This window comes from Stutzerimonas sp. LR2 (genome assembly GCF_055755175.1).
Genome location: NZ_JBVTRR010000005.1, coordinates 109130 through 219610, shown reverse-complemented (window position 1 = coordinate 219610; position 110481 = coordinate 109130). Strand labels below are relative to the sequence as shown.

The 110481-nt window shown below is 64.0% G+C and carries 107 protein-coding genes and 1 pseudogene (2 of these 108 only partly in view); 53 read left to right on the top strand and 55 right to left on the bottom strand.

Annotated elements, in window-relative coordinates; genetic code table 11:
• A protein-coding gene (locus tag ACVRRC_RS18640; protein WP_472997352.1) for a ferredoxin--NADP reductase crosses the window boundary here: on the top strand, positions 1–151 show its final stretch. 626 nt of this gene lie to the left of the window's left edge; the window shows 151 of its 777 coding nt (coding positions 627–777); its start codon lies off the left edge, out of view; the stop codon is at positions 149–151.
• Between the two features lie 97 nt (positions 152–248).
• Here ACVRRC_RS18640 and gdhA read toward each other — a convergent pair whose 3' ends face one another.
• The 6 genes from gdhA to ettA all read right to left on the bottom strand — a co-directional run bounded on the left by gdhA (position 249) and on the right by ettA (position 7441).
• A complete protein-coding gene (gene gdhA / locus ACVRRC_RS18635; RefSeq protein WP_019406335.1) occupies positions 249–1586 on the bottom strand; it encodes an NADP-specific glutamate dehydrogenase in 1338 nt (445 codons plus the stop codon).
• A gap of 279 nt (positions 1587–1865) precedes the next feature.
• The gene (gene siaD / locus ACVRRC_RS18630) at positions 1866–2651 is read right to left on the bottom strand and encodes a biofilm regulation diguanylate cyclase SiaD (protein ID WP_017245365.1); all 786 of its coding nucleotides are present in this window, start codon (positions 2649–2651) and stop codon (positions 1866–1868) included.
• Positions 2652–2663: 12 nt separating this feature from the next.
• Entirely contained in the window at positions 2664–3041 is a 378-nt protein-coding gene (gene siaC, locus ACVRRC_RS18625; protein ID WP_014595875.1) for a biofilm regulation phosphoprotein SiaC, read from the bottom strand.
• A 17-nt stretch (positions 3042–3058) separates the two neighbouring features.
• The gene (gene siaB / locus ACVRRC_RS18620; protein ID WP_014595876.1) at positions 3059–3601 is read right to left on the bottom strand and encodes a biofilm regulation protein kinase SiaB; all 543 of its coding nucleotides are present in this window, start codon (positions 3599–3601) and stop codon (positions 3059–3061) included.
• A 15-nt stretch (positions 3602–3616) separates the two neighbouring features.
• Positions 3617–5608, bottom strand: coding sequence for a biofilm regulation protein phosphatase SiaA (gene siaA / locus ACVRRC_RS18615; protein ID WP_017245364.1), 1992 nt, complete (start codon positions 5606–5608; stop codon positions 3617–3619).
• A 165-nt stretch (positions 5609–5773) separates the two neighbouring features.
• Positions 5774–7441: an energy-dependent translational throttle protein EttA gene (gene ettA / locus ACVRRC_RS18610; RefSeq protein ID WP_017245363.1), complete on the bottom strand. Its 1668-nt coding sequence runs from the start codon at positions 7439–7441 to the stop codon at positions 5774–5776.
• Positions 7442–7695: 254 nt separating this feature from the next.
• On the opposite strand from ettA, the gene glyA reads away from it, so the two are divergent.
• The 3 genes from glyA (at position 7696) to ACVRRC_RS18595 (ending at position 9977) form a co-directional block, all read left to right on the top strand.
• On the top strand, positions 7696–8949 hold the full coding sequence (gene glyA, locus ACVRRC_RS18605) for a serine hydroxymethyltransferase (RefSeq protein WP_013981842.1): 1254 nt from the start codon (positions 7696–7698) through the stop codon (positions 8947–8949).
• A gap of 141 nt (positions 8950–9090) precedes the next feature.
• Positions 9091–9552, top strand: a complete 462-nt coding sequence (locus tag ACVRRC_RS18600; protein WP_472997351.1) for a methyltransferase family protein — start codon at positions 9091–9093, stop codon at positions 9550–9552.
• A gap of 56 nt (positions 9553–9608) precedes the next feature.
• A complete protein-coding gene (locus ACVRRC_RS18595) occupies positions 9609–9977 on the top strand; it encodes a PilZ domain-containing protein (protein WP_013981844.1) in 369 nt (122 codons plus the stop codon).
• Between the two features lie 3 nt (positions 9978–9980).
• Here ACVRRC_RS18595 and radA read toward each other — a convergent pair whose 3' ends face one another.
• Positions 9981–11342, bottom strand: coding sequence for a DNA repair protein RadA (gene radA, locus ACVRRC_RS18590; RefSeq protein WP_011912133.1), 1362 nt, complete (start codon positions 11340–11342; stop codon positions 9981–9983).
• 116 nt (positions 11343–11458) lie between these two features.
• Between radA and ACVRRC_RS18585 the strand changes: the two genes are divergently transcribed.
• Positions 11459–11893 (top strand): CopD family protein, encoded by a 435-nt coding sequence (locus ACVRRC_RS18585; protein ID WP_011912134.1) that lies wholly within the window; start codon positions 11459–11461, stop codon positions 11891–11893.
• A 57-nt stretch (positions 11894–11950) separates the two neighbouring features.
• On the opposite strand, the gene ACVRRC_RS18580 is transcribed toward ACVRRC_RS18585, so the two are convergent.
• Complete coding sequence (locus ACVRRC_RS18580) at positions 11951–12220, bottom strand: YdcH family protein (protein WP_472997350.1); 270 nt, start codon at positions 12218–12220, stop codon at positions 11951–11953.
• Positions 12221–12439: 219 nt separating this feature from the next.
• On the opposite strand from ACVRRC_RS18580, the gene mscL reads away from it, so the two are divergent.
• Positions 12440–12850 carry a large-conductance mechanosensitive channel protein MscL gene (gene mscL / locus ACVRRC_RS18575; protein WP_014595898.1) on the top strand — a complete coding sequence of 137 codons (411 nt, stop codon included), beginning with the start codon at positions 12440–12442 and terminating at the stop codon, positions 12848–12850.
• 48 nt (positions 12851–12898) lie between these two features.
• On the opposite strand, the gene ACVRRC_RS18570 is transcribed toward mscL, so the two are convergent.
• Positions 12899–13927: a cytochrome-c peroxidase gene (locus ACVRRC_RS18570; protein WP_472997349.1), complete on the bottom strand. Its 1029-nt coding sequence runs from the start codon at positions 13925–13927 to the stop codon at positions 12899–12901.
• Positions 13928–14196: 269 nt separating this feature from the next.
• On the opposite strand from ACVRRC_RS18570, the gene ACVRRC_RS18565 reads away from it, so the two are divergent.
• The 7 genes from ACVRRC_RS18565 to ACVRRC_RS18535 all read left to right on the top strand — a co-directional run bounded on the left by ACVRRC_RS18565 (position 14197) and on the right by ACVRRC_RS18535 (position 20559).
• Positions 14197–16638, top strand: coding sequence for a Lon protease family protein (locus tag ACVRRC_RS18565; RefSeq protein WP_472997347.1), 2442 nt, complete (start codon positions 14197–14199; stop codon positions 16636–16638).
• 174 nt (positions 16639–16812) lie between these two features.
• On the top strand, positions 16813–17139 hold the full coding sequence (locus ACVRRC_RS18560) for a PA4575 family protein (RefSeq protein ID WP_020306572.1): 327 nt from the start codon (positions 16813–16815) through the stop codon (positions 17137–17139).
• A gap of 154 nt (positions 17140–17293) precedes the next feature.
• On the top strand, positions 17294–17782 hold the full coding sequence (locus ACVRRC_RS18555; protein WP_011912140.1) for a TIGR00645 family protein: 489 nt from the start codon (positions 17294–17296) through the stop codon (positions 17780–17782).
• Positions 17783–17868: 86 nt separating this feature from the next.
• Complete coding sequence (locus tag ACVRRC_RS18550; RefSeq protein WP_013981859.1) at positions 17869–18174, top strand: DUF6482 family protein; 306 nt, start codon at positions 17869–17871, stop codon at positions 18172–18174.
• Between the two features lie 34 nt (positions 18175–18208).
• Positions 18209–19744 (top strand): cryptochrome/photolyase family protein, encoded by a 1536-nt coding sequence (locus tag ACVRRC_RS18545; protein WP_472997345.1) that lies wholly within the window; start codon positions 18209–18211, stop codon positions 19742–19744.
• Entirely contained in the window at positions 19741–19869 is a 129-nt protein-coding gene (locus ACVRRC_RS18540) for a DUF2256 domain-containing protein (protein ID WP_020306566.1), read from the top strand. The genes ACVRRC_RS18545 and ACVRRC_RS18540 overlap by 4 nt, the downstream gene beginning before the upstream one ends.
• A 72-nt stretch (positions 19870–19941) precedes the next feature.
• Positions 19942–20559: an FKBP-type peptidyl-prolyl cis-trans isomerase gene (locus ACVRRC_RS18535; RefSeq protein WP_472997344.1), complete on the top strand. Its 618-nt coding sequence runs from the start codon at positions 19942–19944 to the stop codon at positions 20557–20559.
• A gap of 110 nt (positions 20560–20669) precedes the next feature.
• On the opposite strand, the gene ACVRRC_RS18530 is transcribed toward ACVRRC_RS18535, so the two are convergent.
• Together ACVRRC_RS18530 and ACVRRC_RS18525 are read right to left on the bottom strand one after the other, a co-directional pair.
• Positions 20670–20897, bottom strand: a complete 228-nt coding sequence (locus ACVRRC_RS18530) for a PA4570 family protein (protein WP_003281581.1) — start codon at positions 20895–20897, stop codon at positions 20670–20672.
• Positions 20898–21040: 143 nt separating this feature from the next.
• A complete protein-coding gene (locus tag ACVRRC_RS18525; RefSeq protein ID WP_061374029.1) occupies positions 21041–22009 on the bottom strand; it encodes a polyprenyl synthetase family protein in 969 nt (322 codons plus the stop codon).
• Between the two features lie 241 nt (positions 22010–22250).
• Here ACVRRC_RS18525 and rplU point away from each other — a divergent pair, with 241 nt between their 5' ends.
• The 5 genes from rplU (at position 22251) to ACVRRC_RS18500 (ending at position 25928) form a co-directional block, all read left to right on the top strand.
• Positions 22251–22562, top strand: a complete 312-nt coding sequence (gene rplU / locus ACVRRC_RS18520; protein WP_013981863.1) for a 50S ribosomal protein L21 — start codon at positions 22251–22253, stop codon at positions 22560–22562.
• A 35-nt stretch (positions 22563–22597) separates the two neighbouring features.
• The gene (rpmA, locus tag ACVRRC_RS18515) at positions 22598–22855 is read left to right on the top strand and encodes a 50S ribosomal protein L27 (protein ID WP_011912146.1); all 258 of its coding nucleotides are present in this window, start codon (positions 22598–22600) and stop codon (positions 22853–22855) included.
• Positions 22856–23012: 157 nt separating this feature from the next.
• Complete coding sequence (gene cgtA, locus ACVRRC_RS18510; RefSeq protein WP_013981864.1) at positions 23013–24230, top strand: Obg family GTPase CgtA; 1218 nt, start codon at positions 23013–23015, stop codon at positions 24228–24230.
• A 106-nt stretch (positions 24231–24336) separates the two neighbouring features.
• Positions 24337–25455, top strand: a complete 1119-nt coding sequence (gene proB / locus ACVRRC_RS18505) for a glutamate 5-kinase (RefSeq protein WP_019406341.1) — start codon at positions 24337–24339, stop codon at positions 25453–25455.
• 8 nt (positions 25456–25463) lie between these two features.
• A complete protein-coding gene (locus ACVRRC_RS18500) occupies positions 25464–25928 on the top strand; it encodes a CreA family protein (protein ID WP_014595902.1) in 465 nt (154 codons plus the stop codon).
• Positions 25929–26017: 89 nt separating this feature from the next.
• Here the strand turns inward: ACVRRC_RS18500 and rpsT are convergent, their stop codons facing one another.
• Positions 26018–26296 (bottom strand): 30S ribosomal protein S20, encoded by a 279-nt coding sequence (rpsT, locus tag ACVRRC_RS18495; RefSeq protein ID WP_003288018.1) that lies wholly within the window; start codon positions 26294–26296, stop codon positions 26018–26020.
• Positions 26297–26517: 221 nt separating this feature from the next.
• Between rpsT and murJ the strand changes: the two genes are divergently transcribed.
• The 6 genes from murJ to ispH all read left to right on the top strand — a co-directional run bounded on the left by murJ (position 26518) and on the right by ispH (position 34041).
• On the top strand, positions 26518–28065 hold the full coding sequence (gene murJ / locus ACVRRC_RS18490; protein WP_472997343.1) for a murein biosynthesis integral membrane protein MurJ: 1548 nt from the start codon (positions 26518–26520) through the stop codon (positions 28063–28065).
• Positions 28066–28149: 84 nt separating this feature from the next.
• A complete protein-coding gene (ribF, locus tag ACVRRC_RS18485; protein ID WP_472997342.1) occupies positions 28150–29100 on the top strand; it encodes a bifunctional riboflavin kinase/FAD synthetase in 951 nt (316 codons plus the stop codon).
• 1 nt (position 29101) lies between these two features.
• Positions 29102–31933, top strand: a complete 2832-nt coding sequence (gene ileS, locus ACVRRC_RS18480; RefSeq protein WP_472997340.1) for an isoleucine--tRNA ligase — start codon at positions 29102–29104, stop codon at positions 31931–31933.
• Between the two features lie 111 nt (positions 31934–32044).
• Positions 32045–32548: a signal peptidase II gene (gene lspA, locus ACVRRC_RS18475; RefSeq protein WP_014595905.1), complete on the top strand. Its 504-nt coding sequence runs from the start codon at positions 32045–32047 to the stop codon at positions 32546–32548.
• Positions 32541–32978, top strand: a complete 438-nt coding sequence (locus ACVRRC_RS18470; RefSeq protein ID WP_014595906.1) for an FKBP-type peptidyl-prolyl cis-trans isomerase — start codon at positions 32541–32543, stop codon at positions 32976–32978. Before lspA ends, ACVRRC_RS18470 begins: the two co-directional genes overlap by 8 nt.
• Positions 32979–33096: 118 nt before the next feature.
• Entirely contained in the window at positions 33097–34041 is a 945-nt protein-coding gene (gene ispH, locus ACVRRC_RS18465) for a 4-hydroxy-3-methylbut-2-enyl diphosphate reductase (RefSeq protein WP_236450844.1), read from the top strand.
• Between the two features lie 66 nt (positions 34042–34107).
• Here ispH and ACVRRC_RS18460 read toward each other — a convergent pair whose 3' ends face one another.
• The 7 genes from ACVRRC_RS18460 to ACVRRC_RS18430 form a co-directional block, all read right to left on the bottom strand.
• Positions 34108–34548, bottom strand: coding sequence for a type IV pilin protein (locus tag ACVRRC_RS18460; protein WP_272878190.1), 441 nt, complete (start codon positions 34546–34548; stop codon positions 34108–34110).
• Between the two features lie 7 nt (positions 34549–34555).
• Positions 34556–38257 carry a pilus assembly protein gene (locus ACVRRC_RS18455; RefSeq protein WP_407043285.1) on the bottom strand — a complete coding sequence of 1234 codons (3702 nt, stop codon included), beginning with the start codon at positions 38255–38257 and terminating at the stop codon, positions 34556–34558.
• A gap of 11 nt (positions 38258–38268) precedes the next feature.
• Complete coding sequence (locus ACVRRC_RS18450; protein ID WP_045159202.1) at positions 38269–38874, bottom strand: PilX N-terminal domain-containing pilus assembly protein; 606 nt, start codon at positions 38872–38874, stop codon at positions 38269–38271.
• Positions 38871–39722 (bottom strand): PilW family protein, encoded by an 852-nt coding sequence (locus tag ACVRRC_RS18445; protein WP_045159203.1) that lies wholly within the window; start codon positions 39720–39722, stop codon positions 38871–38873. The genes ACVRRC_RS18450 and ACVRRC_RS18445 overlap by 4 nt, the downstream gene beginning before the upstream one ends.
• Positions 39719–40276, bottom strand: a complete 558-nt coding sequence (gene pilV / locus ACVRRC_RS18440) for a type IV pilus modification protein PilV (RefSeq protein ID WP_045159306.1) — start codon at positions 40274–40276, stop codon at positions 39719–39721. The genes ACVRRC_RS18445 and pilV overlap by 4 nt, the downstream gene beginning before the upstream one ends.
• Before the next feature lie 8 nt (positions 40277–40284).
• Positions 40285–40776 (bottom strand): GspH/FimT family pseudopilin, encoded by a 492-nt coding sequence (locus ACVRRC_RS18435; protein WP_045159204.1) that lies wholly within the window; start codon positions 40774–40776, stop codon positions 40285–40287.
• A 167-nt stretch (positions 40777–40943) separates the two neighbouring features.
• Positions 40944–41438 carry a GspH/FimT family pseudopilin gene (locus ACVRRC_RS18430; protein ID WP_045159205.1) on the bottom strand — a complete coding sequence of 165 codons (495 nt, stop codon included), beginning with the start codon at positions 41436–41438 and terminating at the stop codon, positions 40944–40946.
• Positions 41439–41591: 153 nt separating this feature from the next.
• On the opposite strand from ACVRRC_RS18430, the gene thiO reads away from it, so the two are divergent.
• The 3 genes from thiO (at position 41592) to speA (ending at position 45245) form a co-directional block, all read left to right on the top strand.
• Entirely contained in the window at positions 41592–42689 is a 1098-nt protein-coding gene (gene thiO, locus ACVRRC_RS18425) for a glycine oxidase ThiO (protein WP_407043284.1), read from the top strand.
• A 148-nt stretch (positions 42690–42837) separates the two neighbouring features.
• Positions 42838–43209: a translation initiation factor Sui1 gene (locus ACVRRC_RS18420; protein WP_014595914.1), complete on the top strand. Its 372-nt coding sequence runs from the start codon at positions 42838–42840 to the stop codon at positions 43207–43209.
• Between the two features lie 122 nt (positions 43210–43331).
• On the top strand, positions 43332–45245 hold the full coding sequence (gene speA / locus ACVRRC_RS18415; RefSeq protein ID WP_013981880.1) for an arginine decarboxylase: 1914 nt from the start codon (positions 43332–43334) through the stop codon (positions 45243–45245).
• A 13-nt stretch (positions 45246–45258) separates the two neighbouring features.
• Here the strand turns inward: speA and ACVRRC_RS18410 are convergent, their stop codons facing one another.
• The 3 genes from ACVRRC_RS18410 to ACVRRC_RS18400 all read right to left on the bottom strand — a co-directional run bounded on the left by ACVRRC_RS18410 (position 45259) and on the right by ACVRRC_RS18400 (position 47483).
• Entirely contained in the window at positions 45259–45717 is a 459-nt protein-coding gene (locus ACVRRC_RS18410) for a DUF2214 family protein (protein ID WP_125856270.1), read from the bottom strand.
• 2 nt (positions 45718–45719) lie between these two features.
• Positions 45720–47093 (bottom strand): MATE family efflux transporter, encoded by a 1374-nt coding sequence (locus tag ACVRRC_RS18405; protein WP_061374039.1) that lies wholly within the window; start codon positions 47091–47093, stop codon positions 45720–45722.
• Between the two features lie 96 nt (positions 47094–47189).
• On the bottom strand, positions 47190–47483 hold the full coding sequence (locus tag ACVRRC_RS18400; protein WP_011912169.1) for a hypothetical protein: 294 nt from the start codon (positions 47481–47483) through the stop codon (positions 47190–47192).
• A gap of 222 nt (positions 47484–47705) precedes the next feature.
• On the opposite strand from ACVRRC_RS18400, the gene ACVRRC_RS18395 reads away from it, so the two are divergent.
• Positions 47706–48641, top strand: a complete 936-nt coding sequence (locus tag ACVRRC_RS18395; RefSeq protein ID WP_125886234.1) for an SdiA-regulated domain-containing protein — start codon at positions 47706–47708, stop codon at positions 48639–48641.
• 21 nt (positions 48642–48662) lie between these two features.
• Here the strand turns inward: ACVRRC_RS18395 and ACVRRC_RS18390 are convergent, their stop codons facing one another.
• From ACVRRC_RS18390 to cra, 6 genes are all read right to left on the bottom strand, one after another.
• Complete coding sequence (locus ACVRRC_RS18390) at positions 48663–49112, bottom strand: DMT family transporter (RefSeq protein ID WP_169917505.1); 450 nt, start codon at positions 49110–49112, stop codon at positions 48663–48665.
• A gap of 84 nt (positions 49113–49196) precedes the next feature.
• The gene (locus tag ACVRRC_RS18385; protein WP_019406353.1) at positions 49197–49754 is read right to left on the bottom strand and encodes a DUF4136 domain-containing protein; all 558 of its coding nucleotides are present in this window, start codon (positions 49752–49754) and stop codon (positions 49197–49199) included.
• Between the two features lie 73 nt (positions 49755–49827).
• The gene (locus ACVRRC_RS18380; RefSeq protein ID WP_017245342.1) at positions 49828–50436 is read right to left on the bottom strand and encodes a DUF4136 domain-containing protein; all 609 of its coding nucleotides are present in this window, start codon (positions 50434–50436) and stop codon (positions 49828–49830) included.
• Positions 50437–50454: 18 nt separating this feature from the next.
• Positions 50455–51204 carry a methyltransferase domain-containing protein gene (locus ACVRRC_RS18375; protein WP_125853155.1) on the bottom strand — a complete coding sequence of 250 codons (750 nt, stop codon included), beginning with the start codon at positions 51202–51204 and terminating at the stop codon, positions 50455–50457.
• Positions 51201–51506, bottom strand: coding sequence for a nucleotide pyrophosphohydrolase (locus ACVRRC_RS18370; RefSeq protein ID WP_236450836.1), 306 nt, complete (start codon positions 51504–51506; stop codon positions 51201–51203). Before ACVRRC_RS18370 ends, ACVRRC_RS18375 begins: the two co-directional genes overlap by 4 nt.
• A gap of 66 nt (positions 51507–51572) precedes the next feature.
• Positions 51573–52562, bottom strand: a complete 990-nt coding sequence (gene cra / locus ACVRRC_RS18365) for a catabolite repressor/activator (protein WP_472997339.1) — start codon at positions 52560–52562, stop codon at positions 51573–51575.
• A 178-nt stretch (positions 52563–52740) separates the two neighbouring features.
• Between cra and ptsP the strand changes: the two genes are divergently transcribed.
• The 4 genes from ptsP (at position 52741) to ACVRRC_RS18345 (ending at position 60834) form a co-directional block, all read left to right on the top strand.
• Positions 52741–55623 carry a phosphoenolpyruvate--protein phosphotransferase gene (gene ptsP / locus ACVRRC_RS18360; RefSeq protein WP_472997338.1) on the top strand — a complete coding sequence of 961 codons (2883 nt, stop codon included), beginning with the start codon at positions 52741–52743 and terminating at the stop codon, positions 55621–55623.
• Positions 55623–56558 carry a 1-phosphofructokinase gene (gene pfkB / locus ACVRRC_RS18355; RefSeq protein WP_236450834.1) on the top strand — a complete coding sequence of 312 codons (936 nt, stop codon included), beginning with the start codon at positions 55623–55625 and terminating at the stop codon, positions 56556–56558. The genes ptsP and pfkB overlap by 1 nt, the downstream gene beginning before the upstream one ends.
• Before the next feature lie 17 nt (positions 56559–56575).
• A complete protein-coding gene (locus ACVRRC_RS18350) occupies positions 56576–58321 on the top strand; it encodes a PTS fructose-like transporter subunit IIB (RefSeq protein ID WP_472997337.1) in 1746 nt (581 codons plus the stop codon).
• A 122-nt stretch (positions 58322–58443) separates the two neighbouring features.
• On the top strand, positions 58444–60834 hold the full coding sequence (locus ACVRRC_RS18345; RefSeq protein WP_084898790.1) for a membrane-bound PQQ-dependent dehydrogenase, glucose/quinate/shikimate family: 2391 nt from the start codon (positions 58444–58446) through the stop codon (positions 60832–60834).
• Positions 60835–60998: 164 nt separating this feature from the next.
• Here ACVRRC_RS18345 and ACVRRC_RS18340 read toward each other — a convergent pair.
• A pseudogene (locus ACVRRC_RS18340) lies at positions 60999–61423 on the bottom strand (endonuclease domain-containing protein).
• 56 nt (positions 61424–61479) lie between these two features.
• A complete protein-coding gene (locus tag ACVRRC_RS18335; protein ID WP_013981893.1) occupies positions 61480–63063 on the bottom strand; it encodes a peptide chain release factor 3 in 1584 nt (527 codons plus the stop codon).
• Between the two features lie 405 nt (positions 63064–63468).
• On the opposite strand from ACVRRC_RS18335, the gene ACVRRC_RS18330 reads away from it, so the two are divergent.
• Positions 63469–64632, top strand: a complete 1164-nt coding sequence (locus ACVRRC_RS18330; RefSeq protein ID WP_011912182.1) for a type III PLP-dependent enzyme — start codon at positions 63469–63471, stop codon at positions 64630–64632.
• Positions 64633–64690: 58 nt separating this feature from the next.
• Here ACVRRC_RS18330 and ACVRRC_RS18325 read toward each other — a convergent pair whose 3' ends face one another.
• Both ACVRRC_RS18325 and ACVRRC_RS18320 read right to left on the bottom strand, forming a co-directional pair.
• Entirely contained in the window at positions 64691–65449 is a 759-nt protein-coding gene (locus ACVRRC_RS18325; protein WP_013981894.1) for a tetratricopeptide repeat protein, read from the bottom strand.
• Positions 65449–66129, bottom strand: coding sequence for a Fe2+-dependent dioxygenase (locus tag ACVRRC_RS18320; RefSeq protein ID WP_242100598.1), 681 nt, complete (start codon positions 66127–66129; stop codon positions 65449–65451). The genes ACVRRC_RS18325 and ACVRRC_RS18320 overlap by 1 nt, the downstream gene beginning before the upstream one ends.
• A 138-nt stretch (positions 66130–66267) precedes the next feature.
• Between ACVRRC_RS18320 and ACVRRC_RS18315 the strand changes: the two genes are divergently transcribed.
• Positions 66268–68529: a TonB-dependent receptor gene (locus ACVRRC_RS18315; protein WP_472997336.1), complete on the top strand. Its 2262-nt coding sequence runs from the start codon at positions 66268–66270 to the stop codon at positions 68527–68529.
• A 58-nt stretch (positions 68530–68587) separates the two neighbouring features.
• On the opposite strand, the gene ACVRRC_RS18310 is transcribed toward ACVRRC_RS18315, so the two are convergent.
• The 6 genes from ACVRRC_RS18310 to ACVRRC_RS18285 all read right to left on the bottom strand — a co-directional run bounded on the left by ACVRRC_RS18310 (position 68588) and on the right by ACVRRC_RS18285 (position 75474).
• Positions 68588–70141 (bottom strand): sulfite reductase subunit alpha, encoded by a 1554-nt coding sequence (locus tag ACVRRC_RS18310; protein ID WP_472997335.1) that lies wholly within the window; start codon positions 70139–70141, stop codon positions 68588–68590.
• 70 nt (positions 70142–70211) lie between these two features.
• Positions 70212–71084, bottom strand: coding sequence for a DUF4198 domain-containing protein (locus ACVRRC_RS18305; RefSeq protein WP_472997334.1), 873 nt, complete (start codon positions 71082–71084; stop codon positions 70212–70214).
• 14 nt (positions 71085–71098) lie between these two features.
• Complete coding sequence (locus ACVRRC_RS18300; protein ID WP_013981899.1) at positions 71099–71608, bottom strand: DUF2271 domain-containing protein; 510 nt, start codon at positions 71606–71608, stop codon at positions 71099–71101.
• Between the two features lie 9 nt (positions 71609–71617).
• Positions 71618–72211, bottom strand: coding sequence for a PepSY-associated TM helix domain-containing protein (locus ACVRRC_RS18295; RefSeq protein ID WP_013981900.1), 594 nt, complete (start codon positions 72209–72211; stop codon positions 71618–71620).
• Between the two features lie 157 nt (positions 72212–72368).
• Positions 72369–74591: a TonB-dependent receptor domain-containing protein gene (locus ACVRRC_RS18290; protein ID WP_125920540.1), complete on the bottom strand. Its 2223-nt coding sequence runs from the start codon at positions 74589–74591 to the stop codon at positions 72369–72371.
• A gap of 178 nt (positions 74592–74769) precedes the next feature.
• The gene (locus ACVRRC_RS18285) at positions 74770–75474 is read right to left on the bottom strand and encodes an SIMPL domain-containing protein (protein WP_045159222.1); all 705 of its coding nucleotides are present in this window, start codon (positions 75472–75474) and stop codon (positions 74770–74772) included.
• A 153-nt stretch (positions 75475–75627) separates the two neighbouring features.
• Between ACVRRC_RS18285 and ACVRRC_RS18280 the strand changes: the two genes are divergently transcribed.
• The 6 genes from ACVRRC_RS18280 to ACVRRC_RS18255 all read left to right on the top strand — a co-directional run bounded on the left by ACVRRC_RS18280 (position 75628) and on the right by ACVRRC_RS18255 (position 80495).
• Positions 75628–76881: an ATP-binding protein gene (locus ACVRRC_RS18280; RefSeq protein ID WP_013981903.1), complete on the top strand. Its 1254-nt coding sequence runs from the start codon at positions 75628–75630 to the stop codon at positions 76879–76881.
• A gap of 33 nt (positions 76882–76914) precedes the next feature.
• The gene (locus tag ACVRRC_RS18275) at positions 76915–77475 is read left to right on the top strand and encodes a response regulator transcription factor (RefSeq protein ID WP_011912192.1); all 561 of its coding nucleotides are present in this window, start codon (positions 76915–76917) and stop codon (positions 77473–77475) included.
• Between the two features lie 127 nt (positions 77476–77602).
• Positions 77603–78544, top strand: a complete 942-nt coding sequence (locus ACVRRC_RS18270) for an AEC family transporter (RefSeq protein WP_013981904.1) — start codon at positions 77603–77605, stop codon at positions 78542–78544.
• A gap of 197 nt (positions 78545–78741) precedes the next feature.
• Positions 78742–79716, top strand: a complete 975-nt coding sequence (locus tag ACVRRC_RS18265; protein ID WP_343427267.1) for a M23 family metallopeptidase — start codon at positions 78742–78744, stop codon at positions 79714–79716.
• On the top strand, positions 79697–80053 hold the full coding sequence (locus ACVRRC_RS18260) for a hypothetical protein (RefSeq protein ID WP_013981906.1): 357 nt from the start codon (positions 79697–79699) through the stop codon (positions 80051–80053). Before ACVRRC_RS18265 ends, ACVRRC_RS18260 begins: the two co-directional genes overlap by 20 nt.
• A 16-nt stretch (positions 80054–80069) precedes the next feature.
• Positions 80070–80495, top strand: coding sequence for a bactofilin family protein (locus ACVRRC_RS18255; RefSeq protein ID WP_011912196.1), 426 nt, complete (start codon positions 80070–80072; stop codon positions 80493–80495).
• 39 nt (positions 80496–80534) lie between these two features.
• Here the strand turns inward: ACVRRC_RS18255 and ACVRRC_RS18250 are convergent, their stop codons facing one another.
• From ACVRRC_RS18250 to gatC, 6 genes are all read right to left on the bottom strand, one after another.
• The gene (locus ACVRRC_RS18250; protein WP_013981908.1) at positions 80535–81620 is read right to left on the bottom strand and encodes a calcium/sodium antiporter; all 1086 of its coding nucleotides are present in this window, start codon (positions 81618–81620) and stop codon (positions 80535–80537) included.
• Positions 81621–81654: 34 nt separating this feature from the next.
• Positions 81655–82740 carry a calcium/sodium antiporter gene (locus ACVRRC_RS18245; protein ID WP_011912198.1) on the bottom strand — a complete coding sequence of 362 codons (1086 nt, stop codon included), beginning with the start codon at positions 82738–82740 and terminating at the stop codon, positions 81655–81657.
• A 70-nt stretch (positions 82741–82810) separates the two neighbouring features.
• A complete protein-coding gene (locus ACVRRC_RS18240; protein WP_013981909.1) occupies positions 82811–83212 on the bottom strand; it encodes a septal ring lytic transglycosylase RlpA family protein in 402 nt (133 codons plus the stop codon).
• Between the two features lie 138 nt (positions 83213–83350).
• Positions 83351–84796: an Asp-tRNA(Asn)/Glu-tRNA(Gln) amidotransferase subunit GatB gene (gatB, locus tag ACVRRC_RS18235; RefSeq protein ID WP_011912200.1), complete on the bottom strand. Its 1446-nt coding sequence runs from the start codon at positions 84794–84796 to the stop codon at positions 83351–83353.
• Positions 84797–84809: 13 nt separating this feature from the next.
• Positions 84810–86261 (bottom strand): Asp-tRNA(Asn)/Glu-tRNA(Gln) amidotransferase subunit GatA, encoded by a 1452-nt coding sequence (gene gatA / locus ACVRRC_RS18230; protein WP_026006659.1) that lies wholly within the window; start codon positions 86259–86261, stop codon positions 84810–84812.
• A 14-nt stretch (positions 86262–86275) separates the two neighbouring features.
• Positions 86276–86563 carry an Asp-tRNA(Asn)/Glu-tRNA(Gln) amidotransferase subunit GatC gene (gatC, locus tag ACVRRC_RS18225; RefSeq protein WP_011912202.1) on the bottom strand — a complete coding sequence of 96 codons (288 nt, stop codon included), beginning with the start codon at positions 86561–86563 and terminating at the stop codon, positions 86276–86278.
• A gap of 318 nt (positions 86564–86881) precedes the next feature.
• Between gatC and mreB the strand changes: the two genes are divergently transcribed.
• The 9 genes from mreB to tldD all read left to right on the top strand — a co-directional run bounded on the left by mreB (position 86882) and on the right by tldD (position 99247).
• Positions 86882–87919, top strand: a complete 1038-nt coding sequence (gene mreB / locus ACVRRC_RS18220) for a rod shape-determining protein MreB (protein ID WP_003292433.1) — start codon at positions 86882–86884, stop codon at positions 87917–87919.
• A 125-nt stretch (positions 87920–88044) separates the two neighbouring features.
• Positions 88045–89016 carry a rod shape-determining protein MreC gene (mreC, locus tag ACVRRC_RS18215; protein WP_013981912.1) on the top strand — a complete coding sequence of 324 codons (972 nt, stop codon included), beginning with the start codon at positions 88045–88047 and terminating at the stop codon, positions 89014–89016.
• A complete protein-coding gene (gene mreD / locus ACVRRC_RS18210) occupies positions 89013–89501 on the top strand; it encodes a rod shape-determining protein MreD (protein ID WP_011912205.1) in 489 nt (162 codons plus the stop codon). The genes mreC and mreD overlap by 4 nt, the downstream gene beginning before the upstream one ends.
• Positions 89502–89680: 179 nt before the next feature.
• Entirely contained in the window at positions 89681–90829 is a 1149-nt protein-coding gene (locus ACVRRC_RS18205) for a PEGA domain-containing protein (RefSeq protein ID WP_472997333.1), read from the top strand.
• 98 nt (positions 90830–90927) lie between these two features.
• Positions 90928–91518, top strand: a complete 591-nt coding sequence (locus tag ACVRRC_RS18200) for a Maf family protein (protein WP_472997332.1) — start codon at positions 90928–90930, stop codon at positions 91516–91518.
• Positions 91519–91605: 87 nt separating this feature from the next.
• Complete coding sequence (gene rng, locus ACVRRC_RS18195; RefSeq protein ID WP_014595940.1) at positions 91606–93063, top strand: ribonuclease G; 1458 nt, start codon at positions 91606–91608, stop codon at positions 93061–93063.
• Between the two features lie 49 nt (positions 93064–93112).
• On the top strand, positions 93113–96913 hold the full coding sequence (locus tag ACVRRC_RS18190) for a YhdP family protein (protein ID WP_472997330.1): 3801 nt from the start codon (positions 93113–93115) through the stop codon (positions 96911–96913).
• Between the two features lie 43 nt (positions 96914–96956).
• Positions 96957–97802 carry a carbon-nitrogen hydrolase family protein gene (locus ACVRRC_RS18185; protein ID WP_472997329.1) on the top strand — a complete coding sequence of 282 codons (846 nt, stop codon included), beginning with the start codon at positions 96957–96959 and terminating at the stop codon, positions 97800–97802.
• A gap of 2 nt (positions 97803–97804) precedes the next feature.
• Entirely contained in the window at positions 97805–99247 is a 1443-nt protein-coding gene (gene tldD, locus ACVRRC_RS18180) for a metalloprotease TldD (protein WP_019405613.1), read from the top strand.
• Positions 99248–99304: 57 nt separating this feature from the next.
• Here tldD and yjgA read toward each other — a convergent pair whose 3' ends face one another.
• Positions 99305–99826 carry a ribosome biogenesis factor YjgA gene (gene yjgA, locus ACVRRC_RS18175; RefSeq protein WP_011912212.1) on the bottom strand — a complete coding sequence of 174 codons (522 nt, stop codon included), beginning with the start codon at positions 99824–99826 and terminating at the stop codon, positions 99305–99307.
• Positions 99827–99941: 115 nt separating this feature from the next.
• Here yjgA and pmbA point away from each other — a divergent pair, with 115 nt between their 5' ends.
• Positions 99942–101288, top strand: coding sequence for a metalloprotease PmbA (gene pmbA, locus ACVRRC_RS18170; RefSeq protein WP_013981920.1), 1347 nt, complete (start codon positions 99942–99944; stop codon positions 101286–101288).
• 50 nt (positions 101289–101338) lie between these two features.
• Here pmbA and ACVRRC_RS18165 read toward each other — a convergent pair whose 3' ends face one another.
• The 10 genes from ACVRRC_RS18165 to ACVRRC_RS18120 form a co-directional block, all read right to left on the bottom strand.
• Complete coding sequence (locus tag ACVRRC_RS18165) at positions 101339–101611, bottom strand: HPr family phosphocarrier protein (protein WP_011912215.1); 273 nt, start codon at positions 101609–101611, stop codon at positions 101339–101341.
• Positions 101612–101625: 14 nt separating this feature from the next.
• Complete coding sequence (gene rapZ, locus ACVRRC_RS18160; RefSeq protein ID WP_013981921.1) at positions 101626–102483, bottom strand: RNase adapter RapZ; 858 nt, start codon at positions 102481–102483, stop codon at positions 101626–101628.
• 15 nt (positions 102484–102498) lie between these two features.
• On the bottom strand, positions 102499–102963 hold the full coding sequence (ptsN, locus tag ACVRRC_RS18155) for a PTS IIA-like nitrogen regulatory protein PtsN (protein WP_019405610.1): 465 nt from the start codon (positions 102961–102963) through the stop codon (positions 102499–102501).
• A gap of 8 nt (positions 102964–102971) precedes the next feature.
• Entirely contained in the window at positions 102972–103280 is a 309-nt protein-coding gene (gene hpf / locus ACVRRC_RS18150) for a ribosome hibernation-promoting factor, HPF/YfiA family (RefSeq protein WP_011912218.1), read from the bottom strand.
• Between the two features lie 74 nt (positions 103281–103354).
• On the bottom strand, positions 103355–104863 hold the full coding sequence (locus tag ACVRRC_RS18145) for an RNA polymerase factor sigma-54 (RefSeq protein ID WP_020306502.1): 1509 nt from the start codon (positions 104861–104863) through the stop codon (positions 103355–103357).
• Positions 104864–105009: 146 nt separating this feature from the next.
• Positions 105010–105735: an LPS export ABC transporter ATP-binding protein gene (lptB, locus tag ACVRRC_RS18140; RefSeq protein ID WP_011912220.1), complete on the bottom strand. Its 726-nt coding sequence runs from the start codon at positions 105733–105735 to the stop codon at positions 105010–105012.
• Positions 105735–106280 carry a lipopolysaccharide transport periplasmic protein LptA gene (gene lptA / locus ACVRRC_RS18135; protein ID WP_019405607.1) on the bottom strand — a complete coding sequence of 182 codons (546 nt, stop codon included), beginning with the start codon at positions 106278–106280 and terminating at the stop codon, positions 105735–105737. Before lptA ends, lptB begins: the two co-directional genes overlap by 1 nt.
• Positions 106267–106839, bottom strand: a complete 573-nt coding sequence (gene lptC / locus ACVRRC_RS18130; protein WP_125920545.1) for an LPS export ABC transporter periplasmic protein LptC — start codon at positions 106837–106839, stop codon at positions 106267–106269. Before lptC ends, lptA begins: the two co-directional genes overlap by 14 nt.
• An 8-nt stretch (positions 106840–106847) precedes the next feature.
• On the bottom strand, positions 106848–107372 hold the full coding sequence (locus ACVRRC_RS18125; RefSeq protein WP_011912223.1) for a KdsC family phosphatase: 525 nt from the start codon (positions 107370–107372) through the stop codon (positions 106848–106850).
• Positions 107372–108346: a KpsF/GutQ family sugar-phosphate isomerase gene (locus ACVRRC_RS18120; RefSeq protein ID WP_014595948.1), complete on the bottom strand. Its 975-nt coding sequence runs from the start codon at positions 108344–108346 to the stop codon at positions 107372–107374. Before ACVRRC_RS18120 ends, ACVRRC_RS18125 begins: the two co-directional genes overlap by 1 nt.
• A 280-nt stretch (positions 108347–108626) precedes the next feature.
• Here ACVRRC_RS18120 and ACVRRC_RS18115 point away from each other — a divergent pair, with 280 nt between their 5' ends.
• The 3 genes in view from ACVRRC_RS18115 to mlaD are tightly spaced (each overlapping or abutting the next) and all read left to right on the top strand, a layout consistent with a single transcriptional unit that may run on beyond the window.
• Positions 108627–109442 (top strand): ATP-binding cassette domain-containing protein, encoded by an 816-nt coding sequence (locus tag ACVRRC_RS18115; protein WP_011912225.1) that lies wholly within the window; start codon positions 108627–108629, stop codon positions 109440–109442.
• Positions 109435–110232 (top strand): lipid asymmetry maintenance ABC transporter permease subunit MlaE, encoded by a 798-nt coding sequence (gene mlaE / locus ACVRRC_RS18110; protein WP_011912226.1) that lies wholly within the window; start codon positions 109435–109437, stop codon positions 110230–110232. The genes ACVRRC_RS18115 and mlaE overlap by 8 nt, the downstream gene beginning before the upstream one ends.
• A protein-coding gene (mlaD, locus tag ACVRRC_RS18105; protein WP_011912227.1) for an outer membrane lipid asymmetry maintenance protein MlaD crosses the window boundary here: on the top strand, positions 110232–110481 show its 5' portion. Its footprint extends 209 nt past the window's final position; only the first 250 of its 459 coding nucleotides appear in the window; its start codon is at positions 110232–110234; its stop codon lies beyond the right edge, outside the window. Before mlaE ends, mlaD begins: the two co-directional genes overlap by 1 nt.

Genomic DNA, 110481 nt, shown 5'->3' with positions numbered 1-110481 from the left:
CGATCTGCAGCTGACGCCGGAGCATTCGCGGATCATGCTCTGCGGCAACCCGCAGATGATCGAGGACACCCGTGCGGTACTGAAAGCCCGTGATCTGAACCTGGCGATGACTCGCAGGCCCGGTCAGGTGGCAGTGGAGAACTACTGGTAGTCGATTGCCACGGGAGGCCCCACAAAGCAAAAGCCCCCGCCGGACGATCCGACGGGGGCTTTGTCTTTCTGGCGAGGCTTGCCGGTCGGCTCAGCCGTTACACGACGCCCTGGGCCAGCATGGCATCGGCGACCTTGACGAAGCCGGCGATGTTGGCGCCCTTGACGTAGTTGATCCGGCCGTTTTCCTCGCCGTGGGCGACGCAGGCGTGGTGGATTGACTGCATGATGCCGTGCAGCTTGGTGTCCACCTCACCAGCGGTCCAGTGCAGGCGCATGGCGTTCTGGCTCATCTCCAGGCCGCTACAGGCCACACCACCGGCGTTGGAGGCCTTGCCCGGGGCATAGAGGATGCCGGCCTCGAGGAACAGGTCCACGGCTTCCAGGGTCGACGGCATGTTGGCGCCTTCGGCGACGCAGATGCAGCCGTTCTTCAGCAGCGCGCGGGCGTCTTCGCCGTCCAGCTCGTTCTGCGTGGCGCAGGGCAGGGCGATGTCGCACGGCAGGCTCCAGGGACGCTGGTCGGCCATGTAGGTCACGCCGAACTGCGTGCCCATCTCTTCCAGACGACCGCGACGGACGTTCTTCAGATCCATCAGATAGGCCCACTGCTCGTCGGTCATGCCGTCCGGGAAGTGCAGCGTGCCGCCGGAGTCCGACAGCGAGACGACGCGGCCGCCCAGCTCCATGACTTTCTGCGCGGCGTACTGCGCGACGTTGCCGGAGCCGGAGATCGCCACGCGCTTGCCATCGAAGCTGCTGTGGGTGCTCTTGAGCATTTCCTCGGCGAAATACACGCAGCCGTAGCCGGTGGCTTCCGGGCGGATCAGGCTGCCGCCGTAGGGCAGGCCCTTGCCGGTCAGTACCGAGGTGAACTGGTTGGACAGGCGCTTGTACTGGCCGAACAGGAAACCGATTTCGCGGCCGCCAACGCCGATGTCACCGGCTGGCACGTCGAGGTCGGCGCCGATGTGGCGGTACAGCTCGCTCATGAAGGACTGGCAGAAGCGCATCACTTCGTTGTCGCTCTTGCCCTTCGGGTTGAAGTCCGAGCCGCCCTTGCCGCCGCCCATGGGCAGCGAGGTGAGGGAGTTCTTGAAGACCTGCTCGAAGGCGAGAAACTTGAGTACGCCGATGTTTACCGACGGGTGGAAGCGCAGGCCGCCCTTGTATGGGCCGATGGCGCTGTTCATCTGGATGCGGAAACCGCGGTTGACCTGAACGCGGCCCTGATCGTCGACCCACGGCACGCGGAAGATGATGGCGCGCTCCGGCTCCACCATGCGTTCGATGATGCCGGCCTGCATGTAGTGCGGGTGGGCTTCGAGGAATGGCCAGAGGCTGCGAACCACTTCTTCCACCGCCTGGTGGAATTCGGGTTGGTGGGGGTCGCGTTGCTTCAGTCGGGCGAGAAAGGCATCAACGGTTTCGATCATCAGTAGGCCCTCGGCGACCGCTTGTTGGCAGTCATTGATAATTTTTTTGGCGGGCGACTGTAACAAACCTGATTTGCACCGCGGAAGTGCGATGTGGATGGAGGGTGCCTTTATGTGGTGCGCGGCGTGCGGCGCCAACGGATGGTGATGCTTTGCGCGTATCGCTTGTCTGGTGCGCCTTTCAAGGGAGGTCGAGAAGGAGTTCCCCGTCGCTGTCCTACTTTGCGCCGAAATGTCGCATCGAATGCATCGTTTTTGTGCGCATGGCGGGCGAAGCGGTCAGTCCGCCAGCTCGCACCGGTTGCGACCGCTGCGCTTGGCCCGCAGCAGGGCGAGATCGGCACGGTTGATGGTGTTCGAATAGGTTTCCTCGGGGCGCAGTTCGGCGATGCCCATGCTGGCGGTGACCCCGAGCAGATCCTCGTTCACCCGTACGCCCAGCGCCGCGATGCTGGCGCCCAGGCGGCCCATGACGGTCTGCGCCATCTGTGCGGTGCACTCGGGCATCAGGATCAGGAACTCCTCGCCGCCCCAACGGCCGCACAGGTCGTGCTCGCGGATTTCCGACTCCATCACCCGTACCACCTCGATCAGCACCCGGTCGCCGACATCGTGGCCGTAGTCATCGTTGATGATCTTGAAGCGGTCGATGTCGAGCATGACCAGCGCCAGCGGGCGTCCGTAGCGCTTGGCCCGCTCGCTTTCCTCGCGCAGGCGTTCGGTGAGCAGGCGGCGGTTGGCGATGCCGGTCAGTGAGTCCAGCATCGAGGCTTCGCGTAGCGAGGCGTTGAGATCCTGCATCATCGCCTGGTAGCGATCGGAGATGCGCGCAACCTTCTCCAGCTGGCGCAGCTGCTTGTCGAAGCGCGCCGCCAGGCTCAGTTCACGCTCGCGGGCAATGCTCTGGTAGCCGTCGGAGACGCGGGCGATTCGCTCGATGCGCCCGAGCAGATCGTGGTGGGCGCTCCACAGCTGGCTCAGGGCTTCCTTGAGTGGATGCCCTTCGAACTGTGGATCGGCGAGAAGGCTGGCTACTTCTTGCTCTAACGGTGATGGCCCGCGCATATCGACCTTCTGTCAGTCGTGACTCAGGATGGAGAACGGAAAGGTGCAGTCCTCCTTGAACTCTTCGGCCAGCTCGACCACGCGCTCGTTGCGGACGTCGTAGTACCAGTTGACCGCCACCTGGCGGCCATCCTGGAAGGCGGCCTCGAGCAGGTCGAAGATATCCATCATCGCCTTGATGCTGCTGGTGTTGAGGTACAGCAGGCGCAGTTCGAGGCTGAGCGGGTGGCTGGCCTGGCCCAGGAAGCGTTCGATCCACTCGTAGACCTGATGGAACAGTTCGTAGGAATTCTCCGGGTAGGAATCGCCCTGCATCGAAACGATGCCTTTTTCCCAGTCGGACTGGATAGCGGGAGTGGACTGGCTGCCGGGGATGGAAAAGTCGTTCATGGGGATGCTCTTGGGATTCAGATGACGGCGCTCAGGCTGATGAAGGAAAGTTCGCCGGAGACCGGCTGCAGCGAAGCCTTGAGCGGTTCGCTGGACTTGCGGGCGATATCGATCAGGCCCAGCCCTGCGCCGGTGGCCACGTGTTCGTCGCGTGGCTTGCGCAGTTGCTCCTTGTACAGAGCCTTCAGTTCGGCTTTGTCTTTCTTCGCCAGTTCCGCGACAGCGTTGAGCAATACCTGACCGTCGGCGGTTTCGATGAGATTGCCTGCCGAGACGACATAGCGGCCCTGGTCATCACGCGAAACCACCACGGTGGCGCCGGCCTGCTGATCGGACCAGTTCTTCTCGCGGGTGTAGTGGCGGATGTTCTGCGTCATTTCGATGTACACGGCGAACACGTCCATCGCCGAAGATGGATGTGCCTGCTCTTCGGCCATGTAGTTGCGCAGCGCGTTGCCGATTTCTTCGATCAGGCTGCGTGAGATGGGGCCGTTGAAGCACAGCATTATCTGTTGCTGGTTGTAGCATTCGCGCATCGCGAACATGTCAATGGGGGCCATGGCCAACTCCCTGTCTCAATCGAAACGGAAACATAACATCGTGATGTCGTCGCGCTGCGGAAATTCTCCCTGGTAGCGCGCCAGTGCGAGGCTGAAGGCTTCGCCCTGTTCAGCCAGCGGACGCCTTGCATGCTCGCGGATCATGCTGGCGAAGCGGCTGTTGCCGAAGCCGTAGCCCTGGTCGCCGCCGGCCTGGTCGAGGAATCCGTCGGTGGTCATGTAGAAGGTCCGGCCTGACCGCAGGTCGATACTGGTGTTGTGGTACTCGCCGACGCGCTTGTCGCCGATCGCCCGGCGTGCCGCCTTGACCTCGTGAACGTCCTCGCCGTCACAGTAGTACAGAGCGATCTTCGCGCCGGAATAATGCACCTTGCGCCGCTTGAGATCGACATAGGCCAGGCCGATGTCCATGTTGGTGGCCAGCGCGTGGGCATCATCCTCTTCCTTGAGCATGCTGCGCACGATGGCGTCGGTACGCGCCAGCGCCGCGGCCGGATCGGCCAGGCCGGTGCTGCCGAGTGCCTGATCGATCGCGGCATGGGCCAGCATGGTCATCAGGGCGCCGGGTACGCCATGGCCGGCGCAGTCGACCACGCCGAACAGACAGCCGTGGTCGTCGGCGCGATAGACATAGAAGTCACCACCAACGACATCGCGCGGCCGCCACAGCACCGCATGGCGATCGCCCATGGCGCTGACCAGCTGCCGGTTCGGCAGGATCGAGCGCTGGATGAGGCTGGCGTAATCGATGGAGTCGTCGATCTTCTTGTGTGCCGCGGCCATGTCCCGGTTGGCCTGTTCCAGGTCGCGGGTGCGCTCGCGTACGCGGTTCTCCAGCTCGCTGGTGTGGCTGCGCACCTTCTGTGCCATGGCGCCGAAGGCTGCGCTGAGCTCGCCGATCTCGTCCTGGCGATGCAGCGGCAGCGGCGCGTCGTACTGCCCGGCCGCCAGCGCCTGGGCGCTGCGGCGTAGCTGGCGCAGCGGCTTGAGCACGCGCTTCTCCACCAGCCAGGCGCCACCGCCGATCAGCAGCAGGAACAGCACGAGGAACAGTCCGATGGCCGGCAGCAGCGGACGCACCTCGACCACCTGCGCGGTGCTCAGGTCGACGGCGCTGGCGACGAACCACTGCAGTTCCGGAATCCAGCTCAGCGCCAGCAATCGCGGGGCGCCATCCAGCGTGACCCGAACGGTCGCCACGCTGCCGGGACTGTCGCGGCTTTCGGCCATGGCCTGGCGTACCGCCGACGCTGCGCTGAGGTCGTCGAGCAGGCCGAGGATATTGGTGGACAGCGAGCGCCCCCGTGCCGTCTCGGCATTCAGCGTGACGAGGTTCTGGTTGGGGTGGACCAGGATGGAGCCGAAGGCGTCGAGCACCATCGACTCGACACCGACCTTGTTGGACTCGATGAAGTCGTCGAGGAAAGCCTGCAGACCGATGCCCGAGCCGACCAGCCCGAGGCGCCGATCGCCATCTCGTACCTGCACGTTGAACCAGACCTTGAGTTCGCCGGTGACCACCGAACGATCGACGTTGAGTGCGTAGGGTGCATTGGCCTGGAGCGTCTGGAAGAACCACTCGTCGCGCGGATTGTCCGGGCTCATTTCATAGCGCGGCGTCTCGCTGGGCGCCTGGTCGGGCCCGTTGGAATAGTAGCTGTTGCTGCGTGCCGACGCGGCAAAGTAGGCGTGATCGCCCAGCGCTTGCTGGTAACCGGCAGCTTCCTTGAAAAAGGTCTCGCGCTTGGTCGGATTGCGCTCGTCGTTGAGCCAGGCGAGGGTCAACTGCGACGCGGCGAGGCGCTGGGCGAGTGCGAGCTCGCGAGACACCGGCGCGAACAGGCGTTCGCGGTTGAGTTGCACCACGTTGCGTGCATAGGCTTCGCCGAAGCGGTTCTGCACGCCGAGCAGCGCCTCGCGGCCGATGAAGCCTGCGAACACGAAGGCCAGCAGGCAGGTAAGCAACAAGGCCAGCAGTGATTTGCCGCGCAATCCCAGGGCTGCCATGCGAAATTCCTTCCTGTCACGAAGTCGTGGCGCGGTAGACGATTGCCGGCCGTGGATCAGAGTGGGCGGCAATTATCCGGCATAAGGCGTTTTGCTACTAGTCGATTGTCGTGTTTCTGACGCAGGAACGGAGCCGATTGGCTCCGTTCCTGTGTGCATGCCGACTTACTGCGCCAGTTTCTTGTACTTGACGCGGTGGGGCTGGGACGCGGCATCGCCGAGGCGCTTCTTGCGATCGGCCTCGTATTCGGTGTAGTTGCCCTCGAAGAACACCACGCTGCCATCGTCCTCGTAGGAGAGGATATGAGTGGCAACCCGATCGAGGAACCAGCGGTCGTGGGAGATCACGATGGCGGCGCCGGGGAAGTCCAGCAGTGCCTCTTCCAGCGAGCGCAGGGTTTCCACGTCGAGGTCGTTAGACGGTTCGTCGAGCAGCAGCACGTTGGCACCCTGCTTGAGGGTCAGCGCCAGGTGCAGGCGGCCACGCTCACCACCGGACAGATCCTTGACGAACTTCTGCTGGTCGCCGCCCTTGAAGTTGAAGCGGCCGACGTAGCCGCGCGACGGCACCTCGTAGTTGCCGATCTTGATCATGTCGAGTCCGTCGGATACCGCTTCCCACACGGTCTTGCTGCCGTCCAGGTCGTCGCGGCTCTGATCCACGCAGGCCAGCTGCACGGTATCGCCGATCTCGATGCTGCCCGAATCCGGGGTTTCCTTGCCCATGATCATCCGGAACAGGGTCGACTTACCGGCGCCGTTACCACCGATCACGCCGACGATGGCGCCCTTGGGCATGCTGAAGCTCAAGTCGTCGATCAGCACGCGGTCGCCGTAGCCCTTGGTCACGTTCTTGAACTCGATGACCTTGTCGCCCAGGCGTGGGCCGGCCGGGATGTAGATTTCGTTGGTCTCGGCGCGCTTCTGGAATTCCTGCGACTGCATCTCCTCGAAGCGCTGCAGGCGGGCCTTGGACTTGGCCTGGCGGGCCTTGGCGCCCTTGCGCACCCACTCCAGCTCTTCCTTCATGGCTTTTTCGTGGGCCGACTGCTGCTTGGACTCCTGGGCCAGACGCTCGGACTTGGCTTCCAGCCAGCCGGAGTAGTTACCCTCGTACGGGATGCCGGCGCCGCGGTCGAGCTCGAGAATCCAGCCGGCGACGTTGTCGAGGAAGTAGCGGTCGTGGGTGATGGCCACCACGGTGCCCGGGAAGTCATGGAGGAACCGCTCCAGCCAGGCGACCGAGTCGGCGTCCAGGTGGTTGGTCGGTTCGTCCAGCAGCAGCATGTCGGGAGCCGACAGCAGCAGACGACACAGCGCCACACGACGCTTCTCGCCGCCGGACAGGTGCTCGACCTTGGCGTCCCACGGCGGCAGGCGCAGGGCGTCGGCGGCGACTTCCAGCTGACGCTCCAGGTTGTGACCGTCGGACGCTTGCAGGATGGCCTCCAGCTTGGCCTGCTCGGCAGCCAGGGCGTCGAAATCGGCGTCCGGCTCGGCGTAGGCGGCGTACACCTGATCCAGGCGCGCCTGGGCGTCCTTGATCTGGCTGACGGCTTCTTCCACCACATCGCGAACGGTCTTGCTCGGGTCGAGCTGTGGCTCCTGTGGCAGGTAGCCGACATTGATCCCCGGCATGGCGCGGGCTTCGCCGTCGAACTCGGTGTCGACGCCGGCCATGATGCGCAGCAGGGTGGACTTACCGGCGCCGTTCAGGCCGAGCACGCCGATCTTGGCGCCAGGGAAGAACGACAGGGAAATGTTCTTGAGGATCTCACGCTTCGGCGGAACGACCTTGCTCAGCCGGTGCATGGTGTAGACGTATTGAGCCATGGAAACAGATGCCCGTGACAGTGGTGATGGATGCCGCCCCGGAGCCCGCGAGGGCCAGGAAAAGGGAGGCATGTAAAGGGCGCAAAGCTACCCGAATGCACCGGTCAGGGCAAACCGCCGCAGCGCCGCGGCGGCGGCTCCGGGGCGCCTGCTGCTCATCTTGTACATGACTATCGCTCATACCCGCCGCCGGCCGGATGAGGTAGAATCCGCGCCTCTCTTTTTATACCGCCAGCTGATCTCAGAGGACTGCCATGTTCAGCCGTGATTTGACCCTCGCCCGTTTCGACGCCGATCTCTTCGCTGCCATGCAGCAGGAAGCCAAGCGTCAGGAAGACCACATCGAGCTGATCGCCTCGGAGAACTACACCAGCCCGGCGGTGATGGAAGCCCAGGGTTCGGTGCTGACCAACAAGTACGCCGAAGGCTACCCGGGCAAGCGCTACTACGGCGGTTGCGAGTACGTCGACGTGGTCGAGCAGCTGGCCATCGATCGCGCCAAGCAGCTGTTCGGCGCCGACTACGCCAACGTCCAGCCGCACGCCGGCTCCCAGGCCAATGCCGCGGTCTACCTGGCCCTGCTCAGTGCGGGCGACACCATCCTCGGCATGAGCCTGGCCCACGGTGGTCACCTGACCCACGGTGCCAGCGTGTCCTCCTCCGGCAAGCTGTACAACGCCGTGCAGTACGGCATCAACGATCAAGGCCTGATCGACTACGACGAAGTCGAGCGCCTGGCCGTCGAGCACAAGCCGAAGATGATCGTCGCCGGTTTCTCGGCCTATTCCCAGAAGCTGGACTTTGCCCGCTTCCGCGAGATCGCCGACAAGGTCGGTGCCTATCTCTTCGTCGACATGGCTCACGTGGCCGGTCTGGTCGCCGCCGGCGTCTACCCGAACCCGGTGCCCTTCGCCGACGTGGTCACCACCACTACTCACAAGACCCTGCGCGGCCCGCGCGGCGGCCTGATCCTGGCCAAGAAGAACGAGGAGATCGAGAAGAAACTCAACTCCGCAGTCTTCCCGGGCGCCCAGGGCGGCCCGCTGGAGCACGTCATCGCGGCCAAGGCGGTGTGCTTCAAGGAAGCCCTGCAGCCCGAGTTCAAGGCTTACCAGCAGCAGGTAGTGAAAAACGCCCAGGCCATGGCCGAAGTATTCATCCAGCGCGGTTTCGACGTGGTTTCCGGCGGCACCCAGAACCACCTGTTCCTGCTCTCGCTGATCAAGCAGGACATCACTGGCAAGGACGCGGACGCCGCCCTAGGTCGCGCCCATATCACCGTGAACAAGAACAGCGTGCCGAACGATCCGCGTTCGCCGTTCGTCACTTCCGGTCTGCGTATCGGTACGCCGGCCGTCACCACCCGCGGTTTCGGCGAGACCGAGTGCCGCGAGCTGGCCGGCTGGATCTGCGACATCCTCGATAACATGGGCGACGAGTCGGTGATCGACGCGGTCCGCGGCAAGGTCGAGGCGGTCTGCGCCAAGTTCCCGGTGTACGGTAACTAAGCGCGTCCAGACGCAAACGGAAAGCCCGCGCAAGCGGGCTTTCTGCTTTCTGGCGCCGACAATTGCTGATGCCTTGATCCCGGTCGTCGCTGCGGGCTTGTGCCGCGCTAGACTCTGCTTACCGCTCATCGGAGTTCTGGCATGTTCAAAAACGCCACCGGCGTGATCCTCCCGCCGCCGCTTATCTACCTGTTGTTCCTGGCTGCCGCCTGGTTGCTCGACGCGATGCTGCCCATCGCGCTGCCGCAGACGCTCTGGACGCGCTACATCGGTTGGGGATTGATCGATGCCGGCGTGCTGTTGATGCTCTGGGCCGCGTTGTTGATGCTCTGGCGCAAGACCACGGTCAATCCCTACGGCAAGCCCGCGAAATTGCTGGAGGAGGGGCCGTTCCGCTTTTCGCGCAATCCCATCTACCTGGCCGACAGCCTGATCTACGGCGGCATCGCCTTGCTCTGGGGCTCGCTGTGGCCATGGCTGCTGCTGCCCCTGGTGATCCTGACCATGCAGCGCGGGGTGATCGTGCACGAAGAGCGATTGCTAGGGCAGCTGTTCGGCGATGACTATCGGGCCTACTGCACGCGCGTCCGCCGCTGGTTGTGACGACGACTTCAGCTGGCGCTGTCCTATAGTGAACCCAGACCTAGCGGAGTAATGCCATGAGTGATTCGTCCAGTGAGCGCCGGCGCTTTCAGCGCATCGAGTTCGACGCTGCCACCGAGCTGGTTCAGGGCGAGCGCCGCTGGCCGGTCGAACTGCATGACCTGTCGCTCAAAGGTCTGCTGGTCCGCCGTCCGGCGGGCTGGAGCGCCGACGCCGGGCAGCCGTTCGAGGCGCGGGTTCGGCTGTCCGACGATGCCGAGGTGCGCATGGAGGTGACGATGAGCCACGAGGAGGGCGAGCTGATCGGTTTCGCCTGCCAGCACATCGACCTCGACTCCATTGCCCACCTGCGCCGTCTGGTGGAGCTCAATCTCGGCGACGAAGCGCTGCTGGAGCGCGAACTGGCCGCGCTCGGCGAGGCCTGACGGCTATTCGAAGAGCGCGTCGAGCGCCTGTTCCAAACGCGTCACCGCGATGATCTGCAGGCCCGCCGGCGCCTCTTTCGGCGCGTTGCCCTTGGGCACGATGGCGCGCTTGAAGCCATGCTTGGCGGCCTCCTTCAGGCGCTCCTGACCGCTCGGTACCGGGCGGATCTCTCCGGACAGTCCCACTTCGCCGAACACCAGGAGGTCGGTATCCAGCGGTCGGTTGCGCAGGCTGGAGATCACCGCAGCCATCAGCGCCAGATCCGCCGCGGTTTCCAGCACTTTCACGCCGCCTACCACGTTGATGAACACGTCCTGGTCATAGGTCGGGATGCTGCCATGGCGATGCAGCACGGCCAGCAGCATGGCCAGGCGGTTCTGGTCCAGGCCCAGGGTGACGCGCCGCGGGTTGGCCAGGTGGCTGGTATCGACCAGCGCCTGCACTTCCACCAACATCGGCCGGGTGCCTTCCCAGGTGGCCATCACCACGCTACCGGGCACCGCCTCCTGAGCACGGGTGAGAAAGATCGCCGAGGGGTTGGTGACCTCCTTGAGGCCCTTGTCGGTCATGCCGAATACGCCCAGCTCGTTGACCGCGCCGAAGCGGTTCTTCACCGCCCGCAGCAGGCGCAGACGGCCATCGGACTCGCCCTCGAAATAGAGCACCGTGTCGACCATATGCTCGAGCACGCGCGGCCCGGCCAGGGCGCCTTCCTTGGTGACGTGGCCGACGAGGAAGATCGCCGTGCCGCTCTGCTTGGCAAAGCGCACCAGCAGCGCCGCGCTCTCGCGCACCTGGGCCACGCCGCCAGGCGCCGACTGCAGCTGCTCGGTGAAGATGGTCTGGATCGAGTCGATGACCATGACCTTGGGCTTCTCGGCGCGGGCGGTGGCGATGATCGACTCGATGCAGGTCTCGGTCATCACCTTGAGCCGGTCCTGCGGCAGGTCCAGGCGACGGGCGCGCATGGCGACCTGTTGCTGCGATTCCTCGCCGGTGACATACAGCGCCGGGAAGCGCTGAGCGATAGCGCAGAGCGTCTGCAGGAGGATCGTGGACTTGCCGATGCCCGGGTCGCCGCCGATCAGCACCACCGAGCCGTCCACCAGGCCACCGCCGAGCACGCGGTCCAGTTCGCCGGAGGCGGTGGAGAAGCGCGGCACTTCCTCGACGCTGACTTCGGCCAGGGTCTTGATGTTGGCCTGGTCACCGGCCCAGCCGGCGCGTCCCGAGGCGGCTGGGGTGGCCTCGACGACGGTTTCCACCAGCGTATTCCACGCGCCGCAATCGCCGCACTGGCCGGCCCACTTGGGGAAGGTCGAGCCGCATTCGGTGCAGCCATACATGCGCTTGGCCTTGGCCATGGGAAACTCCGGGTCGGAAAAGGGGTGTCGCATGATAACGGCTGACTTGATTGGCATCAGCCACAAGCGGAAGCGGAGCAGCCAGACTGTAAACAAATCGAGCAGGAGTGCGTGCCATGCGACATCTGTTGTTTCTGCATCTGCTGGGCGCGACCGTCTGGGTTGGCGGCCATCTGGTGCTGTTGCTGGGCGTGCTGCCCAGGGCCATGCGCCAGCGCGATCCGCAGCCGGTACGCCAGTTCGAGCAGCTTTACGAACGCATCGGCATTCCGGCGCTGCTGATCCAGATCATCACCGGCTTCTGGCTGGCGAGCCTCTGGCTACCCCACGGGCAGTGGTTCGATACCACACCGATCGCTCGGCTGGTGCAGGCCAAGCTGGTGCTGCTCGGCTTGACCGCGCTGCTCGGCGCCCATGCGCGGCTGGCGTTGATTCCGAAGCTGGACGGGCAACGCCTGCCGCAGCTGGGCCTGCACATCGTGCTGATCACGCTGACCGCAGTGGCGTTCGTCTGGGTCGGCTCGGGCTTTCGTTTCGGCGGCCTGTTCTAGCCGAAGGTGAAAATAGAAAGCCCGCCGAATGGCGGGCTTTTTCCGTTTCGCTGGAGCTTAGCCGCAGCAACCGCCGCAGCAGCTGCCGGAGGCGCGCCGGAGGTCGCGGGCGATGTCGTCCTTGAGGGTCACGCGTTCCTGCTTGAGGGCGGTGAGCGCGGCGTCTTCGAGGGTTTCGACGCCGTCCTCGACGCGGCAGATGCGCTTGTCCAGCGCTTCGTACTCCTCGGCCTTGCGGGCGAAGAGAGGGTCTTCCTGGCGCAGGCGCTGCAGTTGTTCGCGCTTTTCAGGAAAATCCTTGATCAGGGGATGGTGTTCGACGTGCATGGAAATCGCTCCGGGTGTCAGGAAGGGCTCTACCTTATTCGCCCGTCCGGCAGAACCGGTTGACGGCGATCAAGCGAACCTCACTGGCAATCCTCGGTCGATGAAAGGCGCATCGGCGTGGTCAGTCGTGGCCGGCCCGCCTATGCTCTACGACGGTGCTCCGCGAGGTAGCGCACCGTTGCAGGCCAGCCCGCCACTACCAGAAGGATGAAGCGAATTATGAGTCTGATCAGCGAATTCAAAGCGTTCGCCGTGCGCGGTAACGTCGTCGACATGGCGGTGGGGATCATTATCGGCGCCGCGTTCGGCAAGATCGTGTCGTCGTTCGTGGATGGCGTCGTGATGCCGCCGCTGGGGTTGCTGATCGGAGGTGTGGATTTCTCCGATCTGGCGATCGTGCTCAAGGAGGCGGCAGGGGATGCTCCGGCCGTGCTGCTGCGCTACGGCGCGTTCATTCAGACGGTGGTGGATTTTCTGATCATCGCCTTCGCCATCTTCATGGCGATCAAGGCCATCAATCACCTGAAGCGCAAGGAGGCCGAAGCGCCATCCGCACCGCCGGCTCCCAGCAAGGAAGAACTCTTGCTGAGCGAGATTCGGGACCTTCTCAAGGAGCAGCGGCGCGGTTGAGCGCCGCCGAGGTCCGCTCCCGGCGCAGGCGTCGGGAGCGGCTTTCGGTTACTGCGGTTTCGGCGTGTCGGCGGTGCTCGCCGGAAGAACCGGGTAGGCTACCTGAGGCTGATCGCCGGTCACGCTGCGCAGGAAGGCGGTGATGGCGCTGACCTCGTCCTGATTGAGCTGACGGCCCAGCTGGCTGTCGCCCATGATGGCCACCGCCTGCTCCAGTTCCCAGACCTCGCCGCTGTGGAAGTACGGCGGCGTCAGGGCGACGTTGCGCAGCGGCGCGGCGCGGAAGACGTATTCGTCGCTGGCGGTGTTGGTCACCGTGAAGCGGCCCTTGTCGCCGGCCGGCAGCACTTCGGCACCCGGCTTCTTGACGACGCCGAAGGGGAAGTAGCCCTGGCCGCCGAGGTTCACGCCGTTGTGGCAGGCGGAACAGCCCGCGTCCATGAACAGCGCGAGGCCTTGCTTCTGCTTGTCATCCAGGGCCTTGTCCTCGCCCTTGAGGAAGCGGTCGAACGGTGAGTTCGGCGTGGTCAGGCTGACCTCGAAGGCTTCCAGCGCATAGGCCATGTTGTCGAAGCTGACCGGGTCCTTGTCTTTCGGGAAGGCCTTCTTGAACTCGGCGGCGTACTCCGGAATGCTCTTGAGCGTGGCGACGACGCGTTCGGGCGTGCTGTTCATTTCCACGCTCGCCTGGACCGGGCCCTTGGCCTGTTCCTGGAGATCCTTGGCGCGGCCATCCCAGAACTGGGCGGCGTTGAACACGGCATTCAGCACGGTGGGCGAGTTGCGCGGGCCTTTCTGCCAGCCATGGCCGATGGACGTCGGCACGTTGTCGCTGCCGCCGATGCTCAGGTTGTGACAGGTGTTGCAGCTGATCACATGGCTGCTGGACAGGCGCGGGTCGAACCACAGCTTGTGCCCGAGCATGGCCTGATCTTCGCTGACCTTCTGGCCACGCACCTCGGTGACTTTGTCCGGAATCGGCTTGAAGATGGCATTGGCGCGTTCGCGAAGATCGTCAGCGTTCGCGGCGCCGGTGACCAATAGGCTGCTAAGCAATAGGGGAAGAGAAGGGCGCATCACGGAAGCTCCTTTTTGTGTTGGCTGGCTTTAGGAAGCGCTTTTCCGTCAAGCGACCGTTTGATCTGCATCAAGCCCCGGGGCGGAGTCCGCTGCGGCCAAATGTATCCACTTGTGTCATTACAGCCGCCGCTCGGGTTTTATCGCCGAAACCGGACCGTCGCCCGCTGGATGCCCGGGCCGGCTGCCAGCCTTGCGGCGCGCCCGAGGCAACGCCAGAATGACGCCATCAATCGTGGCCGCATGCGCCACTCCAGCAAGGATTCCCGATGCCTGAAACTGTCGCTGCCGGCTTGCGCCTGGCACCCGATGCGCTGACCCGTCCCTTCGAGCCCAGCCAATTCAACTTCAAGACCACCGCCGAGCTTGAGCCCTTTCTCGGCGTGCTCGGTCAGGAGCGCGCCGTCGAGGCGCTGCAATTCGGCGTTGCCATGCCGCGACCCGGTTACAACGTCTATGTGATGGGCGAGCCGGGCACCGGGCGTTTCTCTTTCGTACGGCGTTACCTGAAGGCCGAAGGCAAGCGACTGCAAACGCCGTCGGATTGGGTCTACGTCAACAACTTCAACGAGCCCCGTGAGCCGCGGGTGCTCGAGTTGCCCCATGGTGGCGCGGCGGGGTTCATCGCCGACATCAACCAGCTGATCGACAATCTGCTGGCGACCTTTCCGGCGGTGTTCGAGCATCCGAGTTTCCAGCAGAAGAAGAGCGCCATCGACCGCGCCTTCAACCAGCGCTACGACAAGGCGTTGGACGTCATCGAGAAGCTTGCGCTCGAGAAGGAAATCGCCCTCTACCGCGACAGCACCAATATCGCCTTCACTCCGATGAAGGACGGCAAGGCGCTGGACGAGACCGAATTCGCTCAGCTGCCGGAAGCCGAGCGCGAGCGTTACCACGAAGATATTTCCGCGCTGGAAGTACGCCTGAACGAAGAGCTGGCCAGCCTCCCGCAGTGGAAGCGCGAGTCCACCAACCAGTTGCGCCAGCTCAATGACGAGACCATCAGTCAGGCACTGCATCCGCTGCTGGCGCCCCTTTCGGAAAAGTATGCCGAGAACGCCGGCATCGAGGCTTATCTGCAGGCGGTGCAGGTCAACCTGCTGAAGACCGTGGTCGAGCAGCTGGTCGACGAGAACCGCCCGGAGGCACAGAACCGCGTGCTGCTCGAGGAGCAGTACAGCCCGAGCCTGGTGGTCGGCCACCCGGTCGATGGCGGCGCGCCGGTGGTGTTCGAGCCGCACCCGACCTTCGACAACCTGTTCGGCCGTATCGAATACGGCACCGACCAGGGCGCGCTTTATACCAGCTACCGCCAGCTGCGCCCCGGCGCCCTGCATCGCGCCAATGGCGGCTTTCTCATGCTGGAGGCCGAGAAGCTGCTCAGCGAACCCTTCGTCTGGGAGGCGCTCAAGCGCGCCCTGCAATCGCGCAAGCTGAAGATGGAGTCGCCGTTGGCCGAGCTGGGTCGCCTGGCCACAGTGACGCTGACGCCGCAGGTCATCCCGCTGAACGTCAAGGTGATCATCATCGGCTCGCGCCAGCTCTATTACACGCTGCAGGACCTGGATCCGGACTTCCAGGAGATGTTCCGCGTGCTGGTGGACTTCGACGAGGACATCCCGCTGGCCGAGGACAGCCTCGAGCAGTTCGCCCAGCTGATGATGACCCGTACATCGGAAGAGGGCATGGCCCCTCTCACCTCGGCAGCGGTGGCGCGCCTGGCAACCTACAGCGCACGTCTGGCCGAGCATCAGGGCCGGTTGTCGGCGCGCATTGGCGACCTGTTCCAGCTGGTCAGCGAGGCCGACTTCATTCGCCAGCTGGCCAAGGACGAGGTGACGGACGTCGGCCATATCGAGCGTGCACTGAAGGCCAAGGCCACGCGCACGGGCCGCGTTTCGGCGCGGATTCTCGAGGACATCCTCGCCGGCGTGATCCTGATCGACAGTGAGGGTGCAGCGATCGGCAAGTGCAACGGCCTGACCGTGCTGGAAGTCGGTGATTCGGCATTCGGTATGCCGGCACGCATTTCCGCCACCGTCTATCCGGGTGGTTCAGGCATCGTCGACATCGAACGTGAGGTCAACCTCGGCCAGCCGATCCACTCCAAGGGAGTGATGATCCTCACTGGCTACCTGGGCAGCCGCTACGCCCAGGAGTTTCCCCTGGAGATTTCCGCGAGCATCGCGCTGGAACAGTCCTACGGTTACGTCGATGGCGACAGCGCCTCGCTGGGCGAGTGCTGTGCGTTGATCTCGGCGCTGTCGCGCACACCGCTCAAGCAGTGCTTCGCCATCACCGGCTCGATCAACCAGTTCGGTGAAGTGCAGGCGGTCGGCGGGGTCAACGAGAAGATCGAAGGCTTCTTCCGCCTTTGCGAGGCGCGCGGCCTGACCGGCGAGCAGGGGGTGATCATCCCGTTCGCCAACGTCACCACCCTCATGCTCGATGAGCGCGTGCTGGAGGCCGTACGCCAGCAGCGCTTCCACGTCTATGCTGTAAGACAGGTGGATGAGGCGTTGTCGCTGCTGGTGGGCGAGGATGTGGGCGCGGCCAATGAGCAGGGCCACTTTCCCAAGGGCAGCGTGAACGCCAGGGTAGTCGAACGGCTGCGCGACATCGCCGAGATCGAACTGGAAGAGGAAGGCAAGGGCGAGACGGCGGTGGCGCCGGAGCAAGAGGCTGCCAAATCCGAAGGGAGCAGCTGAACGTCGCCATTGTGCGGTTTTTGAACGGAACGATAGGGCGCGCGGCGGGTCTGCAGTGGAGAAGGGCATGCACCCTTCATTCACAGGATTATCCACAGCTTCAGGGGATAAACAGGCTCTCGCGCTACATCCGTGCAGGATGTTCCGCGTCAGCCCGACGCGAGGATTGCCGTCATGCCGCACAACCTTTGTCTCAACCGCCAGTGCCTGGGCCTGGTTACCCGTATCGAATGTGCCATCCGCCCCCTCGCTGGCGGCAATGGCCTATGGACGCTGCTCTGCGCCGCTGGGCTGGCCGATGGTCAGCCTACCGCGATCAAGGTTCAGGGGCCCTTCCACGGGCCGGCCATGGCTGAGTCGGTGCTGCAGGCCATCGCCGACAATCTCGTCGGGCAGGGCTACCGCGAATCGGACGATCCCTCCATCTGGCAGCTGCACATGCAGGCCGAGCTGCGGCGAGTCAATGCCAACCAGGGGCGCTTCCTCAGCGGCTGGGAATGATCGTCACAGCATCATCGATGTGCGGCCTTCTGGCGCTGACCTGCCGGTGACGGCCCGGCTCTGTCCTGCCGCCACGATGACCCTTTGCCTGCCTTGGTCCGCTCGACCCTGCTGCGTATACTCGCGCCTCGTTCAATTACCGCTGTGAGACCTCATGGAACGCATTCTCGAGAACGCCATGTATGCCGCTCGCTGGCTGCTGGCGCCCATCTATTTCGGTCTGGCATTTGCGCTGCTGGCCCTGGCGATCAAGTTCTTTCAGGAGATATTCCATATCCTGCCGATGATCCTCTCCATCAGCGAGGCGGATCTGGTGCTGACCCTGCTGTCGCTGATCGACATGGCGCTGGTCGGCGGGCTGCTGGTGATGGTGATGATCTCCGGCTACGAGAATTTCGTTTCGCAATTGGACGTGGACGAGGGCAAGGAAAAGCTCGACTGGCTCGGCAAGATGGATTCCAGCTCGCTGAAGCTCAAGGTCGCCGCCTCCATCGTAGCGATTTCCTCGATCCACCTGCTTCGCATGTTCATGGACGTACAGCAGATCGATAGCGAAAAGCTGATGTGGTACGTGATCATCCACCTCACCTTCGTGGTGTCGGCCTTTGCCATGGGTTACATGGACAAGATCACCAAGCACTGACACCTCACCTGCGGCAGTCATCGGAAAAGCTGTACAGAATTATTGTTTGTTCAATATTCTGTATCGTTATTTCCTGAGTACTTGCCATGAACCTGAGCGACCTCGCCCGGCATGCCAATGCGGGGCGTATCGATGCCCTCGAGCTGATTTCCCTTGAGGGCGGCATCTATATCCTCGACATCTATCTGCAAGGCCAGCGACACGCGCTGGTCGACGAGCGCGGCAGCGTTTGCCATCTGCGCTCGGTCGAGCACGCGCGCGACCTGCTGCGCGACCTTCCCGAGCTGCCATTCCATCTGGTGCAGCAGTCCCCTTATGACGAGATGTGCGGCCTGGCGGATGGCGTTCGCGAGCCGCTGCGCGTACCCATCGGCATGCGTTCGCAGTGGTGAGACTCGCCAGGGCGTGTGCTGAAGGCGCTTCGCTGTGAGCGTAGCGGCGCTGCGGCTGGTGCTGGGGGACCAGCTGAGCTTCGAGCTGTCCGCCCTCGAAGGTCTTGATGTGGCGCGTGACCGGGTGCTGCTCGCGGAAGTGGCGGAGGAGGCAGGTCACGTTCCGCATCATCCGCAGAAGATCGCCTTCATATTCAGCGCCATGCGCCACTTTGCCGAGGCACTGCGGCTGCGCGGCGTGGCGGTGGACTATGTACGGCTCGACGATCCGGCCAACAGTGGCTCGCTGGCCGGCGAGCTGCTCCGTTTCGCGACGCTGCATCGGCCACGATCGATTCATGTCACCGAGGCCGGCGACTGGCGCGTCGAGCAGACGCTCAACGGTTGCGGCCTGCCAATCACCTGGCATGCCGATCGGCGTTTCATCTGCTCGCGCAGCGAGTTCGCGCGTTGGGCACAGGGCAAGTCGCAGTTGCGCATGGAGTTCTTCTACCGCGAGATGCGGCGTCGAACCGGGTTGCTGCTGAATCCGGATGGCTCACCGGAGGGTGGTGTCTGGAATCTCGACGCCGACAATCGCAAGGCGCTGCCGCGCGGGTTACATGGCCCGATCAGGCTGTCCTTTACGGCCGATGCCATTACCCGTGAAGTGCTGACACTGGTGAGCTCACGTTTCGCCCATCACTACGGCGGCCTGGATGGCTTCGATTACCCGGTGACCCACGCCGAGGCCGAGCGGCTCTGGTTGAATTTCCTCGATTTCGGGCTGGCGGCCTTCGGCGACTATCAGGACACCATGGCCAGCGGAGAGCCTTTCCTCTTTCATGCCCGCATCGGAGCGGCGCTCAACGTCGGACTGCTCGACCTGCGGCGACTGTGCGCCGATGTCGAGGCGGCCTATCGAAAGGGGCACGTGGCGCTGAACGCGGCCGAGGGCTTCATTCGTCAGCTGATCGGCTGGCGCGAGTACGTGCGCGGCATCTACTGGCTGCAGATGCCCGACTATGCGCGGCGCAACGCTTTCGGCAACGACCGGCCACTGCCGGAGTTCTACTGGACCGGCCGCACGCGGATGAACTGCATGCGCCAGGTAATCGGGCAGACGCTCGAACTCGCTTATGCGCATCATATTCAGCGGCTGATGGTGACGGGCAACTTCGCCCTGCTCGCGGGTATCGCGCCGCCGGCGCTGTGCGACTGGTACCTGGCCGTGTACATGGATGCCTTCGAGTGGGTGGAGCTGCCCAACGTGCTGGGCATGGTGCTGCACGCCGACGGTGGTTACCTGGGGTCCAAGCCTTACTGCGCGAGCGGCCAGTACATCAAGCGGATGTCCGATTACTGCCAGGGTTGCTCATACAGCGTGGCCGAGAGCACGACGGAGAATGCCTGTCCGTTCAACGCGCTGTACTGGCATTTCCTGATGCGCCACCGTGAGCGGCTGCAGGGCAATCCACGAATGACCATGGTCTATCGCAACCTGACCCGCATGGACGAGGCCAGGCAGCAAGCGCTCTGGCAGCGTGGCGAGGCGCTGCTGGCACGGCTGGATGCTGGGGATTCCTTGTGAGAAGGAAGGCCGACCTGCCATCGAAGGTTTGTGCCCGCTGCGGCCTGCCGTTCACCTGGCGCAGGAAGTGGGCGCGCTGCTGGGATGAAGTGCGTTACTGCTCGCAGCGCTGCCGGGGCAGGTGAGCCACGCTGCGACGACTCCGGCTGTTCGGCTGTGCTAGTCTGGCCGACCTTTTTACCTGACCGGAGCCCGGCATGACCGAACTCAATCTCTCCACCGACGAAACCCGCGTCAGCTACGGCATTGGCCGTCAGCTGGGTGATCAGCTGCGTGACAACCCGCCGCCGGGTGTCAGCCTCGACGCGGTGATCGCCGGTATTCGTGACGCGTTCGCCGGTGCTGCCAGCCAGGTCAGCCCCGAGGCGCTGAATGCCAGCTTCGCGGTGATCCGCCAGCGCATGCAGGTCGAAGCTCAGCAGAAGGCCGAGGCCGCCGCTGCCGAAGGCCGTGCCTTCCTCGCCGAAAACGCCAAGCGCGACGGCGTGGTGGTGCTGGAATCCGGTCTGCAGTATGAAGTGCTGTCCGCAGGCGACGGGGCCAAGCCGACCCGCGAAGACAGCGTGCGGACCCACTACCACGGCACCCTGATCGACGGCAGCGTGTTTGACAGCTCCTACCAGCGCGGCCAGCCGGCCGAGTTCCCGGTCGGAGGCGTCATCGCCGGCTGGACCGAGGCGCTGCAGCTGATGAATGCCGGTAGCAAATGGCGCCTCTATGTGCCGAGCGAACTGGCCTATGGTGCGCAGAGCGTCGGTAGCATCCCGCCGCACAGTACGCTGGTGTTCGACGTCGAACTGCTGGACGTGCTCTGACGCGGTTGCGCTCGACGGTCTCTCGGCAGCTGTCGCGCAATGCGCGGCGGCGCTGACCACGGGACGCGCGTGTTTCCAACCGCGGTGCGCGCGTTCAGGCCTTGATCGGCTCAGGGGCGCAATGCCCGGGCATAGCTGAACAGAAACAGATTGCGGATCTGCTCCTTGAGCACGCAGGGCTCGTTCGTGCTGAGCTCCTGCAGGTCGAGATCGCCCTGCTCGCGCAGCTCCTCCAGCGCCTCTCCTTCCAGTGAAACGCACACCGCGCCGGTGTTGCGGTCGAGTATCCGCAGGTAGGGTTGCGGCCGGTCCAGCCAGGCATCGATCAGATAGGTCATGCGGCACCTCCCATTCAGTTTGTTAATGAGAATAATTGTTATTTGCAAATATGCAAGCGCAATTATTCACCGCTCATGCGAGCGGAGGGAGGGGCTTGATAGGAGGGCGAGCTGCGCGCTTGGCGCAGCGTCAAGAAGGGTGATCAATGCGTGCGGGCTACCGCGAAGCGGCAAAGCTGGACCAGTGCGTCGCGATACTGATTGGCCGGAATGACTTCGAGGCAGGCGATGGCGCGTTCGGCATAGTCGCGGGCGAGCTTGGCGGTGTAGTCCAGGGCGCCGGACGCCTCGACTGCGCTGCGGATGCTCTCCAGATCTTCCAGTCCGCCTTTCTGGATGGCCTTGCGCACTAGGGCAGCCTGTTCGGCGGAGCCTTCGCGCATCGTGTAGATCAGCGGTAGCGTGGGTTTGCCTTCGGCGAGGTCATCGCCAACGTTCTTGCCGAGGGTTTCGGCATCGCCCTGGTAGTCGAGCAGATCATCCACCAACTGGAACGCGATGCCGAGGTGGTCGCCGAAGGTACGCAGCGCCTCGCGCTGCTGCTCGCTGGCGCCGGCCAGGGTGGCGGCACTGTGCGTCGAGGCCTCGAAGAGCATCGCGGTCTTGCCACGGATGACTTCCATGTAGATCTCTTCGGTGGTGCTGGCGTCGCGAACCTTCGACAACTGCAGCACTTCGCCTTCGGCGATGACCCGGGTCGCTTGGGAAATGATGCGCATGACGGGCATCGAATCCAGCTCGACCATCATCTCGAACGAGCGCGCATATAGAAAGTCGCCAACCAGCACGCTGGGCGCGTTGCCCCATAGCGCATTGGCGGTGGAGCGGCCACGACGCATGCCGGACATATCGACGACGTCGTCATGCAGCAGCGTGGAGGTGTGGAGGAATTCGATGATGGCGGCGAGTAGGCGCAATTGCTCGCCCTGATGACCCAGCGCGCTGCCGCTCAGCAGCACCAGCAGCGGGCGCAGGCGTTTGCCGCCGGCCGAAGTGATGTAATCCCCGATCTTTTCCACCAGAGGAACGCGCGAAGTCAGCTGCTTGCGGATGATGCCGTCGACAGCGGCAAAATCGTCCGCCACAACTTGATAGAAAGGCTGGGGTTGCATCGGGGACTCCTCGCAGATTGCGCGGCATGCTAGGGGGCGGGTCTGGCACTGTCAAGGCAACGCCCTTTGGCTATTGCGCGGGGTGTGGCGCATGCGTACAATCGCGGACCCTGAACTTCCCCCTGGGCATTTCCCTGCCTTACGCAATTGCACGGGCGTCACCTTCCGGCCCCATGCAGCCATGCCAGCCACTAATCATTCTTTCAAAGCGCTGGGTGAGCAGGATCAACGGAGATACAAGATGTACGCAGTTATCGTAACCGGCGGCAAGCAATACAAGGTTGCCGAAGGCGAATACCTCAAGATTGAAAAACTCGAAGTTCCGACTGGCGAAGCTGTCACCTTTGACCGCGTTCTGCTGATCGGCAACGGCGACGATGTGAAGATCGGCGCTCCGGTGGTCGATGGTGCCAAAGTCACCGCTGAAGTGGTTGCCCAGGGCCGCCACGACAAAGTGACCATCATCAAGTTCCGCCGTCGTAAGCACCACATGAAGCGTCAGGGCCACCGTCAGTGGTTCACTGAGGTCAAAATCACCGGTATTCAGGGCTAATCGGGCCTGAATCCCCATATAGGAGTATTGAACTCATGGCACACAAAAAAGCTGGCGGTTCTACCCGCAACGGTCGCGACTCAGAAGCCAAACGACTTGGCGTGAAGATGTACGGCGGCCAGGCCATCAAGGCCGGCAACATCATCGTGCGTCAGCGCGGCACCCAGTTCCACGCAGGTTATGGCGTTGGCATGGGCAAGGACCACACCCTCTTCGCCAAGGTCGAAGGCGTGGTCAAGTTCGAAGTGAAGGGCGCTTTTGGCCGTCGCTACGTGAGCGTCGTCGCAGCCTAACTGCGGCGTTGCTGGAAAAGCCCTGTCATGCGACGGGGCTTTTTTGTTTCTGTATCCTGTGAGGCTCTTGCCGAGAACCGCTTGGCGATCGTCCGGTTTTTCGCAAGGTCCTTACGTTCTTGTTTCTTAAGCCCGTCCTGCGACGGGAGGCGTTCCCATGAAATTCGTCGATGAAGTATCGATTTTTGTAAAGGCCGGCGACGGCGGTAACGGCATGATGAGCTTCCGTCGCGAGAAGTTCATCGAAAAGGGTGGCCCCAACGGCGGTGATGGTGGTGACGGCGGCTCGGTGTATCTCGAGGCTGACGAGAACCTCAATACGCTGGTGGACTATCGCTATACCCGGCGCTTCCAAGCGCAGAACGGGCAGAAGGGCGGCAGCACCGATTGCACTGGCGCCAAAGGCGAAGACCTTATCCTGCCGGTGCCGGTAGGTACGACGGTCATCGATGCAGCGACCCAGGAAATCATGGGCGACCTGACCAAGGCCGGTCAGCGACTGCTGGTGGCGCAGGGTGGCTGGCACGGGCTCGGCAATACGCGTTTCAAGTCCAGCACCAACCGCGCGCCGCGGCAGACAACGCCAGGCAAGCCAGGCGATGCGCGCGACCTCAAGCTGGAGCTGAAGGTGCTGGCAGACGTCGGTCTGCTCGGATTGCCGAATGCCGGCAAGAGTACCTTCATTCGCTCGGTGTCGGCGGCCAAGCCGAAGGTGGCCGACTATCCGTTCACCACGCTGGTGCCGAACCTCGGCGTGGTCAGCGTGGGTCGCTACAAGAGCTTCGTGATCGCCGATATCCCGGGGCTGATCGAGGGTGCCTCGGAAGGTGCCGGGCTCGGCATTCGCTTCCTCAAGCATCTGGCGCGTACCCGTCTGCTGCTGCATCTGGTCGATATGGCGCCGCTGGACGGCAGTGACCCTGCCGATGCCGCCGAGGTGATTCTGCACGAGCTGGAGAAGTTCAGTCCGGCGCTGACGCAGCGTGATCGCTGGCTGGTGCTGAACAAGGCCGATCAGCTGCTTGAAGAGGAGCGCGAAGAGCGCGTCCGGCAGGTGGTCGAGCGGCTGGACTGGAAAGGGCCGGTGTTCGTCATCTCCGCGCTGGAGAGCGAGGGTACCGAGGCGCTCAGTCAGGCGATCATGCGTTACCTGGACGAGCGCGCCGTGCGTATCGCCGAGGAGCCGGAGTATGCCGAGGCGCTTGCCGAGCTGGATCGGCAGATCGAGGACGAGGCGCGGGCTCGGCTGCAGGAGCTCGATGATCAGCGGGCGCTGCGTCGTGCTGGCGTCAAGTCGGTCGAGGAGGCGGATGATGATGACTTCGACGACGATGATGATGACGAGGGCGGCGCCGAGATCATCTACGTTCGCTGAGGCGAGCGTCGGGCCGCTGTGAGGCCTGGTTCAGGCGGGTGGTCGGCGGGCTGGCTCGTGCGCAGCCCGATCCGGAAGTGTTTTGGCCGAATGGAAGGCGGGAACGATGCGGGACAAGGTGAGCGGCGCGCGGCGCTGGGTGGTGAAGATTGGCAGTGCGCTGCTGACCGCCGACGGTCGAGGGCTCGATCAGGCGGCGATGGCTGTCTGGGTCGACCAGATGGTGGCGCTGCGGGCGGCGGGCGTCGAGCTGGTGTTGGTCTCGTCCGGTGCGGTGGCTGCCGGCATGAGTCGTCTCGGCTGGGCTTCGCGCCCCAAGGCGGTGCACGAACTTCAGGCTGCCGCTGCGGTGGGCCAGATGGGGTTGATCCGTGCCTGGGAGTCTAGCTTCGCGCGCTGCGATCAGCAGACCGCGCAGATTCTGGTCACCCATGACGATCTGTCCGATCGCAAGCGCTACCTCAATGCGCGCAGCACGTTGCGCACGCTCATCGATCTCGGCGTGGTGCCGGTCATCAATGAGAACGACACGGTTGTCACCGACGAGATCCGCTTCGGTGACAACGATACCCTGGCCGCGCTGGTTGCCAACCTGGTCGAGGCCGACCTGCTGGTAATCCTCACCGATCGCGATGGCATGTTCGATGCCGATCCGCGTCATAACCCCGAAGCCAATCTGATCAGCGAGGCGCGTGCCGACGACCCAGCGCTGGACGCGGTCGCAGGCGGCACCGGTGGCGCCCTGGGGCGCGGCGGCATGCAGACGAAGCTCCGGGCGGCGCGCCTCGCTGCGCGTTCCGGTGCGCACACGGTGATCGTCGGTGGGCGCATCGAGCAGGTGCTGTCGCGCCTCAAGGCGGGCGAGCGGCTGGGTACCCTGCTGGCGCCTGAATGCAATCGGCATGCGGCTCGCAAGCAATGGCTGGCCGGGCATCTGCAGACGCGTGGCACGCTGACCCTGGATGAAGGGGCGGTGCTGGCCTTGCGTCAGGGCAACCGCAGCCTGCTGCCGGTCGGCGTGCGTGCGGTGCAGGGCGCGTTCCGCCGTGGCGAGATGGTGGTCTGCGTCGGTCCGCAGGGCGCCGAGGTGGCGCGCGGGCTGGTGAATTACAGTGCGGCTGAGGCGCAGCGCATTCTCGGGCGGTCATCCGACGAGATCGAAAAGCTGCTGGGCTATGTCGATGAGCCCGAGTTGATCCATCGCGACAACATGATTCTGGTCTGAGGTGTTCCATGCGCTTGGCGATTGCGGCACTGATGGTGGGATTGGCCCTGCCGGGCCTGGCGGCTGCCGAGGAGATCGGTGCGGTCGACACGGTGTTCAAGTGGCTCGGGCCGAATCACAAGATCGTCGTCGAGGCATTCGATGATCCCATGGTCGATGGCGTGACCTGCTATCTGTCGCGGGCCAAGACTGGTGGAATCAAAGGTGGCCTGGGGCTGGCGGAGGATCGCGCGGAGGCCTCCATCGCCTGTCGTCAGGTCGGCCCGATTCGCATCAAGGGCAAGCTCAAGGATGGCGATGTGGTGTTCAAGGAGCGCACGTCGCTGGTGTTCAAGACCATGCAGGTGGTGCGTTTCTTTGACGAGTCGCGCAATGCGCTGGTCTATCTCGTGTACAGCGACCGGGTCATCGAGGGTAGTCCGCAGAATGCTGTGACGGCGATTCCGATTCTGCCCTGGCCAGTGACGCAATAATTGCAGTCGTCTCGATCCGTCGGGGTCAGGCAGAAAAAGCAGACACAAAAAAACCGGCGCTAGGCCGGTTTTTTTACAAGAACCTGCAGTTAGGCTGCAGCAGCTTCGCCGAGGGCCTTGATGTGGCCGTTCAGGCGGCTCTTGTGACGAGCGGCTTTGTTCTTGTGGATGATGCCTTTGTCGGCCATGCGGTCGATGACCGGCACGGCGGCGGTGTAGGCTGCGCGGGCCTTGTCCAGGTCCTTGGCGTCGATGGCCTTGACCACATTCTTGATGTAGGTGCGAACCATGGAGCGCAAGCTGGCGTTGTGGCTGCGACGCTTCTCAGCCTGAATTGCGCGTTTTTTGGCGGAAGGGCTGTTGGCCACCGTCGAACTCCTCGAAAACGTGGGGATTGCAAAGCAAATAAGGCCGCGAATCATGCCGATGCGAAGGGCGCTTGTCAAGCCTGGTCGAATGGCTTGAGAAGCTGGCCGGACAGATGGGCTGAGGCTAAACTCGCCGCCTCATTTCGTGTCGTAACTGGCCATCGATCAGGCCGGCGCAGGGCGCCCGGTCGATCACTCTCGCTGCAACTCTAGGAAGACAAATGTCCGAAAAAATCGGCAAGGGCGGATTGTTGCGCTCCAGCGCCGTGGTCAGTGTCATGACCCTGCTGTCGCGCGTGCTGGGCATGGTACGCGATATGGTGGTCGCCAGCTACTTCGGCTCCGGTGCGGCGGCGGATGCGTTCTTCATCGCGTTCAAGATCCCCAACTTCCTCCGCCGGTTGTTCGCCGAGGGGGCCTTCGCCCAGGCCTTCGTGCCGGTGCTGTCGGAGTACCGCACCAAGCGCACGCTGGCGGACGTCAAGCAGCTGGTGGATCGTACGGCTGGCATGCTGGGGCTCATTCTGGCAGGGCTGACTGCATTGGGCGTGCTGTTCGCGCCCTATGTGGTGATGGTCTTCGCGCCGGGCTTTCATGACGATCCGGCGAAAATGCAGCTGGCCGGCGAGTTGCTGCGCATCACCTTTCCCTATCTGATGCTGATCTCGCTGACGGCCTTCACCTCGGGGGTGCTGAACAGCTACGGCTATTTCGCGGTGCCCGGTTTCACGCCTGTGCTGCTCAACGTCTGCATGATCATGTCGGCGGTGTTCCTGGCCCCCTATTTCGATCAGCCGATCATGGCGCTGGCCTGGGGCGTGTTCATCGCCGGGTTCGCCCAGCTGGCGTTCCAGCTGCCGTATGTCGCCAAGCTGGGGCTGCTGCCCAGGCCACGAGTCAAGCGGGGTGACGAGGGGGTGCGGCGCATCATGCTGTTGATGGTGCCGGCGCTGTTCGGGGTTTCGGTGAGCCAGATCAATCTGCTGCTGGATACCGTGCTGGCGTCCTTCCTGCAAACCGGCAGCGTCTCCTGGCTCTATTACGCCGACCGGCTGTCCGAATTGCCGCTGGGTGCGTTCGGCATCGCCATCGGCACGGTAATTCTACCGAGCCTGTCGCGCCAGCATGCTGGAGAGGATCCCAAGGCGTTCTCGGCGACTCTGGACTGGGCGCTGCGCATGGTGCTGCTGGTGGGCGTACCGGCGGCACTGGCACTGGGCATTCTCGCCGAACCGATGATCGCCAGCCTGTTCTACTACGGCGCCATGAGCGAGGAGGCGGTAGTGCAGTCGGCTCGGGCGCTGCAGGCGTACTCGCTGGGCGTGCTGGCGTTCATGTTGATCAAGGTGCTGGCGCCGGGCTTCTTCGCGCGTCAGGACCTGAAGACGCCGGTGCGTGTCGCCGTGATCTGTATGGTGGCGAACATGGTGATGAACCTGATTCTGATCTGGCCGCTGCAGCACGTCGGCCTGGCGCTGGCGACTTCGCTGTCATCCATGCTTAATGCCGTGCTGCTTTTCTGGGGGCTGTACAAGATCGGCGTCTATCGGCCGGCACCCGGCTGGTGGCTGTTCGGCCTGCGCCTGGCGGCGGCCTGTGCGGCGATGGTGGCGGTGGTCTGGTGGCTGAACGTGCCGGCCCAGGACTGGTTCCAGTGGGGTTGGCAGCAGCGCGCGCTGCAACTGGGCTTGCTGGTCTGTGCCGGCCTGGCGGCATTTGCCGGCGGGCTCTTGCTGACGGGTTTGCGGCCGCGACATTTGCGGCATTGATCGCCACTGTCCGGCCGATGCAAACCTGTCCGCTCGCCATGTCACATGCGTATAATCGGCCACTTTTCAAGCAAGAAGTGCGGTATGCAGCTGGTTCGAGGTCTACACAACCTGCGCCCCCGACATCGGGGCTGCGTCGCCACCATCGGCAATTTCGACGGCGTGCACCGGGGGCATCAGGCCATCCTGGCGCGCTTGCGCGAACGTGCGGCCGAGCTGGGGCTGCCGGGCTGCGTGGTGATCTTCGAGCCGCAACCACGTGAATACTTTTCGCCGGATCGGGCGCCCGCACGGCTGACCCGGCTGCGCGAGAAACTGCAGCTGCTGAGCGAGCAGGGGGTTGATCTGGTGCTGTGCCTGGCCTTCAATCGTCGGCTGCGCGAGCTCAGCGCGGCCGAGTTCGTCCACGCCACACTGGTTGAAGGCCTTGGCGTGCGGCACCTGGAAGTGGGCGACGATTTCCGTTTCGGCTGTGACCGCGCCGGCGACTTCGACTTCCTGCTCAAGGCTGGCGCCGCCGAAGGCTTCAGTGTCGAGGCGGCCACCACCATCGAGGTGGATGGCGAGCGTGTCAGCAGCACGCGGCTGCGCCAGGTACTGGCCGACGGTGATCTGGGCTGTGCCGAGGCATTGCTCGGCAGGCCCTTCGCGATCACCGGGCGGGTCATGCATGGGCAGAAACTCGGTCGCCAGCTGGGCGCGCCGACTGCCAATGTCCAGCTCAAGCGTCGCAACACGCCGCTCAGCGGCGTGTTCGTCGTGACACTCGAGGTAGAGGGCAATGTGTTCGCCGGCGTGGCCAACATCGGCATGCGGCCTACGGTCGAAAGCGACGGCCAGCCCCATCTGGAGGTCCATCTGCTCGATTACCAGGGTGACCTGTATGGCCGTCTGGTGCAGGTGACCTTTCATCGCAAGCTGCGCGACGAGCAGCGCTTTGCCTCGCTTGAGGCGCTCAAGACGGCGATCGATGCGGACATCGCCGCTGCCCGTGATTACTGGCGGGCTTCATCCCTTATGACGAGTCAGGACTGAAATGACCGATTACAAAGCGACCCTCAATCTGCCGTCCACGGCATTTCCGATGAAGGCCGGTCTGCCACAGCGCGAGCCGGAGATTCTGCAGCGCTGGAACAGCATCGACCTGTACCGGAAGCTGCGGCAGATCGGCGAGGGACGCCCGAAGTTCATCCTGCACGATGGCCCGCCGTACGCCAACGGCAACATCCACATCGGCCATGCGGTGAACAAGGTCATCAAGGACATGATCGTGCGTTCGCGTACCCTCGCCGGGTTCGACGCACCTTACGTACCGGGTTGGGACTGCCATGGCTTGCCCATCGAGCACAAGGTCGAGACCACCTTCGGCAAGAACCAGCCAGCGGATCTGACCCGCGAGCGTTGCCGCGCCTACGCCGCCGAGCAGATCGAAGGGCAGAAGGCCGACTTCATTCGTCTCGGCGTTTTGGGCGACTGGGACAACCCCTACAAGACCATGGACTTCGCCAACGAGGCCGGGGAAATTCGTGCCCTGGCCAAGATGGTTGAGGGTGGCTTTGTCTTCAAGGGGCTGAAGCCGGTCAACTGGTGCTTCGACTGCGGTTCGGCGCTGGCAGAGGCCGAGGTGGAGTATCAGGACAAGAAATCCGATGCCATCGACGTCGCCTTCGATGTCGAGGACGCCGACAAGCTGGCCGCCGCGTTCGGCCTGGCCAGTCTGGCCAAGCGCGCCAGCATCGTCATCTGGACCACCACGCCCTGGACCATTCCGGCCAACCAGGCGCTGAACGTGCATCCCGAGTTCGTCTATGCGCTGGTGGACACCGGCGAGCGCTTGCTGGTGCTGGCCGAAGAACTGGTCGAGTCCTGTCTGCAGCGCTATGGCCTGGCCGGTGAAATCATCGCCCGTTGCGAAGGCAAGGCGCTGGAGCTGATCCGCTTCCGTCATCCGTTCTACGAGCGCTTCGCTCCGGTCTATCTGGCCGACTACGTGGAAACCGGTGCCGGTACCGGTATCGTCCATTCGGCGCCCGCATACGGCGAGGACGACTTCCGCTCCTGCAAGCACTACGGGATGGAGAATGACGACATTCTCGGCCCGGTGCAGAGCAACGGCGTCTATGTCTCGGATCTGCCGTTCTTTGGCGGCCAGTTCATCTGGAAGGCTAATCCGGTGATCGTCGAAAAGCTCGCCGAGGTGGGTGCGCTGCTCAAGCACGAGTCGATCCAGCACAGCTACATGCACTGCTGGCGGCACAAGACGCCGCTGATCTACCGCGCCACGGCGCAGTGGTTCGTCGTCATGGACAAGGTTGCCCATGACGGCAGTTCGCTGCGTCGTCGTGCACTGGACGCCATCGAGCAGACCGAGTTCGTCCCGGCCTGGGGGCAGGCGCGCCTGCACGGCATGATCGCCGGACGCCCGGACTGGTGCATCTCGCGCCAGCGCACCTGGGGCGTGCCGATCCCGTTCTTCCTGCACAAGGAAAGCGGCGAACTGCACCCGCGCACCGTCGAGCTGATGGAGCAGGTGGCGCAGCGCGTAGAGCAGGGCGGAATCGAGGCCTGGTCGAAGCTGGACGCGGCCGAGCTGCTCGGCGACGAAGCGGCGCAGTACGAGAAGATCACCGATACCCTGGACGTCTGGTTCGATTCCGGCACCACCCACTGGCACGTGATGCGCGGCTCGCACCCCATGGGCCACGAGCAGGGGCCGCGTGCCGACCTCTATCTGGAAGGCTCCGATCAGCATCGCGGCTGGTTCCATTCCTCGCTGCTGACCGGCGCCGCCATCGACGGGCACGCTCCGTACAAGGGGCTGCTCACCCACGGTTTCACCGTGGACGAGAATGGCCGCAAAATGTCCAAGTCCCTCGGCAACGTCATCGCGCCGCAGGAGATCACCGACAGCATGGGGGCCGATATCCTGCGTCTGTGGGTCTCGGCTACCGACTATTCCGGCGAGATGGCGGTTTCCAAGCAGATCCTGCAGCGCAGCGCCGATGCCTATCGACGCATCCGCAACACCGCGCGCTTCCTGCTCTCGAATCTCGACGGTTTCGACCCGGCGCAGCACATGGTGCCGAATGATCAGCTGATTGCGCTGGATCGCTGGGCCATCGACCGTGCGCTGCTGCTGCAGCGCGAGATCGAGGAGGCTTACACCACCTACCGGTTCTGGAACGTTTACCAGAAGGTGCACAACTTCTGCGTGCAGGAGCTGGGCGGCTTCTATCTGGACATCATCAAGGACCGCCAGTACACCACCGGCGCCGACAGTCTGCCGCGGCGTTCCTGCCAGACTGCGCTGTACCACATTGCCGAGGCGCTGGTGCGCTGGATCGCACCGATCCTGGCGTTCACCGCCGAAGAGATCTGGCAGTACCTGCCGGGCGAGCGTAACGAGTCGGTGATGCTCAATACCTGGTACGAAGGGCTTGCCGAGCTGCCGGAAGGCTTCGAGCTCGGTCGCCCGTTCTGGGACAAGGTCATGGAGGTCAAGGCGGCGGTAAACAAGGAGCTGGAGAACCAGCGCAACGCCAAGGCCATCGGCGGTAACCTGCAGGCTGAAGTCACCCTGTATGCCGAGGAGTCGCTGGCTGGCGAGCTGGCTCGTCTTGGTAGTGAACTGCGCTTCGTTCTGATCACTTCGGCGGTAGACATCGCACCATTGGCGCAGGCGCCCGCCGAGGCCGTGGACAGCGAGTTGGCCGGTCTCAAATTGTTGGTCCGCAAGACCGAGCACAGCAAGTGCGGCCGCTGCTGGCACCATTTGCCCGACGTGGGCAGCCATGTCGAACACCCGGAAATCTGTGGACGCTGCGTGGAAAACATCGAAGGCGCCGGTGAGGTCCGTCACTATGCGTGAGTCCGTGCATCCGATCGTAGGCTGGGCTTCAGATCGCCATCACGATGCGGCCTTCACTGCTGCTGGAATGGCGCGCTCTGTGCCGCGCCGTGTTTCAGCGGAGGCCGCTGCATGACGGCGCGTTTCGGCAAGCTTGCCTGGCTTTGGCTGAGCGTATTGGTCATCGCCCTCGATCAGGCCACCAAGCACTGGTTCGAGGCCAATTTCAGCCTGTACCAGAAGGTCGAGGTCATCCCCGACTACTTCGCCTGGACCCTCGCTTACAACACCGGTGCGGCGTTCAGCTTTCTGGCCGACCACAGCGGTTGGCAGCGCTGGCTGTTCGCGGCGATCGCTATTGGCGTGAGCGTCGTGCTGGTGGTCTGGCTCAAGCGCCTGAAGGCCAGCGAAACCTGGCTCGCCGTTGCGTTGGCGTTGGTATTGGGAGGCGCTTTGGGCAACCTCTATGACCGCGTGGTGCTTGGTCACGTGGTCGACTTCATCTTGGTGCATTGGCAGAACCGCTGGTACTTCCCGGCGTTCAACATCGCCGATAGCGCCATTACCGTAGGCGCCGTGATGCTGGCGCTGGATATGTTCAAGGGCAACAAGACCGGAGAATCCGCACATGACTGAACAGCGCATTGGGCCGGACAAGGAAGTCACCCTGCATTTTGCGCTCGGCCTGGAGACGGGCGAGCTGGTCGACAGCACGTTCGACAAGAAACCGGCCACTTTCAAGGTGGGCGATGGCAACTTGCTGCCGGGTTTCGAGCAGCAGCTCTATGGGCTGAAGGCTGGTGACAAGCGCACTCTGCAGATTGCTCCGGAGCAGGGCTTCGGCCAGGTCAACCCGCAGAACGTCCAGGTCATGCCGCGCAGCCAGTTCGCCGGGATGGAGCTCTCCGAAGGCTTGATGGTGAGCTTTCAGGACGCGGCCCGCACCGAGCTGCCAGGGGTGGTGAAGGCCTTCGATGACAATCAGGTCACTGTCGACTTCAACCATCCTCTGGCTGGCAAGACCCTGACGTTCGAAGTCGAAATCATCGACGTCAAACCGGTGTAACCGGCTCGCAGTCGGCGGAGGCGTTCGCGTCCGCTGGCTGACGAAGGGCACCCGAGAAAGCCCGCACGTATCGCGTTACACTCCCCCGTCATCAAGCCTTCGCGTGCCGAGACCCATCATGCAAATCAAACTCGCCAACCCTCGCGGCTTCTGCGCGGGTGTAGATCGCGCCATCGAAATCGTCAACCGCGCCTTGGAAGTCTTCGGTCCTCCGATCTATGTGCGACATGAGGTCGTGCACAACAAGTTCGTCGTGGAAGACCTGCGTGCCCGCGGTGCGGTCTTCGTCGAGGAGCTGGATCAGGTGCCGGACAACGTCATCGTCATCTTCAGCGCCCATGGCGTTTCGCAGGCCGTTCGACAGGAAGCCGAAAAACGCGGCCTGAAGGTATTCGACGCCACCTGTCCGCTTGTAACCAAGGTGCATCTGGAAGTGGCCAAGTACAGTCGTGAAGGGCGCGAGTGCATTCTCATCGGCCACCAGGGCCACCCGGAAGTCGAAGGGACCATGGGGCAGTACGACGCGCGCAATGGCGGCGCGATCTACCTGGTCGAGGATGAAGAGGATGTCGCCCAGCTGCAGGTGCGCAACCCCGAGGCGCTGGCATTCGTCACCCAGACCACGTTGTCCATGGATGACACCAGTCGCGTCATCGACGCGCTGCGCAGCAAGTACCCGAGCATCGGTGGTCCACGCAAGGATGACATCTGCTACGCCACGCAGAATCGCCAGGATGCGGTAAAGCAATTGGCCGATGAATGCGACGTGGTACTGGTGGTCGGCAGCCCCAACAGCTCAAACTCAAACCGTCTGCGTGAGCTGGCAGAGCGCATGGATACCCCGGCCTATCTGATCGACGGCGCCGAGGACCTCAAGCGAGAATGGTTCGAGAGCGTCGAGCGTATCGGCATCACCGCCGGCGCATCGGCGCCTGAGGTGCTGGTGCGTGGGGTAATCGAGCGGCTGAAAGAGTGGGGTGCCAGCGGTATGGCCGAGCTGGAAGGACGGCCGGAGAACGTGACGTTCTCCATGCCGAAGGAGTTGCGGGTTAAGGCACTGTGATGCTTTCTCGTCAAAAAAGGGGTCTTTAGAGACCCCTTTTTTATTGTCTAGCGGAGCGCCTTTAGTTCAACGCCAGCAATCCGCTGCGCTCTTGCTGCCAGTGTTACCTTTGATGCCAAGGGCATTCAAAGTCAGGTTGCCGCATTTAGCGTCGCCGAACTCCTGTTCTGCTGTCAGCGTATACCCGCCGTCGCCATTGGTAGAGCCCACGGAAAGCGTGTACTTGCCTGTTTCCGAAGTGTTGCCGTTCTTCAGACCCAGCTTGGCGATATTTGCGTCGGCGGTTACGTAGGCGTTGTTCTGGCCGAAATAGCGCTCCTGTCGAGCGGCTGCATCGTTCAGCAGCGCCTGGCCTTCGGTACGGTTACCGCGTTTGACGTACTCGTCGTAACTGGGATAGGCGATCGCCGCCAGGATCCCGATGATTGCGACGACAATCATGACCTCGATCAGGGTGAAACCGCTCTGAGCGCGCTTCATGTACTGCTCCATTAATACTATGTTCATCCGGTTGCTACTCCTGCTCGACCCGGCGCCAGCTCTGGCGGCCCAGGCTGGCCGGATCTGGGTAGACGTTAACGCATTCCTGGCCTGTGCAATACTGGTAGGTCCCATCGGAATCCTGCGATAGCGTGCCGCCCCCTTCACCGTCCTGGCGGATGGCTGAGACGTTGGTTGTGCCTATGTCCGTTGTCGGCCGGTAGTCGAAGGCGTTGTGGGACGTTCTGCCGCCTGTGAAGGGGTTGATGGCATAGGTCCAGTTGTTCGCGCCGTCACCACATGGATCATCGTTAGGGATCAGCGTCTGGAAGAAGATCGTGCGGCCCAGCTGCGACATGTTCTCCACGACCATCTCGCCTTGGCTCTGGCGAAGATTCAGGTACCAGCCATCCTGAGCTGGCGCGCTGTCGCTCGCTTGCCAGCGAACATTATTAGCACTCAATACCAAGCCTTGGCGGGTCGTACCGTCTGCTTCAACGGTGGTCTGGGTTACGATCTCCTGCATCTGCAGGCTGCTGCGGCTGATGTTAGGGGCGCTGGCTTCCTCACCCAATGTCTGCTTGTCCCAGATGCCGTAAACCGTCTGGGCAATGCTCTTGTCGCCTTCCTTGTCACCAGTCTCAAAGAACTTACCCGTACCGAACACCACCAGATAGCCGAAGCCGGTAGGGTGGAGCACCAGGCTCGGAGCGGAAGTGATAGGTTGGCGTGCATTGGTACCGGTGTTCGCAACTGCGCTGAACAGTGGCGCGCCCCCATAGGCGACTTCGAAATCGGATATCGCGTTCTCGCCATCGTCTTCCGTGGTGAATGGCGCCGAATCGCTGCGGCCATTGCGCAGAAGGTCGAAACGCCAGACGTTGCCCTGAAGGTCTCCGGCGTAGGCGTAGTCAGCCACGCCGTCAGCGTTGTAATCGGCAAGCTTCGGCGTCGAAAGGCCGTTGGCAATGCCGTTTACGCCTTCAACCTCAAGGCTTTTGAGGAGGGTGCCTTCCATTGCATCGACGATGAACAGAGCCGCCTTGCCGTTGGTGTTGTTGGCGCTTTCGTAGCCGTTACCAAATACGACGGTCCAGGTTCCGGTGTGCAGGCGCGCAATTGTAGGCTGGGAGAAGCTATAGCCCATCTTCACAGCTGCGTCAGCCGGCAGGCTGCTGTCATCGAATTCCCATAGCAGCTCTTCGCTTCCGGGGGTCGTGATATCCAGTGCGAAAATGGATCTGCCGCCTGCCTTCAAAGTACCGACCAGGATGGTGCGCCACTCGGTGCCGTTATAGACATCGGCTACGACTGGGCTGCCGTCGACATAGAACTCATGGCTGTAATTGTTTCCGGTCAGTTTGTTCAACTTGTGGAAAACCGCGCTGGGGACGAAGGCGAACTCTTCGACGCCGGTCAGTGCATTGAAGCCATGCAGCATGCCGTCATTTCCGCCCACGTAAACGCGCGGCGTGCGGTTGGCGATGCTGGTCGCGAAGGTCGAGTAAGCAGTGTTCCCTTCCAGCCGGTTGCTGTAGTTGACGAGGTAACGTGGCCCTGAGACCACGGCCGGACTCGACGAGTAGAAGTCGCCTAACACGCCACTGCGCTGGCGGAACGGTGAGCCCTCATCACTGCGCTTGCCGCGCAAATACTCCAGTCGGCGCTGTCCCAGGGTGTCGGGTAGATTGCTGTTTTCCGGATCACGGCTGAGTAGGTTGGCCAGCGTACCTGCGGTATTTGCTGCGCCGGCGTTGTCCCAATTGAAGTCCACCAGGCCGCTGTTCGTATCGCCAGCCATCTTGATGTTGCGGCTTTGCCATCCAGGCACCTGATTCTTGGCACTCCATATCTCGGAAGTCTCGAATGCGTTGTTTTGAGCGCTCCACGCTTTTTCGAAACGCTTGACGTCGCCCGACCAGTTGTCGTCGCTGGCATAGGATGTCTGATAGGAGACTGTCTTGACCGTACCGTTGTTGTTCTCGTCGGTGCTGACTTGGCCAGAGTTGATTGCGGGCCTCGCCGCAGTGGATTTGCGATCAGCGATGCGGGACAGGATGTCATCAAATGCCTGAACCATCGCCTCCGGGCTGTCGACGCTGAAGAACTCGCCGCGAGAGTTGATGGCAGCGTGCCAGAGGTCGTAGACGTTGTTAGCGCTGCCGCTGGAGGCAGCTGGCCAGTTGGCTGTGCCTGCGAGTAGGTTGGAATAGCCTTGACCTGCGAATGTGCTGCCAGCCCAAGGAATGCTGGCATTGTTCAAGGACTCGGTCAGCCCCAGACCCATGACGAAGTTCGTCATATGCTGCCAGGTCGCTGGGTCATTACGCGGATCCCAGTAATCTGTGGTGTTGTCCCCGCTTTTGAAAGGCATATAAGCGGGCAGATCATTGTCGAGATTTGGATTGAGGTCTGTAGCCCAGTAGTGCATCGCAAGGTCAGCCAGGGTGTTGTTCGTGCTGTCGTAGTAGGGCTTGCGTTGGCTGTAGGCTCGTCCGTCGGGCAATGTAAAGTTCGCCGCGTCATGACGGAAATTACTTGGCATCGTGGTCGTGGCGTTCCACTGTCCGTCGGTCATGAGGATGTGGTAACTGGCCCGGCAGGCATATGTGTTTTGTGTAGTGTTGCCCGTGCCGTTAGGGTTCTTCTGCCACGGCGTGCTGGTTGTGTAGAACTCGCCCGCGCGCTTCATCGCTTCCGGCAAGGGAGTACTTTGGTTGAAATTAATGTTTTGCAGCCATGCGTAGAGTTGCCCTTTGTGAGCAGGCGAATACTCTTTCAGTGAATTGTTGTAGCAGTTCGCCGTGTCGCTTCCGTTGAAGCTCTTGCAGTTGCCCAGCCCTTGCCAAGTCAAGCGGACCGCGGGGGATAAGTTATAAAAAGCAAGCGCGGCAGCGGAAATCGTTGCCAGTGCTCGGTTACGGTAGAACGAATACCAATTCGCAAAGTTCTGTTGTTGTTCGCTGTTAACGAAATTCAGTCGATAGCAGTTGTCGTTAGCGGCGGTGCAGTTGGTCGCAAGGGTTGGGTCGTAGGTATAGTAATAAGCCGGTACGCCACGCTGTGCTAAAGTGGCCGTATAGGTATTGGTTGCAGTCTGACTACAGGTTGCGGTAATGCTAACCCCTGAAATAGTTGCCGTCGCGCTACAGGACGTGCTGCCGGTGCGGTTGATGGCGAACGGAATGCCGGCACTATTAGTGACATTGCTTGTGCCATTGGTGTTGCGAACGACGCTGGCACTAAAGTCTGCAGACGGGTTCTCTCCTAATCGGTTTGAAGTGTTGCTGTATCCGTAGCTAGTAGCTTGCGAGCTGAGAAGGTCATAGCTCCAGGTGAACTTGTAGTTGTTGCTTAAATTAATGCTTCCATAAGAGCTCTTGTAGCCATTGAGTAACGCAGCAGTGTAGCTGGTGGATAATGGCTGTTCAGTGCCGCTTGTGTTGAAGACGATGGGCGCGTCGTAGGTGATATTTGGGTTGAAATAAAGCGGATTGAAGTCGCTCGACTTCGCGCGTCTTGTTGCGTGGATGTCGTTAATGGCGTCGGGTGCGAAAGCCCAACGCATACTGCCGGAGTCGTCAAGGGTGAGTGCCATGTTCGGCGGTACGCCCACGGTCAAACTAAGCGGGCTCTGGGAAACGGCGGCAAAAGTATCGGCTGCGCTCAGCAGTGCCATGCCGAACAACGCAGACGACAGCGTCTTGGCATGAGAATAAGTTCGAAAACGAAGCATGATGTCGGCTCTCAATTGTTAAGGCCAAGGTAGATGTTGGCGTGCGTCGACTGCAGATAAAGAGCATCGCCAGTCTTGCCATTGTTGAGGTAGAAGTAGGTGCCGTTCCCTTCGCCACGGCCGCCATACTCCGCGTTCAGGGCCGCGTTGCCGGTCTCCTCCGCCAGAATGCTGTTGTAGGACGCATCTGCTTCTGTTTCGGCGGCGGGGTCTGTGCCACGGTAAGGCATCCAGACTTTCGACGTGATCGACAGGTCGTCCGCGCTGATGAGTTGCGGCTGGTCTACGAAGGCCAGGCGGCGATCGGGTTCTACTTCAAGCAGACATGGCTTATTGATGCCGTTGAGCTTTATCGTGTTCGAGGTCTCGCAGTTGGCCGCGTTAGCTTCAAGCTTGTCGGCCAAGTTGCCAGGACCGTAAAAACGAAACTCAGCTTCCCGCAATGCCGCGTCCGCAACATTCTGCGTTTTCATGTCTTGGGCACGGTTTGCCGTTATACGTGATTCAAGCGTCACGCCACGCATGCTGCTGACCGCAAGCACCGTTAGGACCAGGAGCATGACGAGTGATACGAGCAGCACCGCGCCGCCCTGAGACTTGCGAGTGTTAAGGCTCATGGCATGAGGTTCCTTAGGGTCTGAGTTGCTCCTGCAACTTGATAGATACGTCCGCTGTCTGCGTCCTGCAGACGGGTTTGTTCATCCGCGGGAGCCTCGACGAGCCAATCGGCAAGCACCTTCGAATCGTCGCTGTCACGCTGTCTGGCGCGGCTGGTGAGCAGCAGCGAATAGCGCACGCTGCGAATGGCGCCGCTGGCCGGCGTCCAGTCGGCTTGCGAGATGAATGTCGTGACTTCCTTTTCCAGCATGTCTGCTTTGCCAACCCCAAAATCGAGCCGGAAATCGGCAATGCCGCGAAGCACCTCGCCGTACTGTGGGCTGGGGGCGTTCAGGCTCTTGCAAAGCAGCGCGCCGCTCTGCAATTCCCCGTCGCTACTTGGCTCATACTTGAAAGCCAGAACGGTGAGTTCACTCGCATCTGGTGGCGACGAAGGGAATGCCTCGTTGTATACGACCGGGCTGGCAACGCCCTGACAGTCAAGTTCGTTGCTCACCTGTGGCTGGTATCGGATGCAGAAACCGATCCCTTCGTCGGGGTCGAGGCCAGTGGCTGCGTGGCCTGCGCTGAATGCCTGACATCCGCCGGTAGCTCCGCGGGCAGGAAATACGATATCTAGCAATGCCGAGGGCGAGCGACGATACCCGGCCTTGCCCAGATAGTCATTGATTACAAGAGCGGCGAAACGGCTGTTTTCCACGTTTCCCGCCTGATTCTGCTGGTAAACGTAGTTGCGCTTGTTGTCGATATAAACCTGGGTGATCCCGAGGATGAGGAAGCTGCTGATAACCAACGCGATCAACAGCTCGACCATGGACAGGCCGACTTCATGTTTCATGAGTTTCATGGTTCTACCCGAACGGTATAGGTGCAGACGGTGTCGTCGGTATTGCTCGAGTCGAGACAGGCGCCTTCTCGAACTTGCCAGGCCATATGAATCTCGAGCATCGAGCCCTGGCCGTCGCAACTGCCCGGCGTGGAGCTTCGGCAGATGTAGGTATCGCTGTCGAACAGCTCGGCTCCGCCAGGTAGCGCCGCTTCCACCTTGTCCGCCCAGCAGTCACGCAACTCTTTTGCTGTCTGCGCTATTCTGGTCGGGCTAGCGACGCAGCTTTCACGATCAATGAAATCGCTTCCGGCCTCCTTGTAGAACATCGAGCTGCTTTTTAACCCGCTGTTCATGGGGAACTGTGGAGGGGAGGTGTTGAAAAGCTCTTTCGGGTGTGCCCGTATGATTTCGATAAGGTCTCCGGACAGAAGAACGGCCGTGTTGCGTTGTACGGAGTCCTGGGTGTATTGGATGCTGCGGCCTTGCAGCGCCACCATTCCAAGTACTCCGATGGTGGTCAGCAGTAGCGCTACGAGCACTTCGATCAGGCTGAAGCCTTTATTGGTTTTCATCGCTTTCCTCATGGGGTGCAGCTGTCCAAGGCGGCTCCATCTTTCTGGCCTCGTGGGTAAAGAACGAGACCGCCGCTGGGTTGTACTTCGAGCAAGTAGCCGGTGGTGGGGTCTGCTTCGCGGCAGATGGTGAACTTGGCGGCTGTCGCGGTCCCATTGGGGCGATAGATGAGTTTGTTGTCGCTCAGGGCCGAACTGAGTATTTCAGCGTGCTCGGGATTGTGTTCGAGAACTCGCTCGGCTTCGTTGCTGCCGCTTTTGCGGATTTCCCATGGCGCGTTGCTTTTGATCTGCACTTCATATGGTTGCCGATTGAGCGCAGCCTGGCCGCGAGCGAACTGCAGGAAAGTGACCAGCTCCTCCGCCTTGCTTTGCACCTGGTTGCCGCGGATCAGGGCGTTGAAACTGGGAACGGCAATCGCGGCGAATATGCCAAGTAACACCAGGGTGATCATCAATTCGATCAGGGTGAATCCGTGCATGTCGGTTCGGCGTGACATGGTGTGCTCCAAGAGAATCGTGAGCGAATAATGCAAATGCACCAGTGTGTCTGTCCTTCTGCGGAAGATGGTTGGCACATATACGTGGATGGGCGGTCGGCCCTTCGATCTGCGTCAAATCAAGTTGTGACGGCGTCGATGTTCGTGTTCCTGCTCAAGCAATTCAGTCATCGACACAGATTCGCGTTGCTGGCGTTTTCTGCGGGCGACCCGGCTCGTACCCGACCTTGTCGATTGAGAATGAGCTGCCAGGCAATTTGCTGTTTGTAGCATTGGAAGAAGCGTCCATTGCTTGTGGGGCTGGTGCCGTTGTCACGGAAGCGCACGTAAGGGCTGAACCCCCTCCAGCGCAGCGTATGGGCCGGAAGCTGGGTGTGCTTCAGTATCTGGCCGCTCGGTGCACGAATGAGCCAACCATCCGTCCAGCTGGATGAGCAGCTCTTTCCGTTGCCGCTCCCGCATATCTCGATGGTCCGGCGCTGCAGAATCGCTTGCGTGCGGGCGGTGTACAGCGCGTTCTCGATCTCGTCTTTCAGTGCCTCCTGTCGATTCCGTTCAATCACCTCTCCAAATGCCGCGACGGCTATCGCGACAGCGATGCCCAGTATTGTCAGCGTGACGATCAGTTCGATAAGCGTGAAGCCTTGATTTCGGTTCGACATAGTGCGGTTCCTTTGCACGTATGATGTTCGGCCGTCCTGGCTGCTGTTCCCGCATGTCATGAAGAGATGCGCGAACGTTCTCTTTTAAAGCAGCGTGCCCGGCCGTCCAAGTCAGCTCGGGCGGAAATGTGAACCAGATTGTGGGAGAGGCTTGTGAATCAAGAAGTGATCGTTGTCGGCGGAGGCGTGATTGGTCTGCTATCGGCCTATCGAATGGCGGAAGCGGGGAAATCGGTGTTGCTGCTGGAGTCTGGCAATGTTGGCAGCGAAGCCTCCTGGGCCGGCGGCGGGATCGTTTCGCCGCTGTATCCGTGGCGCTACAGCCCGGCGGTGACTGCGCTGGCGCATTGGTCGCAGGACTTCTACCCGGAGCTGGGTGAACGGCTGCTGAGCGAGACGGGGGTGGACCCCGAGGTGCATGTGACAGGCCTCTACTGGCTCGACCTGCACGACGAGGCCGAGGCGCTGAGTTGGGCCGAGCGTTATGGCCGTCCGTTGCACGCGGTACCGATGGAGGCGGTGCGCAAGGCCGTGCCTTCGCTGGGTGAGGGTTACGAACGGGCCGTCTACATGGAGGGCGTGGCCAACATTCGCAATCCGCGACTGCTGCAGGCGTTGCGCGCGGCGCTGGCAGGGTTGTCCAACGTGACGGTCGTCGAGCATTGCCCGGTCGAGAGCTTCCTGCAGGATGGCTCGCGGGTCGTGGGCGTGAGGACGGCGCAGGGCGATATGCGTGCCGAGCAAGTCGTGGTGGCGGCGGGTGCCTGGAGCGCTCAGTTGCTGGCGACTCTGGGACTGCAGATCCCGGTCAAGCCGATGAAGGGACAGATGATTCTCTTCAAATGCGCGGAGGACTTCCTGCCGAGCATGGTGCTGGCCAAGCGGCGCTATGCGATTCCCCGTCGCGACGGCCATATCCTGGTCGGCAGCACGCTGGAAGATGTCGGTTTCGACAAGACGCCCACCGAGGATGCGCTGGAAAGCCTGCGAGCGACCGCAATCGAATTGCTGCCCGCGCTCGCCGACGCGCAAGTGGTCAAGCACTGGGCGGGTCTGCGTCCTGGTTCGCCAGACGGTGTCCCTTATATAGGGCAGGTCAGCGGTTTCGACGGGCTGTGGCTGAACTGCGGGCACTTCCGCAACGGGCTGGTGCTGGCACCTGCGTCCTGCCAGCTTCTGGCGGATCTGATGCTCGGTCGCGAACCGATCGTGGACCCGGCACCTTATGCGCCAACCGGACGTATCGTCTGAGTCGCGCAGGCTCGAACTTTTCTCGCAGGTCGTCCGGCCGGCACTGGTCGTTGTCCGGGCGGCGGTCTGCTAGCTGGGCCGCAATGCTGGTAAATTAGCCGGCTGTTCGGTCCTGTCAGACAGGACCAGATTCGCGAGCGAGGTTTGCGTGGCCAAGAAAACCACTTCCCTGGCCGGCCTGGGTGGGCTGGTCTATTCCACCGACAGCGGTCGGCATTGTCCCGACTGCAGTCAGCCTCTGGGCAGCTGCGTGTGCAAGCAAAACCTCGTGCCAGAGGGGGACGGTGTCGCGCGGGTACGTCGCGAGAGCAAGGGGCGAGGCGGCAAGACGGTGACCACCATCAGCGGCGTGCCCCTGCCGGAAAGCGAACTCAAGGAACTGGCCAGTGCGCTGAAGCGCCGCTGCGGTACCGGCGGGGCGCTGAAGGACGGCGTCATCGAGATCCAGGGCGATCATGTCCAGCTGCTGCTCGACGAACTCGGCAAACGCGGCTTCAAGGCCAAGAAGTCCGGCGGCTGAGTGCCGCTGTGACAGCCTCACCAATTTTCACCTTTTTCCGCATATCGGCTGTCGAAGCCGCATAGCCTTCGCCGGGCGCATCTGCTTGCGGCGAAACGTTCAATTCTTTCCGGGAGGCTTCGATGCCTGTACGACGCACACGTAAAGACGACGGTAGCCAGTGGACCGCTGCCGATAGCCGCAGCATCTATGGCATTCGCCACTGGGGGGCCGGTTACTTCGCCATCAATGATCAGGGCAATGTCGAAGTGCGCCCGCAGGGGCCGAGCGGTGAGCCGATCGAGTTCAACGGGCTGATCGAGCAATTGCGCGAGGCGGGGCTGTCGCTGCCGCTGCTGGTGCGCTTTCCCGGCATCCTGCAGGACCGCGTGCGGCGCCTGACCGGCGCCTTCGACGCCAACATCGAGCGCATGGAGTACGCCGGCAAGTACACCGCGTTGTACCCGATCAAGGTCAATCAGCAGGAAGCGGTGGTGGAGAACATCATCGCCACGCAGAACGTTTCCATCGGCCTGGAGGCGGGCTCCAAGCCGGAGCTGATGGCCGTGCTGGCGCTGGCACCGAAGGGCGGCACCATCGTCTGCAATGGCTACAAGGATCGCGAGTTCATCCGCCTGGCCCTGATGGGTCAGAAGCTCGGCCACAAGGTGTTCATCGTCATCGAGAAGGAGTCCGAGGTCGGACTGGTGATCGAGGAGGCCAACGAGCTCAAGCTGACCCCGCAGGTCGGCCTGCGAGTGCGCCTGTCGTCGCTGGCATCGTCCAAATGGGCCGATACCGGTGGCGAGCGTTCCAAGTTCGGCTTGTCCGCAGCGCAGTTGCTCTCGGTGATCGAACGCTTCCGCGCCGCAGAAATGGATCAGGGCATCCGCCTGCTGCACTTCCACATGGGATCGCAGATCGCCAACCTGGCGGATTACCGTCAGGGCTTCCGTGAGGCTATCCGTTACTACGCCGAGCTACGGGCGTTGAACCTGCCGGTGGATTACATCGATGTCGGCGGCGGCCTGGGCGTCGACTACGACGGCACCCACTCGCGCAATGCCAGTTCGATCAACTACGACATCGACGAATATGCCGGTACCGTGGTCGGCATGCTCAAGGAGTTCTGCGAGGCGCAGGGGCTGCCGCATCCGAACATCTTCTCCGAGAGCGGTCGGGCGATGACGGCGCACCATGCGGTGCTGGTCATGCAGGTCACCGACGTCGAGCGGCACAACGACGAAATACCGCAGATCGACAACTACGGCGAGCTGCCGGACATCGTCCAGTCGCTGGCCGATCTGCTCGGGCCGACCGACCCGGAAATGGTCACCGAGACCTACTGGCGCGCCACCCATTACATGAGCGAGTCCAGCGCGCAGTACGCGTCCGGCAAGCTGACGCTGGCGCAGAAGGCGCTGGCCGAGCAGAGCTATTTCGCCATCTGCCGTCGTCTGTACAACCAGCTCAAGGCCCGTCAGCGCTCCCATCGGGCGGTGCTCGACGAGCTCAATGACAAGCTGGCGGACAAGTACATCTGCAATTTCTCGGTGTTCCAGAGCCTGCCCGATACCTGGGCGATCGACCAGATCCTGCCGATCGTGCCGCTGCAGCGGCTGACCGAGGAGCCGGTGCGGCGCGCCGTGCTGCAGGACCTGACCTGCGACTCGGACGGCAAGATCAAGCACTACGTCGACGAGCAGAGCATCGAGAGCAGCATGCCGGTGCACGAGGTCGCGCCTGGCGAGGAGTATTTCCTCGGGGTGTTCCTCGTGGGTGCCTATCAGGAAATTCTCGGCGACATGCACAACCTGTTCGGCGATACCGATTCGGTGAACGTCTATCAGCGCGAGGACGGTAGCTACTACCACGCCGGCATCGAGACCCACGACACCATCGAGGACATGCTGCGCTACGTGCACCTGTCGCCCGAGGAGCTGATGACCTACTACCGCGACAAGGTCGCGGGCGCCAAGTTGAGCGCCAAGGAACGCACGCAGTACATCGACGCGCTGCGCCTGGGACTGACGCGTTCGTCCTACCTGACGCCCTGATGGGTGCCCGGCGTCAGCCGGGCATGACGCCGAAGCCCCGTGCCATCAGCGCCGCCAGCAGGGGAATCAGCGCGAGCAGCAGCAGCTCCAGGCGGATGGTCAGCTTGACCCATCTGGCGCTGCCGCTCGAGATGGTCGGTGCCTGGCCTGCCGCGAGAGCGGGGCGCCAGCGCAGAAAGGTCAGCGTCGGGTAGATGGACAGGACGGCGACGACCACGAACAAACCGACCTTGGCGTGAAAGAAGCTGTTCTTCAGGTAGTAGTCCAGTCCCTTGCCGTAGAAGACCGCCCGGGCGATGCCGCTCGCCAGCACGGCCGCGGCCGTGATGCCAAAGGCTATGTCGATGCGGAACAGGCTGCGCGCGCGCTCCAGCGTCAGCGGCTGGCGGAACAGCTGATGCTCCAGCAGCAACAGGGAAAAGAGCAGGAAGATCGCCAGAAAGTGCAAGTAGGCGGCAATGGCATAGGCCATGTTCAGCGTCCTTCGGAATGGGTGGTGCCAGGCGTGCTCATGGTAAACCAGGTGCCGCGGCGCTGCAGACGCAAGGCGAGCACGCCCAGGCAGATGCCACGCGTCAGCATGAAGGCGAGAAAGGCCAGCCACAAGCCGTGATTGCCCAGCCCCTGCAGCAGCCAGCCGAGCGGCAACGTCAGCGCCACTGCCAGCAGCATGCTGTTGCGCATCTCCCGCGCGCGGGTGGCACCGATGAACAGGCCATCGAGCAGATAGCTCCAGACCGCGATCACCGGCAATGCCGCCAGATAGGGCAAGTAGGTCAGCGCGGTCTGGCGCACCTCGGGTATGTCGGTCTGCAACTGGATGAACAGCTGGCCGCCGAACAGAAAGAACAGGCCGAAGGCGATGCTGGCCAGCAATGACCAACCCCCGGCAACCACCATCACCCGTTGCAGTGCGTTGCGGTCGCCTGCACCGATGGCATGCCCGCTCAAGGCTTCCACCGCATGGGCCAGTCCGTCGAGGGCATGCGCGGTCAGCAGCAGGCCGTTGAGCAGCAGGGCGTTGGCGGCGACTGTGGCATCGCCCAGGCGGGTGCCCTGCACCGTGACCAGGAAGAACACCAGCTGCAGTGCCAGCGAGCGCAGGAAAATGTCGCGGTTGACCGCCATCAGCGGGCGCCAGCTTGTCCAGTGCCGCAGCGCGCGAGTGTCGAGTCGGCCGGGATAACGCGCCAGGGCCTTGCGAGTAAGGGCCAGGCCAAGCAGCGCGCCGCTCCATTCGGCGATCACCGAGGCGCGAGCGGCCCCGGCCACGCCCCAGTCGAGGCCGAGCACGAACCACAGGTCCAGCGCGACATTGATGAGGTTGGTCGTCAGCAGAATGGCCAGCGGCGCGCGGGCGTTCTGCGTGCCGAGAAACCAGCCGATCAGTGCATAGCTGGCCAGCGCGGCAGGCAGGCCGAACAGGCGCGTGTGGAAATAGTCGCGGGTCAGGTCGTTCAGTTCCGCCGAGGGCTGCATCAGCTGCAGCGCGGCGCCCTTGAGCGGCACACCGAGTGTGCCCAGCAGCAGGGCGAAGCCGACGGCCAGCAACAGTCCCTGCAACAATATCTGGCGCAGCGCGCCGCCATCCTGGCGGCCGGCTGCCTGCGCGGCGAAGCCGGTGGTACCCATGCGCAGGAAGCCCATCACCCACACCAGCAGCGTGTACAGACTGCCGCCAACCGCCACCGCGCCCAGCTGGTGAGCGTGCGGCAGATGGCCGATCACGCTGCTGTCCACCAGCGCCACCAGCGGCACGGACAGGTTCGACAGGATCATCGGCGCCGCCAGAGCCCACACCTTCTGATGCGTGGGCGCGTGGCGCCAGGCGGCAAGCATGCGGGACATTACGGGCCTCCGGGACGGCCCGGCACTATACGTGGCCTGTGGGAAAAGAGGAAAAACCGCAGTGCCCGGGGTATGCCGGGCGATGTATCGGCGTGATCAGTGAATCAGCCAGCTCAGCAGCCACAAGCCGAGGAACAGCCAGACCAGTCCGCCGATGATTGAGCCGCGGAAGAATGAGCGAACGGCCGCGACCAGCAACAGCAGGCCGATGACCAGCGCGACCAGGCTCAGCAGCGAGCGGTCCATCCCCAGCGTGCGTGACAACCCCTCGAGAAAGTTGTGCCCGGCGCGGGCAAACAGGCCGAAGAAGTCGGCCAGCCCTTCGACGATGAAACGTATGACGGTGCCGAGTGCCTGACCCAGCCACTCGAAGAATCCTTCTACCCGCATCTATCACTCTCCCAGATCGTTCGATTGCGGTGCGCAAGCGCAGCCCTGGGCATTGGGCTGCTGGCCGGGGCCGAGAGTTCAATGTCAGAGGGGAACAAGCGCGGCGGATGAGGGTCGGAATGTCCCTGCGTAGTGCGTGACGCATCCGTCGCGATTCCTGCCTTCATTCAACTGCAACAAGTCCCGGGCAGCCTGCCCACACGACTTCAACGAGTAGACACCATGCGAGCCCTCGCCATCGCGCAGCTGGGACGACTAGCGACGCTGCGCCCCTTGAGCTGGGCCTGTGGCCTGCTGCTGTTCTGCCTGCTGTACCTTGCCGTCACGCTGCATCTGGATGAGCGGCTGTTCTACACACTGAAAACCACCTGGCATGAGAACAGCTGGGAGCGTCGCAGCCTGTGGCTGCCGGAATACCGGGCGAGAATCGATGCGTTGCCCGTGGCAACGGTGAAGGACAACCTTTCCGGGCTGACCTACGACGAGCGTCGTGGTCACCTGTGGGCCGTGGTCAACAACCCCGAGGAGCTGTTGGCGCTGGGCCGTGATGGGACGTTCATCGCGCGCTACCCGCTGCAGGGCTTCGAAGACGTCGAGGGCGTGACCTATCTGGGTGACGACCTGCTGGTGCTGACCGAGGAACGCCAGCAGGCGCTGGTGGTGGTGCAAGTGCCGAACCTGGCCGGCCCGCTGCGCCGCGCCGATGCACGCTCCATCACGCTGGCGCTGAACGAGGCGGACAACACCGGTTTCGAAGGCGTCGGTTACGACCGAGCGGGCGATCGTCTGTTCGTGGTCAAGGAGCATTCGCCGCGCAAGCTCTATGAAATCCACGGCATCAAGCGCAGCCTGGCCGGCGACATGGACATCAAGATCATCGACCGCCAGGCCTGGATCGACAAGCTTGACATGGCCAGCGACCTGTCGTCGGTGCATTTCGACGAGCAGACCGGTCACCTCGTGTTGCTCAGCGACGAGGCGAAGATGATGCTGGAGCTGGATGCCGAGGGGGACCTGGTCAGTTTCCGCTCGCTATGGCGCGGTTTCGCCGGGCTCGAGCGCAGCGTGCCGCAGGCCGAGGGCATGACTTTCGACGCTCAGGGCAATCTCTATCTGGTCAGCGAGCCGAACCTGTTCTACGCCTTCGAGCATCAGTGAGAATGACCTGGCTGTGCAAACCTAGCCACGCTGGATCAGCCAGACACCGCCGAAGATCAGCAACAGGCCGGCCACCTTGCCGAGGCTGATGGGCGACTGGCGGAAACCGGCCCAGCCGAAGTGGTCCAGCAGCAGCGCGACGAACAGCTGCCCGGCCAGCAGCAACGCCATGAACAGCAACGCGCCGGTGCGCGGCGCGGCGAAGGCGGCGGTGGCGATAAAGAAGGCGCCCAGCAGGCCACCACACCAGTGCCACCGGCTCAGGTCCTTGAGGGTCTGCAGCGCCGGAATATCGCGCTGGACTGCCACGATGACGAACAGCGCCAGCGTTCCCACGGTGAACGAAAGCAACGCCGCGCCCATGACGTTGCCGAGCTGGCGCGCCACCTGACCGTTGATTCCGGCCTGCAAAGGCAGCATGGCGCCGGCAACGAACGGCAGGGTGAGCAACCACCAGGCAACAGCAGGCATTTCGGGTCTCCAGGATCAGCGGCGCGACAGTATGGCGAGCGCGGCAGTCGCTCGCCAGCACTGCGGCAGGTTCAGGCGCTTGGCTCAGTGCGGTGGGTACTGCGACAGCACCCGCGCCACCAGCTCGCGCATGCTGCCAGCGCGCTCGTCGGGCGTGCCCTGGCGGTTGCGCAGTACCTGTTCGGCACTGCCACGCCAGACCAGCTTGCCGTCGGTGGCGTCATACAGATCGATCTGCAAGGTGCCGACCTGATAGTCGATGGTGCGGGTATCGGTGAACATCGGTCCGCCCCAGTAGCCGTACCAGGGGTTGCCCCAGGCGCCGGAAGTGGTCGTGTATTGCTGGGTGCGCTGGTCGACGATGTACCAGGCCTGCACCTGCACGCCGGCCGCGGCACTCGCCGTGGCGGGCCGCAGCCCGCGCTGGTCCAGTTGCTCGGCAATGGCGTCGCGGATGCGCTGCTCGGTGAGGTCGCTCTGTATGCGCGGGTCATCCGGCCGGTACTGCAGCGCCGGCTCCTTCCAGCTCCAGGCGCGATAGGCGGAGAAATCCCGTGTCGGATCGAAATCACGCTGCACCTGCGGGCCCTGGCAGGCGACGAGGGCGAGGAGTAGGGGAATCAGCAACAGGCGGCGGAACATGATCGTTCTCCAGGGAAGGGTCTGCTCAGTCTAGGCCCGGCGCCTTCGTTCGGCGCGTAGCCACTTGCCGCACTCAGCGCGGCGGATAATCGGCCAGCGCCCGCTCGACGGCCTGGCGCACCGCATCTTGCTGCTTGGCCCGGCTGCCGCTCAGGCGCGCTTCGGCACGATTGCTCCAGACCGATTGCCCGGAGGCCGCATCGAACATCTCAATGCGCACCGAGACGACTTCCTCCTCGTAGTTGCGCACGATGGGCACGCTGGTGCCGACGCCATACCCGGTGCCGTAGCCACCGCCATAACGGCCTACGCCGACATGCGGGCCGTAGCCGTAGTTGTCGTAGGTCTGGCGGACTCGGGTTTCCTTGCTGGCGCTGGCGCTGATCCGTACATCACCCGGAGCGTTGCCCGGTGCCGGCCGCAGACCACGTTGATCGAGGGCGCCGGCGACCATTTCCTGCAGTTCTTCACCGCTGATCGAGGCCGTACCCGCTGGCGGGCTGCGCCAGCTCCAGTGCTGGTAGCTGGAGAAGTCCCGGGGCGCGGCCGGGTAGGTGGGCGCCTGGATCTGTTCCACCGGAGGGGCGGGCGGTATCGGCGCCGATTCGTCGGTATAGGGGTTCTGGCTCTGGCAGGCCGCGAGGGTAAGGCAGAGCAAGGGTAAAAACGCGCGGGTCGACATGGAAACCTCCCGGCCGGCTCAGCGTGGCCGGCACAACCAGTGCAGATAGCGCCCGAGGCCGGCGAAGGTGGGATGGCGGCGGTAGGCCAGTTCCATCTCGATGAGGTCGGCCGGCTCGGTGCGGGCCTGGAAATCGGCGGGCATGTAGTCATGGAAAACGCGCACGCCACTGCTGGATTCGACCTGCCAGTGCGGCGCGAGTTGCGCAGCCAGTTCGCGTGGGTCCAGCGGTTGCTGAGGCGTCAGGCTCTGCCGTTCGCCGGCATAGGTCTGGCTGCGCAGCTTCTTGAAATGGCCCTTGAGCAGGTTGCGGTAGATCAGCGCATCGCGGTTGTAGAAGGCCAGTGACAGCCAGCCATCGGCCGCGGTCAGGCGGTGCAGCACCGGCAGGATCGCCTGGGGTTCGGCGAGCCACTCCAGCACGGCGTGGCAGATGACCAGGTCGAAGCGGCCGTCGACATGCGCTTCCACCTCCTGCCAGGGCGCCTGGATGAAGGTGGCCTGCTGACCGGCGTCGGCGAACTGCTGGCGGGCGCCTTGCAGCATCGGTTCGGCGGGTTCGGCGAGGGTGACTGCATGGCCCTGCTGCGCCAGCCAGAGGCTCATATGGCCGAGCCCGGCTCCGATGTCCAGCACCCGCAGCGGGCGCGGCGGCAGGATCTCGGTCAGGTCGGCCTGCAGCACGGCCAGGCGGATCGCGCCCTTGGCGCCGCCGTAGATCTTCTCGGCGAAACGCGTCGCCAGCTCGTCGAAATGGCGGTCGCTCATCGGACGAAGCGCCGCTCGTTGTCGGCCAGTTTGTCCAGCAGCGCCTGTTCCATGTCGATCCCCAGCTCGCTGCACAGCAGCAGCAGGTACATGAGGATGTCGCCGACCTCCTGGCCCGCGTGCTCGAGCTTGTCGGCCGATAGCTGGCGCGACTCGTCCTCGGTCTGCCACTGGAAGATTTCCACCAGCTCGGCCATTTCCACACTGGCGGCCATGGCGAGGTTCTTCGGGCTGTGAAAGCGCTGCCAGTCGTTGCGATCGCGGATCGCATGCAGGCGCTGGGTGATCTGTTCGATGTTCATCAGGGGAGGCGGGCTGTTCGAAAGACGACAAGCTTCCGCCAGTGCGTCGGCGCCCGCAAGAGGGCGTCAGCCGCGGCGGACCTTCAGCTCGCGCTCGATGGCGATCACGCCGGGGCGGTAGTCGCCCTGTTCGATGGCGCGAATGGCCTGCTCCAGCACTTGCTCGGCGATCTGCGCGTGCTGCTGGGAAATCGCGTTGACCCGGATCGGCAGGAAATCCAGCAACTGCGCGTCACCGAAGGTGCCCAGCCGCAGCTGTTCGGGCCAGAGCAGGTCGCGCTCGCGCAGCGCGTCGAACACGCCTTCCAGCAGCACGTAGGCGGTGGTGATCAGCGCATCGGGCAGCGGGCTGCGGTCGAGCAGGGCGAGCATCTGAGCGCGGCCGCAGGCGCGGCTGAACTGCTCGGCACGCAGGATGCTGACCGGCCCGCGGTGCTGCGCCAGTGCCTGCTGGAAACCTTCTTCGCGCTGCTGGCTGATGCGCAGCGCCGGGCGCGCGCTGATCAGGGCGACATGCGCCTCGGGCGGCACGTCCAGCGAGCGGGTCAGCTGCGCGCCGGCTTCGCGGTCGTCGCTGACCACCGAACAGAAGTGCTCGGCATCCAGCGCACGGTCCAGCGCGATCACCGGCGTGCCGGTCGCCTGGACCTTGCGGTACCCGGCATCGTCCGCCGGCAGGCAGCTGGCGACGATCAGCGCATCGCAGCGTCGCGAGCGCAGCACCTGGATGACCTGGCGCTCGGTGTCCGGCTCGTCGTCGGTCCCGGCGATCAGCAACTGGTAACCGCGCTGTCGCGCACGCTGCTCGAGCAGCTTGGCCAGGCGTGCATAGCTGGGGTTTTCCAGGTCCGGCACGATGAAACCGAGGGTCCGGGACTGGCCGCGGCGCAGCCCGGCGGCCTGCTGGTCGAGCTGAAAACCCTGCTGCTCGGCGACCGCCAGCACGCGCTCGACCGTGGCTGGACTGATCCGTCGCTGCGCGGCCTTGCCGTTGAGCACGTAGCTGGCGGTGGTTACCGAAACGTTGGCGAGGCGGGCGATGTCGGTCAGTTTCAACTGGGGGCCTAAGACGGGTGGTATGAACTCGGGCTTCTAGAATTACCCAATATTGCGTAATGTGCCAGCCTTGGCTGAAACGTTTCAGCAGCTCTCAGGTCTGAAGCGCCAGCCCAGGATTCGGGCAATGCCGGCGCATCGTCGGCCACAACCATCGCGAGCCCCGCAGGAGTTCTCCATGCTTGAGTTGAATGCGCAGCACATCCACATGCATCAGGTCGCGGCGGACAAACCGGCCGCGCTGGCGCTGCTCGGCGAGGTGCTGGTCGCCGACGGGCTGGTGGCGCCCGGCTACCTAGACGGCTTGCGCGCACGCGAAGCCCAGGGCTCGACCTTTCTCGGCCAGGGCATCGCGATCCCCCATGGCACCCCGGAAACCCGCGATCAGGTGTTCACCACGGGCGTGCGGCTGCTGCATTTTCCGCAAGGCGTCGACTGGGGCAACGGCCAGCAGGTCCACCTCGCCATCGGCATCGCCGCGCGTTCCGACGAGCATCTGCGTCTGCTGCAGCTGCTGACCCGCGCCCTCGGTGAGGGCGACCTCAGTGAGGCGCTGCAGCGCGCCGAAAGCCCCGAGGCGATCATCGCGCTGCTGCAAGGGGCGCCACAGGAACTGGCGCTCGATGGCGAGCTGGTGGGGCTGGGCGTCGCCGCCGAGGACTTCGATGAGCTGGCCTGGCAGGGCGTCAAGCTGCTCAAGCGCGCCGAGTGCGTGGTCTCCGGCTTCAATGCGGGGCTCGCGCTCGACCAGGCCTTGCCGCTGGGTGAGGGCCTCTGGTGGCTGAGCAGCGAGCAGTCGGTGCAGCGACCGGGGCTGGCGTTCGTCACACCCGCCGCGTCGCTGGATCACCATGGCCAGCCGCTCAACGGCCTGTTCGTGCTGGCCAGCCTCGGCGAAGCGCACCGGGCGATGCTCGAGCGCCTGTGCAACCTGCTGATCGAGGGGCGCGGCGCGGAGCTGAGCCAGGCGACCTCCAGTCGCACAGTGCTCGAAGCCCTGGGCGGCGACGTGCCGGCGGACTGGCCGAGCGCCCGCGTGCCGCTGGCCAATGCCCACGGCCTGCACGCACGGCCCGCCAAGGTGCTGACCGAGGTCGCACAGGCCTTTGCCGGCGAGATCCGCGTGCGCCTGGCCGGCAGCCAGAGCGCGGGGGTGTCGGCCAAGAGCCTGAGCAAGCTGCTGGCGATGGGCTCGCATCGCGGGCAGGTGCTGGAGTTCATCGCCGAGCCCTCGATCGCCGACGATGCCTTGCCGGCGTTGGTGCGCGCGGTGGAGGAAGGGCTGGGCGAGGAAATCGAGCCGCTGCCAGTCGGCGGGGAACCGGCGGAGCCGCCAGCTGCCACCGTGCAACTGAACGAAGCCGCCCAGGACGTGCCCGCCTTGCGGGCCGGCGAGCAGGTGATCGGCATCGCCGCCTCGCCCGGCATCGCCATCGGCCCGGTGCTGGTGCGCAAGCCGCAGGCGATCGACTATCCGCGGCGCGGCGAATCGCCCGCCGTCGAGCTGCAGCGGCTCGACGCGGCGCTGGACAAGGTGTTCGCCGAAATCGGCACGCTGATCGCGCAGAGCCAGGTCGCCAGCATCCGCGACATCTTCACCACCCACCAGGCCATGCTCAGGGATCCCGCCCTGCGCGAAGAGGTGCAGGTGCGCCTGCAGAAAGGCCTCAGCGCCGAAGCGGCCTGGATGGAGGAAATCGAAAGCGCGGCGCAGCAGCAGGAGGCGCTGCATGACCAGCTGCTCGCCGAGCGTGCGGCCGACCTGCGCGACGTGGGCCGCCGCGTGCTGGCCTGCCTGGCCGGTGTCGAAGCCGAGCAGGCCCCGGATGAGCCCTACATTCTGGTGATGGATGAGGTGGCGCCGTCGGACGTCGCCACCCTCAATGCCCAGCGCGTCGCCGGCATTCTCACCGCCGGCGGCGGCGCCACCTCGCACAGCGCCATCATTGCGCGGGCGCTGGGTATTCCGGCCATCGTCGGCGCCGGGCCCGGTGTGCTCGGCCTGGCGCCCAACACCCTGCTGCTGCTCGATGGCGAGCGCGGTGAGCTGCTGGTGGCGCCGAGCGATACGCAGCTCGAACAGGCCCGGGGCGAGCGCGCCGCGCGGGAGGAACGCAAGCGCCTGGCCCATGAGCGACGTCTGGAGCCGGCGATCACCCGTGATGGCCATCCGGTGGAGATCGCTGCCAACATCGGCGCCGCCGGCGAGACGCCCGAGGCGGTGGCGCTCGGTGCCGAGGGCATCGGCCTGCTGCGCACCGAGCTGGTGTTCATGAATCACGCTCAGGCGCCGGATCAGGCGACCCAGGAAGCCGAATACCGCCGTGTACTGGAAGCCCTCGAAGGCCGGCCCCTGGTGGTGCGCACGCTCGATGTCGGCGGCGACAAGCCGCTGCCGTACTGGCCGATGCCGGCCGAGGAGAACCCCTTCCTCGGCGTGCGCGGCATTCGCCTGAGCCTGCAACGCCCGGACATTCTCGAAACCCAGCTGCGTGCCTTGCTGGCATCCGCCGACGGCCGGCCGCTGCGGATCATGTTTCCCATGGTCGGCAATATCGAGGAATGGCGCACCGCCAAGGCGCTGGTCGACCGCCTGCGCGTCGAACTGCCGGTGGCCGACCTGCAGGTGGGCATCATGATCGAGATTCCGTCCGCCGCGCTGATCGCGCCAGTGCTGGCGCAGGAAGTCGATTTCTTCAGCATCGGCACCAACGATCTGACCCAGTACACGCTGGCCATCGACCGTGGCCACCCGACGCTGTCCGGCCAGGCCGATGGGCTGCACCCGGCCGTGTTGCGCCTGATCTCCATGACGGTGGAAGCCGCCCACGCGCAGGGCAAATGGGTCGGCGTCTGCGGCGAGCTGGCCGCCGATGCGCTGGCGATACCGATGCTGGTGGGGCTGGGCGTTGACGAGTTGAGCGTGTCGGCGCGCAGCATCGCGCTGGTCAAGGCGCGGGTGCGCGAGCTGGACTTCGCCGCCTGCCAGAGGCTGGCTCAGCAGGTCCTGATGTTGCCCGGCGCCCATGAAGTGCGCGCCTTCGTCGGGGAGCACTGCTGATGGCGCGCGTATTGACCGTCACGCTCAATCCCGCGCTGGATCTCACCGTGCAGCTGCCCGCGCTGCGCCTGGGCGAAGTCAATCGCAGCGACAACCTGCAGGTGCACGCCGCGGGCAAGGGGCTCAACGTCGCCCAGGTCCTGGCCGATCTCGGCCATCAGCTGACCGTGACCGGCTTTCTCGGCGAAGCCAATGCCCAGCCTTTCGAGCAGCTGTTCGCCGCGCGGGGCTTTGCCGACGAATTCGTCCGCGTGGCGGGCGAGACCCGCAGCAACATCAAGCTGGCCGAGGCGGATGGGCGAATTACCGATATCAATGGCCCGGGGCTAGAGGTCGGTGCCGCCCAGCGCGACGAGCTGCTAGCCCGCCTCGAACGCATGGTGCCTGGCCATGAGCTGGTCGTGGTGGCCGGCAGCCTGCCGCGCGGCGTCGAGGTGCCGTGGTTCGTCGAGCTGCTGCAGCGGCTCGCGCGGCTCGGTGCGCGAGTCGCGCTGGACACCAGTGGCGCGGCGCTGCGCGAAGGGCTGGCCCTGTCACCCTGGCTGATCAAGCCCAACGAAGAGGAACTGGCCCAGGCCCGCGACCTCGATCCGGCCGACGCGCAGGCCCTGGCCGACGAGGCTCGGCGCCTGAATGCCCGCATCGAGCATGTCGTGATGTCCCAGGGCGCCGCCGGGGTCAGCTGGTTTTCGCCGGCTGCCGCCTGGCATGCCCAGCCGCCGAAGGTGCGGGTGGTCAGCACCGTGGGCGCCGGGGATTCGCTGCTGGCCGGCATGCTCCACGGCTTGCTGGCGGGTTGGCCGGCCGAGCGAACCCTGGCGCATGCCACGGCGATTGCCGCTCAGGCCGTCGGCCAAATCGGCTTCGGCATCACTGATCGGGCGCAACTGGCCGAGCTTGAAGCGGCCGTGCGGTTGCAGCCGCTCAGCCAATAATTACAAGAGGTGAAGGAATGAATCTGCTCATCATCACGGCCTGCCCCAACGGAATGGTCACCAGCGTGCTGACCTCGCGCCTGCTCGAAGCCGCGGCTCATCGCCTGGGCTGGTCGACCGCCGTGGAAGTCCACGATCCCAAGGCCATCGGCTCGCCGCTCACGGCCGAACAGATCGCCGAGGCCGACCTGGTCGTGGTGGTCAAGACCGGACCGCTGTCGCTTGCGCGCTTCGTCGGCAAGCGTGTCGTGCAGTCGACCCCGTCCGAGGCGCTGCTTGACCCGGAAGGCTTCCTGCGCAGCGCCGCCGATACCGCGGCCGAATTGCAGCCGGTTGACGACGCCGACGCCGAAGCCGCGCCTTCCGCCGGCAAACCCAAGCTGGTGGCCATCACCGCCTGCCCGACCGGCGTGGCGCACACCTTCATGGCCGCCGAGGCGCTGCAGCAGGCCGCCGCGCGCAAGGGCTACGACCTGCAGGTGGAGACGCGTGGCTCGGTGGGCGCGCGCAACGTGCTCGACCCCCAGGCCATCGAGGCGGCCGACGCAGTGCTGCTGGCGACCGATATCGAGGTGGATGTCACCCGTTTCGCCGGCAAGCGCGTGTTCCGCTGCGGCACCGGTGTCGCACTGAAGCAACCCGAGGCGACGCTGGATCGCGCGCTGCAGGAAGCGGCCGTGCTCGGCGGTGGCGTCGCGGCAAGTGCCGCTACGGGGGAACAGAAGGCGGAGAAGACCGATGTCTACAAGCACCTCCTGACCGGGGTGTCCTACATGCTGCCGATGGTGGTGGCGGGCGGACTGCTGATCGCCCTGTCGTTCGTCTTCGGCATCGAGGCGTTCAAGGAGGAGGGCACCCTCGCGGCTGCCTTGATGAAGATCGGCGGCGAAACCGCCTTCCAGCTGATGGTGCCGCTGCTGGCCGGCTACATCGCCTATTCCATCGCCGACCGCCCGGGCCTGGCGCCCGGCATGATCGGCGGCTTGCTGGCCGGCACGCTCGGCGCAGGCTTCATCGGCGGCATCATCGCCGGTTTCGTCGCCGGCTATGCGGCCAAGGCGGTGAGTCGCTGGATTCCACTGCCGGCCAGCATCGAATCGCTCAAGCCGATCCTGATCATTCCGCTGCTGGCCAGCCTGGTGACGGGCCTGGTGATGATCTACATCGTCGGCACGCCGGTGGCGAAGATGCTCGCCGGGCTCACCGAGTTCCTCGACACCATGGGCACCTCCAACGCGATCCTGCTCGGGCTGCTGCTGGGCACCATGATGTGCGTCGATCTCGGCGGGCCGGTGAACAAGGCGGCCTATGCCTTCTCCGTCGGGCTGCTCGCCTCGCAAAGCTACGCGCCGATGGCCGCGACCATGGCTGCCGGCATGGTGCCGCCGATCGGCATGGGCATCGCCACGCTGATCGCACGGCGCAAGTTCGCCCAGACCGAGCGCGAAGCCGGCAAGGCCGCGCTGGTGCTGGGTTGCTGCTTCATCTCCGAGGGCGCGATTCCCTTCGCTGCCAAGGACCCGCTGCGGGTGATTCCGGCCAGCATCGCCGGTGGTGCACTGACCGGTGCGCTGTCCATGGCGTTCGGTGCCAAGCTGCTGGCGCCCCATGGCGGCCTCTTCGTGCTGCTGATCCCCAACGCGATCAACCATGCATTGCTCTACCTGGTCGCGATCCTGGCCGGGAGCCTGCTGACCGGGGTGGTCTACGCGCTGATCAAGCGGCCCGAGACTCAGCCGCTTGCGGTCGGTGCTGCCGCCTGACCGGCAGGCCAAAAGGGCTGAACTAAAGGGCTCCGCGCCGCATCCACTACAAGCTGGCGAAGACTTTGTGTCAGAAGGTTTCGCCAGCTTTTTGCTTTGCATCGATCTGGCTGGAGACTGCGATGAGTATCGATTACGGGCCGCGGCCCCTGCGTATCACCCTGACCGCCCTGGTGATTCTGGTGCTGGGTGCGCTCATGACCATCGGCGGCGGCTACCTCGCGACGTTGGGCGGTTCCTGGTACTACCTGTTCGCCGGTATCGGTCTGCTGGTGGTGGCCGGCCTGCTGTTCACCCGGCGGCGCGCGGCGATCTGGCTGTACGCGACGTTGCTGCTGGGCACGCTGGCCTGGACGTTCTACGAAGTGCGCTTCGACTGGTGGCAGCTGGCGCCGCGGATCGACCTCTGGTGCATCCTCGGGCTCTGGCTGATCCTGCCCTTCGTCAATCGCCATGTCAGCGATCGGCTGATCTGGCGCGACGGTGCTAGCGGTCTGCTCGGGATCGGCCTGCTGGCCGGTGCGCTGATGGCAGGCTATTCGCTGACGCAGGACTACCACTCGATCACCGGTGAGTTCGGCGACGCGCAGATGCAGGGCCTGGCCCCGGAAGGTCAGGCCGGACGCCGGGCCAGCGAGTGGACGGCCTATGGCGGCTCCGACCGGGGCGACCGCTACGCACCGGCGGACCTGATCACGCCGGCCAATGTCGGCAAGCTGAAGAAGGCCTGGGAGTTCCACACCGGCGATCTGCCGGGTGAGGGCGACCCTGGCGAGATCACTTACCAGGTCACACCGCTGAAGGTCGGCGACAACCTGTTCATCTGCACCCCGCACAGCATCGCCATCGCGGTGGATGCCGACACCGGCGAGGAGCGCTGGCGCTTCGATCCGAGCATCAATCGCGATGCCGAGTACTACCAGCACATGACCTGCCGCGGTCTGGCCTACCACGACGCCACGGCCTACAGCCAGGCGCCGGCCTCTGCGGCCGAGCCAGCCGCGCGTTGCGAGCGCCGCTTGTTCCTGCCGACCAATGACGGCACGCTGATCGCCCTGGACGTTGCCGACGGCAAGCCCTGCGAGGACTTCGGCGATGCCGGCACGGTGGACCTCAAGGCCGGGCTGGGCGAGGGCGCGCTGGGCGTCTATCTGCCGACCTCGCCGCCCGTCGCGACGGAGAAGCTGGTCATCGTCGGTGGCTCGATCACCGACAACGGCGCGGTGGATTCCCCCGGCGGGGTGATCCGCGCCTATGACGTGCGCAGCGGCGAGCTGGTATGGAATTTCGACCCTGGCAATCCGGACGCCACCGAGCCCCTGGTCCCCGGCGAAACATACGTGCGCAGCACGCCGAACTCCTGGACCATCGCCACCGCCGACGAGTCGCTGGGGCTGGTCTACATCCCCACCGGCAACCAGACGCCGGATCAGTGGGCGCAACCGCGCACGCCGGAATCCGAGCGCTTCACGGACACCCTGGTGGCGCTGGACCTGGCGAGCGGCCAGGTGCGCTGGGAATTCCAGACGGTGCACCACGATCTCTGGGACCGCGACCTGCCCTCGCAGCCTACGCTGGTCGATATCGACGGGCCGCAGGGCAAGGTCCCGGCCATCATCCAGCCGACCAAGCGCGGCGACCTGTACATCCTCGACCGGCGCACCGGCGAGCCCATCGTGCCGGTCGACGAGATGCCCGTGCCGCAAGGCACCGACTACGGCGAGTTCACCGCGCCCACGCAGCCCTATTCGGCCGTGAGCTACGCGCCGGACGAGCCACTGCGCGAGCGCGACATGTGGGGTGGCACGCCGCTGGACCAGATGATGTGCCGCATCCAGTTCCGCCAGCTGCGCTACGAGGGCGATTTCACGCCGCCGTCGGAGCAGGGCTCGCTGATCTATCCGGGTAACGTGGGGACCTTCAACTGGCCGTCCGTGGCCGTCGATCCGAGCCGCCAGCTGCTGTTCGGCGCACCGAACTACCTGGCCTTCGTCTCGACCATGGTCAACCGTGATGACGTCGATCCGGAGGAGCGCTCCGGTGGCGGCGAGACCGGTCTGCAGCCGAACCTCGGCGCGCCGTACATGGTGCGGCTGGAGCCCTTCCTGTCGGTGCTCGGCCTGCCTTGCCAGACGCCACCCTGGGGTTACGTCACCGCGCTGGACCTGCGTAGCATGAAGAAGGTCTGGATGCACAAGAACGGCACCAGCCGCGACAGCGCGCCCTTGGGCATCCCTCTGCCGGTGGGTACGCCCGCGCTGGGTGGGCCGATTGTCACTGCCGGTGGCGTGGCCTTCATGAGCGGCACCCTGGATTACTACCTGCGCGCCTATGATCTGCAAAACGGCAAGGAGCTGTGGAAAGGCCGCCTGCCCGCCGGTGGCCAGGCGACGCCTATGACCTATGTGTCCGAGAAGACCGGCAAGCAGTACGTGGTGCAGATGGCCGGCGGGCATGGCTCGTTCGGCACCAAGCTGGGTGATTCCTTGATCGCCTGGACACTTGAGGAGTAGGTGATAGGGGGTAAGGGGTAGTTACGGCGCTAGGCATGGCCGCCAGCCCCTCACCCTAGCCCTCTCCCCGGAAGGGAGAGGGGATTAGCACGCGCGGTTTTCGTTCCGGGTGTAGGGCGAAGCGCTTTAATGCGTGTCGGGCCGACCAAAAAGGGTCGGTGGCTTCATTCAGGCTCCCTCTCCCCGTTGGGGAGAGGGCTGGGGTGAGGGGCGCGGGCTTCGATCCTGCGCAACAGCTCCGTCAGAAAGTCGTCCAGATTCTGCAATACGTCCAGATTACTGAAACGCAGCACCTCCAGCCCCTGGCGCTCCAGATGCGCTGCAGCTGATCCCGCGCAAGCCCGGCGGCGTCATGGTGTTGCCCGCCATCGAGCTCGATCACCAGCCGCAGCTCGGCGCAATAGAAGTCCAGCACATAGGGCGGCCACGGGGGCTGCCGCCGGAACTTGAATCCCGCTAAGCCGCGATTGTACAGCTGCCGCCACAGCAGGCGCTCGCAATCGGTGAGCTGGCTGCGAAGCGATCGGGCGAAGTGACGGTGTTCGGGCGATGGGCGTTCGGCAGGCGTCGCACATCCTTGTGTCGGTATAGGCCTCTCGCATCCGTGCGAGAACTCGCTTGATCAGCGCGAGGCGATCGGTTGCCTCAATGATGCTCGCGCGTCGCCCGGAACTTCACCTCCGGCCAGCGCTCTTCCATCAGGCTGAGGTTGACGCGGGTTGGGGCCAGGTAGGTGAGGTGGCCGCCGCCGTCGACAGCGAGGTTTTCGTAGGCCTTGTCCTTGAATTCCTTGAGCTTCTTCTCGTCGCTGCACTCGATCCAGCGCGCCGACCAGACGTTGATTGCCTCGTAGGCGCATTCAACCTTGTATTCCTCCTTCAGGCGGCTGGCGACCACGTCGAACTGCAGCACGCCCACCGCGCCGAGGATGATGTCGTTGTTGCGCTCCGGGAAGAACACCTGGGTGGCGCCTTCCTCGGCCAACTCCTGCAGGCCCTGGCGCAGCTGCTTGGATTTGAGCGGATCCTTCAGGCGCACGCGGCGGAACAGTTCCGGGGCGAAGTGCGGGATGCCGGTGAAGCCCAGCACTTCGCCTTCGGTGAAGGTATCGCCGATCTGGATGGTGCCGTGGTTGTGCAGGCCGATGATGTCGCCGGCCCAGGCTTCCTCCAGCATCTCCCGCTCGCTGGAGAAGAAGGTCAGCGCGTCGGCGATCTTCAGGTCCTTCTTGATGCGCACGTGGCGCATCTTCATGCCTTTCTCGTACTTGCCCGAGCAGATGCGCATGAAGGCGATGCGGTCGCGGTGCTTGGGGTCCATGTTCGCCTGGATCTTGAACACGAAGCCTGTGAATTTCTCCTCGACCGGCTCCACGGTGCGCTCGTTGGCGACGCGCGCCAGCGGCTTCGGTGCCCAGTCGACGACGGCGTCCAGCACATGGTCGACGCCGAAGTTGCCGAGCGCGGTGCCGAAGAAGACCGGGGTCATCTCGCCGCGCAGGAAGGCGTCCTTGTCGAATTCGTGGCAGGCGCCCTGGACCAGTTCCAGCTGCTCGACGAAATCGTCGTACATGTCGCCCAGGTGCGCGCGGGCCTCGTCGGAATCGAGCTTGTCGATGACCCGTGTCTCGATGCGTTCGTGGCCATGGCCGGGCACGAAGACAATGATGCGGTCCTCGGCCAGGTGGTACACGCCCTTGAAGTCGCGGTAGCAACCGATCGGCCAGGTGATCGGCGCGGCCTTGATCTTCAGCACCGCTTCGATCTCGTCGAGCAGTTCGATGGGGTCGCGGATATCGCGGTCGAGCTTGTTGATAAAGCTCACGATTGGCGTATCCCGCAGGCGGCAGACGTCCATCAGGGCGATGGTGCGCGGCTCGACGCCTTTACCGCCATCGAGCACCATCAGTGCCGAGTCCACCGCGGTCAGGGTGCGGTAGGTGTCTTCGGAGAAGTCCTCGTGGCCGGGGGTGTCGAGCAGGTTGATCATGTGCTCGCGGTAGGGGAACTGCATCACCGAGGTGGTGATGGAGATGCCGCGCTGCTTCTCCATCTCCATCCAGTCGGAGGTGGCGTGGCGGTCGGACTTGCGCGATTTCACCGTGCCGGCGACGGCAATCGCCTTGCCCATCAGCAGCAGCTTTTCGGTGATGGTGGTCTTGCCCGCATCGGGGTGCGAGATGATGGCGAAGGTACGGCGCTTCGCGACTTCGGCGGCCTGAGTGGTCATCGGAATTAAGGAACCCGTCGACGAGTAGTCGGTCTGTCAAAAAAGGCGGCGATTATAGCGGCAAATGGATTTCCCTGCGGCCCGCACGGCAGCGGAAATCGGCCGTTTTGTGCAGTTTCCATGACGCTTTGTTTTGAATCGACAACAACTCGAAACGGATGCGCAATCGGGACGTTTTTTTGATTGATCTATGCCCCCCTTGGTCCTAAAGTTCGCGCCCGAACGTCCATGCTGGCAACGATCCATCCGGCTCAAGTACTGACGACGAGAGATCCACGTGATACTCGGCGACATGCCTTGGGAAGTAGGCGAACCAAAGTGGGGAAACTGATCAGGCGTTCTTGTCAGGGCTGACGCCCTTCACCCCTCATCCGACTTTTGTTTCCCGTTTTTGGAGTCCCACGCATGACGGTCAAGATCGAAGACTATTTCCCGCGCGCCACCTTCCAGAAGATGAAGGCCTTCGCCGACCAGCACGAAACCCCGTTCGTGGTGATCGACACCGAAACCATCAGCAAGGCCTACGACGACCTGCGCGCCGGTTTCGAGTTCGCCAAGGTGTACTACGCCGTCAAGGCCAACCCAGCGGTGGAAATCATCGACCTGCTGCGTGACAAGGGCTCGAGCTTCGACATCGCCTCGATCTACGAGCTGGACAAGGTCATGTCCCGCGGCGTCGGTCCGGAGCGCATCAGCTACGGCAACACCATCAAAAAATCCCGGGACATCCGCTACTTCTTCGAGAAGGGCGTGCGCATGTTCGCCACCGACTCCGAAGCCGACCTGCGCAACATCGCCAAGGCCGCGCCGGGCGCGAAGGTCTATGTACGCATCCTTACCGAAGGCTCGACCACGGCCGACTGGCCGCTGTCGCGCAAGTTCGGCTGCCAGACCGACATGGCCATGGATCTGCTGATTCTTGCCCGCCAACTGGGCCTGGAACCGTACGGCATTTCCTTCCACGTCGGCTCGCAGCAGCGCGACATCTCCGTCTGGGACGCCGCCATCGCCAAGGTCAAGGTGATCTTCGAGCGGCTGAAGGAAGAAGACGGCATCGAGCTGAAGATGATCAACATGGGTGGCGGCTTCCCGGCCAACTACATCACCCGCACCAACAGCCTGGAAACCTACGCCGAGGAGATCATCCGCTTCCTCAAGGAAGACTTCGGCGACGACCTGCCGGAAATCATCCTCGAGCCGGGCCGCTCGCTGATCGCCAATGCCGGCATCCTGGTGAGCGAAGTGGTGCTGGTGGCACGCAAGTCGCGCACCGCCGTGGAGCGTTGGGTGTACGTCGATGTGGGCAAGTTCAGCGGTCTGATCGAAACCATGGACGAGTCCATCAAGTTCCCGATCTACACCGAGAAGAAGGGTGAGGTGGAGGAAGTGGTGATCGCCGGTCCGACCTGCGACAGCGCGGACATCATGTACGAGAACTACAAGTACGGCCTGCCGCTGAATCTGGCCATCGGTGATCGCCTGTACTGGCTGTCCACCGGTGCCTACACCACCAGCTACAGCGCCGTCGAATTCAACGGCTTCCCGCCGCTGAAGGCCTACTACATCTAAGCCTTAGTCGCTGCACGAACGCCCCGCCATGCGGGGCGTTTTCGTTTCCGCCTTTCGCTCACCGCGCCCCGGCGCGTAGCTCGTCGCGTCGTCGGGCGTAGGCCTCGACGATATCGGCGATCTGCGGCAATGCGGCGGCCCGCAGGCTGGCCAGCGCGGTCTCGATAAACCTGAGATGGCCGAGCCGCAAGGCGCGCTCCAGCCAGCCGCGGGCCTGCTCCCATTGGCCCTGTGCCAGCAATACCGCAGCGTGGCTGAACTGCCCGCGGAAGTCGCCGGCTTCGGCCGAGCGTGCATACCAGGCGTGTGCCGCGGTGACATCCCGGGCCACGCCGCAGCCGTCTTCGAGGCAGCGCCCGGTGAGGTTCATCGACTTGGCATGACCAAGCTCGGCAGCCTGACGATAGAGCCGGTAGGCGGTCGTGTGGTCCTTCACCACGCCACGTCCGGTGGCCAGCAGGTTGGCGAGGTTGTACATGCCCCAGTCCAGCCCCAGATCGGCGGCGCGGCGGTAGTAGTCGGCGGCGCGCTTCGTATCGGCTGTGCAACCCCAGCCGTGTTCGTGGCAGCGTCCGGCCATGTTGCAGGCCATGGCATGTCCGCGCTCGGCGGCGATGTCGAACCAGGTCAGGGCCAGCGTCGGATCGGCCTGGATGCCGTAGCCTTCCAGCAGGATCTGACCGAGCAGTGCCTGGGCCTCGATTTCCCCGTTCGCCGCAGCCGCCAGTACCAGTCGCGCGGCACGCTGCGGCTGTTCGGCGAGATCGCCCAGCTGGGTCGTGTCGAGTGTTTCCTCACGGCGCAGAAGATGCTGCATCAGACCTCGACCCAGCGCCGCAGCAGGTTGTGATAAGTGCCCGTCAGCTGCACCAGGGACGGGTGGTCTGGCACATCGGCAGTCAGCTGCTGAATGGCCTGATCCATCTCGTAAAGCAGCGTGCGCTGAGCGTCCTCGCGCACCAGGCTCTGAATCCAGAAGAACGAGGCCAGCCGTGCGCCGCGGGTTACCGGCTCGACCTTGTGCAGGCTGGTGCTGGGGTAGAGCACCATGTCGCCGGCATCGAATTTGACCCGCTGGGTGCCGTAGGTGTCCTGGATGACCAGGTCCCCGCCGTCGTACTCGTCGGGGTCGCTGAAGAACAGCGTGGCGGACAGGTCGGTGCGCACGCGCTCGGCGCTGTTGCGCACCTGCCGCACGGCGTTGTCGATGTGATAGCCGAACTCGCCGCCGGCCGTATAGCAGTTGAACAGGGGTGGGAAGACCTTGCTCGGCAGCGCGGCGGACATGAACTGCGGATGTTGCCAGAGACGCTGCAGCATGGCTTCGGCGATCTCGCGGGCGAGCGGGTCGTCTTCGGCCAGCTGCAGGTTGTGTTTCGCCTTGGCCGACTGGTAGCCGGCCGTTACCCGACCGTCCTGCCAGGCAGCCTGTTCCAGCGCGACGCGGATACGGGCGGTTTCTTCGCGGGAAAACACATTGGCAATGCGTAGCAGCATGGGACACCGGCAGAAGGAAAAAGGTTGAACGATATTAGTTTGCATTTAGATGTTTCAGAATGCGACAGAATGTATCAGAATGCCATCCGCTAATAATAGCAATTCGCAGTTGCATTAACTCCTGAGGATCTGCATTCCATGTCGCGTCAGTCTCTCGAACTGGCCCAGCCACCACGCGTGTTGGCTTCGGCTATCGGTGTTGCCCTTACCGCTTTCTCCGCCCCCTCCATTGCCCAGCCCGTGCCGGACACCACTGCCGCCCGCGGCGATGCGCCGGTCGCGCTCGACGAATTGACCGTGATCGGCGAGCAGGAGCAAAGCTACAAAGCCGATACCTCCGCTTCGAAGAAGTACACCGCGCCGCTGCGCGAGACCCCAAAATCGGTCACCGTGATCACCGATCAGGTGATCCGCGACACCGGCTCGCTCACGCTGGTCGACGCGTTGCGTACCACCTCCGGCATTACCTTCGGTGCGGGTGAGGGCGGCAACCCGGCGGGTGACCGGCCGATCATTCGCGGCTTCAACGCCGAGAGCGACACCTTTATCGATGGCCTGCGTGATGTCGGCTCGCAAACCCGCGAGATCTTCAACGTCGAGCGCATCGAGGTGAGCAAGGGGCCGGGGTCGGCCTACACTGGCGCGGGCTCCACGGGTGGCAGCCTCAATCTGATCAGCAAGACCGCCAAGCAGCGCGACTTCGGCGACGCCAGCGTCACCCTCGGCTCGGACCAGACGCGCCGCTACACACTGGACGTCAACCGCGTGCTCGGCGACAACGTCGCTGGGCGCCTGAACCTGATGAAGCACGAAGCCAACGTCGCCGGCCGCGATGGCGTTGACGTCAGCCGCTGGGGCGTGGCGCCGACCATCACCTTCGGCTTCGATACGCCGACCCGCGCGACGCTGTCGTACTACCACCTGGAAACCGACGACATGCCGGATTACGGCATTCCGCTGACGGTGGCGACGCCGAGCAATCCGCGCCGCGAGCCCGTCAAGGTCGATCGGGACAACTTCTACGGCCTGGAAGGTCGCGACTTCCGCGAGAGCACTACGGATGCCGGCACGCTCCGTTTGGAGCACGACCTGAACGAGAGTCTGACCGTCTCTAACACTACGCGTATCGCCCGCACCACCCTGGACTACATCGTCACCAACCCGGACGACTCTCGTGGCAACGTGACCAATGGCCTGGTTTCGCGCTCTGCCAAGAGCCGCAACTCCAACACCCAGAGCTGGGTCAACCAGACCGACCTGACCGCACGGTTCGATACCGGCAGCATCGAGCACACCCTGGTAACGGGCGTCGAGATCAGCGATGTGGGGGTGCACAACCGACCCTACATAGTGACTCCGGGTACCAGCGGCAACACCTGTACGCCGGCGCACCTGGCGTCCGGTGACTGCACCAGCCTGTACAACCCGAGCCCCAAGGATGCCTGGACCGGCAGCATTGCGCGCAGCACGGCGACGACCGATACCGACACCGAAACGCTGGCGGCCTATGTATTCGATACGCTGAAGTTCAACGAGCAATGGTCGCTGAACATGGGCCTGCGCTACGACGACTACGAAACGGAGCAGAAGGCCGTCTCCACTGCCGGAGTGGTGACGCGGCCGGAGAACAAGAGCCACTTCTGGAACTACCAGTTGGGCCTGGTCTTCAATCCGCTGCCCAACGGCAGCCTCTATGCGGCCTGGTCGACCTCCAGCAACCCGTCCGGCGAGACCGGTGGAGAGGGCGCCGATGCGCTCAGCGTCAACAACGCGATTCTCGATCCCGAGCGCAACCGTAACTACGAGATCGGCACCAAGTGGGACTTCCTCGACGAGCGTCTCGGCCTGACCGCCGCGCTGTTCCGCACCGAGAAAACCAACGCGCGGGTGACCAACGCCAGTGGTTTCCAGGAAAGCATCGGTGAAACCCGGGTCGATGGCCTGGAACTGGGCGCCACCGGTCAACTCACCCGCAACTGGCAGGTGTTCGCCAGCTACACCTACCTGGACGCCGAACTGCTCAAGTCCGGTGCCGCCAATATCGGCACGCGGACCAACCCGAACTACGTCGACGGCCTGTATGACGGCAACGAGGTGCCCAGCACGCCGAAGCACAGCTTCAGCTTCTGGAACACCTACAACCTCACCCAGGACCTGACCATCGGTGGCGGCGCCACCTATGTCGACTCCCGCTTCGGCGATGCGGCCAATAACATCGAGGTGCCTGAGTACTGGCGCTACGACGCCATGGCGGCCTATCGCGTGAACAAGAACCTGGACTTGCAGCTGAACGTGCAGAACCTGACCGACAAGCGCTACTTCGATCAGGTCTACGGCAGCCACTATGCCCATGTCGCAGCCGGTCGGACCGCGTTGCTGAGTACCAATTTCCACTTCTGATCCGCAGGCGTGAAAGACAAAGGCCGCTCTTCGAAGCGGCCTTTGTCGTTACCAGGTGTCAGTACAGGTCGCGGCGATAGCGTCCCTGGTCGCTCAACTGCTCCAGTCGCGCCTGGCCGAGCAGTCCCAGCAGTATCTGCTGCACCTCCTGGCCCATGCCCTCGAGGCTCCCGCAGACATAGATCGCCGCGCCCTGGGCGACCCAGCAGCGTAGTTCGTCGGCGACATCCCGCAGAACGTGCTGCACGTAGCGCTTCTCCGGCTGGTCGCGAGAGAACGCCAGGTCCAGCCGCTGCAGATGGCCGCTTTCACGCCACTGTGCCAATTCTTCGTGGAAGAGAAGGTCGTGGGCCGCGTTGCGCTCGCCGAACAGCAGCCAGTTGCGCGAGCCCGGATGTGCGGCACGTTCGCGCAGGTGCGCACGCAGTCCGCCAATGCCCGTGCCGTTGCCGATCAGAATGAGTGGTGTGGCGGCGTCCGGGCCGTGGAATGCGGGGTTGCTGCGGATGCGCAGATCGATCTCTTCGCCAATGGCCGCGTAGCGGCATAACCAGCCGGAACCGAGCCCGGGAGTGCCATCGGCCTGGAAGGCTTCGCGTACCACCAGCTGCACGGCGCCGTCCGCCGGTATCGAGGCGATGGAATATTCGCGGTGTGGCAACGGCGGCAAGGCCAGCAGCGCCTCGGCGTCGAGGCCGTGCAGGTCGCCAGTGGCGGGCAGATGCCTTCTGGACAGTTGTGCGGCCAGGCTTTGGCCGTCGAACAATTCATGAGGGTCGAGGCCCACATCGTGCAGCAAGGCTTCGATGCGCGCGAGCGCGTGGCGCGGGCCGACCTCGACGATATCGCCTGCGCGCCATGATGTCTGTTCGCTCGGCGGTGCAAGAGTCAGCAGTTGTACCGGCGCACCGGAACTGCCAGGGTTGAGGCAGTGCCGGCCGGTCAGGCGCCAGATTTGATAGGGTGCCGGCAGCCAGTCGCTGAAATTGCTGTCGCCGCTCAGGTGGGCCAGTTGATGTTGCCAGTGACGCAGCACGCCAGGATCGCCGCGATCGGCTTCCAGCCGGTCGAACAACGGCAAGCCCCCCAGCTGGCGCAGACGCTCGTCGAGGCGGCGGCCGAAGGCACAGAAATCCCGGTACTGGCGATCACCGAAGGCCAGTACGGCATATTCCAGCGATCGCGCATGAATGCCATCGGCGGCGAGCCGCTGCTCGAAGCGGGCCGCATTGTCCGGTGCCTCGCCTTCGCCGTAGGTGCTGACGACGAACAGGATGCGCGGGGCCGCCCAGTGGTTCGGGTCCAGCGCATTGAGCGGCAGCAGCAGCGCCTGCTGGCCCGCGTCGCGCAGCTGCGCTGCGCTGCGTTCGGCGAAGTCCTGTGCCTGACCGCCCTGGCTGGCATAGGCGATCACCAGCTGTGCCGGGCCATCGACGGCCGCGCGCGGGCGCAACCGTCCACGCCAGCAGTGTAGCGAAAGCGCGAGATAGAGCGCGATCACCACTGCCGCGCTGACCTCCCGCGCCGGTTGCCACCAGAGCAGGCAGGACGCGACGGCGATACAGCTGTACAGCGGCCAGGCACGCAGAAGCGCTAAGAGGGATGAGTGCAACGGAAGGCTCATCGACGAGGGGGAAAAGGCTGGCCCGAGCCGTTACGACGGCTCGGACCTGGTCGGCGCGTCAGGGCGCCAGCACTTCCAGGGTTGCGCTGTAGCTGGCGCGGCGCTCGGTGGCCGGCTTGCTGACGCCCTTGGCGGTGGTCAGCTCGGCTTCCATCCAGTACATGCCCGCTTCTGGCCAGGTGATGCTCACCTTGCCGTCCTTGTCGGTTTTCGCCTTTATCTCACCGAGCTCGTCGCGATAGCGATTGCCTCCCGGAATCACGCTGATCTCGACATCGGCGGCCGGCTTGCCATCGAGCAGGAAGACGAAGTCTGCCGCTTCGCCGGCGAACAGGTCGTTGGGGTGGGTGACGGGCTTGAGCTCCAGGCCCTTGCCGGTCGGTTCGAGCACTTCGGTGGATGGCGCGCCGGAGGTGACGAACACTTCCATGCGGTTGCTGGTCTGGCTGACCTTGAGCCCTTCGGCCTTCGCCGGGACGTCCTTGGCGAAGCTTTCCGCGGTGCCCATCCAGCGGCGCGGCTGACCGTTTTCCTTCCAGCTGGCGAACAGGCCATTGTTGGCCACGGCCAGCTTGTAGGTGCCTTTCTGGCTCAGCTGTACATCGAAGGTGCTGCGGTAGCGGCCGATGCTGCCGTTCTGCGCGGAGACGTTCGAGCCATCCGGCGCGATGATCTGCAGTTCGGGAACCGGCCGGCGCATGCCCGGCGGGCCGCCTGCCGGCGCCTGGGCTGCCTCGCCGATGCCCTTGAGGCGCATCGGTACGTGTTCGAAGTAGAACAGATCGTTGGAAACGGCAGCGTCTACGGTGATCCACGGCTCTTCGCCGGAGAGTACGGTGGCCGAGGGCAGCATCCAGGCGCGGTGGGCCTGGGCCGACAACGGCAGGCAGACGGCGAGCGCCAGGGTGGTCCATTTGATGACGAGTTTCATGGCGTGGGTCCTGTTCATGGGGTCAGCTTGAGGGTGATTGCGCCCAGTTCGCTCTGACCCTGGGCTTGGTGCTCGGCGCTCTGTTTAGGTGGCCAGCTGAACGGAACGCGCAGCAGTTCGCGACCGCCGACTTCACGTGCGGCTTCGACCACGACGCGGTACTCGCCCGCTTCCAGCGTCTTGAGTGGCGCCTGCCGGTCGGAGAACTGCAACCTGTGACTGCCCACGGCACGGGTGGCACCGCTGACACCGTCGACCGGCATTTCCAGGCTGCGGCCACTGCGTCTCCACCACTGGCGCAGGTCCTTGAGCCACTTCTCGCCCTCCTTGTCCTTGAGCTTGGTGTCGTACCACACCGCCAGATTGGCGACATGGCTCTGGTCCGGTCGCTCGAGCCAGATGGCGACATAGGGCCGGTGGTACTCGGCGACATCCAGACGCGGGATTTCCACGTCCAGCTGCAGGTCCGCCGCGTGCAGCGGGGCGCTGAGCAGGGCGAGGGGCAACAACAGGCGTTTACGCATGGGCAGTCCTTAATGAATGAAGAGCAGCGCCAGCAGCAGCGGTATCACCAGCCCCAGGCCTACCAGCGGCCAGGTGCTGGGCCGGTTGCCGGCGTGACGTTGCAGGAGCAGCAGGCCGGTGAGGCTGAACACCACACAGGCAACGGCGAAGAAGTCGATGAACCAGCTCCAGGCCTCACCGGTGTGGCGGCCCTTGTGCAGGTCGTTGAAGTAGGCGATCCAGCCGCGGTCGGTCGACTCGTATTCCAGTTCGCCGGTTTCGCTACTCAGGCTCAGCCAGGCATCGCCGCCGGGGCGCGGCAGGGCGACATAGAGTTCGCCATCGCTCCATTCGGCCTCACGCCCGGCCAGGCGAATGTCCAGTGTCTGCTCCAGCCAAGCGCGCAGTTCGACGGGCAGACCCGACTCGGGCGTTTCGGTTTGCAGTTTGGCGAGCAGCGATTCGGGAAGCTGCGCAGCGCGGCTTTGCACCTGCGGTTTGCTTTCGATCTGGCCGGCGTGGTTGAGGGTGATGCCCGTGACCGAGAAGAGCAGCATGCCAACCAGGCACAGCGCGGAGCTGATCCAGTGCCATTGGCGCAACGTGCCGAGCCACAGACGCATGGTGATCCTTACCTTGGAGAAGAGTGGTGCGAATTCTAGGGTGCCTGCTCACAGAGATGCTAAAGATTTACAAACAGCATACATTCGCGTCTTTGCTGTCAGGCTGTACCGGAAACAACGAAGCCGGGTCCAACCCGGCTCGTCGTCTTCTGGGCGGTCAGAAGGTGAAGTTGGCGGATAGCCACAGACGGCGGCCTTCTTCCATCACCCCGGTAGTCCCGGCGGTGGAGTGGGAGAAGTCGGTGCCATAGGCGGTGCCTATGGTTGGGAGAGTCGCAGGATTAGAGTTGGCATAGCTGTAAGTGCCGTAAGCCTTGCCATCGACGAAGTCCTTGTCCAGCAGGTTGTAGATGGCGGCGTTGAACGTCAGGTTTTCCGAGGCGCGGTACGAGCCGCCCAGATGGAACAGCGTGTACGCCTTGGTGTTCTTGCCCAGTGTGTCGTAGATGGACTGATTGGTGGAGTAACGGCCGTTATCGGCAAGGTTCTCGTACGAGGACGTGAAGCGGGCGCGCTCGCCGCGGTACTCGCTCTTCAACCAGAGATTCAGGCGGTCGGTGGTCTGCCAGTTCAGCTTCGCATTGGCGAGGTGCTCCGGCGTGTTGGTCAGGGGTTCGCCCTTGTTGTCACCACTCTTCTGCTCGCTGTCCGTGTAGGTGTAATTGGCGCTCAGCGTCCAGGCTGGAGCGAACGTCCAGCTTGCGGCGAGCTCCAGGCCCTGGGTGACGGCCTCGTCGATGTTGATCTGCTGCGCATAACTGCCGTTGGGAATTCCCGGGCGTCCGGTGATCTGGATTGGGTCGCCGCTGGCGATCTTGTCCTTGAACTTGTTGTGGAACAGCGTGGCGTTGGCATTGAAGCCAGCCAGGTTGTCGAAATACACGCCGAATTCGGTGCTCGTCGTGGTTTCCGGCTCGAGGTCAGGGTTGCCGATGGTGATGACCTGGCCCTGACGTGTGGCGCCATTCACGCCGGAGTGGAGATCGTTCAGGTCCGGCGTGCGGTAGCCGCGGCTCACACCACCCTTCATGGTCCAATTCTCGGAGGTATTCCAGACCAGGTAGGCGCGTGGGCTGACATGACCGCCGAAGGCTTCGTGATCGTCGTAGCGGGCACCCAGTGTCAACGCCAGATCTTCGCGCAGGCGCCACTCGTCTTCGGCGAAGACGGCCCAGGTTTTCTGCTCGAACGTGGTCTGAGCGATGCCGTCGTCCATCTCGGCTTTCCACCACTGGCCGCCAACCGTGGCGATGTGCGATTCGCCCACCGGCGCGACCAGTTTGGTGTCCAGTACCAGATTGGTCGTCTCCAGTTCGCGTGGCGCACCGCCGATGGCACCCGGGACTGCGGTCGGGGTGCCGATTGTGCCCGGAATGGTGCGGCCAATGGTTTCGGTCGTGTTGTGCATTAGGCTGGATTCCAGCGTGCCGAAACCCAGACGGCCGGTATGGGTGAGCGCGATCTGCTCACGTTCGAAACGAAGCTCGTCGGCGTAACCATTTGCCCGGGTGGCCGCACTGGCGGTGCATTCCTGATTCTGGCCATCAAGGCTGCCGAGCTGACATTCGTCGTTGTTGTAGACCTGGCGACCACGTTCCACGTCCAGGCCGAAATCGTGATCCTCGTGCGGGGTCAAGCTCAGGCGGGCGCCCAGGTTATGCGTGCGGCCCTCGACCGGAGAGGGGCCGCGCTTGCTCACTTCGATGCCGTTGCCGTAGCTCAGGTCGGACGCTTCGCGATCGAACAGGCTTCCGCGCAGCTGCAGGCCCAGCAAGCCATCGACCAGCGGGCCACTGGCGTAGATGCTGGTGTTGCGGGTATCGCCGAAGTCGCGGTCTTCCTGGTAGGTGTAGTCCTGCGTCAGCGATCCGGTCCATTCCTTGGCCACCTTGCGGGTAATGATGTTGATCACGCCGCCCATGGCGTCAGAACCATAGAGCGTCGACATCGGGCCGCGGATGACTTCGATGCGTTCGATGGCAGACAGTGGCGGCATGAAGCTGGTGGACGTTTCGTTGAAGCCGTTGGGCGTGACATTGCCCGCCGCGTTCTGACGGCGCCCGTCGATAAGGATCAGGGTGTACTGGCTCGGCATGCCGCGGATGCTGATATTCAATCCGCCGGTCTTGCCCGTGCCCTGGCCGATGTCGATACCTTCCACGTCGCCCAGAGCCTGCGCCAGGTTGTTGTAGCGCTTCTGCTGCAGATCTTCACGGCTGATGACGCTGATGCTCGCCGGTGCTTCGGTGATCTTCTGTTCGAAGCCGGAGGCGCTGACGACCGTGTCGTTGAGCGTGACAGGCGCGTTCTGGGCCAGGGCCGTCCAGCTGCAGCCGATCATGGCGCAGGACAGGGCAGTACGTGCGAAGGGGATAGACATGCGGGCTCCTTGTAGCCGTCTCGTTGGCGCCCGCATGATAATCATTCGTAAACGAGAATTTACGATTTACTGCATCAAGTTCTCATTTGTGGTGTCCAATCGGTCGCCAGCCCTTGCATGGCGCGGGCTGGCCATTTGTAAGCAGATATTTAAAAGTGGTCCGAACGGTCAGTTTCGGTCATGGCATCTGAACTTCGATGATGCCGTCGGCGTTGATCGTCACCTGGCGAGTGCCTGCCTCGATCTCCGGTACCGGTGCTGATTCCATCATGTCCATCTTCATCGCGCTGCTACGCATGACCGGCTGAAAGCCGCCGCCGTTGAGGTTGAGGCTCACTAGCTTGTAGCCGCTGCCGCCCAGGGCTTCGGTCGCCAGCTGGGCGCGGGCCTGGAACGCGGCTACGGCATCCTTGAGCAGAGCGTCCTCGTTCTGCTTGCGGATCGGATCGGAGACGCTGAAATACATGCCGCCCATCTTCAGGCTCTTCATCAGTTCGGCAGTCAGTTTCGACAGGCTGGCGAAATCGCCGCTTTCCAGGCGCAGCTCGGCACGCTCTCGCCAGCCGGTGATCTGCTGACCCTTGTCGTCGTAGACCGGATAGCTGTTGCGGCTGCCCTGGCTGACGATCACGTCCTTGTTCTGGCGAGCGGTCTGCAGCGCCTGGTTCAACGCGCGAGTCGTCTGCGCCGCGAGCTCGGCGGGGTCGCTGTGCTGTGCTTCGCTGTAGAGCGTGACGTGCATACGGTCATGGGCCACTTCGCTGCTGACTTCGGCGCGCAGGGCGACCTGGTTGTAGCGGGCCTCTTCGGCCATGGCGGGCAGGCTGGTAGCGCTCGCGAGCACGGCGACGAAGGCTGCGCGGCGGAGGAGGGATGGGTGCATAACGGGTCCTTGGCATGGGCACCGGTGCGGTGCGGTAGCTCAAGACTCTAACTCCGCCAGCGAATGTGTGCAGCAGTCCGTGCGTCGAGTTGCCGCATTTTGGGCTGGCTTGCGAACGGCTTGGTTATACTCCGCCGAATTGTTGGAGACTCCATGTACGCATCCGTCCCGCTGCTGTCCGCCAGCCGGCAGAACCTTCGGCTTCTGACCCTAATTCGCATCGTGGTGCTGGCCGCACAGTCCGGTGCCGTGGGTGTGGCCTACGCAACCCAGCTGCTGACGCTGCCCTGGCTGGCGCTGGGAATCACCCTGGCGGTGTCCGCTGTGCTTTGCCTGGGAACGGCGCTGCGCTTGCGCGGGCCCTGGCCGGTCACCGAGCTCGAATATGCGGTGCATCTGGGCTGCGACCTGCTGATCCACAGCGCCCTGCTTTACTACTCCGGTGGTTCGACCAACCCCTTCGTCTCCTATTACCTGGTTCCGCTGACCATCGCCGCGGCGACACTGCCCTGGCTGTATTCCATCGTGCTTTCCGGGCTGGCGCTGCTGGGCTACACGCTGATGCTGGTGTGGTACGACCCGCTCACCCTGCCGCCGTTCGAGCGCGCCACGCTGCAGGTCTATGGCATGTGGCTGAGCTTCGCCCTGGCGGCGGCGCTGATCACCTTCTTCGTCGCGCGCATGGCCGAGCAACTGCGCCGTCAGGAGCAGCAGCAGGCCCAGCGACGTGAGGAGAGCATGCGTGACCAGCAGCTGCTGGCCGTGGCGACCCAGGCCGCCGGTGCCGCCCATGAGCTGGGCACGCCGTTGGCGACCATGAGCGTGCTGCTCAAGGAGTTGCGTCAGGAATACAACGACCCGCAGTTGAACGAGGATCTCGGCCTGCTGCAGTCGCAGGTCCAGCTCTGCAAGGAAAGCCTGCGCCAGCTGGTTCGCGCCGCCGAGGCGGACCGGCGGCAAGCCGTGGTCGAGCAGACGGCGCGCGAGTGGGTCGAATCGGTGCTGCAGCGCTGGCACCTCATGCGTCCCGAGGCCACCTACCGCTTCCACTGCGTGGGCCTTGGCAGCGCGCCCAAGCTGATGCCACCGGCGGACCTCAGCCAGTCGCTGCTCAACCTGTTGAACAACGCCACCGATGCCAGCCCGGAAGATCTCGAGATTCGTCTGGACTGGGATGCGCAGTGGATCCGGCTGACCATTCGCGACCATGGCGCCGGCGTGCCGCTGGCCATTGCCGAGCAGATTGGCCGCCCCTTCATCACGACCAAGGGCAAAGGTTTCGGCCTTGGTCTGTTTCTCAGTCAGGCCAGCGTCACCCGCGCTGGCGGCACGGTGAAGCTCTACAATCACGAAGAAGGTGGCACACTGACCGAGCTGCGCCTGCCGCACGGCTCGGTACGCGCGTGAACCTGATCGTGACCAATGCGAGGAAATGCACAGATGACCGACGAGTTGCAGCAAGAGGGTGAGGAACAGCCTCATCTGCTCCTGGTGGATGACGACCCCACGTTCACCCGGGTAATGGCGCGCGCCATGAGCCGTCGCGGACTGCAGGTCAGTATCGCCGGTTCGGCCGAAGAGGGGCTGGCGCTGGCCAAGCAGGACGTTCCCGATTACGCGGTCCTCGACCTGAAGATGGAGGGTGATTCGGGCCTGGTGCTGTTGCCCAAGCTGCTCGAGCTCGACCCGGAGATGCGGGTGCTGATCCTGACCGGCTACTCCAGCATCGCCACGGCGGTGGAAGCCATCAAACGCGGCGCCTGCAATTACCTGTGCAAGCCCGCCGATGCGGATGATGTGCTGGCCGCGCTGCTGTCGCAGCATGCCGACCTCGACAGTCTGGTGCCGGAAAACCCGATGTCGGTCGATCGCCTGCAGTGGGAGCATATCCAGCGCGTGCTGAGCGAGCACGACGGCAACATCTCCGCCACTGCGCGTGCGCTGGGGATGCATCGGCGGACCTTGCAACGCAAGCTGCAGAAGCGACCGGTTCGTCGCTGAGCCAACGCACCAGCGCCAGGCACGCCCGCCTGGTGAGCGTCAGGGGCTGACCGTCCACTCTGTGGCGGTTGGGCCCGGGCGGCGCTCATGCTTTATGCTTGCGCTTCCGTAGTCGCAGGCGTCATCCATGCTTCCCCTCATCCTGCAGACCCTGAGCGTTACCGCTCCGGTGTTTGCCATGCTGTTTCTCGGCGTCGCGCTCAAGCGCCTCGGCTGGATCGACTCGGCATTCGTCTATACCGCGTCGGCACTGGTGTTCAAGGGCACCATGCCGACCCTGCTGTTCATCTCCATCATCAAGGCCGACCTGAATGCGGCGCTGCAGCCTGCGCTATTGCTGTACTTCGTCGTCGCCACGATAGCCACCTTCTTCGTCGCCTGGCTCTGGGCGCTGTGGCGCTGCCCCGTGTCCGACCGGGGTGTGTACGTTCAGGGTGCCTTTCGCGGCAACAACGGCATCGTCGGGCTGGCTTTGGCCAGCAGCCTCTACGGCGACTACGGGCTCTCGGTCGGCGGGGTGCTGGCCGGGGTGGTGATCCTGGTCTACAACAGCCTTTCGGCGATGGTCCTGGCCATCTACAGTCCGAACGGCCAGGTCGGGGCGAAGGACATCCTGCTCAGCATCCTGCGCAATCCCTTGATCATCGGTGTTGTCGCCGCGGTGCCGTTCGCCCTTTGGCAGATCGCCTTGCCGGGCTGGCTGATGACGTCCGGGCAGTACTTCGCCCAGATGACGCTGCCGCTGGCGCTGATCTGCATTGGTGCCACGCTGTCGCTCGACGCCCTGCGTACCAGCAGCGGCAGCGCGCTGAGCTCGAGCCTGATGAAGATGGTGTGGCTGCCGGCGCTGGCGACGCTCGGTGCCTGGGCCTGCGGGTTCCGCAATGCGGAACTGGGCATCCTGTTTCTCTATTTCGCCAGCCCTACGGCCGCGGCGAGCTTCGTCATGGCGCGTGCCGTCAACTCCAATCACCAGCTCGCCGCCACCATCATCGTCATCACCACACTGATGGCGGCCCTTAGCATCAACGCCGGGTTGTTCGTGCTGGGATGGCTGGGCTGGACCTGAGTCGTCCATCAGTACGGTGCGACGGCTACCGTTTATCGTCAATGTGATCGATATCGGCTTTATGGCTTAAGAATCGCCGCGCCATGGTCGTAATCGGTCATCAGACCTCAGAAAAAAAACCGCGTTTCCGTCAAATTGCCCGGAACGTTCGACGGCATGCCAGCAAGGCAGCCGGTTTGTGTTCCAGGAAATCTTTCATGCCATTTTTCACACCTTCGAACCGGTCGCTGACGCGTGACGATATCCGCGTGGTGAATCTGCGGCGGCTGGCAGTGCCGGGCCTTGTTCTGGTGCTGGGCCTGAGTCTGGGCAGCTTCGCCGGCGGCGTCTGGGTTGGCAGCGACCTGCGCCCGCAGGAGAGCGTCCAGCTGGACGAGCCTGCTCTCGCCGATGAGGGCCGCTTCGCCATTGCGCGTGTCGGCGAGGTGGTCGGCCGGTTGAAATCCCTCGAGTCCGATCTGCTCGCCTTGCAGCAGATGCTGGACCAGCAGCGTGAGCTGCACGGTCAGCTGTCAGCGCTGGATCCGACATTGCTGCCGGTGCTGGCGCCGGAACGTCCCGTCGGCGCAGGGCAGGGCGGTGTGCTGTTGCCGCCCCGCGGCTGCGCCGGCGAGCTGTCGCAGGATGGCGAGACGCTGACCCTGGCCGATCTGCGGCGCAGCGAGACCTCGGCGCGCTGCATGCGCGTGCTGCTCGATGGCCTGATGCAGCGGGTGGCCGAGCGCAATGCGGCACTGATGGCGATCCCATCCCGGCGGCCGGTGGGCGAGGCGCGCCTGGGCTCTGCCTTTGGCAATCGCATCGATCCCTTCCGCAAGACCCTGGCCTTTCATTCCGGCGTGGACTTCGCGCTGAAGAGCGGCTCCGATGTGGTTGCGGCCGCCGGCGGTCGGGTGCGCTTCGCCGGCTACCGTGGCGCATACGGCAAGCTGGTGGAGATTGATCATGGCAACCGGCTGGTCACGCGGTACGCTCATCTGTCTCGGCTGGATGTACGCAAGGGCGACGTGGTCACGCCCGCGCAGCGCATCGCGGCGGTGGGGTCGACGGGGCGTTCGACCGGCCCGCATCTGCACTTCGAAGTGCTGCACAAGGGGCGCTTCGTCGATCCACAGCGTTTTCTGGCACTGGGCGATCTGGAGCGCGCCAGCGATGGCCTGGCTGAAGACTAGGCGGCCGTCCACGCGCGAGCTGGTACGTGCCGAACACCGGCTGCAGGCAGCACGCGGCGCTCGCGCGGGGCGCCTGATCATCCTCGCCTTGCTTTGCGTGATTGGCGCACTGCTGTACCTGCGGCTCGACGAACAGGCGGCCCAGGCGCGGCAGATCGAAGTGCTGCATCAGCAAAACCTGACGCTCAGTGCCGAGCTGGAGCATGCCCGGCTGCAGCGGCAGGAAGCCCAGGCCACCGAGGAGCAGCTGTTACGGCGTATCGCCACCCTTTCCGCGCAGGTCGAGCGCTTGCAGACCGACCTGGCCTTCTTCCGGCAACAGAAGAAGGCTCGTTAACTTTCTGGAGTGAGTGATGTTCAACAAGAAGAAGCCGGTGGCGCGCGTCACCATTGACCAGTTTTCCAGCCTGATCTCCGGCAACCTGTCGCTGGTCGGCGACGTGACGTTCGAAGAAGGGCTCAAGGTAAGTGGCGAGGTGCGAGGCAATGTTCGCCACAAGGCCGGCACCCACAGCCTGCTCGCACTCAGCGCCGAGGGCCGGATCGAGGGCAATGTCAGCAGCTACGATGCGCTGATCGACGGCACCATCGTTGGCGATCTTGTTGTCGAGCATCTGCTGGAGCTGCATTCCAATGCGCGGGTTCGCGGCAATATCCGCTATCGCCAGCTGAGCATGGAAAATGGCGCCGTGGTCGATGGCACCCTCAGCCGTATGGGGGAGGAAGAGGAAACGGCGCAGGTGCTCGAACTGCCTCGGCCGCAGGTGCGCGAAGGCTGAACGGGCGGGCCGCTCCGGCCCGCCCAGGCGTCCTCTGCGTTAGCGCTGGACCTTCCAGGCGCGGGCGGCGATGACCAGCAGGGTGATGGCGGTCAGCGGCAGGGCATAGCCGATCATCGCATCGCCGAAGGTCTCGGCGAACGGTCGACCGGTGCTGGTCAGTACCAGGTACAGCGTGTACGCCACGTAGTAGGCGAGGAACAGCGCGCCTTCCCAGCGCTTGATGCAGTAGCCGGCGAAGAAGATCGGCAGGCAGGCCACGGCGACCGCGATCATTACCGGGAAGTCGAATGCCAGTGCGTTGGACGACACGCCGATCGCCTGCGGCGAAACCAGCGAGGCCAGGCCTAGCACGCAGAGCAGGTTGAAGATGTTGCTGCCGACGATGTTGCCCACCGCGATATCACGCTCGCCGCGGAAGGCCGCCATGATCGATGTGGCCAGTTCCGGCAGCGAAGTGCCGACCGCGATCACGGTGAGGCCGATGACCAGTTCCGACAGGCCGAGCGCGCGTGCCAGCGCGACGGCACCCTCGACCAGGAAGTTGGACCCGACGACCAGCAGTACCAGCCCAGCGAGCACCAGGCCTGCATTGATCAGGCCGGCGTGGGGTTTGGCCGGTTCGTCGAGGCCGAACTCCTTGGCGAACTCGTCATCGGCAGCGGCCGCGCTCTCGCGACGGCTGCTGATCACCAGGAACAGGGTGTAGATCACCACGGCGCTGAACAGGATGGCGCCGTCGATGCGGCTGAGCTGGCCATCCCAGGCCAGGCCGAAGGTGACCAGGCTGGCGCCGATCATGATCGGCACGTCGAGGCGGATCAACTGGCGCGACACCACCAGCGGCGCAACCAGCGCCGTCATGCCGAGGATCAGCAGCACGTTGGCGATGTTGCTGCCGACCACGTTGCCAATGGCGATATCGCCACTGCCATTGAGCGAAGCCTGCACGCTGACCGCCGTTTCCGGTGCGCTGGTGCCGAAGGCGACCACGGTCAGGCCGATGACCAGCGGCGAAATGCCGAACTGCGCGGCGAGCCTGGCTGCGCCGCGTACCAGTACCTCCGCGCCGGCAACGAGCAGCACCAGGCCGGCAATGAGATAGACGAAGGTCATCAGGGTCACGATAGAGGGCTCCACTAAGGAAAAGGATCGGGGTTCAGCGCTGGTGGCGCCAAGCGCGCAGGAAGATCACCAAAAGCGTGACGGCCGTCAAGGGGAAGGCGAACCAGAGCATTGCATCACGTAACAGGTCGATGGCGCCGAGCCCGGTGGCGAACATGACCAGATAGAGCGTGTAGGCCACGTAATAGGCAAAGAACAGCAGCCCCTCCCAGCGACGGATGCAGTAACCGGAGAAGAAGATCGGCAGGCAGGCGACGAATACCGCCAGCATCACCGGAAAGTCGAACGACTGTGCGTTGGGCGAAATCGACAGGCCACCTGGCGCGACCGCCGCTCCTGCCCCGAGCACCAGCAGCAGGTTGAAGATGCAGCTGCCCACCACATTGCCCACCGCGATGTCGCGCTCACCCTTGATCACCGCGAGCACCGAGGTAGCCAGCTCCGGCATCGAGGTGCCGACCGCTACCACCGTAAGGCCGATGACCAGCTCCGAAAGGCCCAGTGCCCGCGCCAGGCCGACCGCGCCTTCGATCAGCAGATTCGAGCCTCCGACCAGCAGGCCGAGGCCGAGCAGGATCAGCAACAGCTGGAACACCCAGGCGAAGGGCTTGTCGCTCTCGTCCGGGCCGAACTCCGTGGCGAACTCGTCGTCTCCGGCCGGCGCCTTCTCGCGCTTGCTGGCGGCCACCAGAAACAGTGTGTAGCCGATCAGGCTGATCAGCAGCAGGGCACCATCCAGGCGGCTGATGCTGCCGTTCCAGGCCAGCGCGTAGCAGAGCAGGCCGGCGCCGATCATCACTGGCACGTCAAGCCGGATGAGTTGCCGGGACACCACCAGCGGCGCGATGAGCGCCGAGAGGCCGAGGATCAACAGGATATTGGCGATATTGCTGCCGATCACGTTGCCCACGGCGATGTCGCCGCTGCCGCCCAGGGAGGCCTGCACACTGACCGCCGTTTCCGGTGCGCTGGTGCCGAAGGCGACCACGGTCAGCCCGATGATCAGCGGTGGAATGCCAAAGCGGCTGGCCAGTCGGGCGGCGCCGCGGACCAGCGCTTCGGCGCCGACAACGAGCAGCACCAGGCCGCCGATGAGGTAGGCGAAGGTGATCAGCGACATGCATGCGCTCCGGTGGGGGCAAAAATGGATTCTGTGGTCGTCATCGGGTTCTGCGGCGAGATCGGCTCATTCATGGAAGGGTTTCGATACGTACGCGGACCACGCCGCGGTCCAGCATGTCCAGTTGCGCAGCCGCGGCGCGGGAGACATCGATGATGCGGCCACGACGGAACGGTCCGCGGTCGTTGATGCGCACGACTACCTGCTTGCCGTTCTGCTGGTTGGTCACTCGCACGCGCGTGCCGAACGGCAGGCTGCGATGGGCGGCGACCAGTGCATTCTGATCATGGGTCTCGCCATTGGCCGTGCGCTGCCCATGATGCATGCGCGCGTAATAGGAGGCCTTGCCGCTCTGGGTGAAGCGTTCCTGTGTCGGGGGCGATGCCTGCGGTGGTTGCGTCGGTTGACGCTCGGCGCAGCCGCTGGCCAGCAGGGCCAGAACCAGCAGGGCAGTGAAGCGAGTCAGTCGCATGGGGAATCCTTCCGTTGGGTCGATCGCTCGAGCGGCGAAAGCCCGCGGCAGGCATGGCGAAGTTCGGGCAGCGCCGAGGGCTCGATGCGGCGACGCCACGGCTGCAGGGGCTGCAACCGTGGCGTCGCTTCGCTCAGCTTAGCCTTCGAGTTTCTTCTTCAGCAGTTGGTTCACCTGACCGGGGTTGGCCTTGCCTTTGGAAGCCTTCATCGCCTGGCCGACGAAGAAGCCGAACATCTTGCCGCGCTTGGCTTCGTCGCTGGCGCGGTACTGTTCGACCTGCTCGGCGTTGGCCGCCAGCACTTCGTCCAGCATGGCTTCGATGGCGCCGGAGTCGGTGACCTGCTTGAGGCCCTTCTTCTCGATGATCTCGTCTGCCGAGCCTTCGCCGGCGGCCATGGCTTCGAAGACCATCTTGGCGATCTTGCCGCTGATGGTGTCGTCCTTGATGCGCAGGATCATGCCGCCCAGCTGTTCGGCTGTTACCGGCGACTGCTCGATGTCCAGGCCTTCCTTGTTGAGCAGGCTGGACAGCTCGCCCATCACCCAGTTGGCGGCGAGCTTGGCATCGCCGCAGGTGGCGTTGACCTGTTCGAAGTAGTCGGCCATCTCGCGGCTGGCCGAGAGCACGCTGGCATCATAGGTGGACAGACCGAACTCGCGCTCGAAGCGCTCGCGCTTCTGGCCAGGCAGCTCGGGCAGGCTGGCGCGCACTTCATCGAGGAAGCTCTGCTCGATCACCACCGGGAGCAGGTCTGGGCAGGGGAAGTACCGGTAGTCGTTGGCTTCTTCCTTGCTGCGCATGGAGCGCGTCTCGTCCTTGTTCGGGTCGTACAGGCGGGTCTCCTGCACCACCTTGCCGCCGTCCTCGATCAGCTCGATCTGACGCTGCACCTCGTGGTTGATCGCCTTTTCGATGAAGCGGAAGGAGTTGACGTTCTTGATCTCGGCGCGGGTGCCGAACTCCGCCTGGCCCTTGGGTCGCACGGAAACGTTGCAGTCGCAGCGCAGCGAACCTTCGGCCATGTTGCCGTCGCAGATGCCCAGGTAGCGCACCAGCGCATGGATCGCCTTGACGTAGGCGACGGCCTCCTTGGCGCTGCGGATGTCCGGCTCCGAGACGATCTCCAGGAGCGGCGTGCCGGCACGGTTCAGGTCGATGCCGCTCATGCCATGGAAGTCTTCATGCAGGCTCTTGCCGGCATCCTCTTCCAGGTGCGCACGGGTGATGCCGATGCGACGTGTGCTGCCGTCTTCCAGGGTGATGTCCAGGTGGCCCTTGCCAACGATGGGATGATCCATCTGGCTGGTCTGATAGCCCTTGGGCAGGTCGGGGTAGAAGTAGTTCTTGCGCGCGAAGACGTTCTTCTCGGCGATCTCGGCATCGATGGCCAGACCGAACTTGCAGGCCATGCGCACGGCCTCGGCGTTGAGCACCGGCAAGGTGCCGGGCATGCCCAGATCGACCAGGCTGGCCTGGGTGTTGGGCTCGGCGCCGAAGGTGGTGGCGCTGCCGGAAAAGATCTTCGACTGGGTGCTGAGCTGTGCGTGGATTTCCAGCCCGATCACGGTTTCCCATTGCATCTGTTCGATCTCCTCAGAATCCGGCCGGGGCGCGCAGGTGCCAGTCGCTGACCTGCTGATACTGGTGCGCCACGTTGAGCAGGCGCGCCTCCTGGAAGTACGGGGCGAGCAGTTGCACGCCCACCGGCAGGCCGTCGATGAAGCCGGCCGGCATCGACAGGCCCGGTATGCCCGCGAGATTGGCGGTGATGGTGTAGATGTCTTCCAGATAGGCAGAAACCGGATCGGCGTTCTTCTCGCCCAGCTTCCAGGCCAGGTTCGGTGTGGTCGGGCCGAGGATCAGGTCGACCTGCTCGAAGGCCGCGACGAAGTCCTGCTTGATCAGGCGGCGGATCTTCTGAGCCTTGAGGTAGTAGGCATCGTAGTAGCCGGCCGACAGCGCATAGGTGCCGACCATGATGCGCCGCTTGACCTCGTCGCCGAAGCCTTCGGCGCGCGAGCGCTTGTAGAGGTCGGTCAGATCGACCGGATTCTCGCAACGATAGCCGAAGCGCACGCCATCGAAGCGCGAGAGGTTGGAAGAGGCCTCGGCCGGCGCGATCACATAATAGGAAGGTATTGCATGCTGCATGTTCGGCAGGCTGATGTCCTTGACCGTGGCGCCGAGCTTCTTCAGCTCCTCGACGGACGCCATGACGGCATCGGCGATCTTCGGGTCGAGGCCGGCACCGAAGTACTCCTTCGGCAGGCCGATGCGCAGGCCGGCGAGCGGCTGGCTCAGGGCGGCGAGGTAGTCATCCAGCGGCTGCTCGACGCTGGTCGAGTCCTTCGGGTCGAAACCGGCCATGGCCGAGAGCAGCAGCGCGCAGTCTTCAGCGGTGCGCGCCATCGGGCCGCCCTGGTCGAGGCTCGAGGCGTAGGCCACCATGCCCCAGCGCGAGACGCGGCCGTAGGTGGGCTTGAGACCGGTGAGGTTGGTCAGCGCGGCCGGCTGGCGGATCGAACCGCCAGTGTCGGTTCCGGTGGCAGCTGGCAGCAGACGTGCCGCAATGGCCGCTGCGGAACCGCCGGAGGAACCGCCCGGTACGCGGGACAGGTCCCAGGGGTTCTTCACCGCGCCGTAGTAGCTCGACTCGTTGGCCGAGCCCATGGCGAATTCGTCCATGTTCAGCTTGCCGAGCGTGACCGTGCCGGCGGCGGCGAGGCGTTCCACCACGGTGGCGTCGTAGGGCGCCTTGAAGCTGTCGAGGATCCTCGAGCCGCAGCTGGTGCGAATACCCTGGGTGCAGAACAGGTCCTTGTGACCGATTGGCGCACCGAGCAGCGCACCGTTCTCGCCGGCGGCGCGACGCGCATCGGCGGCCTTCGCCTGGGCGATGGCGAGTTCATCGGTGACGCTGATGAAGCTGTTCAGTTGCGGGTCGAGCTGTTCGATGCGCGCCAGCAGGGTGCGTGTCAGCTCTTCGGCAGAAAAGCGCTTCTCCGCGAGGTTGCGGGCAATCTCGGCGAGCGTCAGGTTGTGCATGGCGGTGTCCTTCATCACTCGATCACCCGGGGAACCAGATACAGGCCTTCTTCCACGGCCGGTGCGATGGCCTGGTAGGCGTCGCGCTGATTGCGTTCGGTGACCACGTCGGCGCGCAGGCGCTGGGTGGTTTCCAGCGGGTGAGCCAGAGGCTCGATGCCGGTGGTGTCGACCGCCTGCATGCGGTCGATCAGGCCGAGGATATTGTTGAGGGTCTCGGTGGTGCGGGGCAGGTCGGCTTCAGACAGGCCCAGGCGGGCCAGGTGAGCGATCTTTTCCACCTCGGTGCGTTCAAGCGCCATCGGGTATCTCCAGCGGAAAGCGAATCGGGCTGCACCTTCCGTCGATTGACGGGGCGCGTGGCGGCGCGGGTTTGGCCGCAGCAATGGGCTTTCGGGCCCGGAAAAGCCGTCAATCTTACATGCCCCAGGCGCTTATCGGTAGCGTGCGCAGGGCACTGCGGCCAATGCGCGCCCCTTGTGGCGCCATGTTGCGGCCTAGCGCGTAATGGCTCACGTCTGGCGCTACGCGGGCGGACTCGTGCCTTGCCCTAAGTTCGCACCATTGTTAGAGTTTGCGGCACTTTTTTCCCCACGCGTTTGCCCCAGGGCCCTTTTCCCATGTTCAAGAAACTGCGTGGCATGTTTTCCAGTGATCTGTCGATCGACCTGGGCACTGCCAATACCCTTATTTATGTGCGCGATCGCGGTATCGTTCTCGACGAGCCGTCGGTGGTCGCCATCCGTAGCCACGGCAACCAGAAAAGCGTCGTCGCCGTAGGCACCGAGGCCAAGCGCATGCTGGGCCGTACCCCGGGCAACATCAATGCGATCCGCCCGATGAAGGATGGTGTGATTGCCGACTTCAGCGTTTGCGAAAAGATGCTGCAGTACTTCATCAACAAGGTTCACGAGAACAGTTTTCTGCAGCCCAGCCCACGTGTGCTGATCTGCGTACCCTGCAAGTCGACCCAGGTCGAGCGTCGCGCGATCCGCGAGTCGGCTCTCGGTGCCGGCGCGCGGGAAGTGTTCCTGATCGAAGAACCCATGGCCGCAGCCATCGGCGCCGGCCTGCCGGTGGACGAGGCGCGTGGCTCGATGGTCGTGGACATCGGCGGCGGCACCACCGAGATCGCGCTGATCTCCCTCAACGGCGTGGTCTACGCCGAATCCGTGCGGGTCGGTGGCGATCGCTTCGACGAATCCATCGTGACCTACGTGCGACGCAACTACGGCAGCCTGATCGGCGAATCGACCGCCGAGCGCATCAAGCAGGAGATCGGTACCGCCTTCCCGGGCGGCGAGTTGCGTGAAGTGGACGTGCGTGGCCGCAACCTGGCCGAGGGCGTGCCGCGCAGCTTCACGCTGAACTCCAACGAGGTGCTCGAGGCCCTGCAGGAGTCCCTGGCGACCATCGTTCAGGCGGTCAAGAGTGCCCTGGAGCAGTCGCCGCCGGAACTGGCCTCCGATATCGCCGAGCGCGGTCTGGTACTGACCGGTGGCGGCGCGCTGCTGCGTGATCTGGACAAGCTGCTGGCCCAGGAAACCGGTCTGCCGGTGATCGTTGCCGAAGAGCCGCTGACCTGCGTTGCCCGTGGCGGCGGTCGTGCGCTGGAAATGATGGATCGTCACGCCATGGACCTGCTGTCCACTGAGTGAGTTAGCGCCTCGTCGCTCATGACAAGCCGAAAGCTCCGGTTGCGCCGGCTTTCGGCTTGTCGCGTTTAGCCCCAGCCATCAGCCAAGAGGTAGTCGCGATCAAGCCGCTATTTGCCAAAGGACCCATGCTCGGCGTACGCCTGTTGGTGTTCGTCGTGCTTTGTGTCGTGCTGATGGTGGTGGATGCCCGCTTCGACGCGCTGAAGACCGTCCGCAGCCAGATGGGCCTGGTGCTGACGCCGTTCTACTGGGTCGCCGATATGCCGGTGCGTATCTGGCGCGGGGCAACTGCCCAGATAGCCACCAGCAACAGCCTGATGGCAGAGAACGAGCGGCTCAAGGCCGAGGCGCTGCTGATGCAGCGGCGGCTGCAGAAGCTGGCCACGCTCACCGAACAGAACGTGCGCTTGCGCGAGCTGCTCAACTCCTCGGCACTGGTCGACGACCGGGTGCTGGTTGCCGAGTTGATCGGCCTGGACCCCAACCCCTTCACCCACCGCATCCTGATCGACAAGGGCGAGAAGGACGGCGTGTTCATGGGGCAGCCGGTGCTCGATGCCAGCGGCCTGATGGGGCAGGTGGTCGAAGTGCTGCCGTACGCCGCGCGGGTCCTGCTGCTGACCGACGTCACCCACAGCATTCCGGTCCAGGTCAACCGCAACGGCCTGCGCGCCATTGCGGTGGGAACCGGCAACCCCGACTACCTCGAGCTGCGCCACGTGGCCGAGACCGCCGACATCAAGGCCGGCGACCTGTTGGTCAGCTCCGGGCTCGGGCAGCGTTTTCCCAGCGGTTACCCGGTGGCGCAGGTGACCGAGGTGGTGCACGGTTCCGGTCAGCCTTTCGCCATCGTGCGTGCGGTGCCGACGGCGATGCTCAATCGTAGCCGCTACCTGATGCTGGTCTTCAGTGATTCGCGGACACCGGAAGAGCGCGCGGCCGCTGCCGCCGAAGCGCAGGCCGACGCCGATCAGAAAGCTGCCGCCGAAGGGGCCGCGGCGAGCCAGGCGCCTGGCGAGTCCGGCAGCGCTGCCGAAGGCGCACAACCGGCTGCCGGTGCCGCGCCGGCGGCACCAGCGCAGGAGGCGGGACAATGATCAGTGGGCGTCCGAACAACGGTTGGGTCATCTGGTTCAGTCTGACGCTCGCATTGCTGCTCAGCGTCGCGCCGATGCCCGGCAGTGCGGAAATCGCCCGGCCGTTGTGGCTGGGCCTGGTGATTGCCTTCTGGTCGCTGACGTTGCCGCATCGCGGCGGCCTGGGTGCAGCCTTCTGCTTCGGGCTGGCGCAGGACGTGCTCGCCGGCACCCTGTTCGGCCAGAGCGCGTTGCCGCTGATTCTCATCGCCTTTCTGGTGCTGAGCCTGCAGCAGCGTCTGCGCATGTTTCCCCTGTGGCAGCAGAGCATGGTGCTGCTGGTCGTGCTTGGCCTCGCGCAGCTGGTCCAGCTCTGGCTCAACACGCTGACCGGCAATCGTCCGCCGACCTTGCTGTTCCTGGTGCCGGTGCCCATCAGCGCGCTGCTCTGGCCATGGGTCTTCGTGGCGTTGCAGGGAATGCGCCAGCGTTTTGCCGTTTATTGATCCTCCGCGCGCTGCGCATCCGGTCAAAAGTCTGCTGTTTTGTGTGGGTTTGTGTCGCTCGGCACGGGCCGTGCCTTGATGATGTATGGCATTTCTGAAATCATCCGCGCCGGGATGGCGTTCAGCCATCACCTGTTCCGCTTCAGACCACGACAAGCACAACAGCACGGGCGACGAGTATGGAAGCTGGCATTTCGATTTTTTCCAAGGCCGAAGGCACTCGCGCTCCGCGCGTTCTGCTGGCAATCAGCGCAGTCGGAGCGTTGCTGGCGCTGGGCATGAACAGCAGCTACACCCAGGCCGACGCTGCCCCGCAGGCATCACAGCTATCCACCCCGGCGGCACCCGAATCTCCTGCTGCGAGCGGTACCTCCGCCGTTGAAGCCTCCGCCGAATCGCCGCGTGCCGAGCAGCTGAGCAGCAAGATCGCCGAACTCGACGCCATCCTTCTCGAAAAACAGAAGCTCGAAGATGCCCTCCGCACCGAGAAGAGCGAACTGGCGGCTGCGCAATTGCAAATGGCGAACAGCAAGAAGTTGATTCGCATGGAGGTAGACGAGTTTCTCGGGCAGAGCGCCGAGCGCAAGCGCCTCGACGAGCTGCTCGACGAGCACAAGCGCAATGCAGAGGCTGTGGCGGCCATTTCCGGGCGTGTCGAGGCGCTGGAAAAGGACCTGGGCAGCCAGCACCTGAAGTTTTCTCTCGCCGCGCGCGACGTCGAACGCCTCAAGTCGCAACTGGCGGCTGAAATCCGTGAGCGCAACAGCAAGAAGATTCAGAGCATCGCGCGCAAGTTGGACAAGACCATCCGCTTCGAACAGCCGGTGTCCTTCCGTTGCTCGGCCAGCAAGAGCCTGGCCGCCTGCCTCGCCGAGCACCGCAACGATGGTCAGATGTCGCAGTGGGTGCTGGAGAACTACCAGCGCGTCCTGGCCGACGACATTCGTGAGCAGGTTACCGAGCTGAGGATGGATCCCAGCTGGTATCGCTACCGCACCCGGACCGAGTTCGCTCAGGCGAGCATGAGCCTGGACGGTACCGTTCAGGCCCTGATGAATGTTGAGGCCACCATCAGCGCCAAGCAGATGATGCCCTGCGCCATCCTCGACGTGCCGTTCGAACAGTGCGACAGCAAGATGTATTCTCTGATCGTACGCAGCAACAAGTACGACGATCGGGTGCGCATCAATGATCAGGACCATGGCGCAACGCCGGTCTCGCTGATGCTCGACGGAGGCATCTACGATATTCAGATCACTTCCGGTGGCACGACCCAGAAGCGCACGCTGTCGCTCAAGGGCGACCAGGTGGTCAACTTCCGGTTCTGAGTCATCCCGGCCGGCGTAGCCTTTACGCCGGCCTCTGCGCCTTCCTCGACGTACCCGGATATGCGACGCTGTCGCTTATTTATCGTTGAGGACCCGCCATGGGCGCTTTGTTTCTTGCCTCGGCATCACCCCGTCGCCGCGAGCTGCTCGCGCAGATCGGCGTTCCGTTTTCCCTGCTCAGCGTATCCATCGACGAGACGCCATCACCGACCGAAACCCCTGAGGCCTACGTCGAGCGCGTCGCGAGAGACAAGGCATTGACCGGACTGGCGAACCTGGGCGATGACCAGGGCTGCGTGCTGGGCGCCGACACCAGCGTGGTGCTCGATCAGCACATTCTGGGCAAGCCGGTCGATCGTGCCGATGGTCTGGCCATGCTCGCGGCCCTGTCCGGGCGTACCCACCGGGTCATGACGGCAGTGGCCCTGGCCAGCCGCGAGGCTTGCGAAGTGCGCACCGTGATCAGCGAAGTGACCTTCCGCACCATCAGCGATGACGAGGCCGAACGCTACTGGGCCAGCGGCGAACCGTTGGACAAGGCGGGTGGCTACGCCATTCAGGGTTGGGGGGCGGTATTCGTCAGTCAACTGCATGGCAGCTACTCGGCGGTGGTCGGCCTGCCATTGTGCGAAACCGCGCAGCTGCTCGATGCGTTCGGCCTGGCGCGTTGGACCAAAGCCTCACGCTAGAGCCTTGCGGCTTCGGCCCGCAGGCCGGTTAGAATCGTCCAGGACCCGCAGCCAGAGCTGCCCATCAAGCCACCGCCGAGAACAACAATGAGCGAAGAAATCCTGATGAACATCACCCCCATGGAATCGCGGGTGGCGGTGGTGGAGAACGGTGTGCTGCAGGAGGTGCATGTCGAGCGCACGCAACGCCGTGGCATCGTTGGCAATATCTACAAAGGCAAGGTGGTGCGGGTGCTGCCCGGCATGCAGGCGGCCTTCGTCGATATTGGTCTGGACCGCGCGGCGTTCATCCACGCCTCGGAGATTTCCGCGCGCGAAGGCAACGCGGTCGAGCCGATCAATGCACTGGTACACGAAGGGCAGAGCCTGGTGGTCCAGGTCACCAAGGACCCGATCGGCACCAAGGGCGCGCGCCTGACCACCCAGCTGTCGATCCCGTCGCGCTATCTGGTCTATATGCCGCGCACCAGCCATGTCGGCATTTCCCTGCGCATCGAGGACGAAGCCGAGCGCGAACGGCTCAAGCAAGTGGTTGCCGAATGCGTGGCGGCCGAAGGCATTCAGGAGGCCGGCGGCTTCATTCTGCGCACCGCCGCCGAGGGTGCGGGCCGCGACGAAATCCTCATGGATATCCGCTACCTGCGCCGGCTCTGGGAGCAGATCGCGGGCCAGATCAAGACCGCCGCCGCCCCGACGGTGATCTACGAGGACCTGTCGTTGGCCATGCGCACCCTGCGCGACCTGGTCAATCCGCGGATCGAGAAGATCCGCATCGACTCGCGGGAGAACTTCCAGAAGGTCAGCCAGTTCGTCGGCGAACTGATGCCCGAACTGGGTGATCGACTCGAGCACTACCCCGGCGAACGCCCGATCTTCGATCTCTATGGCGTCGAGGACGAGATCCAGAAGGCGCTGGAGCGCAAGGTGATGCTCAAGTCCGGCGGCTACCTGATCATCGACCCCGCCGAAGCGATGACCACCATCGACGTCAACACCGGCGCCTTCGTCGGTCACCGCACCCTCGAGGAAACCATCTTCAAGACCAACCTCGAGTCGGCCACTGCAATCGCCCGCCAGCTGCGGCTGCGCAACCTGGGTGGGATCATCATCATCGACTTCATCGACATGGAGGACGAGGAGCATCGCCGGCAGGTGCTGCGCACCCTGGAGAAGCAGCTGGAGCGCGACCACGCCAAGACCAACATCATCGGCATCACCGAGCTCGGCCTGGTGCAGATGACCCGCAAGCGTACCCGCGAAAGTCTCGAACAGGTGCTCTGCGAGCCATGCATGTGCTGCCAGGGTCGCGGCAAGCTGAAGACGCCGGAGACGGTCTGCTACGAGATCTTCCGCGAAATCCTGCGAGAGGCCCGCGCCTACCAGGCCGAGGGTTATCGGGTGCTCGCCAACCAGAAGGTGATCGATCGCCTGCTGGACGAGGAGTCGGGCAATGTCGCCGATCTCGAGGCTTTCATCGGCCGCTCCATCAAGTTCCAGGTGGAAAGCATGTATTCCCAGGAACAGTACGACGTGGTGCTGCTCTGAACAGAGGTACACCAGACCGCCAGGGCCGGGATAACCGGAGCGCATCGGCATGAACCGCCTCGCCGCCTTTCTCGTCACGCTGTCGCGCCAGTTGTTCTGGGTGGCCGCGTTCGGCCTGATTCTGGCTGCGCTTTATGTCAGCCTGGGTCGGCAGCTGGTGCCGCTGGTTGCCGAATACCGCACGGAACTGCAGGAAAGGGTGCGCACCGCCCTCGATATGCCGGTGACAGTGGGGCGTCTGGAAGGGCGTTGGGAAGGTCTTGCGCCGCGCCTGCTGGTGCATGACGTGCTGCTGGGTGAGGGCGACAGTGCGATGCGTCTGGATCGCATCGCCGTCGTGCCCGATCTGGCCGGCAGCCTCTGGGCACGCTCATGGCGGCTGAGTTCGCTGGAATTCAGCGGCGTGCACGTGTCTGTGCTAGAGAGCGAAGATGGCAAATGGCAGGTCAAGGGCCTGCCAGAGCGCGACGATGCGACGCCGCCCGATCCGCAGAAAATACTCGAGGCGCTCCAGCATATTCGTGGCCTGGCGTTGCTCGACAGCCAGATCACCCTGGAGCCCTTCGGTGATTCACCGCTGACCCTTAGCTACACGGACCTTTCGCTACGCACCGATGGCAATCGCTTGCGACTGGACGGGCGCAGTGTGCTGCCGGATGGCCAGCCGCTGGCCCTGCGCCTGAACGCGCGCGTGCAGCCGCAGCGCTGGGCGCAGGCTGAGGCGCAGCTGTATCTGAGCCTGCCGCAAAGCGACTGGGCCGCCTGGTTGCCAGGCCGATTGACCGGCGCTTGGCAACTGCAGACGGCGCAGCTGGGGGGAGAGCTCTGGCTGCGCTGGAAGGCGCAGCAGCTCGAGCGTGCCGTGCTGCGGTTGAACGCGCCGCGGCTGCGTGCCGCCTATGCCGAGCATCCGCCGGTCCAGCTGGAGGATCTGGCGGTCGACGCCTACGTCGACCTGACCGAGCAGGGTTATCGGCTGCTGCTCGACCGCCTGGCTTTCGACCTTGAAGGTGAGCGCTGGGGCGACGCGCGCCTGCTGCTGCAGGAGAGTCGGGCCGAGCAGCACTGGCGACTGCAGGCCGATCGGCTGAACGTCGCGCCGATCGCCAATCTTGCGCGTGCGCTGGCGCCGCTGCCCGAGACGGCGGTGGAAACGCTGGGTGCGCTGCAGCCCAGCGGAACGCTGCGCAATCTGCGCGCGGACTTCTACCCCCAGATGGATTCGCCGCAGCGACTGCGCTTTGCGGCCAACCTGGAGCGGATCAGCTTCAGCGCGCAGAACTGGATTCCCGCAGTAGGCAATGGCAGCGGCAGCATCCAGGGTGACCTGGCCAGCGGTGAGCTACGCCTGGACAGCGATGACTTCAGCCTGCATCTGGCGCCTCTTTATCCTGAACCCTGGCACTATCGGCACGGCGCCGGCCGGCTGACCTGGACGCTGGATGAGCAGGCTTTCACCCTCGCCGCCCCCTATCTGCGCGTCGACGGAGAGGAGGGCAGGATCGCCGGCGATTTCCTGATTCGCCTCGCGCGCGATCCAGAAGTCGAGGACTACATGGACCTGCGCGTCGGCCTCAGCGAGGGTGATGCGCGTTACACCGAGAAGTACCTGCCGACGAACTCGCCGGCATTGAGCCCGGCGCTGGTCGATTGGCTCAAGGATGCGATTCGCGCGGGCACCGTCGAGCAGGGCTACTTCCAGTATCAGGGTGCGTTGAACAAAGGTGCCCCCGACAGTGCTCGCAGCATCAGCCTGTACTTCAAGGTGCGTGACGCCGAGCTGGCCTTCCAGCCGGGCTGGCCGGCCCTGCAGCAGGGGCGCGGCGAGGTCCTGGTGGAAGACAGCGGCGTCCGTGTGCGCCTTGCCGAAGGACGGATTCTTGACAGCCGCGTGTATGACGTGACGGCGGAAGTGGCTCATGTCGGCAGCGGGCAGGTGCCGCAATTGGCGATCAAGGGGCAGGTCAGCAGCAGCCTGCCAGATGCGCTGCGCCTGCTGCAGGAGGCACCGATCGGGACCGGCGAGACCTTCGCCGGCTGGCAAGGGCAGGGCGAGCTGGACGGTGCGCTCGATCTGCAGATTCCATTGGGCAAGGGCACGCCACGGGTCGTCGTGGATTTTGCCAGCAGCGATGCGGCGCTAAAGATCACGGAGCCCGCGCTGGCGTTCGAGCGGCTCAGCGGCCGATTTCGCTACGACACCGCGCGTGGGCTGAGCGCCGACGAGATTCAGGCGCAGCTGTTCGGGCGCGCCGTCAACGGCAAGGCGGTCGCGACCGGTTCGGTCGGCAAGCCGGCCTCGCGCATCGAGGCGCGGGGCAGCGTGGCACTCAAACCGCTGCTGGAATGGCTCGACGTCAAGCAGCCGGTGCCGGCCAGCGGCGAACTGCCCTATCAGTTGCGCCTGGAACTGGCGGCCGAAAGCAGCCAGTTGCAGATCGACTCGTCGCTCCAGGGCCTGCGCATCGACCTCCCGGCGCCGTTTGGCAAGGCTGTCAGCGTGCGGCGCGACAGCACGTTGCGCATGTCCCTGCAGGGTGCGGAGCGGCGCTATTCCATACGGCATGACGAGTTGGCCGCGCTGGTCTTCGTCGCGCCCCCTGATGCCTGGGCGCAGGGACGCGGCGAGCTGCGCCTGGGTCGTGGTGCGGCGAATCTACCGGGGCGACCCGGGCTGTACGTCAAGGGGCGCCTGCCGGAGCTGGACTGGAATGCCTGGCGTGCCGTGCTTGATCAGCATGGCAAGGGCGACCCGCAGCAGACGACCGGCTCGCTGCTGCGGCAGGTGCAGGTCGATATCGATCGTTTCGAGGGCTTCGGCACCCGTATCGACAGGCTGGGCATCGACCTGCAACGCGGTTCTGCTGCCTGGTCCCTCGGCCTGCGCAGTTCCCTCGTCGGCGGCACGGTGCGTCTGCCGGACGCTGATGACGGCATCATCGTAGCCAACCTGACCCACCTGCGCCTGCCGGCGACAGAGCCTGGCGAAGCCGCCAGTGCGCGGTCGGATCCCCTGGCCGACGTGGATCCGCAAAGCCTGCCGGCGATGGACCTGGCCATCGAGCGGGTTTCCCTTGGTGACGATCTGCTCGGCGCCTGGGCGCTCAAGCTGCGCCCAGTCGGCACTGGTGTGGAGTTTCGCGATCTCGCGTTGCAGCTCAAGGGGTTGAGGATCAGCGGAAACGGAGGTTGGGGCGCCGGGCAGAGCTGGTACAAGGGGCGGCTGGAAGGCGGCAACCTGGCCGACGTGCTGCTGGCCTGGGGCTTTGCGCCCTCGGTGACCAGCGAAAGCTTCCGCCTGGATGCCGACGGGCGCTGGCCGGGTTCGCCAGCCTGGTTCGCCATGGCGCGCTATTCCGGCAGCATGCAGCCCCGACTGCGCAAGGGGCAGTTCGTCGAGGTGGACGGCAGCGCGCAGGCGCTGCGGGTGTTCGGCTTGCTGAATTTCAACTCCATCGGCCGCCGGCTACGGCTGGATTTCTCCGATCTGTTCGGCAAGGGCCTCAGCTACGACCGGCTGGACGGCAGCCTGCAGGCCGATGCTGGCGTTTTCACTACCCGCGAACCGATCACCGTCAGCGGGCCGTCGAGCAATCTGGAGCTGGATGGCACGCTCGACATGGCGCGCGACGAGATCGACGCCAAGCTGCTGGTTACGTTGCCGATCAGCAACAACCTGCCGCTGGCGGCGCTGATCGTCGGTGCGCCAGCGATCGGCGGCGCGCTGTTCGTGGCTGACAAGCTGCTGGGTGATCGCGTCGCGCGCTTCGCCAGTGTGCAGTACGACGTCAAGGGGCCGTGGCAGTCGCCGAAGATCAGTTTCGACAAACCTTTCGAGAAGCCCAACTGAGCCGGGTTCGCAGCGGGCTTCGCATCTCACCAGCGGGGAGCCTATGTCCTTAGCCGTGATTCAAATGGCCACCGGGGCCGAAGTCGCGCACAACCTGGCCCGGGCGCGGCAATTGCTCGAGCAGGCGGCGGAGGCCGGTGCGCGTCTGGCGGTGCTGCCGGAAAACTTCGCTGCCATGGGCCGCAATGATCTGCCGAGCCTCGGCCGCGCCGAGGCCATGGGCGAGGGCCCGATCCTGCCGTGGTTGAAACAGGCCGCCCGCGACCTCGGGTTGTGGATAGTCGCCGGGACCCTGCCGTTACCGCCCGACGATTGCCCGCAGGGCAAGCCCAACGCCTGCTCGCTGCTCATCGACGAGCAGGGGCAGCGGGTGGCGCGTTACGACAAGCTGCATCTATTCGACGCGGATGTCGCCGACAGCCGTGGCCGATATCGCGAGTCCGATGACTATGCGGCGGGCAGTCAGGTCGTGGTGGCCGATACGCCGCTCGGAAGGCTGGGCATGAGCGTGTGTTACGACCTGCGCTTTGCCGAGCTGTATACCGCTTTGCGGGCGGCGGGCGCGGAATTGCTCAGCGTGCCCTCGGCGTTTACCGCGGTGACCGGCGAGGCGCACTGGACCGCGCTGATTCGCGCGCGGGCCATCGAGACCCAGTGCTATGTCCTGGCGGCGGCACAGGGCGGCGAGCACCCTGGTGGTCGCATCACCCATGGGCATTCGTCTATCGTTGACCCATGGGGACGGCTGCTGTGCGAGCAGCCGAGCGGTGAGGCTGCTCTGCTTGCCGAGCGAGACGCAATCGAGCAGGCCGCTATCCGCCAACGCATGCCGGTGCAACGTCACCGCCGATTTTCCGTACCGTGCCTGGGCACGGAACCTTTGGAGTAGATATGAGTGAACTGCTGTTACCCGTCACCGAGCGACTGCTGACCCCCGGAGGCCTGGGACTCGACGATCTGCCCGGTTTGCTGGGTGAGCTCGCCGGCCCCGGCGTGGATGCCGCGGACCTGTATTTCCAGGACCAGGTATCCGAGTCCTGGGTGCTCGAGGATGGCATCGTCAAGGAAGGCGGGTTCCACCTCGAGCAGGGCGTGGGCGTACGGGCGCTGTCGGGGGAGAAGACCGGCTTTGCCTACAGCAATGCGATCACTGCCGATGCCCTGCGCCAGGCCGCGCAGGCCGCCCGCTCCATCGCCCGTAGCGGGCAGCAGGGGCAGGTCAAGGTGCTCGGCAGGGCGGCCTTCGCGCCGCTGTATCATCAGGACAATCCGCTGGATGGCCTGAGCCGCGCCGAGAAGGTGGACCTGCTCAAGCGCATCGACGTGGCCACCCGTGCGCTGGACCCACGCATCAAGCAGGTCACGGTGAGCCTGGCGGGCGTATGGGAACATATTCTCGTCGCTGCCATGGATGGCGGACTGGCGGCGGATATCCGCCCGCTGGTGCGCTTCAACGTCAGTGTGATCGTCGAGCAGAACGGCCGCCGGGAGCGCGGCGGGCAGGGCGGTGGCGGGCGCACCGGGTATCAGTACTTCCTCAGCGAAGACCGCGCCATGGGCTACGCCCGCGAAGCGCTGCGCCAGGCGCTGGTCAATCTCGAGGCGCTGCCAGCGCCGGCCGGTTCGCTGCCGGTGGTGCTGGGGCCGGGCTGGTCCGGCGTGCTGCTGCACGAGGCCGTCGGCCACGGCCTGGAAGGCGACTTCAACCGCAAGGGCAGCTCAGCCTACAGCGGCCGCATCGGCCAGCAGGTCGCGTCGAAGCTGTGCACCATCGTTGATGACGGCACCCTGGCCGACCGCCGCGGCTCGCTCAGCGTCGACGACGAAGGTACGCCGACGCAGTGCACCACACTGATCGAGAACGGCATCCTCAAGGGCTATATCCAGGACAAGCTCAATGCGCGCCTGATGGGCGTCGCACCGACCGGCAATGGTCGCCGCGAGTCTTACGCGCATCTGCCCATGCCGCGCATGACCAACACCTACATGCTGGCCGGCGAAAGCGACCCCGAGGAGATCATCCGCTCGGTGAAGAAGGGCATCTACTGCGCCAGCCTCGGCGGCGGCCAGGTGGACATCACCAGCGGCAAGTTCGTCTTCTCCACCAGTGAGGCCTATCTGGTCGAAGACGGCAGGATCACTGCGCCGGTCAAGGGTGCGACGCTGATCGGCAACGGTCCGGAGGTGATGAATCGCGTGTCCATGGTGGGCAACGACCTGGCACTGGACAGCGGAGTCGGCACCTGCGGCAAGGATGGCCAATCGGTGCCGGTCGGCGTCGGCCAGCCGACGCTGAAGATCGACGAAATCACGGTGGGGGGGACCGGCGCTTGAGGCTGCCGGTCATCAGGTGCCGGCTCGGGGCCAGCCGGCACATGAGAAAGGACAGGTTTATCGCAGGCCGCGCTTGGTCTCGTCCAGGTCGCGGATGTATTTGAAGATCTTGCGGCTGGCAGCCGGCGGCTTGTTGCGCGCCGCTTCATGCTGGGCGTGGCGGATCAGCCCGCGCAGGTGCTGGCGGTCGGTTTCGGGAAATTCGACGACGAAGGCTTCCAGCGTCTCGTCATTGCCGGCGATGAGCCGGTCGCGCCAGCGCTCGAGGGCGTGGAAGCGTTCGTTGTACTGGCGGGTCGAGGCGTCGAGTTGATCGACCAGGGCGACGATGGCATCGACATCCTGATCACGCATCAGCTTGCCGATGTACTGGATGTGCCGTTTGCGGGCGATATGCGCCTTGTGCTTCGGGGCGTCGGCCAGGGCCTTGTGCAGCGCGTCGCTGAGCGGCAGCCGGGCGATGAGGTCGGGTTTGAGCGTGGTCAGGCGTTCACCGAGTTCCTGCAGGGCGAGCAGTTCGCGCTTGACCTGGGATTTGCTTTTCTCGTCGAAATCATCGACGTCGGAGTGTTCAGACATGGGGATGGTCCACTAGGAAATGCCGCCATGATAGCAGCAGCCCTGGCAGCAGGCTCCAGACTGGCCGCGCCGGGCTGCAATTGATTTGATTGCAGGTGTTGTTTTGGGAGTGCTTATGAGTGAAGTAGACGGCATCGGTCCGCATGCGCTGCCCGGTTTGCGCGAGAAGGTCGAGCGCATCATCGAGGAAGCGCGGCGGCAGGGCGCCAGCGCCAGCGAGGTCTCTGTCTCCATGGAGCAGGGGCTGTCCACGACGGTGCGCCAGGGTGAAGTGGAAACGGTCGAATTCAATCGGGACCAGGGTTTCGGCATTACCCTCTATGTCGGCCAGAGCAAGGGCTCGGCCAGCACCACCGGCAGCGGCGACGAGGCCATCCGGGAAACCGTGGCCGCCGCGCTGGCCATCGCCAGGCACGCTTCGCAGGACGAGTTTGCCGGCCTGGCCGACGCCACGCTGATGGCTCGGGAGCTTCCCGATCTCGATCTTTACCATCCATGGTCGATCACCCCGGAGCAGGCGATCGAGCAGGCGCTGAGTTGTGAAAGCGCGGCGTTCGACTTCGATGCACGCATCCGCAACGCCGACGGCACCAGTCTCAACACCCATCAGGGCTGCCGTGCCTACGGCAACAGCAATGGCTTCATCGGCGGTTATTGCAGCACACGGCACAGCCTGAGCTGCGTGATGATCGCCGAAAGCGAAGGCCAGATGCAGCGCGACTACTTCTACGACGTCAACCGTATCGGCGAGGCGCTGATCGATCCACAGACCATCGGCCGGCGCGCAGCCGAGCGTGCAGTGCGGCGCCTGGGCGCGCGACCGATCCCGACTTGCGAGGTGCCGGTGTTGTTCGCGCCGGAGCTGGCGACGGGGCTGTTCAGCCATTTCATCGCCGCCATCTCCGGCGGCAACCTGTATCGCAAGGCCTCCTATCTGGAGGACGCACTGGGCCAGACGCTGTTCCCCGAATGGCTGAGCCTCGACGAACGCCCACATATCCCGCGTGCGCTTGGCAGCGCCAGCTATGATGGCGATGGCCTGGCGACCTACGCCAAGCCTTTCGTGGAAAACGGCCGCCTGATCTCCTATGTGCTTTCGACCTATTCCGGGCGCAAGCTGGGCATGCCGAGCACTGCCAACGCGGGTGGCGTGCACAACCTGTTCGTCAGCCACGGTGAGGAAGATCAGGCTGCCCTGCTGCGACGCATGGGGCGCGGCCTGCTGGTGACCGAGCTGATGGGGCAGGGGCTGAATCTGGTCACCGGTGACTATTCACGCGGCGCCGGCGGCTACTGGGTGGAGAACGGCGAGATTCAGTTCCCCGTGCAGGAGGTGACCATCGCCGGCAATCTGCGCGACATGTTCCGCCAGATCGTCGCGATTGGCTGCGACATCGAGACGCGAGGCAACGTGCGGACCGGCTCGGTGCTGATCGAGCGAATGATGGTGGCCGGGAAGTAAGCGGGAGGCTGTGGCGTGCTCGCTGCGAGCACGCCCGAATGAGCGGAGGGCTATTCGCCTTCTTCAAAGTAGTCGTCAATCAACGCCACGAGGGCGTCGAGGGCTTCTTCTTCCTGCTCGCCATCGGCATGCAGATGCACTGTAGTGCCCTTGCTGGCGGCCAGCATCATGACGGCCATGATGCTCTTGCCGTCGACCAGCGTGGCGGGACAGCGGCCCACCCGGATCTTGCAGGGAAAGCGGTTGGCGACGGCGACGAACTTGGCCGCCGCACGCGCGTGCAGGCCAAGCTTGTTGATGATGGTGACTTCGCGGGCGGGCATGGGTTTACGTATTCCTAGGCGAGATCCCGGTGACGGACCTGCAAGTTTTTCAGCGGCTCCTTGAGCGCCAGGCCGAGTCGCTCGGCTAGGTACACCGAGCGGTGATGGCCTCCGGTGCAGCCGATGGCGATGGTGACGTACGCGCGGTTGCTGGCGGCGAAGCGTGGCAGCCATTTGCTCAGGTAAGCGTGGATGTCCTGAAACATCTCCTCCACATCGGACTGGGCGGCCAGATAGTCGATCACCGGCTGATCGAGCCCGGAGAAGTCGCGCAATTCGGCCTTCCAGTACGGGTTGGGCAGGCAGCGCACGTCGAATACCAGATCGGCATCGACCGGCATGCCGCGCTTGAATCCGAACGATTCGATGAGAAAGGCCGTGCCTGGCTCAGGCTTGTTGAGCAGCCGCAGCTTGAGCATGTCGCGCAGCTGATAGAGGTTCAGGTGCGTGGTGTCGATCTTCAGGTCGGCATGATCGATGATTGCCGCCAGCAGCAGCTCCTCGTCACGAATCGCCTCGGCCAGCGAACGGCTTTCGTTGGTCAGCGGGTGGCGCCGACGGGTTTCGGAGAAGCGCTTGAGCAGGGTTTCGTCGTCGGCATCCAGATACAGCACGTCGCACTGAATATGCCGGGCGCGAACCTCTTCGAGCAGTTCGGGAAAACGCTTGAGCTGGCTGGGCAGGTTGCGCGCATCGATCGACACGGCAACCTGCGGGTGCAGCAGTTCGGTGTGCAGCAGGGCGCGCTCGGCAAGCTCGGGCAGCAGGCCAGCGGGCAGGTTGTCGATGCAGTAGAACCCGTTGTCTTCGAGTACGTTCAGCGCGGTGCTCTTGCCTGAGCCCGAACGCCCACTGACGATGATCAGCCGCATCTGTACCCCATCGCGCTAGGCACCGTTCTGCACATCCACGACGACCTGGTACAGGCTGTCGTTGCTGGGTGCCTCGCGCAGACGTTGGCGTACCTCTTCACGGTCGAGCATGCTGGCGATCTGGCGCAGCAGCTCGAGGTGCTCGTCGGTGGCCGCTTCCGGGACCAGCAGGACGAACAGCAGGTCGACCGGGGCGCCATCGATGGCGTCGAAGTCCACCGGCGTTTCCAGGCGCAGCACGGCACTCACGGGGGCGTTGCAGCCGACCATGCGGCAGTGCGGAATGGCGATGCCATTGCCGAAGCCGGTCGAGCCCAGCTTTTCACGGGCGATCAGGCTTTCGAAGATGGTCTGGGAGTCGAGGTCGGAAAGGTCCTGGGCGATCACCTTGGCGATCTGCTCCAGGACGCGCTTCTTGCTACCGCCCGGGACGTTCACCAGGGAACGTCCGGGGGTCAGGATGTTTTCGAGTCGGATCATAATGAGCGTCAGCGGGTGACGGCACCCTGGGTGTGGTCGAGCTGCTTCTCCTTGTGCTTGATCAGCTGACGGTCGAGCTTGTCGACCAGCAGGTCCACGGCAGCGTACATGTCTTCGTGTTCGGCATTGCCCACCACTTCGCGGCCGGCGACGTGCAGGGTGGCTTCGGCTTTCTGCTTGAGTTTCTCGACCTGCAGGACCACTTGGACGCTGATGATGCGGTCGAAATGACGGGCCAGTCGGTCGAATTTCTCCTCGATGTAGTCACGCAGGGCATCGGTAACTTCCAGATGAACACCGCTGATGTTGACTTGCATACTGCTATCTCCTTTGCCTTGTGCGAAGAGCAGGTCTTGAGGCCTGCCGCCGGGACAGTTCGACCAGTGGCCGATCACAGCAATCGTTTACGCTCGCTGGACGGTGCGATACCGAGCGACTCGCGGTATTTCGCAACGGTGCGGCGGGCCACCTGGATGCCCTGCGCCTCCAGTAAACCAGCGATCTTGCTGTCGCTCAACGGCTTTTTCGGGTTTTCCGCGGCGACCAGCTTCTTGATGATCGCGCGGATCGCGGTGGACGAACATTCGCCGCCTTCCGCCGTGCTGACGTGGCTGGAGAAGAAGTATTTGAGTTCGTAGATGCCACGCGGCGTATGCATGTATTTCTGCGTGGTGACGCGGGAAATCGTCGACTCGTGCATCCCCACGGCTTCGGCGATGTCGTGCAGCACCAGCGGCTTCATCGCCTCGTCGCCGTGTTCGAGGAAGGCACGCTGGTGCTCGACGATCTGAGTGGCGACCTTCATCAGTGTTTCGTTGCGACTGAGCAGGCTCTTGATGAACCAGCGCGCTTCCTGCAGCTGGTTGCGCATGAAGGTATTGTCGGCACTCGAATCGGCGCGCTTTACGAAGCTGGCGTACTGGGCATTGACGCGAAGTCGGGGCATGGCGTCCTGGTTGAGCTCCACCAACCAGCGATCGTTGTGCTTGCGTACGATGACGTCCGGCACCACGTACTCCGGCTCGCTCGCCTCGATCTGCGAGCCCGGGCGCGGGTTGAGGCTCTGGATGAGCTCGATGACCTGGCGCAGCTCGTCTTCCTTGAGCTTCATGCGGCGCATCAGCAGGCTGTAGTCGCGGCTACCCAACAGGTCCAGATGGTCACTCACCAGCCGCTGGGCTTCGCTGAGCCAAGGGGTGCGGTCAGGGAGCTGGCGCAGCTGCAGGAGCAGGCATTCGCGCAAATCTCGTGCGCCGATACCGGCAGGTTCGAACTGCTGTACGCGACGCAGCACGACTTCGACCTCGTCGAGCTCGATTTCAAGCTCCGGGTCGAAGCTGTCCACGATTTCCTGCAGAGACTCCTCGAGATAGCCCTGATCGTTGATGCAGTCGATCAGTGTGGTGGCGATCAGGCGGTCGGTGTCGCTCATGGGGGCGAGGTTGAGCTGCCACAGCAGATGGCTCTGCAGGCTGACACCGCTGGACGTACGGCTGGTGAAGTCCCATTCGTCGTCGTCGTTGCTCGGCAGGCTGCTGGCGCTGGTCTGGTAGATGTCCTCCCAGGCGGTGTCGACCGGTAGCTCGCTGGGGATGCGCTCACCCCAGTCGGCCTCGTCGAGGCCTTCGCCGCTGTGCGAAGGCTCTTCATAGGTGCTTTCCTGAGTGCTGATCTTTTCGCTGCCAGCGTCGCTCGAACGATCGACGGCCTCGGCCATGGGGTCGGAGCCGTCGAAGTCGTCGCCATCCTCTTCACGCTCGAGCATGGGATTGGAATCCAGCGCTTCCTGGATCTCCTGTTGCAGATCGAGGGTGGAAAGCTGGAGGAGCCGTATGGCCTGTTGCAGCTGCGGTGTCATCGTCAGCTGCTGGCCCATCTTCAGGACTAGCGATGGTTTCATGGCAGAGGACTTCGAACCTTGTATGCCGGCGCAACCGCGCCTGTTCCGACATGCGGCGCCCAGGGCGCCGATGAAAGCAAATTATATGCCTGCCGACGAAGCCTTTGCCTAGAGCCGATTTGCCGAGCCGAGCAAAAAATCCGCTCTTACAGTCGGAATTCGTGGCCCAGGTAGACTTCCTTGACCAGCTGGTTGGCGAGGATGCTCTGGGCATCGCCTTCGGCGATCAGCTGGCCGTCGTTGACGATGTACGCCGTCTCACAGATGTCCAGAGTTTCCCGAACGTTGTGGTCGGTGATCAGCACCCCGATGCCCTTGGCCTTGAGGTGGTGGATGATCTGCTTGATGTCGCCCACCGAGATCGGGTCGACACCGGCGAAGGGTTCGTCGAGCAGGATGAACTTCGGCGCCGTAGCCAGGGCGCGGGCGATTTCCACGCGACGGCGCTCGCCGCCGGACAGGCTCATGCCGAGGCTGTCACGGATATGGTTGATGTGGAATTCCTGCAGCAGGCCTTCCAGTGCCTGCTGGCGGCCACCGCGGTCCAGATCCTTGCGGGTCTCGAGAATCGCCATGATGTTGTCGGCGACCGACAGCTTGCGGAAGATCGAGGCTTCCTGCGGCAGGTAACCGATGCCGGCACGCGCCCGGCCATGCATCGGAAGGTGGGTCACGTCGTTCTGGTCGATCAGCACGCGACCCTGATCGGCATTCACCAGTCCGACGATCATGTAGAAGCAGGTAGTCTTGCCGGCGCCGTTCGGGCCAAGCAGACCGACGATCTGCCCGCTCTCGATGGACAGGCTGACGTCGCGAACGACCTGCCGGCTCTTGTAGCTCTTGGCCAGATGCTGGGCTTTGAGGACGGCCATTACTGGGGCTGCTCCGCGGCCTGCTCGCGCTTGCGTGGTTGGATGACCATGTCGACCCGCGGACGCGGCGTGCTGACGTCGGTATTGGTGGCGCGGCCGGCGTTGACGATCTGGCGGCGGGTGTCATAGACGATCTTCTCGCCTTCGAAGGTGTTGCCTTCCTGGACGACCTTGGCCTGGTCGAGCAGCACGATGCGCTCGTTGGCGGCAAAGTACTGGATGGTCAGGCCGTAGGCCTTGACGATCTCCTTGTCCACGGCCGGCTTCTGCTCGTAGTAGGCCGGCTTGCCGATGGAGGTGAAGACTTCCACATCGCCATTGCTGTCCTGGGTGATGGTGACGGTGTCGCCGGTGATCTTCATGGTGCCCTGGGTGATCACCACATCGCCGCGGTACACGGCCACGCCCTGTCGGTCGTCCAGTTCGGCCGAGTCAGCCTGTACGCGGATGGGCTGTTCACGATCCTCGGGAAGCGCCCAGGCACTGGCGCCGAGCCAGAATGCGCTCAAACCGAGCAGGAGGGGGAGAGTCTTAACGCAGCTCATGCTGGCCTCTTACGTTGGACAGCAGGAGCATCCTGCCGTCATCCAGATACGCTTTCATGCCGGTCGCCGTGGTCACGCCATTGGCGGCGTCGATTCTAACGGCTTGCTTGGTCTCGGCATAATCCTTGTCCGGCCACACCGTCAGCCGGCTGGTGGTGAGAATCGTCGGACGGCCCTTGGCGTCGGTCCGCTCGACCCGGACCTTGTCGATCAGCAGGACCTCGTCACCCTCCGCTGAAACCTCTCCGCGCTCGCTGCGCACATGCCAGGGGTGCTCGCCGCCGCGGTAGGACAGCAGGTCGGGTTTGGTCAGGAGGCTGACGTCGCTGGCCTTGATGTGTTCGACCTTCTCCGCGGTCATCTCGTAGTTGCGCTTGCCATCCGCCTGGTACTGGACCGTACGTGAATTGATCACATAGAAATCCACATCCGGTGTCTCGCCGGTGGCCGCGGTTGGCTGCTGCATGAAACTCTCCGGACGGATGTTCCAGTAGCCGATGGCCACCAGTACGGCAGCGATCAGCGTGAGCAGGGCGGGAAAGCGCAGTTTGCGGAGCATCCAGACCTCTACAGATAGGCGTTCTGAGCGGCTGCCAGGGTGCCCTGGGCGCGCATGATCAATTCGCAGAACTCGCGTGCCGCGCCTTCGCCGCCGCGTGCCTGGGTCACGCCGTGAGCGTGGTCGCGCACGAAGGCGTCGGCGCTGGCGACCGCCATGCCCAGGCCGACGCGGCGGATCACCGGCAGATCAGGCAGGTCGTCACCGAGATAGGCCACTTCAGAGTAGCTCAGCCCGAGTTCGGCCAGCAGCTCGTCGAGAACCACCAGCTTGTCTTCGCGCCCCTGATACAGGTGCTGGATGCCGAGGTTCTGCGCGCGGCGCTCGACCACTGGCGTCTTGCGCCCACTGATGATGGCGGTGCGCACGCCGGAGTTGATCAGCATCTTGATGCCGTGGCCGTCCAGGGTGTTGAAGGTCTTGAATTCGCTGCCGTCGGTGAGAAAGTACAGGCGACCGTCGGTCAGTACGCCATCCACATCGAAGATGGCCAGGCGGATGTCACGTGCGCGCTGCAGAAGATGTTCGTGCATTACATGACCCCCGCACGCAGCAGGTCGTGCATGTTCAGGGCGCCGATGGGCAGCTCCTGTTCATCGATCACTACCAGTGAGCTGATCTTGTGGTCTTCCATGATCTTCAGTGCCTCGGCAGCCAGCATCTCGGCGTTGGCGGTCTTGCCATGAACGGTCATGACCTCGTCGATGAGGGTCTGGCGCACGTCCACGCCCTTGTCCAGGGCGCGACGCAGGTCGCCATCGGTGAAAATCCCGGCCAGGCGCCCGTCGGTCTCGACGATCACGGTCATGCCCAGCCCTTTCTGCGTCATTTCCAGAAGGGCATCGCGCAGCGAGGTGCCGCGGCGCACTCTGGGGAGACGTTCGCCAGTGTGCATGACGTGTTCGACCTTGAGCAGCAGGCGTCGGCCAAGGGCACCACCGGGATGGGAAAAGGCGAAGTCTTCGGCAGTGAAGCCGCGAGCCTCGAGCAGGGCAATCGCAAGGGCATCGCCGAGCACCAGGCTGGCGGTGGTGGAGGAGGTCGGTGCGAGGTTCAGCGGGCAGGCCTCGATAGCCACGCTGGCATCCAGGTTCACTGCTGCGGCCTTGGCCAGTACCGAGCTGGGGTTGCCGGTCATGCTGATAAGGGTGATGCCCAGGCGCTTTATCAATGGCAACAGGGTGACGATCTCGCTGGTGGTGCCGGAATTGGAAAGCGCCAGTACCACATCGTCCGGAGTGATCATGCCCATGTCGCCGTGGCTGGCCTCGGCGGGGTGCACGAAGAAGGCGGCGGTGCCGGTGCTGGCCAGGGTGGCAGCGATCTTGCGACCGATATGCCCCGACTTGCCCATGCCGACCACAACGACACGGCCCTTGCAGGCGAGGATCAATTCGCAGGCTTGTACGAAGCTGGCATCGATACGCGCGTTCAGCTGCTCAACTGCCTCGATTTCCAGGCGAATGGTGCGCTGCGCGGTTTCGATCAATTGACTGCTTTGGCTCATGGCTGGCGAGGTCGTCCGATTAAAAGGCGAGGATTATAGCGAGATTCGACTTGTGGCTCATGGAAAATGTGGCAGGTGCCAGGGCAGCGCCCTCAGCGCTGTGTACATCACCAAGCTGAACCCTGGCTGAACAGGCGTCTCGCTGGTCATCTGCTGAAACGCTCATTGGTTGGGCGGCCCCTGGCGCGGTGCTATAGTGCGCGCCCGAAAACGGTCAGGCAGAAGTATCCCGGCGTCATCGGGAGCCGTCTGTTTCGCAGACTGCATGCAAGGAGACCAGATGAGCGCCTGCAACGACTACGCGGTCGAGCTGAAGGGTGTGACCTTCAAGCGCGGCGAGCGCAGTATTTTCGATAACGTCGACATCGCGATCCCGCGAGGCAAGGTCACGGCCATCATGGGGCCGTCCGGCTGTGGCAAGACGACCCTGCTGCGGCTGATCGCTGCGCAGCTGATGCCTGCGCGCGGCGAGGTCTGGGTGGCGGGCAACAATCTGCCGAGCCTCTCGCGCAGCGAGCTGTTCGACATGCGCAAGCAGATGGGCGTGTTGTTCCAGAGCGGAGCTCTGTTCACCGATCTCGACGTGTTCGAGAACGTCGCCTTTCCGCTGCGCGTGCATACCCGGCTGCCTGACGAAATGATCCGCGACATCGTGCTGATGAAATTGCAGGCGGTGGGTTTGCGGGGCGCCATCGAGCTGATGCCCGACGAACTGTCCGGTGGCATGAAGCGGCGTGTCGCGCTGGCGCGGGCCATCGCGCTGGATCCGCAGATTCTCATGTATGACGAGCCTTTCGCCGGTCAGGACCCGATCGCGATGGGCGTGCTGGTCCGCTTGATCCGGTTGCTCAACGATGCGCTGGGTATCACCAGTATCGTGGTGTCCCACGACCTGGCCGAAACCGCCTCCATTGCCGATTACATCTATGTGGTCGGCGATGCTCAGGTGCTTGGCCAGGGCACGCCGGCCGAGCTGATGGAGTCGGACAATCCACGCATCCGGCAGTTCATGAAAGGCTCGGCGGACGGCCCGGTGCCCTTCCACTTTCCGGCGCCAGCCTACGCCGATGATCTGCTCGGAGGCGCCGATGCGTAAGCGTTCGTTGATGGACCGGATCGCCCTGCTCGGGCGTGCCGGCCTGGATGTGCTGGCGGCGCTGGGGCGCTCGACGATCTTCCTCGTTCATGCGCTGTTTGGCCGCAGCGGCTTGCGCAACGGCTTTTCGCTGCTGGTCAAGCAGCTGTACTCGGTTGGCGTGCTGTCGCTGGCGATCGTCGTCGTGTCCGGTATTTTCATCGGCATGGTGCTGGCGCTGCAGGGCTACAACATCCTCAGCAGCTATGGCTCCGAGCAGGCGGTCGGGCAGATGGTGGCGCTGACGTTGTTGCGTGAACTCGGCCCGGTGGTCACCGCATTGCTGTTCGCCGGTCGCGCAGGTTCCGCACTGGCGGCCGAGATCGGCAACATGAAATCCACCGAGCAGCTGTCGAGCCTGGAGATGATTGGCGTCGATCCGCTGAAGTACATCATCGCGCCGCGTCTGTGGGCCGGCTTCATTTCCCTGCCACTGCTGACGCTGATCTTCAATGTGGTCGGCATCTGGGGCGGAGCGATGGTCGCCGTGGACTGGCTCGGCGTATACGAAGGCTCGTTCTGGGCCAACATGCAGAACAGTGTCGATTTCCATTCGGATGTGCTCAACGGCGTGATCAAGAGCGTCGTCTTTGCACTGGTCGTGACCTGGATCGCGGTGTTCCAGGGCTACGACTGCGAACCGACTTCCGAGGGGATCAGTCGTGCCACCACCCGGACCGTGGTGTATGCCTCGCTGGCAGTACTCGGCCTCGATTTCATTTTGACCGCGTTGATGTTTGGAGATTTCTGATGCGTATCCGCACACTGGAAATGGGTGTCGGCCTGTTCCTGCTTGCCGGCCTGCTGGCCCTGCTGCTGCTGTCGCTGCGCGTCAGCGGACTGAGCGTTGGCAGTGCCGATACCTACAAGCTGTATGCCTATTTTGACAATATCGCCGGTTTGACTGTCCGATCCAAGGTGACCATGGCGGGTGTGACCATCGGCAAGGTCACGGCGATCGACCTCGATCGCGACAGCTACACCGGTCGGGTGACCCTGG

What these genes read in the sequence shown, in the direction of transcription:
- gdhA (WP_019406335.1), bottom strand. Translation starts at nt 1,586, where the DNA reads ATGATCGAAACCGTTGATGCCTTTCTCGCCCGACTGAAGCAACGCGAC.
- siaD (WP_017245365.1), bottom strand. Translation starts at nt 2,651, where the DNA reads ATGCGCGGGCCATCACCGTTAGAGCAAGAAGTAGCCAGCCTTCTCGCC.
- siaC (WP_014595875.1), bottom strand. Translation starts at nt 3,041, where the DNA reads ATGAACGACTTTTCCATCCCCGGCAGCCAGTCCACTCCCGCTATCCAG.
- siaB (WP_014595876.1), bottom strand. Translation starts at nt 3,601, where the DNA reads ATGGCCCCCATTGACATGTTCGCGATGCGCGAATGCTACAACCAGCAA.
- siaA (WP_017245364.1), bottom strand. Translation starts at nt 5,608, where the DNA reads ATGGCAGCCCTGGGATTGCGCGGCAAATCACTGCTGGCCTTGTTGCTT.
- ettA (WP_017245363.1), bottom strand. Translation starts at nt 7,441, where the DNA reads ATGGCTCAATACGTCTACACCATGCACCGGCTGAGCAAGGTCGTTCCG.
- glyA (WP_013981842.1), top strand. Translation starts at nt 7,696, where the DNA reads ATGTTCAGCCGTGATTTGACCCTCGCCCGTTTCGACGCCGATCTCTTC.
- ACVRRC_RS18600 (WP_472997351.1), top strand. Translation starts at nt 9,091, where the DNA reads ATGTTCAAAAACGCCACCGGCGTGATCCTCCCGCCGCCGCTTATCTAC.
- ACVRRC_RS18595 (WP_013981844.1), top strand. Translation starts at nt 9,609, where the DNA reads ATGAGTGATTCGTCCAGTGAGCGCCGGCGCTTTCAGCGCATCGAGTTC.
- radA (WP_011912133.1), bottom strand. Translation starts at nt 11,342, where the DNA reads ATGGCCAAGGCCAAGCGCATGTATGGCTGCACCGAATGCGGCTCGACC.
- ACVRRC_RS18585 (WP_011912134.1), top strand. Translation starts at nt 11,459, where the DNA reads ATGCGACATCTGTTGTTTCTGCATCTGCTGGGCGCGACCGTCTGGGTT.
- ACVRRC_RS18580 (WP_472997350.1), bottom strand. Translation starts at nt 12,220, where the DNA reads ATGCACGTCGAACACCATCCCCTGATCAAGGATTTTCCTGAAAAGCGC.
- mscL (WP_014595898.1), top strand. Translation starts at nt 12,440, where the DNA reads ATGAGTCTGATCAGCGAATTCAAAGCGTTCGCCGTGCGCGGTAACGTC.
- ACVRRC_RS18570 (WP_472997349.1), bottom strand. Translation starts at nt 13,927, where the DNA reads ATGCGCCCTTCTCTTCCCCTATTGCTTAGCAGCCTATTGGTCACCGGC.
- ACVRRC_RS18565 (WP_472997347.1), top strand. Translation starts at nt 14,197, where the DNA reads ATGCCTGAAACTGTCGCTGCCGGCTTGCGCCTGGCACCCGATGCGCTG.
- ACVRRC_RS18560 (WP_020306572.1), top strand. Translation starts at nt 16,813, where the DNA reads ATGCCGCACAACCTTTGTCTCAACCGCCAGTGCCTGGGCCTGGTTACC.
- ACVRRC_RS18555 (WP_011912140.1), top strand. Translation starts at nt 17,294, where the DNA reads ATGGAACGCATTCTCGAGAACGCCATGTATGCCGCTCGCTGGCTGCTG.
- ACVRRC_RS18550 (WP_013981859.1), top strand. Translation starts at nt 17,869, where the DNA reads ATGAACCTGAGCGACCTCGCCCGGCATGCCAATGCGGGGCGTATCGAT.
- ACVRRC_RS18535 (WP_472997344.1), top strand. Translation starts at nt 19,942, where the DNA reads ATGACCGAACTCAATCTCTCCACCGACGAAACCCGCGTCAGCTACGGC.
- ACVRRC_RS18530 (WP_003281581.1), bottom strand. Translation starts at nt 20,897, where the DNA reads ATGACCTATCTGATCGATGCCTGGCTGGACCGGCCGCAACCCTACCTG.
- ACVRRC_RS18525 (WP_061374029.1), bottom strand. Translation starts at nt 22,009, where the DNA reads ATGCAACCCCAGCCTTTCTATCAAGTTGTGGCGGACGATTTTGCCGCT.
- rplU (WP_013981863.1), top strand. Translation starts at nt 22,251, where the DNA reads ATGTACGCAGTTATCGTAACCGGCGGCAAGCAATACAAGGTTGCCGAA.
- rpmA (WP_011912146.1), top strand. Translation starts at nt 22,598, where the DNA reads ATGGCACACAAAAAAGCTGGCGGTTCTACCCGCAACGGTCGCGACTCA.
- cgtA (WP_013981864.1), top strand. Translation starts at nt 23,013, where the DNA reads ATGAAATTCGTCGATGAAGTATCGATTTTTGTAAAGGCCGGCGACGGC.
- proB (WP_019406341.1), top strand. Translation starts at nt 24,337, where the DNA reads ATGCGGGACAAGGTGAGCGGCGCGCGGCGCTGGGTGGTGAAGATTGGC.
- ACVRRC_RS18500 (WP_014595902.1), top strand. Translation starts at nt 25,464, where the DNA reads ATGCGCTTGGCGATTGCGGCACTGATGGTGGGATTGGCCCTGCCGGGC.
- murJ (WP_472997343.1), top strand. Translation starts at nt 26,518, where the DNA reads ATGTCCGAAAAAATCGGCAAGGGCGGATTGTTGCGCTCCAGCGCCGTG.
- ribF (WP_472997342.1), top strand. Translation starts at nt 28,150, where the DNA reads ATGCAGCTGGTTCGAGGTCTACACAACCTGCGCCCCCGACATCGGGGC.
- ileS (WP_472997340.1), top strand. Translation starts at nt 29,102, where the DNA reads ATGACCGATTACAAAGCGACCCTCAATCTGCCGTCCACGGCATTTCCG.
- lspA (WP_014595905.1), top strand. Translation starts at nt 32,045, where the DNA reads ATGACGGCGCGTTTCGGCAAGCTTGCCTGGCTTTGGCTGAGCGTATTG.
- ACVRRC_RS18470 (WP_014595906.1), top strand. Translation starts at nt 32,541, where the DNA reads ATGACTGAACAGCGCATTGGGCCGGACAAGGAAGTCACCCTGCATTTT.
- ispH (WP_236450844.1), top strand. Translation starts at nt 33,097, where the DNA reads ATGCAAATCAAACTCGCCAACCCTCGCGGCTTCTGCGCGGGTGTAGAT.
- ACVRRC_RS18460 (WP_272878190.1), bottom strand. Translation starts at nt 34,548, where the DNA reads ATGAACATAGTATTAATGGAGCAGTACATGAAGCGCGCTCAGAGCGGT.
- ACVRRC_RS18455 (WP_407043285.1), bottom strand. Translation starts at nt 38,257, where the DNA reads ATGCTTCGTTTTCGAACTTATTCTCATGCCAAGACGCTGTCGTCTGCG.
- ACVRRC_RS18450 (WP_045159202.1), bottom strand. Translation starts at nt 38,874, where the DNA reads ATGAGCCTTAACACTCGCAAGTCTCAGGGCGGCGCGGTGCTGCTCGTA.
- ACVRRC_RS18445 (WP_045159203.1), bottom strand. Translation starts at nt 39,722, where the DNA reads ATGAAACTCATGAAACATGAAGTCGGCCTGTCCATGGTCGAGCTGTTG.
- pilV (WP_045159306.1), bottom strand. Translation starts at nt 40,276, where the DNA reads ATGAAAACCAATAAAGGCTTCAGCCTGATCGAAGTGCTCGTAGCGCTA.
- ACVRRC_RS18435 (WP_045159204.1), bottom strand. Translation starts at nt 40,776, where the DNA reads ATGTCACGCCGAACCGACATGCACGGATTCACCCTGATCGAATTGATG.
- ACVRRC_RS18430 (WP_045159205.1), bottom strand. Translation starts at nt 41,438, where the DNA reads ATGTCGAACCGAAATCAAGGCTTCACGCTTATCGAACTGATCGTCACG.
- speA (WP_013981880.1), top strand. Translation starts at nt 43,332, where the DNA reads ATGCCTGTACGACGCACACGTAAAGACGACGGTAGCCAGTGGACCGCT.
- ACVRRC_RS18410 (WP_125856270.1), bottom strand. Translation starts at nt 45,717, where the DNA reads ATGGCCTATGCCATTGCCGCCTACTTGCACTTTCTGGCGATCTTCCTG.
- ACVRRC_RS18405 (WP_061374039.1), bottom strand. Translation starts at nt 47,093, where the DNA reads ATGTCCCGCATGCTTGCCGCCTGGCGCCACGCGCCCACGCATCAGAAG.
- ACVRRC_RS18400 (WP_011912169.1), bottom strand. Translation starts at nt 47,483, where the DNA reads ATGCGGGTAGAAGGATTCTTCGAGTGGCTGGGTCAGGCACTCGGCACC.
- ACVRRC_RS18395 (WP_125886234.1), top strand. Translation starts at nt 47,706, where the DNA reads ATGCGAGCCCTCGCCATCGCGCAGCTGGGACGACTAGCGACGCTGCGC.
- ACVRRC_RS18390 (WP_169917505.1), bottom strand. Translation starts at nt 49,112, where the DNA reads ATGCCTGCTGTTGCCTGGTGGTTGCTCACCCTGCCGTTCGTTGCCGGC.
- ACVRRC_RS18385 (WP_019406353.1), bottom strand. Translation starts at nt 49,754, where the DNA reads ATGTTCCGCCGCCTGTTGCTGATTCCCCTACTCCTCGCCCTCGTCGCC.
- ACVRRC_RS18380 (WP_017245342.1), bottom strand. Translation starts at nt 50,436, where the DNA reads ATGTCGACCCGCGCGTTTTTACCCTTGCTCTGCCTTACCCTCGCGGCC.
- ACVRRC_RS18375 (WP_125853155.1), bottom strand. Translation starts at nt 51,204, where the DNA reads ATGAGCGACCGCCATTTCGACGAGCTGGCGACGCGTTTCGCCGAGAAG.
- ACVRRC_RS18370 (WP_236450836.1), bottom strand. Translation starts at nt 51,506, where the DNA reads ATGAACATCGAACAGATCACCCAGCGCCTGCATGCGATCCGCGATCGC.
- ptsP (WP_472997338.1), top strand. Translation starts at nt 52,741, where the DNA reads ATGCTTGAGTTGAATGCGCAGCACATCCACATGCATCAGGTCGCGGCG.
- pfkB (WP_236450834.1), top strand. Translation starts at nt 55,623, where the DNA reads ATGGCGCGCGTATTGACCGTCACGCTCAATCCCGCGCTGGATCTCACC.
- ACVRRC_RS18350 (WP_472997337.1), top strand. Translation starts at nt 56,576, where the DNA reads ATGAATCTGCTCATCATCACGGCCTGCCCCAACGGAATGGTCACCAGC.
- ACVRRC_RS18345 (WP_084898790.1), top strand. Translation starts at nt 58,444, where the DNA reads ATGAGTATCGATTACGGGCCGCGGCCCCTGCGTATCACCCTGACCGCC.
- ACVRRC_RS18335 (WP_013981893.1), bottom strand. Translation starts at nt 63,063, where the DNA reads ATGACCACTCAGGCCGCCGAAGTCGCGAAGCGCCGTACCTTCGCCATC.
- ACVRRC_RS18330 (WP_011912182.1), top strand. Translation starts at nt 63,469, where the DNA reads ATGACGGTCAAGATCGAAGACTATTTCCCGCGCGCCACCTTCCAGAAG.
- ACVRRC_RS18325 (WP_013981894.1), bottom strand. Translation starts at nt 65,449, where the DNA reads ATGCAGCATCTTCTGCGCCGTGAGGAAACACTCGACACGACCCAGCTG.
- ACVRRC_RS18320 (WP_242100598.1), bottom strand. Translation starts at nt 66,129, where the DNA reads ATGCTGCTACGCATTGCCAATGTGTTTTCCCGCGAAGAAACCGCCCGT.
- ACVRRC_RS18315 (WP_472997336.1), top strand. Translation starts at nt 66,268, where the DNA reads ATGTCGCGTCAGTCTCTCGAACTGGCCCAGCCACCACGCGTGTTGGCT.
- ACVRRC_RS18305 (WP_472997334.1), bottom strand. Translation starts at nt 71,084, where the DNA reads ATGAAACTCGTCATCAAATGGACCACCCTGGCGCTCGCCGTCTGCCTG.
- ACVRRC_RS18300 (WP_013981899.1), bottom strand. Translation starts at nt 71,608, where the DNA reads ATGCGTAAACGCCTGTTGTTGCCCCTCGCCCTGCTCAGCGCCCCGCTG.
- ACVRRC_RS18295 (WP_013981900.1), bottom strand. Translation starts at nt 72,211, where the DNA reads ATGCGTCTGTGGCTCGGCACGTTGCGCCAATGGCACTGGATCAGCTCC.
- ACVRRC_RS18290 (WP_125920540.1), bottom strand. Translation starts at nt 74,591, where the DNA reads ATGTCTATCCCCTTCGCACGTACTGCCCTGTCCTGCGCCATGATCGGC.
- ACVRRC_RS18285 (WP_045159222.1), bottom strand. Translation starts at nt 75,474, where the DNA reads ATGCACCCATCCCTCCTCCGCCGCGCAGCCTTCGTCGCCGTGCTCGCG.
- ACVRRC_RS18280 (WP_013981903.1), top strand. Translation starts at nt 75,628, where the DNA reads ATGTACGCATCCGTCCCGCTGCTGTCCGCCAGCCGGCAGAACCTTCGG.
- ACVRRC_RS18275 (WP_011912192.1), top strand. Translation starts at nt 76,915, where the DNA reads ATGACCGACGAGTTGCAGCAAGAGGGTGAGGAACAGCCTCATCTGCTC.
- ACVRRC_RS18270 (WP_013981904.1), top strand. Translation starts at nt 77,603, where the DNA reads ATGCTTCCCCTCATCCTGCAGACCCTGAGCGTTACCGCTCCGGTGTTT.
- ACVRRC_RS18265 (WP_343427267.1), top strand. Translation starts at nt 78,742, where the DNA reads ATGCCATTTTTCACACCTTCGAACCGGTCGCTGACGCGTGACGATATC.
- ACVRRC_RS18260 (WP_013981906.1), top strand. Translation starts at nt 79,697, where the DNA reads ATGGCCTGGCTGAAGACTAGGCGGCCGTCCACGCGCGAGCTGGTACGT.
- ACVRRC_RS18255 (WP_011912196.1), top strand. Translation starts at nt 80,070, where the DNA reads ATGTTCAACAAGAAGAAGCCGGTGGCGCGCGTCACCATTGACCAGTTT.
- ACVRRC_RS18245 (WP_011912198.1), bottom strand. Translation starts at nt 82,740, where the DNA reads ATGTCGCTGATCACCTTCGCCTACCTCATCGGCGGCCTGGTGCTGCTC.
- ACVRRC_RS18240 (WP_013981909.1), bottom strand. Translation starts at nt 83,212, where the DNA reads ATGCGACTGACTCGCTTCACTGCCCTGCTGGTTCTGGCCCTGCTGGCC.
- gatB (WP_011912200.1), bottom strand. Translation starts at nt 84,796, where the DNA reads ATGCAATGGGAAACCGTGATCGGGCTGGAAATCCACGCACAGCTCAGC.
- gatA (WP_026006659.1), bottom strand. Translation starts at nt 86,261, where the DNA reads ATGCACAACCTGACGCTCGCCGAGATTGCCCGCAACCTCGCGGAGAAG.
- gatC (WP_011912202.1), bottom strand. Translation starts at nt 86,563, where the DNA reads ATGGCGCTTGAACGCACCGAGGTGGAAAAGATCGCTCACCTGGCCCGC.
- mreB (WP_003292433.1), top strand. Translation starts at nt 86,882, where the DNA reads ATGTTCAAGAAACTGCGTGGCATGTTTTCCAGTGATCTGTCGATCGAC.
- mreC (WP_013981912.1), top strand. Translation starts at nt 88,045, where the DNA reads ATGCTCGGCGTACGCCTGTTGGTGTTCGTCGTGCTTTGTGTCGTGCTG.
- mreD (WP_011912205.1), top strand. Translation starts at nt 89,013, where the DNA reads ATGATCAGTGGGCGTCCGAACAACGGTTGGGTCATCTGGTTCAGTCTG.
- ACVRRC_RS18205 (WP_472997333.1), top strand. Translation starts at nt 89,681, where the DNA reads ATGGAAGCTGGCATTTCGATTTTTTCCAAGGCCGAAGGCACTCGCGCT.
- ACVRRC_RS18200 (WP_472997332.1), top strand. Translation starts at nt 90,928, where the DNA reads ATGGGCGCTTTGTTTCTTGCCTCGGCATCACCCCGTCGCCGCGAGCTG.
- rng (WP_014595940.1), top strand. Translation starts at nt 91,606, where the DNA reads ATGAGCGAAGAAATCCTGATGAACATCACCCCCATGGAATCGCGGGTG.
- ACVRRC_RS18190 (WP_472997330.1), top strand. Translation starts at nt 93,113, where the DNA reads ATGAACCGCCTCGCCGCCTTTCTCGTCACGCTGTCGCGCCAGTTGTTC.
- ACVRRC_RS18185 (WP_472997329.1), top strand. Translation starts at nt 96,957, where the DNA reads ATGTCCTTAGCCGTGATTCAAATGGCCACCGGGGCCGAAGTCGCGCAC.
- tldD (WP_019405613.1), top strand. Translation starts at nt 97,805, where the DNA reads ATGAGTGAACTGCTGTTACCCGTCACCGAGCGACTGCTGACCCCCGGA.
- yjgA (WP_011912212.1), bottom strand. Translation starts at nt 99,826, where the DNA reads ATGTCTGAACACTCCGACGTCGATGATTTCGACGAGAAAAGCAAATCC.
- pmbA (WP_013981920.1), top strand. Translation starts at nt 99,942, where the DNA reads ATGAGTGAAGTAGACGGCATCGGTCCGCATGCGCTGCCCGGTTTGCGC.
- ACVRRC_RS18165 (WP_011912215.1), bottom strand. Translation starts at nt 101,611, where the DNA reads ATGCCCGCCCGCGAAGTCACCATCATCAACAAGCTTGGCCTGCACGCG.
- rapZ (WP_013981921.1), bottom strand. Translation starts at nt 102,483, where the DNA reads ATGCGGCTGATCATCGTCAGTGGGCGTTCGGGCTCAGGCAAGAGCACC.
- ptsN (WP_019405610.1), bottom strand. Translation starts at nt 102,963, where the DNA reads ATGATCCGACTCGAAAACATCCTGACCCCCGGACGTTCCCTGGTGAAC.
- hpf (WP_011912218.1), bottom strand. Translation starts at nt 103,280, where the DNA reads ATGCAAGTCAACATCAGCGGTGTTCATCTGGAAGTTACCGATGCCCTG.
- ACVRRC_RS18145 (WP_020306502.1), bottom strand. Translation starts at nt 104,863, where the DNA reads ATGAAACCATCGCTAGTCCTGAAGATGGGCCAGCAGCTGACGATGACA.
- lptB (WP_011912220.1), bottom strand. Translation starts at nt 105,735, where the DNA reads ATGGCCGTCCTCAAAGCCCAGCATCTGGCCAAGAGCTACAAGAGCCGG.
- lptA (WP_019405607.1), bottom strand. Translation starts at nt 106,280, where the DNA reads ATGAGCTGCGTTAAGACTCTCCCCCTCCTGCTCGGTTTGAGCGCATTC.
- lptC (WP_125920545.1), bottom strand. Translation starts at nt 106,839, where the DNA reads ATGCTCCGCAAACTGCGCTTTCCCGCCCTGCTCACGCTGATCGCTGCC.
- ACVRRC_RS18125 (WP_011912223.1), bottom strand. Translation starts at nt 107,372, where the DNA reads ATGCACGAACATCTTCTGCAGCGCGCACGTGACATCCGCCTGGCCATC.
- ACVRRC_RS18120 (WP_014595948.1), bottom strand. Translation starts at nt 108,346, where the DNA reads ATGAGCCAAAGCAGTCAATTGATCGAAACCGCGCAGCGCACCATTCGC.
- ACVRRC_RS18115 (WP_011912225.1), top strand. Translation starts at nt 108,627, where the DNA reads ATGAGCGCCTGCAACGACTACGCGGTCGAGCTGAAGGGTGTGACCTTC.
- mlaE (WP_011912226.1), top strand. Translation starts at nt 109,435, where the DNA reads ATGCGTAAGCGTTCGTTGATGGACCGGATCGCCCTGCTCGGGCGTGCC.